This is a genomic window from Angustibacter sp. Root456 (assembly GCF_001426435.1).
Classification (GTDB): Bacteria; Actinomycetota; Actinomycetes; order Actinomycetales; family Angustibacteraceae; genus Angustibacter.
Window position 1 is genome coordinate 71,238 of sequence record NZ_LMER01000014.1, and the last position, 113,337, is coordinate 184,574.

The following is a 113,337-nucleotide window of genomic DNA, read 5'->3' on the forward strand; positions in this document are numbered from 1 at the left end:
ACGCCGAGCGCTCGCGGGGCTCCTCGCCGTCGCGTTGGCGGCGGGCCTGGCCTGGGCTTGGTGGCCGCACCCGGGCACCTACCGGCCCGTGCGTCCCTACGAGCGAGGGACGGTCACCGACCTCACGCAGCTCGTCTCGTCGTCGACGGCGTCGGGCCTGCAGGCTGGGGTGCAGGGCAGGGCGTCAGCGGTGTGGCCGGCCGGAGAGCCGCGCGCGACGGCCGAGCACCCGCGACTGGCCATGGTGCTCGTGCCGCGCGCGGAACCCGAGTCCGGCGCCGGACGACCTGCGGCGCCCGCGTGGGTGTTCCCCTTCGACAAGCCGCTCGCGGCCGCCCCGGGCGACACCGTCGCCATGGCCGTGAACACCACGAACGGCACGGTCGTCTACGACGTGGCCATGGCGCTGGTGTGGGTCGAGGACGGCGCCCCCGCCCTCAACCGCGACGAGGCCTTCGCGGCGGCCAGCTGCTCGGGCTGCGCGGCCGTGGCGGTCGCCTTCCAGGTGGTGCTCGTGGTCGGGCAGTCGCACACCGACGTCCCGAAGGCGTTGTCGACGGCGGTGAACTACGACTGCACGGGCTGTCTGACGTACGCCCTCGCCGTGCAGCTGTTCGTCACCCTCGACCGCCCGCTGGACGATGCGGCCGCCGCGAGGCTCCGGCAGCTGTGGCAGCAGATCGCGGACTTCGGCCGGCGGATCGACGAGGTCCCGTTGTCCGAGCTGCAGCACCGGCTGACGCAGTACGAGCAGCAGATCCTGGAGGTCGTCCAGCCGTTCGTTGCGCAGCCCGGCGCGACGGGCCCGACCGCGACCGGTACCGCAACCGGTGTCCCGACCACCTCCGCCGACGCGACCGGCACGGCGACGTCCGCCAGCAGCGCAGTCGCGTCCCCGACGGCGTCCGGCGCGTCGGCGTCCACCGGCCCGAACGAGCCTGCCGCGACCACCGAACCCACGTCCTCGCCCGCTCCCGGGACGGCGACCCCGACCGCCGGACCCACCACCACGACCGCCGGGACTCCTTCCACGGCGACTTCCACGGCGGCTTCCACAGCGACCGCGACGAGTAGCCCCACGGGCTGAACCGCGTCCCGAGCGCGCGCCGCCTGGCGGGACGTTCGGCGAGGGGCAGACTGGCAACCGTGATCAGCGTCGAGCTCGCCGAGCGCCTGCGCTCGACCGGTGTGCGGTGGGAGCCCTCGCCGGGTGACCGGTTCGTCGTCCGCGACCGCGGCATGGACGACGAGGTGTTCGTGATCGCCGACATGGTGGTGGAGGCCGTGGCGCAGCCCACCGGGCACGTGCTCCGCTTCAACGGCACGACCGAGTGGGCCCTCGACAGCGTCGACCAGGGCGCCGTGCTGTGGCTGCCGCGCGAGGATCAGCTGCGCGAGCTGCTCGGGGACGCGTTCGTCGCGCTGTCACGCCGTGACGGCCGGTTCGTCGTGACCTGGCGTGGCGCGGGGGTCGAGAGCGCCGTCGAGCACGCGGATGCCGGGTGCGCTTACGCCCTGGCCGTCCTGACGTCTCGCGGAACCCATGACGCGGGAACAAGAGCGTGACAGTGGCGGTTGTGTCGTGCGATAGTTGAATCCGCAACAATCATCCTCCCAGGGAGGCCGTCGTGCCCGCCATCACCGTTCCCGACATCACCGTCCTCGAGCGCGTGCCCGCTATCGACCCCGCGGCCAGCGCCGAGCGCCGGATCAAGAGCGTCACCAGCGCCCCGAGCGGCTACGAGGGTGAGGGGTTCCCGGTGCGGCGGGCCTTCGCTGGCGTCGACCTCACCGAGCTCGACCCCTTCATCCACATGGACCAGATGGGCGAGGTGGAGTACGCGCCGGGCGAGCCCAAGGGCACCCCGTGGCACCCGCACCGTGGCTTCGAGACCGTCACGTACATCCTCGACGGCACCTTCGACCACCAGGACTCCCACGGTGGGGGTGGGCGCATCACCAACGGCGACACCCAGTGGATGACCGCAGGATCGGGGCTGCTGCACATCGAGGCACCGCCCGAGGAGCTGGTCGTCAGCGGGGGGCTGTTCCACGGCATCCAGCTGTGGGTCAACCTCCCACGCGCCGACAAGTGGGCTCAGCCGCGCTACCAGGACCTGCGCGGCGGCGACGTCGGTCTGCTGAGCACGCCGGACGGCGGCACGCTCGTCCGGGTCATCGCCGGCGAGGTGGCCGGTCACCGTGGCCCCGGCACCACGCACACGCCCATCTCGCTCGTGCACGCCACCGTGTCGCCCGGGGCTCGGATGCAGCTGCCGTGGCGCCGTGACTTCAACGCGCTGGTCTACGTGCTGGCCGGGCAGGGCACCGTGGGCAGCGAGCGCCGCCCGGTGCGCAAGGGTCAGCTCGTCGTCCTCGGCTCTGGCGATCACCTGCAGGTCGATGCCGCCGCGAACCAGCCGCTCGCCGAGCCCAACCTGGACGTGCTGGTGCTCGGGGGCCAGCCGATCCGCGAGCCGGTCGCGTGGGCCGGGCCGTTCGTCATGAACACCCGCGCGGAGGTCGTGCAGGCGTTCGAGGACTTCCAGGCCGGCAAGCTGGGCACCATCCCGTCGGTGCACGGGGCGCCGACCACGCTCACTGAGGCCTGACCGGTCTCGTCGCGGCCCGGCGTCGCAGCGTCATGCTGCGGCTCCGGGCCGTGATGCGTCGCCCCACCGTTCACATCCGCACCGCGACCTGACACAACCGTCATCAACCGTCATCTGCCTTCGCGGTCCCGTGGCGTCTGAGTGGGGTTAGGGTCGATGAGCGGGTGCGAGCAGGTCTTCTCTCCACCCCGGCTCGGCGGGGGGAGGGAGCGCAGTGAGGGGTGCACGGGCCAGGCGCGCGGTGAGCGCGCTGGTGGTCGTCGCGGCCGCGCTGTCCAGCGCCTGGGCGAGCGCCGGCTCCGCCGCGGCCAGCACCACGCAGCCCACGGCGACGTCCGAGGGCCAGGCCGCCACCCCCTCAGCTCCCCCCTCAGGCACGCCGACGAGCTCTCCCGCGGCGACCGATCCGCCGGGCGGTGACGCGACGGCGACCGCGGACCCCACCGGGACGTCCCCGGTCACCCCCACCTTCACCTCCACGCTCACCCTCACCCCTACCGCCACCGGGACCGCCGAGCCGTCGACCACGCAGTCCGCTCGGCCCACGGGCTCGGGCAGCCAGCCCGCCACGACGGCCGGTCCCCGGCGCACCACTGCCCGGCCCGCGCGCCCGGTCGACTCCGACGGTCCGCTCACGCCGGACGAGGTGCGCGCGCAGCTCGCGCAGGCCGCGGCGCTGGCCGCCGAACGGCGAGCGGTGAACGCCGGTCTGCAGGCGGCGACCGAGCAGCTGCAGGCTCTCGGCCGCCAGATGGCCGTGGCCCTCGACCAGCTCTCGCAGGCCCGCACGGCCGAGGCGGCAGCCGAGCACGTGCGGCTGGTGAACGTCGCGCTGCTCAACCAGGTCGCCGGCGAGCTGACGGTGCAGCGCGACGCGCTCGGACGGTGGGCGCGCGAGACCTACGCCGTCGGTGGCCCGATGGCGGCCTACGAGGGCTGGCTGGTGGCGCTGGAGGGGCGCAGCCCAGCTGACGTCGCGCACAGCCTCTCGGTGCTCGAGCAGGTCGGTGTCGCCGGCGGCGCCGCCGTCACGCGCCTGCAGTCGGCGGTCGCGACGCAGCAGCAGTCATCCCAGCGCGCCTCGCTCGCTGCGGTCCAGGCAGCGGCGGCGCGGGGGCGCGCCGAGGCGGCCGTCAAGCAGCTGCGCACGCTGCAGCAGCGAGCCCGCGTCCTGTCGGCCCGGTTGCAGGTGCAGCAGGCGCGCCTGATGGGTGAGGGCGCCCTCAGCGCGGCTCAGCAGGCGCGTCTGAAGGCCGCCGAGGTGATCGTCGCGGCAGCCGGCCCGGCCACCGCTGGCGCGAGCTGCCTCGGCCTCGACACGTCGACCTTCGCGAACGGGATGATCCCGGCCGCTGCGCTCTGCCCGGTGTGGGGCGCTCCCGGTCACCTGCTGCGCGCGGACGCCGCCGAGGCGTTCCGCCGGCTCTCGCGGCAGTACGCCACCGAGTTCGGCACGCCGATCTGCGTCACCGACTCCTACCGCTCGCTCGCGGCGCAGGTGAAGGTCTACGCCGAGAAGCCGCAGCTGGCCGCCAAGCCGGGCACGAGCAACCACGGTCGTGGGGTCGCCGCCGACCTGTGCGGCGGCATCCAGTCGTTCGGCACGGCCGAGCACGCGTGGATGGTCGCGCACGCACCCCTGAGTGGGTGGTTCCTGCCGACGTGGGCCGGCCCGGGCGGCTCGAAGCCCGAGCCCTGGCACTGGGAGTACGCGGGCTGAGCGGCCGGCGCACCTGGGTAGCGTGACCTCGTGGCCGGCCTGCATCCCTTCCTCGACGTCGACGGCCCGGTGGCGATGGCGCACCGGGGGTTCTCCCTCGACGGGCTCGAGAACACCATGACGGCCTTCGCGGCCGCCGTCGACCTCGGGCTGCCCTACGTCGAGACCGACGTCCACGCCACCCGCGACGGGGTGGTCGTCGCCTTTCACGACAGCGTGCTCGACCGTGTGAGCGACGGACGAGGCGCCATCGCCGACCTCACGTGGGACGACCTGCGCACCGTCCGCGTGGGGGGCGCCGAGGTGGTCCCCCGCCTCGACGACCTGCTCGGCGCCTGGCCGGCCCTGCGACTCAACATCGACGTCAAGGACTGGCCGGCCGTCACGCCGCTGGCCGACGTCCTGCGGGTCACGGCTGCCGTGCAGCGGGTGTGCGTGGCGTCCTTCGACGATCGCCGCAGCGCCGCCGTCGCACGGTTGCTCGGCCCCGACCTGGCCACCTCCGCCGGGCGCCGCACCGTGCTGCGCTGGTGGCTCGCGGCGGCCAGCCGGGCACCGCACCGGCTGGTTGCCGTCCCGCCGACGACGATCGCGCTGCAGGTGCCGGCGTCGGCTGGTCGGCTGCCGGTGGTCACGCGGCGGTCCGTGCAGCTGGCCCACCACCTCGGCCTGCACGTCCACGTCTGGACGGTCAACGAGGCCGCCGAGATGCATCGGCTGCTCGACCTCGGCGTCGACGGCCTCATCAGCGACCGCGCGGACACGCTGCGCGAGGTGCTGACGCTGCGGGCCACCCGCACGGCATGATCTGCGACAGCCACTACCCGTCGGACCCTCCGGCGCGCGCACCCTGGAGGCCAACGTGACGGACGCCGCCACCCGCACCGGCGCAGGGCCCGGCCCCGCGGACGGCGCCCGCCGCCGCGAGCAGCGCGCCTGGTACTTCTACGACTGGGCCAACTCCGCCTACGTCACGACGACGCTGACGGTGCTCTTCTCCCCCTACCTCATCACCGTCGCCGAGAAGGCCGCCTGCCCACGCCTGGCCGACGGGGCCACCTGCACGACCGACCTGCAGGTTCTGGGCCTGCCGGTGAGCCCCGGCTCCCTGCCCGGCTACGTCGTCACGGTGACCACGCTGCTGTCGGCTCTCGTGCTGCCGCTCGTCGGTGCGGTAGCCGACCGGTCCGGCCGCCAGCGGATGCTGCTCGGCGGCTTCGCCTGGGTGGGTGCGGTCGCCGCGACGCTGATGTACCTCGTGTCCGGATCCAACTGGCAGCTCGGTGTGGCGCTGCTCTTCGTGGCCAACCTCGCCCTCGGGTCCTCCCTCGTCGTCTACGACGCGATCTTGTGCCAGATCGCCACCGCCGACGAGCGCGACCGCGTCTCGAGCCGCGGCTGGGCCCTGGGCTACCTGGGCGGGTTCCTGCTGCTGGCCGTCAACCTCGCCCTGGTGACCCTGCACGACACCTTCGGCTTGTCGAAGGGTGACGCGGTGCGGGTCAGTCTGGGCCTGGCCGGACTGTGGTGGGGTGTCTTCACGCTCATCCCCGTGCTCGGCCTGCGCGACCGGCCGCCGGTGAACGTCGAGGCCGTGCGCGGGGGGCTCGGGCGCGAGGCCTTCGGTCAGCTCGCGGGCACGTTCCGGCACATGCGGGGCTATCGCAACACCATGCTGTTCCTGCTCGCCTACCTGTTCTTCAACGACGGCATCCAGACCGTCATCGTCAACGCCAGCACCTACGGCTCCAAGGAGCTCGGCCTCGACGAGACGCAGCTGATCGCGACGATCCTGTTGGTCCAGCTCGTGGCCTTCGGCGGAGCCCTGCTCTTCGGCCGGCTCGCCGCGTCCTACGGCTCCCACCGGGTCATCCTCGCCAGCCTGGTGGTCTGGATGGGCGTGGTGGTGGCGGCCTTCTTCATCCCCGAGCGCGCCTTCGCCCTGTTCGTCGCGCTCGCCGTCTTCATCGGCATCGTGCTGGGCGGCAGCCAGGCGCTGTCCCGATCGCTGTACAGCCAGCTCATCCCCCGCGGGCGCGAGGCGGAGTACTTCAGCCTCTACCAGGCCTGCGAGCGAGGGACGAGCTGGCTCGGCACGCTCGTGTTCAGCCTCGTCTACCAGTTCACCCACACCTACCGCTGGTCGATCGTGGCGCTCGTGGTGTTCTTCGTCGTCGGAGGGCTCATCCTGCGCCGGGTCGACGTGCGGCAGGGCATCGAGGACGCCGGCAACGCCCAGCCGGCGGTCGTCTGACTCCGCGGCGCGCGCCGCCGGGCGTGTGACGGTCACCACAGGCCCTTCACGCGGTCTCCACACCGCGGGCGGAACACCTCGGACCAGTCGAGGCGTTGTGCACGAGTGACGGGACCCTTCGACCCGTCCGAGGAGGCAGCGACATGAGTGACAAGAGCCTGCGGGGTACGCGGCTGGGTGCTCAGAGCCTGGAGAGCGACGAGGGCGTCCAGCCCGCCGCACGCACCGTGGCCGAGTACCACTGTCCGCGGGGCCACGTGACCCACATCCCGTTCTCGGTCGAGGCCGAGATCCCCGCCCTGTGGGAGTGCAAGTGCGGCGCCGAGGCGCTGCGCGTGGACTCCGAGCGGCCCGAGGTCAAGGCGACCAAGCCGGCCCGCACGCACTGGGACATGCTCCTCGAGCGGCGCTCCATCGCCGAGCTCGAGGTGCTGCTCGACGAGCGACTCGCGCTGCTGCGCGCCAAGCAGCAGCCCACCAAGCACCGGCGCAGCGCCTGAGCCCCTGAGGCGCGCACCGGACGGCGGCGCGGACCCCTGCCGCACCGCCGACCGCGAACCGGCCGCACCAGTCCCCTAGCTGGTGCGGCCGGTTCCGTGTTCTGGGCCGGGCGGCTGCTCGTCGACGATCTCGCCCTCGATGACGTCGCCGTCCGTAGCCGCCGGGTGACCCGGCACCAACCGCTCACTCGCCCCACCGCGGCCCCAGGGCGAGGCACCCAGCAGCCGCCGCTCGACCAAGCGGGTGAGCAGCCGTCGCGCCACCGGCCGAGTCATGGGCAGCACGAAGAAGAACCCCGCGACGTCGGTGACGAAGCCAGGCGTCAGCAGCAAGGTGCCGCCGACGAGCACCAAGGCGGCGTCGGCCAGCTCCCCCGCCGGCATACGACCGGTCGACAGCGCCTCGCGCAGGGCGCGCCAGGCTCGCCCGCCCTCGCGCCGCACGAGCCAGGCGCCGAGGGCGGACTCGGCCACGAGCAGCAGGAACGTCGGCCAGCCGCCGATGGCGCGCCCCACGGCGATGATCACCACGATCTCGAGCAGCGGCAGCACCAGCAGCGACACGGCCAGGGCCGTCAGCAGGCGCCCCCCGCGAGAGCGGCGCGGACGCTGGGGACTCACGGCGCCGTCCGCCCCCGCGGCCGCGACCGCAGGGCCCGGGCGGCAGCCCGCGCCTGCCGCAGCCGCAGCTGGGCACCCCAGGCGCTCACGCGCACGAGCGACTCGCGGACGATCGCCCCGCTCATCTTGCTCTCGCCGCGTTCGCGCTCGACGAAGGTGATCGGCACCTCCACGACGCGCAGACCCCGTTGGACGGTGCGCCACGCCAAGTCGATCTGGAAGCAGTAGCCCTGCGAGGCGACGTCGTGCAGGTCGAGCGCGCGCAGGGTGCTTGCCCGGAAGGCGCGGTAGCCCCCGGTCACGTCGCGGATCGGCACGCCGAGGGCCAGCCGAGCGTACGTCGTACCCCCCACCGAGATCAGCTTGCGGTGCAACGGCCAGTTGACGACCTCGCCACCAGGCACCCAGCGCGAGCCGAGCACGAGGTCCGCGTCCTGCAGGGCCGTGAGCAGCGCGGGCAGCTGCTCGGGCTGGTGCGAGCCGTCGGCGTCCATCTCGACGAGGACGTCGTAACCACGCTCCAGGCCCCATCCGAACCCGGCGAGGTACGCCGCGCCCAGGCCCTGCTTACCGGGCCGGTGCAGCACGTGCACGCGCTCGTCGGCGGCCGCGAGCTCGTCGGCGAGGTCGCCGGTGCCGTCAGGTGAGGCGTCGTCGGCCACCAGGACGTCGGCGCCTGGCACCGCGGCGCGCAGCCGGCTGACGATCGGCCGCAGGTTGTCGCGCTCGTTGTACGTGGGGACGACCACGAGCACCCGTCCGAGTCCGGCGCTCGCAGGACCCTCACCTGCGTCGGACGTGGTCACCCTGCCTCCGCGTGCTCGACGGCTCGAGGGACGGCAGGAGCGCCGTCCGACCCCGAGCGTATCCGTCGCGACGCCCGACCCAGCACGAGGACGCCCAGGCCGCCGAGCAGCGACAGCGCCAGCTCCACCCAGGAGCCGAGGCGGTCGGCCAGCGTCAGGGCGGTGCGTCGCGGCAGCTGCGCCTGGAGCACGGCCGGGGTGAACAGGGAGCTGCGGCGCACCACCTGACCGTCGGGTTCGATCAGCGCGCTCACCCCGACCGTCGAGACGTGCGCGACCGCCCGTCCGTGCTCCATGGCGCGCAGCCGCGACATCGCGAGCTGCTGCACCGCCTCGTCGGTGTAGCCGAAGGTGGCGTTGTTGGTCTGCACCACCAGCAGGTCCGCCCCGCCGCGCACGGTGTCGCGCACCAGGTCGTCGTAGGCGACCTCGAAGCAGATGGCGACGCCGGCAGTCACCGGCCCGAGGCGCAGCACCCCCGGGTCGCGGCCCGGGGCGAAGTCCCGCCGCACCAGGTCGACCTTGTCACTGAAGCGCCGGAAGAACGCGCGGTACGGGATGTACTCGCCGAACGGCACGGGATGGCGCTTGGCGTACATCGCGCCGGGCCCCTGACCGGGTGTCCACACAATGGAGGCGTTGGTCAGCCGGTCGCCGGGCCGCTGCAGCACGGCGCCGACGAGCACCGGGACGCCGATGGCGTCGACCGCGCCGTCGATCACCTCTCGGGCGTCGACCTGCTCGAACGGGTCGAGGTCCGAGGAGTTCTCCGGCCAGATGACGACGTCCGGGCGGGGCGCCTCACCCGCCCGGACCCGCTGCGCCAGGGCGTACGTGCCGCGCGCGTGGTTGTCGAGCACTGCCCGGCGCTCGGCGTTGAAGTCAAGGCCGGCCTCGGGCACGTCACCCTGGACGCCGGCCACTCGCACCGGCGTGCCGGACGTCGGCAGCGGGACGGCGAACCCCACCAGGGCCAGCACGACGGTTGCGGCGGCAGGCGGGACCAGGCGACGGACGTCGGCCCGGCGAGCGCCGAGTGCAGGCAGCGCCAGCACCACCAGCCAGGCGATCGCCGCCGCGGCGGCGGCGATGGCGAAGCTCACGAGGGGCACCCCTCCCCAGGTGGCGAGGTGGCCGAACGGCGAGTCGGCCTGCGAGAAACCCAAGCGTCCCCAGGGGAAGCCGCCGAAGGGAGTGCGGTCGCGCAGGGCCTCCTGGGCGGTCCACACGCCACCGACGGCGACCGTGGCGAGCACGTTACGCCGCACCGACCACCGAGCCCTCGGCGCGACGACCGCGACGGCGACGCTGCTCACGGCGATGTACGCCGCCTCGAGCGTGGCCAGCGCCAGCCACGGCAGCGCGCCGACGTACACGCCGCTCCACTGCAGGAGCGGCACGAAGAACGCCAGACCGTAGAGCAGCCCGAGGCCCGCTGCCGCGCCGGTGCGCCGGCCCGCGACGGCGATCACCCACAGCGCCGGCCCCACGACGGCGAGCGGCCACCAGCCGGGCTCGGGGAACGCCCAGCGCGTGAGCAGGCCGGCCACCACGACCTGGGGCACCGCGACCGCGAGCGGTAGGGGCGCTCGACGTCCGGAATCCACTCGACCACGCTACCTGCCACTCGACGCGGACATGGGTCGGGCCCGCCACGCCGTTGGGTCCACCGCCGGCCTCGTTGGCTGCGAGGTCGACCGGTGTTGTCTACTAGGCGATGCGGGCCCGTCCGTGTCCACCCCGGGCAGGGGTGGGGGTGATCCGGGTGCCTGGCTGCGCGAGTCCGGCTGGGCAGGTGCCTGACTCTGGTCCCTGACGCTCCCCCCTGGTGCTGCGGCTGGCCGCTGGTGGTGGTGCCACCGTAGTTCTGTCTGCCGAGGTGGACGACGGGACAGGAACTTACTCAGCGCGCGCTACCTGTCAACCGTCCTCTGACCTGCGGCGACGCGGAGTCGTTGCAGGTCAAGGGGTTTGCGCCGACACGCAGAAATCCTCGCAGATCGCGTCCTGCTCGGCGTGTCCTGCGGCGACACGCCGGACGGCGCGGTCAGGCGTCCACGGGCGGGACGACGACCGTCCCGCGAGCGCGCGTGGCGACCAGTGGCGGGTCGAGCACCTCGGCGCGTGACTCGCCCAGGTCGCTGCGGCCACGGCAGACCACGCGCACCTCGAAGTCGATCTCGCGGCTGCGGCGTCCGGTGCGCACGACCTTCGCCTCGATCTCGAGGACGTCGCCGGCGCGCACAGGGGCCAGGAACTGCACGTCGGAGTACGACGCGAAGAGGCCCTCGTCGCCGTCGGTGCGGATGCACACCTCGGTGGCGACGTCGCCGAACGCCGCGAGCGAGTACGCGCCGTCGACGAGGTTGCCGGCGTAGTGAGCGTGCGAGTAGGGCACGTAGCGCCGGTGGGTGACGACCAGGCCGGTGTGGTCGGTGGTCATGCGGACTTCCTCTCGCGCAACGGGTTCGTGGGGGGCAGCAGCGCGTGCACGAGGTATGACGCCACCTCACCGGGCGTGGTCCCCTTGCCGAACACTCGGTCGACCCCGAGCTTCTCGGCAGCGCGCTCGTCGAAGCGAGGTCCGCCCGCCACGAGCAGCGGCCGCTTGCCGGTCGGGTACGCCTCGCGGAACGCCGCCGACATCTCGGTGGTGTTGTGCAGGTGAGCGTCCCGCTGGGTCACGACCTGCGAGACCAGGACGGCGTCGGCTCGCTCGGCTCGGGCCCGCTCCACCAGGTCGGGCACGAGCACCTGGGCGCCGAGGTTCACGACCCGGATCTCGGAGTAGTACTCCAGGCCCTTCTCGCCCGCGAAGCCCTTGATGTTGAGGATCGCGTCGATACCGACGGTGTGCGCGTCGGTGCCGATGCAGGCTCCCACGACGACGAGGGGACGGCGCAGCCGCGACTTGATGGCCCCGTTGACCTCCTTGGCCGACAGCAGCGGGTACTCGCGCTCGACCACGTCGACGGCGGACAGGTCGACCAGGTGGTGCACGGAGCCGTAGACCACGAAGAAGGTGAAGCTGGGCCCCATCGCCTTGGCGTGCACCACCATCGCGGGCTCCAGGCCCATCTTGGCGGCGAGCTGCAGCGCGGCGCCCTCCGCCCGCTTGTCGTGCGGCACCGGCAGGGTGAACGACAGCTGCACCATGCCGTCACCGGTGGTGTCGCCGTACGGACGCACGATCCGCTTGCCCGCCGCCGGCTCCCCGTGCCCGTGGTAGGCGCTCATCGCCTCGCTGCTCATCGCGTCGCACCCTCTTCCAACAGGTCGCTCGCCGGGTTGTAGTAGCCGTCCGCGCGCTGCGCCACGCCGTCCAGGCCCTTGCCCGCGTCGGCCGGCCGCTTCATCAGGCCGAACGTGCCGTCGCCGATGGCGTTCAGCATGCCGTCGTCCACGATGCGCTCCAGCAGCTCGACCGCCTCCGACAGCACCTGGCGGGCCCGGGTCTGGATGAAGCCGTCGGTGGGCGGGTGGAAGTCCTCGGTGAGCCCACCGGCGGCGTCCAGGACGTAGCGCACGTTCTGCAGCGCGAGGTCGCGGTCGGACAGGAACGGTGTGACGACGGCCTCGGTCATCATGCCGACGAGCAGGATGCCCTGACCCGTCATCGCGCCGACCAGGTTGAAGAAGCCGTCGAGCAGGTAGCCGCGGAACACGTCGCCCGTCATGTGCTTGGTGGGCGGCATCCACTTCAGTGGTGCGTCGGGGAACAGCGTGCGCGCCAGCAGAGCGTGGGCCAGCTCGAGCCGGAACGACTGCGGCACCTCGGGGTTGATCTCGAAGGCGTGGCCGAGACCCAGCTGCCAGTCCTCGAGCCCCGCCTCCTTGGCGAAGTACTCGTTCATCAGCTGGCTCACCGTGACGGTGTGAGCGGCCTCGACGGCGTCGGCGGTGGTGAGGTAGTTGTCTTCCCCGGTGTTGATGATGATGCCTGCGCGAGCGTGCACCTGACGGCTGAAGCGCTGGTCGACGAACGTGCGCACGGGGTTGATGTCGCGAAAGAGGATCCCGTACATCGAGTCGTTGAGCATCATGTCGAGCCGCTCGAGGCCCGCCAGCGTCGCGATCTCGGGCATGCACAGACCCGACGCGTAGTTGGTGAGCCGCACGTACCGGCCGAGCTCCTTGCCGACGTCGTCGAGCGCCGCGCGCATGAGCCGGAAGTTCTCCTGCGTCGCGTAGGTGCCCGCGTAGCCCTCGCGCGTCGCGCCCTCGGGCACGTAGTCGAGCAGGCTCTGGCCGGTGGACCGGATCACCGCGATGACGTCCGCACCCTCGCGCGCCGCGGCCTGGGCCTGCGGGATGTCCTCGTAGATGTCGCCCGTCGCCACGATGAGGTAGATCCACGGCCGCCGGGGGGCGTCGCCGAGGCGGGTGATGAGGCGGTCGCGTTCAGCGCGGCGCTTGTCGATGGCCCGGATGCCGGCCGAGGCGGCGCGTCGGGATGCCGTGGCCGCCCGGCGGGCGTCGCGGCCCTCGGGCAGCCGGAAGCCGACCCCGCCCGCGCTGGCCTTCTGGGCCAGCGTCAGCAGGTCGGGCGCCTCGGAGCGGGCCAGTGCGTCCCAGACGGGCAGCGAGACGCCGTGCTCGAGACCGACCTGGTCGCGCACCGCGTCGACCAGGTGGTTGACCCACGGCACGCGCTCGGCGTCCGCTCCGGCCAGGCCCGCCAGCCGCAGCATCGCGCGCTCCACCGACACGGTGGTGTGCGTGCGGGCGAGCTTGACGACGGGCGCGCCGGCCTTCTTGGCCAGGCGTCGGGCGGCGCGCACGACCTGCGGGTCGAGTTCGAGGACGGGGTGCGGACGACGAGACACGACGTGAGATTAGCAGCGTCACGGGCGATCCTCCGGCGTCCACAGCCCGTGGCCGGAAGATTCACGGTGAGAGCAGCCTGTGGATGGCGCTGAGGTCTGGGCCGGGATCTCGGCAGACTCGTGTCATGACGTTGACGCCGCCCCCGCCCATCCGCACGCAGGCTGACCTCACAGCGACGTGGGACGTCCTGCTGTCACCGAGCGTCGTTGAGGGACTGAGCCTGTGCGTGGCCTTCTTCGACTCCGGCGGCGGGCGTCCGCCCGCGATGCTCTGCGTCGACGAGGTGCCGGCGTCCCCTGGGCCGGGCGACGGCCCCGGTCTCGCCCGGGCCCTCGCGCGGATCCAGGACGACGTGGGACCGATGCAGGCCGCCGCCGCCATCGTGCGCGGCGGCCGTCGGGACGTCACCGACGCCGACCGGGCGTGGGCGCGCTGCCTGACCGAGGCCGGCGCCTTCACCGATCGCTGGCCGTTGCACCTCGTCACGCCGGCGGGCGCCCGCGTGCTCGCCGTCGACGACGTCATCGGGTGACGCGCGGCGCGTGGTCAGGCCAGCGCGCCTGCGTCGAAGACGACGCGTCCCTCGACGACGGTACGCAGGCACGCCGGCGTCGCGGCGCCCGGCGTGAGGTCCGGCAACCCCTGGGTGCCGGAGCGCGGGTCGGTGCTCCAGGCCTGGATCCGGTCGTCGGGCGCCTGGACCACGAGCTCGCTCGCCGCCCACACGGCGAACGACGCCGGTGCCCCCGGCACCAGCACCCCGCGGTCGTCGAAGCCGGCGGCGCGCCAGGCTCCGCGGGTGTGAGCCAGGAACGCCGCGCGCGCGCTGATCCGCTGGTCGGGGTTGGAGTGGAACGCGCAGGCCCGCACGGCTCCCCACGGGTCGAACGGCGTCACCGGCGCGTCCGAGCCCAGGGCCAGCGGGACGCCGGCCGCGGCCAGGCTCGCGAACGGGTTCATGGCCCGGGCGCGCTCCCCCAGCCGCTCCGCGTACAGGCCGCGCTCGCCGCCCCACCAGGCGTCGAACGCGGGCTGGACGCTCGCGTGCACGCCGAGGCGGGTGAGCATCTCGATCGCGGCGGGATCGGGCATCTCCAGGTGCTCCAGCCGGTGGCGCGCGCCGCGCACCTCGCTCTCGCCGACCTGCTCGGCCGCGGCGACGAAGCCGGCCAGCACGACGTCGAGGCCGCCGTCACCGATCACGTGGAAGCCGGCCTGCAGGCCGGCCCGGGTGCAGGCGGCCACGTGGTCGCGCACCTGCTCCGCCGTGACGTAGGCGTGCCCGGTGGTGTTCGGCGCGTCGGCATAGGGCTCGCGCAGGCGGGCGGTGCGCGACCCGATCGAACCGTCGGCGCACAGGTCGCCCGCGAGTCCGCGCAGCACGCCGGGCCCCAGCGCCAGGCGCGCGACGACCTCGCGAGCCTGCTCTTCGTCAGCGACGAGCTCGCCCCGGTAGGCCAGCACCGACGGCGTGCCGCCGGCCGCGGCCAGCTCCACGAGCGCGCGCAGGTCGTCGTCGCCGCCGATGTGAGGCGCAGACATCTCGTGCAGCGCGCCGATGCCCGCAGCGGCGGCGGCGTCGAGCGCTGCGCGCTGCAGGTCGTGGCGCAGCCCAGGACCCAGCGCAGCCCGGGTGGCGTCCCGGGCGGCATGGTGGGCGTCCCGTTCGACGCGGCCGTCGTCGTTCCACCCGTCGAGGTCGGCGAGCCCGGCCGCCGCGGCCAGGCTGCTCGAGACCACCGCGGAGTGGACGTCGACCCGCGCGAGGTACACCGCTCCGCCGTACGAGGCGCGGTCGAGCTCGGCACGCGTCGGCGGGCGGCCCTCGGGCCACCCTCGCTCGTCCCAGCCGGTGCCGAGGATCGGTCGGCCGCCGCCGCGCCTGGCCGCCTCCTCGACGCGGCGCAGCACCTGCGCGAGCGACACGGCGTCGTGCAGGTCCAGGCCGGTGAGCGCCAGGCCCGTCTCGGTGACGTGCGCGTGCGCGTCGACGAACGCCGGGGTGACCAGCGCTCCGTCCAGGTCGAGCACCTGGTCGACGGTGGGGGCATGACCCGCGGCGGCGTCGTCCGACCCGACCCAGGCGACGGTGTCGCCCACCACGAGCATCGCGGTGGCGAAGGGGTCGGCCGGCGAGTAGACGTCGCCACCGCGGTACAGGACGCTGCGTGTCGCGGGAGTACTCACCCGGGTCAGTCTGCCCTGCCGTGCTCGGCGGCCAGACGGGCCTCGAACAACGAGCGCACGGCACCCTCGCGGCGCAGCAGGTCGAGGGCGTACTGCGCGTGGCCGGGGACGTAGCCGTTGCCGACCAGCATGGTCACGTCGGCGGCGAGCCCCTCGGCCCCCAGCGCGGCCGCGCTGAACGACGTGGCCATCGAGAAGAAGATCACCGTGCCGCCGTCCCGCGTCGCCAGCACGGCGCCGTGCTCGCAGCCGGGCACGTCGACGCACACCACCGTGACGTCGGCCTCGCCGCCCAGCGCGGCACGCACCGCCGAGCTGAGGGCCACCGGGTCCCGCGCGTCGGCGAGGGCTACGTGGTCGGCGATGCCGGCTTCGAGCAACAGCGTGCGCTCGCGCTCGACCGGCACGACGCCCACGGTGGCCCGGGCGCCGTTGTCGCGGGCGGCGGCCAGTGCGAGGGAGCCGGACTTGCCGGCGCCGCCCACCACCGCGACCGTCGGCGCGCTCCCCCGCTCGACGTACTGCCCCACGACGCGGGCGACCAGCGCCGGTGCGCCGCACACGTCCATGACCATGAGGGACAGGGCCGGGTCGAGGTCGTCGGGCAGCTTCGCCGCGATCGACCGGCCGAACAGGACGGCGTGGCCGGCGGCAGGAACCTGCTCGCTCAGCCCGTCCCAACGCTCGAGGCCGTCGGTGATCTGCAGGGGCGTGAGCGAGAGCGACACCAGGGTCGCCACGTGGTCGCCCGGGGCGAGCCCCAGCGGGCTGTCGGGGCCGACCTCGTCGACGGTGCCGATGAGCATGCCCCCCGAGCCGGTCACCGGGTTCTGCATCTTGCCGCGCTCGGCGACGATGGCGAGCACCTCCTCACGCACGCCCGCGCCGTCGACCGTGCCGTCGTCCGCCGTGTGCGCGTTGCGCAGCTGGCGGTAGGAGGCGGCGTCGAGGTTGAGGGTCTCGACCCGCACCCGCACCTCATCGGGCCACAGCTCGGCGCGGGCGTCGAGGCGACGGGCCGCCTGCGGCAGGACACCCGCCGGCTCGAGCACTCGGTGCAGCCCGACCGGTGACCCGGCTCGCTCGTTGGTGACCTCGCTCACGCACGCTCCTTCGCTGGAGGGCCGCTTGACCTCAGAAGTTGCGGCCAAGTGTTCGATTCTCGGGACATCTTCCCGTATCGTGCCAGGCGTGAGCCAGAAGATCGAGCAGCCCTACGCCTACCGCCGCCGCGAGCTCGTCGAGCCCGACTGGACCCGCTTCCCGGGCTGGCGCGACGTCACCGCCGAGCAGTGGGCCAGTGTCCAGTGGCAGCGCGCCAACTGCATCAAGAACGTCCGCCAGCTGCGCGGCCTGATGGGTGACCTGCTCGAGGACCGCTTCTACGACGACCTCGAGCGCGACCAGGCCGAGCGCGCGACCATGTCGATGCTCGTCCCGCCGCAGATGATGAACACGATGGTCCCGGCCACCGGCGTGTTCGACGACGGCGTGCTGCCGAGCGCCGGTGCGGCGTTCACCGACGCCTTCTACGCCGACCCCGTGCGCTGCTACATGCTGCCGGTGTTCAGCGACCGCCGCTCCGACTGGGCGAGCCACCCGTTCGCCACCCGCGACTCGCTGCACGAGCACGACATGTGGGTGGCCGAGGGGCTGACGCACCGCTACCCCACCAAGGTGCTGGCCGAGCTGCTGTCGACCTGCCCCCAGTACTGCGGCCACTGCACGCGCATGGACCTCGTCGGAAACTCCACGCCGGTGGTGCCGAAGCTGAAGTTCGACCTCAAGCCCGCTGACCGCCAGACCGCGATGCTGGAGTACCTGCAGCGCACGTCCTCGGTGCGCGACGTGGTGGTCAGCGGCGGTGACGTCGCGAACATGCCGTGGAAGAACCTCGAGCCGTTCCTGATGCGGCTGCTCGAGATCGACACCATCCGCGACATCCGGCTGGCCACCAAGGCGCTCATGGGCCTGCCGCAGCACTGGCTGGCCGACGACGTCGTCGAAGGTGTCGGCCGCGTGGCTTCGGTCGCTCGCGAGCGGGGCGTCAGCCTCGCGATCCACACCCACGTCAACAACGCCCAGTCGGTGACGCCGGCGGTCGCGGCCGCAGCGCGGGCGATGCTGCAGGCCGGCGTGCGCGACGTCCGCAACCAGGGCGTGCTGATGCGGGGCGTCAACGACTCCTCCGCGCAGCTGCTCGACCTGTGCTTCGCCCTGCAGGACGAAGCAGGCATCACGCCGTACTACTTCTACATGTGCGACATGATCCCGTTCAGTGAGCACTGGCGGATGTCGCTGGCCGAGGCCCAGCACCTGCAGCACGCGATCATGGGCTACCTGCCGGGCTTCGCGACTCCGCGCATCGTGTGCGACGTGCCGTTCGTGGGCAAGCGCTGGGTGCACCAGGTGCACACCTACGACACCGAGCGCGGTATCTCGTACTGGACGAAGAACTACCGCACCTCGATCGAGTCCGACGACGCGGACGCGCTCAGCCGGGAGTACGTCTACTACGACCCGATCTACACGCTGCCCGAGGCCGGCCAGCAGTGGTGGCGCGAGAACGGCGACCACGAGGGTGCTCACGAGGCGGCCGTGGCGCAGGCGATGGCCAGCCGCACCGCCGCGGCGGCGCAGGCCGAGGGCGTGGCCAGCCACGCTGTCCACGCCTGACACCGGGCCTGCGCGCAGATACCCGCCGTTTTCCGGTCAGCGACCCACGTGGGGGCGCTGATCCACCGGATATCGGCGGNNNCGGCGGGTATCTGCGTTCTCGGCTCGGGTCAGACGGCGGGCGGGCGGCCCTCGTAGGGAGTCGACAGCACGACGGTGGTGCGGGTCGAGACGTTGGCCGCCGCCCGGATCCGGGCCAGCAGGTCCTCCAGGTCGGCGGGCGTGGCCACCCGCACCTTGAGGATGTACGACTCCTCCCCTGCCACTGAGTGGCAGGCCTCGATCTCGGCCAAGCCGGCCAGGCGTTCGGGGGCGTCGTCCGGCGCCGAGGGGTCGAGCGGCGTCACCGAGATGAACGCCGTGAGGGTCAGGCCGATGGCATCCGGTGCGATGGTGGCGGTGTAGCCGGTGATCACCCCGCGCTGCTCCAGGCGCCGCACGCGCTGGTGGATCGCGGACGTCGACAGCCCCGTCGTGCGAGCGAGGTCGGTGTAGCTCATCCGCCCGTCGCGCGACAGCAGCCGGACGATCTCGCGGTCAGTGTCCTCCACGCGCTGAGCCTACCGGCCGTCGCCGTGTGGGCTCAGTGCTTGGCCAGGTGTCGGCCGATGACGAGGCGCTGCACCTGGTTGGTGCCCTCGACGATCTGCAGCACCTTGGCCTCGCGGAACCACCGCTCGACCGGGAAGTCCTTGACGTAGCCGGCGCCGCCGAGCACCTGGACGGCGTCGGTGGTCACCTTCATGCAGGTGTCGGTAGCGAACAGCTTGGCCATCGCCGCTTGCACCGAGAAGGCCTGGCCGGCGTCGCGGCGGCGGGCCGCCGCCAGGTAGAGCTCTCGGGCGGCGCTGATCTGGGTCGCCATGTCGGCGAGCATGAACGACAGCCCCTGGAAGTCGATGATGCGCCGGCCGAACTGCTCGCGCTCCTTCGCGTACGCGGTGGCCGCCTCGAACGCCGCCTGGGCGATTCCGACGGCGCAGGCCGCGATGCCGAGGCGACCGGAGTCCAGGGCCGACAGGGCGATGGTGAACCCCTGACCCTCCTCGCCGATGCGTCGTTCGGTGTCGACCCGCGCTGCGTCGAGCAGCACCTGGGCCGTCTGCGACGAGCTGAACCCCATCTTGCGCTCGGGCGGCGCGGCCGAGAGCCCGGGCGTGCCGGCGTCGGCGAGCAGACAGCTGATCCCGCGCGGGCCGTCGTCGGAGGTGCGCACCATGAGGTTGTAGAAGTCGGCGACGCCGCCGTGGGTGATCCAGGCCTTGGTTCCGGTGACCTCGTAGGCCGAGCCGTCGTCGACAGGGACGGCGCGGGTGCGCAGCGCGGCGGCGTCGGACCCGGACGTCGGCTCCGACAGGCAGTAGGCGCCGAGCTGGTCGCCGCTGAGCATGGCGGGCAGCCAGCGCTCGCGCTGGGCGTCGGTGCCGAACTGCGCCAGCGGGTAGCACGACAGCGAGTGCACGCTGACACCCAGGCCGATGGCGCCCCAGGCCGCCGACAGCTCCTCGAGCACCTGCAGGTACACCGTGTACGGCTGGTCGCCGCCGCCCCACTGCTCGGGGTAGGGCAGCGAGAGCAGCCCCGCCTGGCCGAGCTCGGCGAACACCTCGCGCGGGAACTGCGCCTTCTCCTCGAACTCGTCGACGCGCGGGGCGAGACGCTCCGCGCCGAGCTCTCGGACGAGGGCGAGCAGGTCGTGCGCCTCGTCAGTGGGCAGGTCACGCTCGACGGTGGTCACCAGGTCTCCCAGGCAGATAGTTGGACGTCCGACTAATCTACCGCGCCCGTGGGCAGGGCACCGTAGCCTGCACGCGTGACCGACGACGCCATCGCGCCCGAGAAGCTGCTGCTGCTCGACTCCGCCTCGCTGTACTTCCGCGCGTTCTACGGCGTGCCGGACTCGATCACGGCTCCGGACGGCACCCCGGTGAACGCGGTGCGCGGGTTCCTCGACATGGTGGCCACCCTCGTGACCAACCTGCAGCCGACGCGACTCGTGGCGTGCTGGGACGACGACTGGAGGCCGGCGTTCCGCGTCCAGGCCATCGCCTCGTACAAGGCGCACCGCATGGCCCGGCCGGGCCGTGACGGCGGCGTCGACGTCGAGGAGACCCCGCAGGGACTCCTCCCGCAGGTTCCGGTGATCGTCGACGTCCTCGCGGCACTGGGCGTCGCGCGCGTCGGGCACCCCGGCTTCGAGGCCGACGACGTCATCGGCACGCTCGCCGAGCGCGCCGTCCGGAAGGGGACGCCGGTGGACGTCGTCACCGGCGACCGCGACCTGTTCCAGCTCGTCGACGACGCCCGCCGGCTGCGCGTCCTCTACACGGCGAAGGGAGGCGTGCGGAACCTCGACGTCGTCGACGAGGCACGCCTGCACGAGCGCTACGGCATCCGCACCGGGCGCCAGTACGCCGGCATGGCCGTGCTGCGCGGCGACCCGAGCGACGGGCTGCCGGGCGTCGCGGGGATCGGCGAGAAGACCGCAGCCGCCATCATGAACCGTGCCGGCGACGTCGAGGGCCTGCTGCGCGCGCTGGAGGACGACGACGCCGACGTGCTCGGCAACAAGCGCCTGAAGCTTCTCGAGGCGCGCGACTACCTCGCCGTGGCCCCCACGGTGGTCGACGTCGTGCGCGACATCCCCCTCGCCGACGTCGACGACCGCTTGCCGAGGGCGCCAGCCGACCCCGAGCGGCTCCTCGACCTGGCACGGCGCTGGGGGCTCTCGAGCAGTGTCGAGCGGGTGCTGCAGGCCATCGGCTGGACCGGCGACTGACCCGGTCGCCGACGCCCCGGCTCAGTCCGGCAGCGAGTGCGCGACGACGCCGCGCAGGACGCCATCCGAGGCCTGCCGGGCCGCTCGGCGGCCAGCGGCGTCGTCCCACGCGTTCTGCACCTGCCCGAGCAGGTCGACGAGCTGCTTGCAGCGGCGGACGAAGTCACCCGCAGCCAGGTCGCTGTCGCGCAGCACGACGTCGAGGCTCTGGCCCCTCGCCCAGCGCTGAATCGCCGAGGCCAGGGCGGCGTCCGGCTCGCGCAGCGTCGACAGGCGGTGGTCGCTCTCTACCTGCTCGAGCTGCGACCACTCGCGCCAGGTTCGCTCGAGCGCGGCGGCCACGGCACCCCCTGGTGGCGGGGGTTGCAGGGCGTCCTCGCGCCGTGACTCGTGCACCAGCGTGCTCAGCACCGCGGCCAGGCCAGGCCCGTCCAGACCCGTCCAGGCTCCGCGGCGCAGGCACTGAGCGGCCAGCAGGTCCTGCTCGGTGTACAGCCGGCGCAGCCGCTCGCCGTCGGGCGTCACGCGGGAGCGCTCGTCGAGGTAGCCCAGCTGCGAGAGCACGCCGCACACCCGGTCGAACGTCTTGGCCACCGAGCTGGTGCGGCTCTCGATCCGCCGCAGCAGGTTGTCGGTCTCGCGGCGCAGCCGGCTCCAGCGCTCACCCCAGCGGGCGTGGTCCTCGCGCTGCGGGCAGGCGTGGCACGGATGCGCCCGCATGCGGCGCCGCAGCTCGACCAGCTGGGCGTCCTCGCCCGCGTGGTCGCTGCCGCCCTTGCCGCGTCGCGTCGAGGGCGGCTCGTGGGGCACCGCGGCGCGCAGAGTGGACGCGAGATCACGCCGAGACTGCGGGCTGCGGGGGTTGAAGTCGCGCGGCAACCGCACCTGCGTCACGTGGTCGACCGGCCCGCTGAGGTCGGCCAGGGTGAGCCGGCGGATCTGGCGGTCCTGGCCGAGCACGTGCGGTTTCGGGCCGTCCAGCCCCACCGCGCGGTCGGGCTCCACGACGACGACGTAGCCGGCGCGCCGCCCGGTGGGAACGCGCAGCACGTCACCCACACGCACCCGTTCCAGGCTCTGGGCGGTCTCGGCCCGGCGACCGCTCTGCCGCTGGCGGGCCAGCTGCGTCTCACGCTCCTTGATGGCGGCGCGCAGCCCGGCGTACTCGCGGAAGTCGCCGAGGTGGCAGGTCATCGCCTCGGCGTAGCCGTCCAGCGCCTCCTCCTGCGTGCGCACCTGGCGCGCGAGGCCCACGACGGCACGGTCGGCCTGGAACTGCGCGAACGACGTCTCGAGCACCTCGCGCGCGCGCTCACGCCCCACCTGCGCCACGAGGTTGACGGCCATGTTGTACGTCGGCCGGAAGCTCGAGCGCAGCGGGTAGGTGCGCGTGGAGGCCAGGCCCGCGACCGCGCGTGGGTCGAGGCCGTGGTGCCAGAGCACGACGGCGTGGCCCTCGACGTCGATGCCTCGACGTCCAGCGCGTCCGGTGAGCTGGGTGAACTCCCCCGGCGTGATGTCGACGTGCGCCTCGCCGTTCCACTTCACCAGCCGCTCAAGCACCACGGTGCGAGCGGGCATGTTGATGCCGAGGGCCAGGGTCTCGGTGGCGAACACGCACCGCACCAGGCCCGCGGCGAACAGCTGCTCGACGACCTCCTTGAAGCTCGGGAGCAGGCCGGCGTGGTGGGCGGCCACGCCGCGCGTGAGGCCGTCGAGCCAGTCCCAGTAGCCGAGCACGTCGAGGTCGCCGGAGCTGATGTCACCCGTGTGCGCCTCGGCGAAGGCGCGGATGCGCTCGCCCTCCTCGGCCGTGGTGAGCCGCACCCCGGCGTCCAGGCACTGCTTCACCGCGGCGTCGCACCCAGCGCGGCTGAAGATGAACGTGATCGCGGGCAGCAGGCCGGCGCGCTCGAGCTGCTCGACCACCTCGGGTCGACGCGGCACGCCGTGGGTCGGGCCGCGACCACGTCCCTGGTGCCGTTGCCCCGACCGGCCTCGCCCGCCCCGCCCGCGCGGGTCTGCCCGCTCGAACCGCTGCTCGTTCCGGGCGATCTCGAGCAGGTCGGGGTTGACCTTCGTCTCCCCCGCACCGGCGTCGACGAACAGGTCGTGCAGGCGGTGACCCACCAGCACGTGCTGGTAGAGCGGCACGGGGCGGTGCTCCTCGACGACCACCTCGGTGTCGCCGCGCACGGTGTCGAGCCAGGCGCCGAACTCCTCGGCGTTGCTCACCGTCGCCGACAGCGAGACGAGTCGCACCTCGTCGGGCAGGTGGATGATCACCTCTTCCCACACCGGGCCACGGAACCGGTCGGCGAGGTAGTGCACCTCGTCCATCACGACGTAGCCGAGGCCGCGCAGCGTGGGCGACCCGGCGTACAGCATGTTGCGCAGCACCTCGGTGGTCATCACCACCACGTCGGCCTCGCCGTTCACGGTGGTGTCGCCCGTCAGGAGCCCGACGCGTTCGGCGCCGTGCACCGCCACCAGCTCGCTGTACTTCTGGTTCGACAGCGCCTTGATGGGCGTGGTGTAGAAGGCCTTCAGGCCGGCGGCGAGCGCCAGGTGGATCGCGAACTCGCCCACCACGGTCTTGCCGGCGCCAGTTGGAGCCGCGACGAGCACACCACGCCCAGCCTCGAGCGCCTGGCACGCCCGCACCTGGAAGTCGTCGAGCTCGAACTCCAGCCCCTCACGGAACCGGCCGAGCTCGGTGCGTTGCTCGGCCTGTCGGCGTCGCGCAGCCGCGTACTGCTCGGCGGGTGTGGGCACCCGCCCAGGCTACGGCGCGGGCGGACCGCCTGCGCGCGCGGCGCCCCCTGACGCCGCGGGCACGAGCACCCCCAGGCTCGCCGGCATCACCTCGAGCTCGATGGGCAGCGGTCCGAAGCGCTCGCCGTCCGCGTAGGCGACGATGCCGTGCGTCTGCAGGCGCACGTGCCGGGCGCGCCGGATCGTGACCTTCGGGTGAGTGGTGTGACTGCCGCTGAACACCTTGGGGAACACCGTCAGCAGCCGCGGCACCGACATCGGGCCGACCACCAGGACGTCGAGCAAGCCGTCGTCGTACGACGCGTCCGGCGTGATGAGCATGCCTCCGCCGTAGCGGGTGCCGTTGCCCACCGAGACCATCATGGCCTGGGTCTCCCAGCGCTCGCCGTCGAGCTCGATGACGTAGTCGAGGGGCTTGAACACCGGCAGCTCGCGGGCGATCGCGAGGTTGTAGCGCATCTTGCCGCGCGGCCAGGCCCACCGGTTGGCGCGCTCGTTGACCACCGCGTCGAAGCCACCGCACATGACCCCGGCGAACCAGCGCGGCCCCTCGCCCGACCAGTCCACCCGTCGCACAGCATCGATACGGCGCACCTCGCCGGTGGTGATGACGTCAACGGAGGCGGCAATGTCGTGCACGGGCAGTCCGAGCGAGGCCGCGATGTCGTTGCCGGTGCCGGCGGCCACGATCCCCAGCGGCGTGTCGGAGCCGGCGCAGGCGTTCACGCCGATGTTGACCATGCCGTCGCCGCCGACGACCACCAGGGCGTCGATCCCGGCCTCGACCGCCGAGGTCGCCCGGTCGGCCGCCTCGGCTGCGCTCTCGCTCGTCACGTCGAGCACGTCGAAACCTCGGGCCGCGAGCAGCTCCGCGGTGCGCACGCCGAGGGCACGAGCCCGACCCTTGCCTGCGGACGGGTTCACGGCCAGGGCCATGCGGCGGACGCCGGGCGCGAGAGTGCTCACGGGGACGAACGCTAGCGGCTGACCGGACGTCGGTCAGGCACCGGTGCTCACAGCTCGCTGGCCTCGTCGTCGGCCAGCGAGCCGTAGTCGGGCTCGGACGACGACTGCGCGCGACGCTTGTCGAGCAGCAGGCAGATACCGATCGCGATGGCGAACAGCAGGCACATCGAGCCGGCGAGCAGCAGCATCGACGTGACCTCGGGCGTCGGTGTGGCCACCGCGGCGAACAGGAAGCACACGAAGACGGTGATGCGCCACTGCCGCACCATGGTGCGGCCGGACAGCAGGTGCGCCATGTTGAGCGCCACGAGCACCACCGGGATCACGAACGCCACACCGAACGCGAGCACGATCCGGGTGACGAACGAGAAGTACAGGTTGGCGGTGATGAAGTTCGATCCGCCCTCAGGGACGAAGGAGTTCAAGAACTCCAGTGCCTTCGGCAGCACGAACCAGGCCAGCGTGCCGCCGCCGAGGAACAGCGGAAGCGCCGCGCCGACGAAGCCGTAGGAGTAGCGCCGCTCCTTGCGGGTCAGGCCGGGGGTGATGAAGGCCCAGAACTGGTACAGCCAGACCGGCGACGCCAGCACGATCCCGACGATCACCGCCACCTGCAGCCGCTGGTTGAACGCCGAGAACGGATCGGCGTAGTTGATCGTCGTGGGTACGCCGTTGCGCGCCGCGCTGTCGGTGATCGGCTTCAGCAGCGCCGTGTACACCGGCTGGGAGACGAACCACCCGGCGATTCCGCCGATGACGATGGCGATGGCGCTGCGCACGAGACGGGTGCGCAGCTCGCGCAGGTGCTCGCGCAGCGACATGCGCCCCTCGGGGTCGCGCCCTCGGGCGCGTGGCACAGCGCTCTCCCGCGTGCTCATGGCCGGGCTGCGAACCTCGGCTCAGGCGCGCGAGTCGCGGTGCTGCTGAGCGTCGCGCGGCTCGCCCGTCGAGCTCGGGGCGTCGACGACGCGGCCCTCGACCGGAGGGGTCGGACGCTGAGCGGCGCGGTCGTCGTCCTCGTCGTGCATCTGCTTGATCTCCGACTTGAAGATCCGCATGGAACGCCCGAGGCCACGGGCGGCTTCAGGCAGCCGCTTACCGCCGAACAGGATCGCGACGAGCGCAAGCAGGATCACGATGAACAGCGGGTGCTCGAACAGGTTCCTCATGGCGTGCCTTCCGGTAGGCGAGACCTCGTCAGTCTACGCGTCGAAACCGGGGACGAGAGGCGCCTCGCCCGGAATCTCGCGGTGCTTCAGGCACGGTGGAGGGGTCGCTCAGCACCGAGTGCGCCGGCTCGTAGTGCTCGAGCACCGGTGCGAGGGCGTCGGAGACCTGTTCGGCGCTGTGCCCCAGCTCGCGGCCGAGCGCGATGCCTCGGCGCACGAGGTGCCACCCGAGCAGGGCCACGACCGCCAGCGCACCGAGGAGCAGCAGCACCCACACGAGGATCCACCACCACATGGCGCCTACCCTACGGGTGCGCTGCCTGCGGCGTCAGGGCGGCGGGCGGTGGTCCGGGGTCAGTGCGCGACGCGCGTGCCGGGACGCAGCACGGTGAGTGCGGCGACCGGGTTGTCGGCCTGCTCGAGCCAGAGCGCGAAGTCCAGCACGTCGTCGTAGCCGATCGCCGGACCCTCGTGGGCCTCCAGCGCCTCGGCGGGGACGGTCCAGCGCTCGGCGCGGACGCCACCGGTGCGCAGCAGGCTCACGACCTCGGTGCCGGCGGGCTTGCGCACCTCGTCGTTGCACTGGTCGCAGGTGAACGAGTAGTACGACCAGTCGGGCACGGTGCACACGACCAACCGCACCTGGGCGGCCGTGAGCTCCACGTCCCCGCAGGTCGGGCAGGACGCCTTGATCGTCGCCATCCTCACCGCCTCCTTCGACGGGAACGGGGACCTCTCGGATCCCGGTGGTGTCCCCCGAGCGGTTCGTGACCTCGGGGGTGTGTGTTCTCCACCTGGATCGGCAGCGGGTGTCGAGAACTTAACTGCCAGAGGCGTCCTGGCCTCAGACGTAGGCCCGCAGCGCCTCGCGCGCGGTGTTGCGCACCTCGTCGGCGAGCTCGCGGGGGTCGACGACCCGGCCGGACCCACCGAGGCGCAGCACGAGCTGGCGCAGCCACGCCAGGTCGCCGGTGCGCACCGTCACCCGCAGCCCCCCGTCGGCGGTGTCGACGACCTCCTCCACCGGGTAGTAGTCGACCACCCACCGAGCCGACGGGCGCAGGTCGAGCGTCACGACGTGGTCGTCCGGTCCCGGCGCGAAGAGGCCGGAGTCGAGGTCACGGCTGCGCGCTGACGGCGGCGGGGTGCCGTCGACGTCCAGCACCTCGACGCCGACGACGCGGTCGAGCCGGAAGAGCCGCACCCCCTCAGCGCGATGACACCAGCCCTCGAGGTACCAGCGGGCGTCGACGTGCAGCACGCGCATGGGGTCGACGTCGCGTTCGGTCGTCTCGTCGCGGTGCGGCACGAGGTACTCCAGGTGCATCCGGCGATGGCGTCGGACGGCGTCCTCGCACGCCTCGAGCACGGCCGGCTCGACGCTGCGGTCGAGGTCGATGCGGACGGCGCCCGCGGGCTCCCCGGCCGACCCCGCGGCAGCCTCGAGCTTGGCCAACGCGCGGCTGACGGCATCGCGGTCGCCGAGTCCGGGCACGCTCATCAGCGTGCGTAGCCCGACGATCAGGGCGAGCGCCTCGTCGACGCCGAGTCGCAGCGGGCGGGCGATCGCATCAGCGTTGCGCAGGTAGACGTAGCCACCCTCCCAGTCGGCCTCGATGAGGTCATCCGGCAGGTGCCCGGGCAGGCCGCACACGAAGAGCAGCTCGAGGTCCTTGACCAGCTGGCGCTCGGAGACGCCGAACTCCGTGGCGGCCTGCGCCAGCGGCACGCCCTGGTGCGACAGCAACCACGGCACCATCGCCAGCAGCCTCGACAGCCGCTCGGTGGCCGACTCGCTCATCGCGCCACCGCCTGCTCCCCCACGACAGCGCGCAGCCGCCGCACCACGGAGTCGCGCAGGTCGGCCGGCGCGACGGCGACGACGGCCGGCCCGAGGCCGACGAGCTCCTCGGCGAGCATCTCCTCGTCGGTGTAGTGCACCACGAGCTCGTCCCACTCGTCGTCCACGCGGGTGACCGCGCCGGAGCGGCGGCGCAGCGACTGGGCGGCGTCACGGCGCGCGCGCACGGTCGCGGTGCGCGCGGGAGCCTCCCTCACGGTGTCACCGACCATGACCCTCGGCTCGTGCCCGGCAGGGACGTCGTAGGACCCGGCCGGCCCGATCGGCTCGACGTCACCCTCGACCCGGCTGAGCCGGTACACCCGGCCCGCGCCGCGGTCTCGGTCGTGCCCCGTGAGGTACCACCTGCCGGAGCGGCTCGTGATGCCCCACGGCTCGACGCTGCGCTGAGCCACCTCGCCGGTGCGGGCCGTGCGGTAGGTGAAGCGCACCGGGACGCGGTCGCGCACGGCCGCCCACAGTGCGTCGAAGGCGGGTTCGGCGGTGCGCACGCGGGGCTCCAGCCCGATCAGCGACCCGTCGTCCTGCGGCGCACCCAGCGCGGTGAGCTTGGTCAGCGCGCGCGTCGCCGGGCCGGCGAGACTGGCTCGTTGCCACACCCGCGAAGCCAACCCCAGCACCGCGAGCTCGTCGGGCTCGAACGTGATCTGCGGCAGCGCGTAGGCGTCACGGTCGATCCGGTAGCCGATCTCGTCCTCGAAGAGCGGGTCCTCGGAGGTCGTGACGAGAGGGATGCCCAGCTCGCGCAGCTCGTCCTTGTCGCGCTCGAACATCCGCTCGAACGCCTCGGTGGAGTTGTTGTCGGCGTACTGCGGCACGGCCTGGCGGATCTGGGACTTGGTGAGCGGACGGCGCGTGCTCAACAGGCAGATCACCAGGTTGAGCAGCCGCTCGGTCTTGACGCTGGACATGGTCTCCTCCCCACCCGCGGACGCTACCGGACGTGGGCCCGGCGGCTAGCCTCGGCACGTGACCGACCCGCCGAGCCACCAGTCCGCAGACGTGCCCCTCCCGGCGTCCATGGTGAGGTGGCGAGCCGGCCGCGTCGAGCGAGTTGTGCGCCGCTGGTCGGGCTGCGTCGAGCTCGACGTCGCCCTCGACCGACCCATCGGCGACCGGTCGGAGGTGCGCGCGCTGGCCTACCCGGCGCTGGTGGGCGACCCAGCGGACGGCGACCGCGTCCTGCTCACCACGGGGGCGCTCGAGCGAGGTCTGGGCACCGGGGGCTACGCCGTCGTGGCCGCCTTGCCCGAGCGACTGCCCGAGCCGGCCGGACCGGCGTCCGCGGGCGGCCACCTGGTGAAGGCCCGCTACACGCCACTGCAGGCCATGGTGCTCGGCGCCGACGAGCAGGACTCCCCGCATCACGAGCTGCTGCGCGACGCCGACGACCTGGCGGGGCTGCCGGTGGTGGTGGCCGACCTGCACTCGGCGTTGCCTGCGGTCGTCGCGGGGGTGCGCTCAGTGTGTCCGGACGCTCGGGTGGCCTACGTGATGACCGATGGCGGCGCGCTGCCCGCGTGGTTCTCGCGCACGATCGACGGGCTGCGCGAGGCGTCGTGGCTGGTCGGGTGCGTCACCGTGGGGCAGGCGTTCGGCGGTGACCTCGAGGCGGTCACCGTGCACACGGGCCTGCTGGCGGCGCGACTGGTGCTGCAGGCGGACGTCGTGGTGGTGGCGCAGGGCCCGGGCAACCTGGGCACCGGCACGCGGTGGGGGTTCTCGGGAGTCGCTGCCGGCGAGGCGGTCAACGCGGCGGCGGTGCTGGGTGGGCGTCCGGTGGCCTCGCTGCGGGTGTCGCAGGCCGACGCGCGCGAGCGGCACCGCGGCGTCTCTCACCACAGCCTCACGGCTTACGGTCGGGTCGCGCTGGCTCCGGCCGACGTCGTCGTCCCGCGCCTGCCGGGTGACTTCGGCGACCTGGTGAGCCGGCAGGCCGCCGTCCTGGCTGCGCCCGCCGGACGTCACCGGTTGGTCGAGGTGGCCACCGACGGACTGCTCGACGTGCTGCGCGCGACGCCGGTGCGCCTGTCGACGATGGGGCGGGGACTCGACGAGGACGCTGCGTCTTTCGTGGCGGCGGCCGCGGCCGGCGTCCACGCCGCCCACCTGCTCCCCTGACCCCGGCCGCCCCTCCCCGTTGATCACGTTAAGACGGCGACACGCCGCTTGCCGAGGGTTGCAACCCTCGGCAAGCGGCGTGTCACCCACAGAACGTGATCAACTTCCGCGGGGTGGGCGTGGGGCGGGTGGGGCGGGTGGGGCGAGAGGAGACGGGGTGCGTCAGCTGACGTCGACGAGGTCGACGACGAAGATCAGCGTCTCGCCGCCCTTGATCGCGCCGCCCGCGCCGCGGTCGCCGTAACCCAGGTGCGGTGGGATCGTGATCTTGCGGCGGCCGCCGACCCGCATGCCCTGCAGGCCCTGGTCCCAGCCGGAGATGACCTGGCCGACCCCGAGCCGGAAGCGCAGCGGCTCGCCGCGGTTCCACGAGGCGTCGAACTCCTCGCCGGTCGAGTGCGCGACGCCGACGTAGTGCGCCAGCACCGTGCTCCCGGCTACCGCCTCGGCGCCGTCACCGACGACCTGGTCCTCGATCACCAGCTCGGACGGCGGGGTGTCGCCGGGGAAGTCGATCTCGGGCTTGGTGCGGTCGAACGCCATGCTTCCTCCTGGGTCGTCGGGTGTGCGCGGCTGGTGGATCAGTACGCGTCGAGGATGTCGACGACGAAGACCAGCGTGTCGGTGCCCTTGATGCCGGCCTGGGCGTTGCCGCTCTTGCCGTAGCCGTCGGCTGGCGGGATCACGAGCAGCACGCGGCTGCCGACGGTCTGGCCGACCAGGCCCTTGTCGAAGCCGGGAATGAGCTGGCCGGCGCCGACCGGGCGCTCGAGGAGCTGGCCCGACTGGTACGAGGAGTCGAAGATCTTGCCGCTGCCGTAGATCTCGCCGATGTAGGAGGCGGAGATGGTCTGCCCCGCCTTCACCTGCGGTCCCTTGCCCTTGATGAGCGGCTGCACGACCGTCTTCTTCGGCGCCGGCGTCGACGGCATCGTGATCGTCGGAGCCTGGTCGCCGTTGTCCTTCACCACCGGCAAGCCCGCCGGGGGCGTCACCGGGTCACCCGTCGCCTTCTTCAGCGGCGTCGTCGCGGACTTCACGTCGAGGACGAAGATGAGGGCGTCGTCCTTGCCGAAGCCGAGCTCGGTGTTGCCCTGCGCCCCGAACCCGTCGCGCGGTGCGATACCAGCCAGGACGCGCGAGCCGACCTTCTGTCCGATGAGGCTCGTGGCCAGACCCGGCATGAGTCGGTTGGGGTCGGCCACGAAGTTGGCCGGCTGGCGGCCGAACGAGGTGTCGGCCTCCTTGCCGTTCTTGGCGTTGACCAGCAGGTAGTCGACGGTGACGCGCTGGCCCGTCTTCACCTGCGGCCCGTCACCCTGCTTCACCACGACCGTGCCGGTGCGGGCCAGCACCGTGGGCGTGCGTTCGAGCTTCACGGTCGGCTTCTTGCCGAAGTCACCGGTGACGGTGACCGTCTTGAGAGCAGCCGGCGCGGCCTCGGCCTTGGTCGACGCGGGCTTCGGGTCGGCGCTGGCGCAGCCGGCGAGGAGCAGGGCCGGGACGGCGAGAGCAGCCGCGAGGCGGGGAAGAGCTGAACGCACGGGAGACGACCTTCGGTTCGAAAGCAGGACGGGTCACCCTAACCCGGCGACCTGGGAGCAGCCTGACTGCCCGGCGGTCACATGCTGGCGATCAAGCGCTCGACCCGCTCGTCGGTGCTGGCGAAGGGGTCCTTGCACAGCACCGTGCGCTGGGCCTGGTCGTTGAGCTTGAGGTGCACCCAGTCGACCGTGAAGTCACGGCGCATCTCCTGCGCGCGGCGCACGAAGTCACCGCGCAGCTTCGCGCGCGTCGTCTGCGGGGGCACCGACTTGGCCTCGAAGATCTCGACGTCGCCCGCGACGCGCTCGATCCGACCAGCGCGCTCGAGCAGGTAGTACAGCCCGCGCCGGCGATGGATGTCGTGGTAGGCGAGATCGAGCTGGGCCACGCGCGGGCTGGACAGGTCGAGGCCGTGCTTGGCCCGGTAGCGCTCGATGAGGCGGTACTTGATCACCCAGTCGATCTCGCGGTCGACGAGCGACAGGTCGCCGGTGTCGACGGCGGTCAGCGTGCGCCGCCAGACGTCCAGCACCGCCTTGTGCGCCGGTGCGGTGGCGCCGCGGCGGTCGACGAAGTCCAGCGCGCGCTCGAGGTACTCGGTCTGGATCTCCAGCGCCGACAGCTCGCGCCCGTTGGCCAGCCGGACCTTCTTGCGGCCCGTCATGTCGTGGCTGATCTCGCGGATGGCCCGGATGGGGTTCTCGAGGGTCAGGTCGCGCATGACGACGCCCGCCTCGATCATCTGCAGCACGAGGTCGGCGGACCCCAGCTTGAGCAGCGTCGTGACCTCGCTCATGTTGGAGTCACCGACGATCACGTGCAGCCGGCGGTGGTGCTCGGCGTCCGCGTGGGGCTCGTCGCGGGTGTTGATGATCGGGCGCGAGCGGGTGGTGGCGCTCGACACGCCCTCCCAGATGTGGTCGGCCCGCTGGCTCACGCAGTAGAGCGCGCCACGCGGCGTCTGCAGCACCTTGCCGGCGCCGCAGATGATCTGGCGGCTCACGAGGAACGGGATCAGCACGTCGGAGAGCCGTTGGAAGTCTCCGTGACGCGACACCAGGTAGTTCTCGTGGCATCCGTAGGAGTTGCCGGCCGAGTCGGTGTTGTTCTTGAACAGGTAGACCTCGCCGGCGATGCCCTCGTCCTTCAGCCGGTGCTGCGCGTCGGCCACGAGGCCCTCGAGGATCCGCTCCCCCGCCTTGTCGTGCACCACGGCCTGGCGCAGGTCGTCGCACTCGGGCGTGGCGTACTCGGGGTGCGAGCCGACGTCGAGGTACAACCGGGCGCCGTTGCGCAGGAACACGTTGCTCGAGCGACCCCATGACACGACCCGGCGGAACAGGTAACGGGCCACCTCGTCTGGACTCAGGCGGCGCTGTCCCTCGAACGAGCAGGTGACGCCGTACTCGTTCTCGATGCCGAAGATCCGCCGGTCCATGTGGCTCCTGCCTGGTGACTGCGCGATGCCGTGCTCTCACCCTACGTCGGTGAGCCGTCCGGCGCGGGGAGGCCCGCGACGACCACCTGGTCGTGCGCTCTCGGCGAACGGCGTGCGCTGCGGGCGAACCGGTGATGACAGCGGCCGTCGGCGCCTGCTCTGCTGAGCGCCATGACGACGATGCTGGTGCTCGGGGGGACGGCGTGGCTCGGGCGTGAGGTCGCGCGCGAGGCGATCGGGGCAGGGTACGACGTCACCTGCCTGGCCCGTGGTGAGTCCGGGTCGGTGCCCGACGGTGCCCGCCTGGTGGCGGCGGACCGCACGCAGGCGGACGGCTACGCAGCCGTGTCCGGGCGCGACTGGGACGCCGTCGTGGACGTCGCCCGCCAGCCGGGGCAGGTGCGCTCGGCCCTCGCCGCATTGGGCGAACGAGCGGGGCACTGGACCTTCGTGTCGTCGTGCTCGGTGTACGCCGACCACGGCACGCCGGAGGCCGACGAGTCCGCCCCGCTGCTGCCGGCACTGGATGCGACCGAGGGCACCGCGGAGCAGTACGGCGAGGCGAAGGTGGCCTGCGAGCTGGCGTGCCTGGAGGCGCTGCCCGACCGGCTGCTGGTGGCGCGCGCGGGTCTCATCGCGGGGCCGGGCGACCGCAGCGACCGGTTCGGCTACTGGCCGGCCCGCTTCGCGCTGGCCGCCGAGGGCGACCCAGCGTGGCCGTCGACCGTGCTGGTGCCCGACACGCCGCACTTCGCCACGCAGACCATCGACGTGCGTGACCTGGCGGCGTGGCTCGTGCGCTCGGCGACAGCCCGCAGCACCGGCGTGTTCAACGTCGTGGGCGCCGACGAACCCCTGGGCACCGTGCTCGAGGCGGCGGCCCGGGTGGCCGGCTACGACGGCGCGGTCGAAGCGGTCGACTCGCAGTGGCTGCACGAGCAGGACGTCGAGGACTGGATGGGTCCGCGGTCGCTGCCCTTGTGGATCGCCGACCCGGCGTGGGCCGGGTTCGGCGCCCGCGACGGCAGTGCCGCACGCGCCGCCGGGCTGACCTACCGTCCTCTCGACGACCTCGTGGCCGGCGCGCTGGCGTGGGAGCGCGAGCTCGGCCTGCACCGCCATCGGTCGGCGGGGCTCACGGCGGCCCAGGAGCGGGCGCTGCTCACCGCGTGGGCCGCCCGCTGACCGCCGTCAGGCCGGGTCGTCGTGCTGCGGTTCCTGGGCGATCGCTGTGCCGGGCGTGGTCTGCGAGGAGTTGCCCCGCTCACCCGGGCCCTCGTCGTCGGCGGGCACGTCGCTCATGGGGTCGCGCGGGCTGAGCAACCGCTCCAGCAGCGGGCCGGTGATGCGGCGGAACAGCCGGCGCTGGCGGTGCCGGTCGAGCACCGCCACCTCCAGCAGGTCCGCGCCGAGCTCACGCGGCTCGCCGCCCTGGGGATCCTGACCCAGCAGCTCGACCGCCAGGGCGAGGGCCTGGCCGAGGCTGAGGTCGGCCCGCCACCGCTCCTCCAGGCCCGCGGTGATCGCGTCCGGCTGACCCCCCATCGCGACGAAACCCTGCTCGTCGGCCACCGAGCCGTCGTAGGTGATCCGGTAGATCTGGTCGTCGGCGGCCGTGCGGCCGACCTCGGCGACGACGATCTCGACCTCGTACGGCTTGGACTCCTGGGTGAACACGGTGCCGAGCGTCTGGGCGTAGGCGTTGGCGAGGCCGCGCGCGGTCACGTCGCTGCGGTCGTAGGAGTAGCCGCGCAGGTCGGCGTAGCGCACGCCCGCGACGCGCAGGTTCTCGAACTCGTTGTACTTGCCCACCGCAGCGAAGGCGACGCGGTCGTAGATCTCGCTGACCTTGTGCAGCGCGCGCGAGGTGTTCTCGGCGACGAAGGCGATGCCGCCGTCGTACTGCAGGACGACGGCGGACCGGCCGCGCGCGATGCCCTTGCGGGCGTAGTCGGCGCGGTCCTTCATCAGCTGCTCGGGTGAGACGTAGAACGGCATCGTCATGACTGCACCTCCCCCACCTGGCCGGACGGCGCACCGGCCGGGCCACCGGGACTACCGCGCCGCTCGGCGCCACCGGGGTCGCCGAGTCGGTCGTTGACGACGGCCTGGACGACCTCGGTGAGCGCCTCGTCGGCGACCCGGCGGTAGCCACCGGCGTCGACGACGCCCACGACGGGCCAGATCCGGCGGTTGAGATCAGGGCCGCCGGTCGCGGAGTCGTCGTCCGCGGCGTCGTAGAGCGCCTCGACGGCGATGCGCACCGCCTGGTCGGCGCTGAGGCCGGGACGCCACAGCTTCTTCAGGGCGCCGCGGGCGAACAGCGACCCCGATCCCACGGAGTGGTGGTGGTGCTCGACGTAGCAGCCACCGGTGACGTCGTAGCTGTAGATCCGCCCCTCGCGGTCGTCGAGGTCGTAGCCGGCGAAGAGCGGGACGACGGCGAGCCCCTGCATGGCCAGGCCGAGGTTGGCGCGCAACATGGCCGCGAGCCGGTTGGCCTTGCCCTCGAGCGAGAGCAGCGTGCCCTCGATCTTCTCGTAGTGCTCCAGCTCGACCTGGAAGAGCTTGACCAGCTCGACGGCCAGGCCGGCGGTGCCCGCGATGCCGACGCAGGAGAACTCGTCGGTGCCGAAGACCTTCTCGATCTCGCGGTTGGCGATCATGCTGCCCATCGTGGCCCGGCGATCGCCGCCCATGACCACGCCGCCGTCGAACTCCACCGTGACGATGGTGGTGCCGTGTGGTGCCTCAGGGACGGTGCCGGGCGGCAGGGCTCGGCCGCTGGGTAGCAGCGTCGGGGCGTGAGCGGCGAGGAAGTCGGTGAACGACGAGGAGCCGGGCACGAGGAACGCGCGCGGCAGCCGGCCGGACGGGTGGAGGTGCTCGGAGCTCACTGGCCGCCCTTCTGGACGAACGAGCGCACGAAGTCCTCAGCGTTGGACTCCAGGACGTCGTCGATCTCGTCCAGCACCGAGTCGATGTCGTCGTCGAGGCCCTCCTTGGTCGCGGCTCCGGACGGCACCGGCGCGGGTGCCTCGTCCGGCTCGTCCTCGCGTCGCTGCGGGCGCTGCTGCTCCTGACCGGGCATGACGTCCTCCTCGAAATCGACCTCGAGACACCACCCTAGTCGGCGCGCCTGACAACGCCGTGCGGGCGCGTCGATCCAGCTGGCGTCAGCGCTGCGCCAGCGCCGCCATGAGGTCGGCGGCCGTGTCGCTGGCGTCGATGAGGTCGCCGACCATGTCGCGCCCCCCGCGCAGCGGCTCCAGCATCGGGACCCGCTGCAGTGAGTCGCGCCCGGGCACGTCGAAGATCACGGAGTCCCACGACGCAGCGGCGACGTCCCGGCCGTACTTGGCCAGGCAGCGCCCGCGGAAGTACGCGCGCGTGTCGTCCGGTGGCTGCTCGACGGCGTCGACGACGGCGGCGTCGTCCACCACGCGCTCCATGCGGCCGCGGGCGGCGAGGCGATGGTAGAGCCCCTTCTCGGGGCGCACGTCGGTGTACTGGACGTCGATCACGCCGAGGCGCGGGTGGTCCCAGTCGAGGTGCTCGCGCTCGCGGAAGGCCTCGAGCAGCGACAGCTTCGCCACCCAGTCGAGCTCGCGCACGCACTCCATCGGGTCGCGCTCGAGCCGGGTCAGCACCGACTCCCACCGCTCGAGCACCTCGCGCGTGTCGGCGTCCGCGTCGTCACCGTAGCGGTCGTCGACGTACTTGCGCGCCTGCTCGAAGTAGGCCCACTGCAGCTGCACGGCGGTGATCTCGGAGCCGTCCCGCAGCGCGACCCGGGCCTGCAACGTCGGGTCGTGCGAGACCGCTCGCAGGGCCGCCACCGGCCGGGCGAGGGTGAGATCGCGCGTGAAGGCGCGGTCCTCGACCATCGCCAGCACCAGGGACGTCGTGCCGAGCTTCAGCAGCGTCGCGACCTCCGAGAGGTTGGCGTCACCGATGATCACGTGCAGGCGGCGGTACTTGTCGGCCGAGGCGTGCGGCTCGTCGCGGGTGTTGACGATCGGCCGCTTGAGCGTCGTCTCGAGCCCGACCTCGACCTCGAAGAAGTCGGCGCGCTGGCTGATCTGGTAGCCGGCGCGCTCGCTCTCGGGGCCGAGACCGACCCGGCCGGCGCCGCAGACCACCTGGCGCGACACGAAGAACGGCACGAGGTGACGGACGATGTCGGCGAACGGCGTCGCGCGGCTCATGAGGTAGTTCTCGTGCGTGCCGTACGACGCGCCCTTGCCGTCGGTGTTGTTCTTGTACAGGTTCACCGGCTCCAGGCCGGGGCTGCTCGCGATGGCCCGCACGGCAGCGGCCATGATCCGCTCCCCCGCCTTGTCCCAGCGGACGGCGTCCCGCGGCGAGGTCACCTCAGGTGAGCTGTACTCGGGGTGGGCGTGGTCGACGTACAGACGCGCGCCGTTGGTGAGGATGACGTTGGCGAGCGTGGGGTCGTCCTCGTCGGTGAGCTGCGAGGCGTCGGCCATCGCCCGGCTCATCTCGAAGCCGCGCGCGTCGCGCAGGGGCGCTTCGTCCTCGTAGTCCCAGCGGGCTCGCCCGGCCCGGTGACCCAGGGGTTGGGCGTAGGCGTTCACCACCTGCCCCGACATCAGCATGGGGTTGGCCTCGGGGTCCCCCGGACGCGAGATGCCGTACTCGGTCTCGATGCCCATCACTCGTCGAACGCTCACCCCCCGAGCGTACGGTGAGTGACCACCTGATCTGCCCCTGACCTCGCGCCGCCGGGTGGCCGATGGGGCCGGTATGCGACGTCCTGCGTCTTCCTCCCGTCCTGCCCGGCTCCGCAGCACCGCCTGCGCGCTCCTGGCCGGCGCCGTGTCGGCCGTGGTGGCATGGGGTGTGCCCGCACCCGCCGCCCACGCGGCCACCACGACGGCGTCCCCCACGCGGCCGCTATGGGTGTGGGGCAAGGACGACCCGCAGCGGGTGGTCGACTTCGCGGTCGCCCACGGCGTCGACGACCTGTACGTGCACGTCACGCCCACGGTGCTCACCGACGGTGACCTGCCCCGGCTGCGCGCTCTCGCCCAGCTGGCCCAGGCGGCCGGCCTCACGCTGAGCGCCCTCGGCGGCGACCCGGCGTGGACCAACCGGCCCGCCGACGCCCTCGCCTGGCAGCAGGCCGCCCTGTCGACCGGCCTGTTCCGCGCCGCGCACGTCGACGTGGAGCCCTACGCGCTCGCCGGTTGGAGCACGCCGCGAAAGCGGGCCGCTCTGGCCGCGAAGTACGTCGACCTGCTGACCCGCCTGCAGTCGGCCGACCCGCGCCCCCTCGAGGCCGACGTGCCGTTCTGGTACGGCACGATCGCCTCCCCGACCGGTCACGGCACACTGGCCGACGACGTCCTCGCACGCGTCGACGCCGTCACCGTGATGAGCTACCGCGACTCGGCCGCAGCGATGGTCGACGTCGGTCGCGACGTCCTGCAGCGCGCGGACCGTCTCGCCGCCACGACCGGCCGGCGAGTGCCCGTGCACCTGGCCGCCGAGACCAACCCGCTGACCGACTGCGCGTACTGCACGTTCGCCGAGGAGGGTGACGCGGCCCTGCGGCAGGCCCTGGACGCAGTGGACGTCGCGGCCGGCGCCTACGCCACGTACGCCGGCACGGCAGTGCACGACCTGACGGGTTGGTCGCTGCTGAGGCCGTGATCGTCGGGTCGTCGTAGGGTCGCTGGCGTGACCAGTGCCGACCGCGTGAACCGCCGATGAACCAGTCCAGGGCGCTGCCGCTGCGCACCCGCGTCGCCGTCGCGCTGTTCGACGGCCTCACGAGCCGCAAGCGGCTGCGCGACCTCACGCTCGAGCAGATCCAGGCCTCGCGGCGGGTGCAGCCACCGCACCGGCCGCCCTTCAGCTGGGTGTTCGGCGCGGTCCCGGCCGGTGTGCGGATGCGCGACGACCTGGCCGAGACCCGGGCCGGCGAGTGCCGCGTCCGGTTCTACGAGTCTCCCGTGCACCGGCGTCCCGGCCCGCTCGTCGCGTTCTTCCACGGCGGCGGCTGGGTGCGCGGCAGCCTCGGCGGCTACGACGCGGTGTGCGGCGAGGTCGCGGCGCGCACCGGGGCGCTGGTGATGTCGGTGGACTACCGTCTGGCGCCGGAGCACCCCTTCCCCGCTGCGGTGGAGGACGCCTACGACGCGACGTGCTGGGCGGTCTCGCGGGCCGAGGTGCTCGGTGTCGACACCGCGCGCGTGGCGGTGATGGGCGACAGCGCCGGAGGCAACCTCGCGGCCGTGGTGGCCCGGGTGGCGCGGGACGAGGGCTCGGTGGCGCTCGCCGCGCAGGTCCTGGTGTATCCCGGCACCGACGCGACCCTCGCCTCGCCGTCGATCACCGAGAACGCCGACGCGCCGATCCTGACGCGCACGGCGATCGTCGACTTCCTCGACCTGTACCAGCCGACCGGCGACCGGCGGGACCCCCGGATCTCTCCCCTGCACGCGGCCGACCTCTCGGGCCTGCCGCGCGCGGTCATCCAGACCGCGCAGCACGATCCCCTGCGCGACGACGGCCGGCGCTACGCGGACGCGCTGCGCGAAGCCGGGGTGCCGGTGCGCTACACGGAGTACGCCGACGTCCCGCACGGGTACCTGTCGTTCCCGGGGGTCACCGCGTGCGGTCGTCAGCCCCTGGCCGAGATCGCCGCCGAGCTGCGGGAGACCTTCGCGTGAGACAGCGACGACCGGTGTGGCTGGTGGTCGACCTGGTGGCGCTCGTCGTCTTCGCGGCGATCGGGCGCCGCAGCCACGCCGAGGGCATCACGCTGACCGGCGTGGTGACCACGGCGTGGCCCTTTGCCGCCGGGGCCGTGGTGGGCTGGATCGTGGTCCGCGCCTGGCGTCGTCCGGTGGCGGTGTGGCCCTCGGGCGTCGCGTCGTGGCTCGGCGCCCTCGTGGTCGGCATGGTGCTGCGGCACCTCACTGGTGAGGGCACGCCGCTGGACTTCGTCGCCGTTGCAGCGGTGTTCCTGGCCCTGTTCCTGCTCGGCTGGCGCGTGGTCGTCTCCGTGGCGCGACGCCGGCGCCCCAGCCCGCCGCTGCCGTCGGCGCAGCGATGAGCGAGCGCACCGACCACCTCGTCGCGTGGGTGGTGCTCAGGGGTCCGGACGGGCGGGTGCTGCTGTCACGTCGGTCCGGCGTGTCGTACGGCGAGGGACTCTGGGGCCTGCCCGGTGGGCACGTCGGCGACGACGAGGGCCTGGCCGCCGGCGCCGCGCGCGAGCTGCGGGAGGAGGTGGGCGTCACCGTCGACGCATCGCTGCTGCGACCGCTCGGGGTCACGCGCTACGTCGACGGACCGCACCGCGGCACCGACTTCTTCTTCGGCGCTGACGCCTGGGCCGGGGAGCCCGAGCCGGTGGCCGAGTGCTCGCAGGTGGGCTGGTTCGACCCTGCCGCCGTTCCCGACGGCGCGCTGCCGTGGCTCGGCTCAGCGCTGCGGACCCATCTGCTGGACGGCGTGTGGCTGTCCGACCACCCGGCTCAGGGCTGACCGCTCGGTCACTGCACGTCAGTCCTCGCTCGGCCGCCAGCGCTGGTGGTGGGTGCCCGAGACGCCCTGCCGCACCAGCTCCAGGCGCGGTCGCGGGGCGTCGCTGCGCCCGGTCTGCGGCTTGCGGCTGCCGGCCCGCCACGGCTGCGGCCAGGCGACGCCTGCACCGGTGTACTCCTGCTCGGCCGCGGCGTGCAGCGTCCAGCTCGGGTCGTACAGGTGCGCCCGGCCGAGGGCGCACAGGTCGGCCCGCCCGGCCATGATGAGCGAGTTGACGTCGTCGTAGGACGAGATGGCACCGACCGCGATGGTCGTGACGTCGGTACGGTTGCGGATCGCGTCGGCGAAGGGCGTCTGGTACGACCGCCCGTACGCCGGGCGCTCGTGCGACACCACCTGCCCGGTCGACACGTCGACGGCGTCAGCTCCGGCCTCGGCGAAGGCTCGCGCGACCTCGACGGCGTCGTCGACGTCGTGGCCGCCCTCAGCCCAGTCGGTGGCCGAGATCCGCACGCTCATCGGGCGGTCGGCGGGCCACACCCCGCGCATCGCAGCGAACACCTGCAGCGGGTAGCGCAGCCGGCCGGCCAGCGCTCCCCCGAACTCGTCGGTGCGGTGGTTGGTGAGTGGGGAGATGAAGCTCGACAGCAGGTAGCCGTGCGCGCAGTGCAGCTCGAGCAGGTCGAAGCCGGCGTCGATGCCGCGGCGTGTGGCGTCCACGAACTGCTGGGTGATGGCGTCCAGCTCGGCGACCGTCAGCTCGTGCGGCACCTGGCTGACGCCCTCCAGGTACGGCAGCGGCGACGGCGCGACGACCGGCCAGTTGCCCTCGGGCAGCGGCTGGTCGATGCCCTCCCACATCAGCCGGGTCGAGCCCTTGCGACCGGAGTGGCCGAGCTGCAGGCCCACCTTGGTGTCCGAGCGCGTGTGGACGAAGTCCACGATGCGCGCGAAGGCTGCCGCCTGCTCGTCGTTCCACAGGCCGCAGCACCCGGGCGAGATCCGCCCCTCGGGCGACACGCAGACCATCTCGGTCATCACGAGCCCGGCGCCGCCGAGGGCCTTGCCGCCCAGGTGCACGAGGTGGAAGTCGTTCGGGACGCCGTCCCGCGCCACGTACATGTCCATGGGCGACACCACGATCCGGTTCGCCAGCTCGAGCTCGCGCAGCCGCAACGGCTGGAACATCGCCGGGCGAGGCTGCCCGTCGCCGTTGCCGCGCGCCGCCTCGTGCTGGGCGAACCACGCCTCGGCCGCGGCGGCGAACTCGGGGTCGCGCAGCCGCAGGCCCTCGTGCGTGACGCGCCGGCTGCGGGTGAGGATGTTGAAGGCCAGCTGCATCGGCTCCTGGTCGAGGTACTGGCCGAGGTTCTCGAACCACTCCAGGCTCGCCTGGGCCGCGCGCTGCGTCGACAGCACGACAGGACGGCGCTCGGTCTCGTACGCGTCGAGCGCCGCGTCGACGTCCGCCTGCTCGTGCAGGCAGGCGGCCAGCGCCAGCGCGTCCTCCATGGCCAGCTTGGTGCCGCTGCCGATGGAGAAGTGCGCGGTGTGGGCGGCGTCGCCGAGCAGCACGATGTTCCCGCGCCGCCAGGTCTCGGTGCGCACGGTGCCGAAGCTGATCCAGCGCGACTGGTTGGTGAGCACGGCGTGACCGTCGAGGACGTCGGCGAACAGCTCGCGCACGACCGCGATCGCGGCGTCGTCGGACTCCCCCGGCTGCCACTCGCGGTCGGCCGTCGCGTCGAAGCCGGCGGCGCGCCACACGTCGTCGTGCATCTCGACGATGAAGGTGCTGCCGTGGCGGTCGAAGGGATAGGCGTGCAGCTGCATGACGCCGTAGGGCGTCTCGCGCACCACGAACGTGAAGGCGTCGAAGACCTTGTCGGTGCCCAACCACATGTAGCGACAGCGTCGCGTGTCGACGCTGGCGCCAAGCTCGTCGGCGAACCGTTGACGCACAGCGGAGTTCACGCCGTCCGAGGCGACGACGAGGTCGTGATCACGAGCCAGTTCGTCGACGTCCGGCGCGAAGGTCGAGTGCAGCAGCTTGACGCCGAGCTCGTTGCACCGGGCCTGGAGCACCTGCAGCAGCCGCAGCCGGCTCATCGCGGCGAAGCCGTGACCTCCGCTGGTGATGACCTCGCCCCGGTAGTGGATGTCGATGTCGTCCCAGCGGGCGAACTCGCGCTCCATGGCAGCGTAGATCGCAGGATCGGCCGTCTCGATCCCCCCGAGGGTCTCGTCGGAGAACACGACGCCGAAGCCGAACGTGTCGTCGGGCGCGTTGCGCTCCCACACCGTGATGTCGTGGTGAGGGCCGAGCTGCTTGGCCAGGGCGGCCAGGTAGAGGCCGCCGGGGCCGCCGCCGATCACCGCGATACGCATGGGGTCTCCGCACCGTGAGTCTTCATGTCGCCATCATGACGCTGGTCACCGATACGCTATCCCGAACCGAGGCACGAGGAGGAGTCCTGTGGCTGCGTTTCGAGGGTCCGCGCCGATCACGCCAGAGTGGAAGCACTTCCGCGTCACGCGCGACGAGGGCGTCTGCACCCTGACGTTCGACCGACCAGAGCGGCTGAACGCCCTGACGTTCGAGGTGTACGCCGACCTGCGGGACTTCTTCGCTGAGCTGCAGCACCGCGGTGACACCAAGGTGGTCGTGCTGCGCGGGCAGGGTCGAGCGTTCTGCTCCGGTGGCGACGTCCACGAGATCATCGGCCGCACCCTCGACATGGACCATGCTGACCTGCTGGCCTTCACCCGCATGACCGGCGAGGTGGTGCGGCTCATCCGTGAGGTGCCGGTGCCCGTGATCGCTGCGGTCCACGGTGTCGCAGCCGGGGCGGGCTCGGTGCTGGCGCTGGCCAGCGACCTGCGGGTGGTCGAGCGGTCGGCCCGGTTCGCGTTCCTGTTCACGCACGTCGGGCTCGCCGGAGCCGACATGGGAGCGGCGTACCTGCTGCCGCGCCTCGTCGGCCTCGGCCGCGCCAGCGAGCTGCTGCTGCTCGGCGACGCGCTGCCCGCCGAGCGCGCGGAGGCGTGGGGCCTGGTGAACCGCCTCGTGGACGACGGGGAGGCCGCCGACGTCGCCGACGAGCTGGCGCGTCGGCTGGCCGCAGGTCCCACGCAGGCCTACGCGCAGACCAAGGCCCTGCTCTCGCGCGAGCTCGACATGGGGCTCTCGGCCGCGGTGGAGCTCGAGGCCGTGACGCAGGCGCTGCTCATGACGGGCGCCGACTACCGCGAGTTCTACGCGGCCTTCAGTGAAGGTCGCGCGCCGACGTGGCAGGGCCGGTGACATGAGCGCCTTCGAGCTGGATCCTGCGCAACGCGAGCTCTACGACTCCGCCCGACAGCACGCGCGCGAGACGCTGCGCGGGCTCGCGGCAGCGGGCGTCGAGGGTGAGGTCAACCGACCGTTGCTGCGGTCGATGGGCGAGCTGGGGCTGCTCGGCAGGCTGTTCCCCGGGCCGGAAGCGGCGGCACTCGACCTGTGCCTGCTGCGCGAGGCCCTCGCCACCGAGAGCACCGAGGCCGAGACGGCGCTGGCGCTGCAGGGACTGGGCACCTACCCGGTGCTGCAGAGCGGCTCCCCCACGCAGGTCGACCGCTGGGTGCCAGCGGCCGCCAGCGGCGAGGCCGTCGCGGCCTTCGCCCTCACCGAGCCCGAGGCGGGGTCCGACGCCGCGGCGCTCACCACCGTCGCTGACCGCGACGGCTCGGGCTGGCGGCTGACGGGCACGAAGGTCTGGATCTCCAACGCACCTCAGGCGGACTTCTACACCGTCTTCGCCAGGACGACGCCGGACGCACGCGCCAAGGGAGTGAGCGCGTTCGTCGTCCCGGCTGACCGCACGGGAATCGGCGGAGAGCGCCTGCAGCTGCTGTCGCCGCACCCCATCGGCCGGCTGGACCTCGACGGGGTGCGCGTCGAGGCCGACGAGCTGCTGGGCCAGCTCGACCGCGGGTTCGCCGTGGCCATGCGCACGCTCGACCTGTTCCGGCCCAGCGTCGGTGCCTTCGCGGTCGGCATGGCGCAGGCGGCGCTCGACGCGAGCGTGACGCACGTGCGCGAGCGGCAGGCCTTCGGTGGCCACTTGGCCGACCTGCAGTCCGTGGGGCACCGGCTGGCCGAGATGGCCCTGCGCACGCAGGCCGCGCGGCTGATGGTCTACCAGGCCGCCGCGGCCTACGACGCCCGCCTCAACGGGGTGTCGGCGCGCTCGGCCATGGCCAAGCTGTTCGCCACCGAGGCGGCGCAGTACGTCGTCGACTCCGCCGTGCAGCTGCACGGCGCGCGGGCGCTGCAGCAGGGGCACCTGCTCGAGCACCTTTACCGCGAGGTGCGCGCGCCGCGCATCTACGAGGGCGCGAGCGAGGTGCAGCTGAGCATCATCGCCCGAGACCTGCTGCGTCCGCGTCCGTAGTTGTCCCAGCCGGGCACTTGGGGTCCGAAGTGCACGGCGGCTGGGCCCGGGCGGGTCAGGGAGCCGGCTGGCGCAGTCGGAAGCGCTGCAGCTTGCCGGTGCTCGTGCGCGGGAGCGCGTCGACGAACTCGATCGCACGCGGGTACTTGTAGGGCGCGATCGTCGCCTTGGTGTGGTCCTGCAACGCCCGCGCCATCTCGGCAGTGCGCGGCGCACCCTCGGCCAGCACCACGAGCGCCTTCACCACGTGACCGCGGTCGGTGTCGGGTACGCCGATCACCGCCACCTCCACGACGTCGGGATGCGCCATCAGGGCCTCCTCGACCTCCGGCGCCGCGATGTTGTAGCCCGACGAGATGATCATGTCGTCGCTGCGCGCCTGGTACCAGAAGTAGCCGTCGTCGTCCTGCAGGTACGTGTCGCCCGTGACGTTCCAGCCGTCCTGCACGTACACCGACTGACGCGGGTCGGCGAGGTAGCGGCAGCCGGTGGGGCCCTTGACGGCGAGCCGACCCACCTGACCCGGCCCCAGCGGGCGGCCCTCGTCGTCGAGCACGGTCGCCTGGAAGCCCGGCACCGGCCTGCCGGTCGAGCCAGGCCTGATGTCGTCGTCCGCGGCCGAGATGAAGATGTGCAGCATCTCGGTCGAGCCCAGGCCGTCGATGATGCGGACGCCGGTCGCGTCGTGGAACGCCTGCCACGTCGCCGCAGAGAGGTGCTCGCCGGCCGACACGCACCGGCGCAAGGACGACAGGCGCTCCGGACGCCCCACCGCCAGCAGCGAGCGGTACGCCGTGGGAGCCGTGAAGACGACGGTGACGCCGTGCTCGGCGATCAGGTCGGCCAGGTCGTCGGGTGCGGCACGTTCGACGAGCAGGCTGCGGGCGCCGGCTCGCAGCGGGAACACCACCAGCCCACCGAGCCCGAAGGTGAACGCGAGCGGCGGCGTGCCGGTGAACAGGTCGTCGGACGTAGGCCGCAGGACGTGCCTGGAGAACGTGTCGGCGTTGGCGAGGACGTCGCGGTGGAAGTGCATCGTCGCCTTGGGCCGTCCGGTGGTGCCGGACGTGAAGGCGAGCAGCGCGACGTCGTCGGACGCGGTGTCGACCGCGGTGAACTCACCCGAGCGGGCGCGGGCCCGCGTCGTGAGGTCGTCGTCGCCGTCGCCGCCGTACACGATGAGCGGCACGCCGAGGTCCGCAGCCGCGAGGTCGTCGACGAAGCGGTGGTCGCAGACGGCGAGGTCCACCCGGGCGATCTCGTGCACCGTGCGCAGCTCACCGGCGCGCAGCAGCGGCATCGTCGTGACCACGACGCCACCGGCCAGCAGCACGCCCAGCCAGGACGCGACGAGCCAGGGGTTGTTGGGTCCGCGCAGCAGCACCCGTCCACCCGGTACGAGCCCGTGCTCGTCGACCAGCACCTGCGCCACCTGACGCGCGTTGCGGGCCAGGTCGGCGTACGACCACTGCGTGCCGTCCGGGGCCAGCAGCGCCGTGCGGTCACCGCCGTGCTCGGCGATCGTCGTGTCGACGAGCTCGACGGCGCAGTTGAGGCGCGGTGGGTACTGGACGTCGGGCAGGTCGAACAGCATCTCCGGCCACGTCTCCCGGGGCGGGAGGTTGTCGCGGCAGAACGTGTCGACGTGGGCCGATGCGGCGGTGGTGGGTTCTGCGCTCACGCCCGTCAGTATTCCTCTTTCGTGACGACAATCAAGAGATCGCGACACGCGTGGCGTTGCGCGGTCGGCCGGATATCGTGCACCCGTGACGATCGACGACCGGGAGGCAAGTCGGCCCGCACCGCCCCAGCCCCGAGCGCTCATCGTCACCGTCTACGGGCTGTACGCTCGCCGCACGTCGGGGTGGCTCGCCGTCTCGACGCTCATCCGCTTGATGGATGACGTGGGCGTCGAAGAACCCGCCGTGCGGTCGGCCATCTCGCGGCTGAAGCGCCGCGGCGTGCTGGTCGCTCGGCGCCGTGGCGGCGTAGCCGGGTACGAGCTGTCGCCTGCAGGGCAGGGAATCCTCGCTGAGGGCGACGAGCGGATCTTCAGGCGCACGCGTGCCGGGCTCGACGACGGCTGGCTGCTGGCCGTCTTCAGCGTCCCGGAGTCGGAGCGGCGCCGCCGTCACCAGCTGCGATCGAGGTTGGCCTGGCTCGGTTTCGGCACGGTCTCGGCCGGCGTCTGGGTCGCGCCCGCTCATCTCGAGCAGCAGACCAGCGACGTGCTGGAGCGCGAGGCGCTCACGGCCTACGTCGACCTGTTCCGGGCCGACCACGTGGGCTTCACCGACGTGCGCCAAGAGGTCTCGCGATGGTGGGACCTCGACGACCTCGCCCGGATGTACGAGGAGTTCGCCTCCGTGCACGCGCCGGTGCTGCGCCGGTGGACGCGCCGGCGCACCACCGATGACCGGGCCGCGTTCGTCGACTACGTGACCGCCCTCACCGCCTGGCGTCGGCTGCCCTACCTCGACCCCGGCCTGCCGCTGGAGGTGCTGCCGCGCCACTGGCCAGGCCTCCGCGCGGCCGCGGTGTTCGACGACCTGCGATCACGGCTGGCACCGCAGGCCGAGCGCCACATCGCGCAGACGGTGAGCGAGACGCTCGGCTGAGGCGCCTCAGAGGATCGCGATCCCCTGCACCTCGACCAGTGCTTCGTCGTCCCAGAGGCGGCTGATCCCGATGCCGGCCATGGCGGGGTAGTCGCGACCGACCAGGCGGCGCCAGACGGCGCCGATCTCACGCGCCCGCGCCCGGTAGTCGGCCAGGTCGACGGCGTAGACGGTGAGGCCGGCGAGCTGGTCGGGGCGCCCTCCCGCCGCCTCGAGCGCGGTGAGCAGGTTGCCCAGCGCCACCTCGAACTGCTGCACGACGTCGCCCGGCACCACGCGGCCCTCAGCGTCCAGCGCGGTCTGGCCCGCGAGGACGACGACGCGTCCCTCACCGACGACGGCGTGCGAGAAGCCCACGGGTGCCGGCAGCGCCGGCGGGTTGACTCGCTCCAGGCTCATGACTGCACCGCTCCCCCGTCGACGTTGATTCCCTGGCCGGTGATCGACCCGTTGCTCAAACACAGCAGCACGACGTCGGCCACCTCGTCGGGAGTGACGAGACGCCCCGTAGGTTGCTTGCGCTCCAACGACTCTCGCGCCTGCTCCGGCGTGCGGCCGGTCGCGGCGACGATGCCCGCCACCGTGGCGTCGGTCATCGGCGTGTCGACGTAGCCGGGGCACACGGCGTTCACGGTGACGCCGGACGCCGCGACCTCCGCAGCTGCGGACCGGACGAGCCCCAGCAGCCCGTGCTTGCTGGCGGTGTACGCCGCGATGTACGGCTCACCGATCTTCGCCGCCACTGACGCGAGGGCGACGACACGCCCGTCGCCGGCGTCCAGCATCGACGGCAGGGCGCGGCGCAGGCACCGGAAGGGCGCGGTGAGGTTGAGGTCGAGCATGCGCTGCCAGTCCTCGTCGCTCGTGCGGTGGACGCGACCCGACACACCGGCGCCAGCGTTGAGTACCAGGTCGCGCACGGGCCCCCAGGTGCCCTCGACGGCGGAGAAGAGCGAGTCGACGGCCTCGGGTGCGGTGAGGTCGGCAGGCAGCACGACCGTCTCGCCGGCGCACAGAGCCGCCGTCGCCTCGAGGTCGTCCGCGCTCCTCGCGGTCAGCGCGACGCGCCGTCCGGAGGCCGAGAGACGCACGGCGACCGCTCGGCCGATGCCCCGGCCGGCGCCGGTGACGAGTGCGACGCGAGCCGCGGGGGTCCCGGTGGGTTCGAGGGTCTCTGGCACCGGCTCACCGTGTCATGGCAAGTGACGAGCGGCAAGCAACGTCGTCGGGTGTCGCCCGTGATCATGCGCGTCGGACCACCTGGCTGGGGCGGATCACTCCAACCAGGCGATGGCGGCCGCGTTCAGAGGTACTGGCCGGTGTTGGCGACCGTGTCGATGGCGCGACCCGGCTCGGTGCCCTGCTTGCCGGTGATGAGTGTGCGGATGTAGACGATCCGCTCGCCCTTCTTGCCGGAGATCCGCGCCCAGTCGTCGGGGTTGGTCGTGTTCGGCAGGTCCTCGTTCTCCTTGAACTCGTCGACGCACGCGTCGAGCAGGTGCTCGACCCGGATGCCGCGCTGCCCGGTCGTGAGGAAGTCCTTGATCGCGGACTTCTTCGCTCGGTCGACGATGTTCTGCACCATGGCGCCGGAGTTGAAGTCCTTGAAGTACAGGACCTCCTTGTCGCCGTTGGCGTAGGTGACCTCCAGGAAGCGGTTGTCCTCGATCTCCGAGTACATCCGCTCGACGGTCGCCTGGATCATCGCCTCGACCGTGGCCTGCGGCGAGCCCCCGTTCTCGGCGAGGTCGCGCTCGTGCAGCGGCAGGTCGGCGGTGAGGTACTTGGAGAAGATGTCGCGCGACGCCTCGGCGTCCGGGCGCTCGATCTTGATCTTGACGTCGAGCCGGCCGGGCCGCAGGATCGCCGGGTCGATCATGTCCTCGCGGTTCGACGCGCCGATCACGATGACGTTCTCGAGACGCTCGACGCCGTCGATCTCCGACAGCAGCTGCGGCACGATCGTCGTCTCGACGTCAGAGCTCACGCCGGAGCCGCGCGTGCGGAACAGCGAGTCCATCTCGTCGAAGAACACCACGACCGGCGTGCCGTCGGACGCCTTCTCGCGGGCCCGCTGGAAGATCAGCCGGATGTGCCGCTCGGTCTCGCCGACGTACTTGTTGAGCAGCTCGGGGCCCTTGATGTTCAGGAAGTAGGACTTGCCGAGCGGCTGACCGCTCAGCTCGGCGACCTTGCGGGCCAGCGACGACGCCACCGCCTTGGCGATGAGCGTCTTGCCGCAGCCGGGCGGCCCGTAGAGCAGGACGCCCTTGGGCGGGCGCAGCTGGTGCTCGCGGAACAGGTCAGGATGCAGGTACGGCAGCTCGACGGCGTCGCGGATCTGGTCGATCTGGTTGCCCAGACCGCCGATGTCCTCGTAGGCGATGTCGGGCACCTCCTCGAGCACGAGCTCCTCGACCTCGGCCTTGGGGATGCGCTCGTAGACGAAGCCCGCGCGGGGGTCGATGAGCAGGCCGTCGCCGATGCGCATGTGCTGGTCGCGCAGCGCCTCCGCGACGCGCGCCACCCGCTCCTCGTCGGCGTGGCCCACCACCAGCACGCGGTCGTCACCGAGGATCTCCTTGAGCTGAACGACCTCGCCAACGCGCTCGAAGCCGCGCACCAGCACCACGTTGAGCGCCTCGTTGAGCAGCACCTCGCGGCCGGGAGCCAGCTCTTCGGCGTCCACGGCGGGGCTGACCGCCACGCGCATCTTGCGGCCGCCGGTGAGGACGTCGACGGTGCCCTCATCGGCCACCTCGACGATCGTGCCGAAGCCCGACGGCGGCTGGGCGAGCCGGTCGACCTCCGACTTGAGGGTGACGATCTGCTCGCGCGCCTCCTTGAGCGTGCGCACGAGCCGCTCGTTCTGGGCGGCGGTCGACTCCAGACTGCTCTGCAGCGCGGCGAGACGGGACTCCAGCGCGTGCATGCGGTCGGGCGACGCGGCCACCCGGCGGCGCAGCACGGTCAGCTCGTCCTCCAGCGCGCGCACCTGGCGCTGCAGGTCCGCCGCGGAGCGGCCTGCGGAGACGTCGTCAGTCATGTCGTGCACCTCCCCCGGCATCGGGAAACCTCACCACGACACTAACCCGCGTCGGGCTCCCGCACTGGCTGAGGCGCGCCGACGTCGCGGCGCACCCGGCGCACCTTCTTGTCGGAGACCGGCCGCTCGCCGAGGTCCTCGGCGGACCAGTCACCCTCATAACCCTTGGCCGGGCGGCGCCTGCGCACGGGGGGCTCGACGCCGTCGGCGAGGCGCCGGGTGGTCACGAGGAAGCCGGTGTGGCCGACCATGCGGTGCTGGGGTCGCACCGCCAGGCCCTCGAGGTGCCACCCGCGCACCAGGGACTCCCAGGCCGACGGCTCGGTGAAGCAGCCGTGGTCGCGCATCGCCTCGGCGACGCGGGAGAGCTGGGTGGCGGTGGCGACGTAGGCGATGAGCACGCCACCCGGTGCCAGGGCCGCGGCCACCGCATCGAGGCACTCCCACGGGGCGAGCATGTCGAGCACGACTCGGTCGACCGAGGCCCGCTCGGCCAGCCGGGGCAGCGACTCCTGCAGGTCACCCACCTCGAGCTGCCAGGCGGGATGCGCACCGCCGAAGAACTCCTCCACGTTGCCGCGGGCGATGTCGGCGAAGTCGGCCCGGCGCTCGATGCTGAGCAGGTGGCCGGTGTCGCCGACGGCACGCAACAGCGACATCGTCAGCGCGCCGGAGCCGACGCCGGCTTCGACGACCCGCGCTCCGGGGTAGATGTCGGCCATGGCGACGATCTGCCCGGCGTCCTTCGGGTAGACGACGGCCGCGCCTCGGGGCATCGACAGCACGTAGTCCGCGAGCAGGGGACGCAGCGCCAGGTACTCGACGCCCGCCGTGTTGGTGACGACGCTGCCCTCGGGCTGGCCGATGAGCGCCTCGTGGGCGAACCACCCGGCGTGGGTGTGGAACTGGCGGCCTGGGAGCAGGGTGATCGTGTGCAGCCGGCCCTTGGGGTCGGTCAGCTGGACGCGGTCGCCCACGGCGAAGGGGCCTCGACGGCGGCCGGCGCCGGTGGCGGGGGTCATGGGCCGCGAGTCTACGGGTGGCCGGTGAGGGCGGCGGCGATGCCTCCGACGTCGGCGACCCCGACGACGGCGCCGTGCTCGTCGACCACCACGAGCATGCGCACGGCGCTGCCTGCCACGGCGTGCAGGACGTCCTCGCCGGACGCCCACGCCGGCACCACGGCCACCGGGTCGAGCACCGTCATCACGGCGGTGAGCGCAGTGCCGGCAGGTGGGCCGCCCGGCCCGGCCAGCAGGCGCCGCGCGTCCTCCTTCAGCAGGATCCCGACCGGCTGCCCCGCGGCGTCGAGCGCCACGACGTGGGCGTCGGGTGTCGTGCTGGCCCGCCACGCGTCGTCCCACGCGGGCGCCCCCCTGGCGGGCTCGACGTGCTGTGCGAGGTGCAGCCGCGCGGCTCCCCGCCGCAGCCGGCCGACCGCGATCGCCGACGTCGCTCCCTGCCACAGCAGCAACGCGATCATCGCGCCCCACACCAGGGTGAAGGTCGACGGCGACTGGCCCCGGCTCAATGGCAGCAGCACGGCCCACGCGAGGACGCCGACCGCGACCACCCGGCCGCACCAGCCGGCCGCAAGCGTGCCGGCCCAGCGTCGTCCGGTGACCGCCCAGACGAGTGACTCGACGACGCGTCCGCCGTCGAGGGGCAGGCCGGGTGCCAGGTTGAACGCCGCGACGAAGGCGTTGCTGAAGACGAGGGCGACCAACAGCAGGCGGGTCACGCCGTGCGACGGGACGGCCGCCAGGGCCAACGCCCCGAGACCCGCGAGGGCGGCGTTCGACAGCGGCCCGACCACCGCCACGAGCGCGCTGCGGGCGGGGGTGGGTGCCTCGTCGGTGAACTGGGTGTGACCTCCCCACAGGTTGGCCACGACCTGCTCGACGGGCAGGCCGAGGGCTCGGGCGGTGAGCGCGTGCGCGAACTCGTGCACCAGCACCGAGACCAGCAGGAGCACCGAGTAGGCGGCGGCCACGAGGTAGCTCTCGACGGCTCCGGAGCCGAGCGATCCCTGCACCTGCGGACCGAAGACGAGCACGACCACGGCGGCGACCGCGAACCACGAGGGCGCGAGGAACACCGGCACCCCGGCGATCCGGCCGAGCGGGATCCCGGGGCGTCGGCTCACCCGTCGATCCTACGGTGCACCGGACTGTCGGCGGCCCGACCTAGAGTGCTCAGCGTGACGGAGATCCTCGTGACCCAGCCCGCCGACGGCCAGGCGCTGGCGGGCGAGCGGCCGAGTGGGCTCTCGCCCAGCCGCGCCTCCGACTTCATGCAGTGCCCGCTGCTCTACCGCTTCCGGGTGCTCGACAAGCTGCCAGAGGCGCCGAGCAGCGCGGCGGTCCGCGGCACCGTCGTCCACGCCGTGCTCGAGCGGTTGTTCGACCTGCCGGCTCCGCAGCGCACGCTCGCGGCCGCGCGCACGATGCTGCGGCCGCAGTGGGAGCGGCTGCTCGGGGCCGAGCCCGAGCTCGCGACGCTCTTCGACGACGACGCGGCGGGCGTCGTCGAGTGGCTCGCCTCGGCCGAGGCGCTGCTCGAGCGGTGGTTCACCCTGGAGGATCCCACCCGCCTGGAGCCGGCCGAGCGCGAGCTGTACGTCGAGGCGACCCTCGACGACGGGCTGGTGCTGCGGGGGTACGTCGACCGGCTCGACGTCGCCCCCACCGGCGAGGTCAGGGTGGTCGACTACAAGACCGGCCGCGCGCCCGCCGAGCAGTTCGAGACCAAGGCGATGTTCCAGATGCGCTTCTACGCGCTGGTGCTCTGGCGCGCCCGCGGTGTCGTCCCCCGCCAGCTGCAGCTGGTGTACCTGGGCGACGGCCAGGTGCTGCGCCACTCCCCCGACGAGGACGAGCTGCGGGCCACCGAACGCAAGGTCAGGGCGTTGTGGGCGGCGATCGAGCGGGCCCTGGCCACCGGCGACTGGCGGCCGCGACCCTCGCGTCTGTGCGACTGGTGCGACCACCGTGCCCTGTGCCCGTCCTTCGGCGGGACGCCGCCGCCGTTGCCCACGCCGCTCCCCACGCCGTTGCCCACGCCGCACCTGCCCTGACCCAGGGACGACCCAGGGTCGGCCCAGGGTGAAACCTGATCGCGTCAGCTGGCTCGGTTTCGGGAGGATGGCCCCGGCCGCGAGTGCGGCCTATCACCATGAGCAGGGTGGATGAGCTGTCGTGACAGCACGTGAGAGGACTCGGGTGGACCTGATGGACGAATCGACGACGGCGGCCTCGGTGCCAGCGACGCAGGAGGCGACGGACGCTGTCGCCAGCGCGCGGGGGCTGGTCAAGGTCTATGGGCGAGGCGAGGCGGAGGTGCGGGCGCTCGACGGGGTCGACGTCGACTTCGGGCGCGGCCGCTTCACCGCGATCCTGGGGCCTTCGGGCTCGGGCAAGTCGACGCTCATGCACTGCATGGCGGCCCTCGACACCCCCACGTCCGGCAGCGTCGTCATCGACGGCGTCGAGGTGGCGGGCCTGCGCGACAAGGCCCTGACCCGGCTGCGCCGCGACCGCGTGGGGTTCGTGTTCCAGTCCTTCAACCTCGTGCCGACGCTCACCGCGCGCGAGAACATCACGCTGCCCATGGACATCGCCGGCACCAAGGTCGACCAGGCGTGGTTCGACACCGTGGTCGACACCGTCGGCCTGCGTGACCGCCTCAGCCACCGCCCGAGCGAGCTCTCCGGGGGCCAGCAGCAGCGCGTCGCTTGCGCCCGGGCACTCGCGAGCCGCCCGGCGATCGTGTTCGCCGACGAGCCCACCGGCAACCTCGACTCGCGCGCGAGCGCCGAGATCCTGGGCTTCCTGCGTCGCTCGGTCGACGAGTTCGGCCAGTCCATCGTGATCGTCACCCACGACCCCGTGGCCGCCGGCTACGCCGACCGTGCGCTGTTCCTGGCCGACGGCCGGATCGTCGACGAGATGCAGCAGCCGACCGCCGAGGCCGTCCTCGACCGCATGAAGGGCTTCGACGCCGTGGGGCGGCGGTCCTGATGCTGCGCGTGACGCTCTCGGGAGTGCGCGGGCACGTCGTCCGCTTCCTGCTCACCACGCTGTCGGTGATGCTCGGTGTCGCCTTCGTGGCCGGCACGTTCGTGCTGAGCGACAGCCTGAAGGCGACCTTCGACCGCATCTCCACCGGCTCCACCGCAGGCACCGACGTGGTGGTGCGGGGCGTGAAGGTCAACAGCGGTGTCGCCGACACGGGCGACCTGCGCCAGCCGCTGCAGCTGAGCGAGGCGGAGCGCCTCGCCCGCATCGACGGCGTCCGGTCGGCGGAGCCCGACCTGGGCGGCACGGCGGTGCTGGTCGGCAAGGACGGCACCGCCGTGCGCAACGGCGGTGCGCCCAGCTTCGGGTTCGCGTTCCGCCCGGACGACCAGGCTCTGCCGCTGGTGGCGGGTCATGCACCCCAGGGCCCGGACGAGGTGGTGGTGGAGTCCACGACGCTCGACAAGTCCGGCCTGAAGGTCGGCGACCGGACGCGGCTGGTCGTGGCCGGCACCGTGCAGCCCGTGACGATCGTCGGCGAGGAGGAGTTCGTCGGCGGCTCCGCGGGTCAGACCATCGTCAGCGTCGACCCCGCCAGCGCCCAGAAGTGGTTCGCGCCCGACGGCACCGTGCAGTCGATCAGCCTGCGCGCTGACGACGGCGTCAGCCAGCAGGCGCTGCGCGACCGGGTCGCTGCGACTTTGCCGAAGGGGCAGGAGGCCATCACCGGCAAGACCTACGCCGACGAGACGAAGACGTCGTTCGCGCAGGGACTCGGGTTCATCAACACGTTCCTGCTGGTCTTCGCCTTCATCAGCCTGCTGGTCGGTGTGTTCATCATCTTCAACACCTTCTCCATGCTGGTCGCTCAGCGCACGCGCGAGCTCGCGCTGTTGCGAGCCGTGGGCGCGGCCCGGACCCAGGTCGTGCTCGTCGTGCTGGGCGAGGCTGCGGTCATCGGGCTCGCCGGTGGGGCCCTCGGCCTGCTCGGTGGGATCGGTCTCGCCAAGGGCCTGCAGCTGCTCATGGGGTCGTTCGGCCTCGAGTTCACCGGTGGCCTGCCGGTCGACGCGGTGACGGTGGTGTCGAGCCTGGCCATCGGGCTGCTGGTCACCGTGGCCAGCGCGGTGCTGCCCGCGTGGCGAGCCGGTCGGATCGCTCCGGTCGCCGCCATGCGCGACGACATCGCCCTGCCCGAGCGCAGCCTGCGCCTGCGCGGCGCCGTGGGCCTTCTGCTCATCCTGGTCGGTGTCGCCGTCATGGCCTACGGGGTCGGGGCCCTGGACGGCAGCGACGCCGCGAAGGTGCTCGGTCTGGGGGCGTTCCTCACGTTCATCGGGATGATCGTGGCTGCACCCCTGATCTCGCGGCCGGTGCTGCACCTGCTCGGCGCACCCGGCGCCGCCCTGTCGCGCACGGTGGGCAAGCTGGCGCGCGACAACACGCTGCGCAACCCGCGCCGGACGTCGACCACCGCCATCTCCCTCATGATCGGGCTCGCTCTGGTGTCGGCGTTCGCCGTCATCGCCGCGACGACGAACGCGTCGATCGACAAGCTGGTTGACGACCAGGTCACGGCCGACTTCGTGCTGAGCGGCGGCAACGCACCGTTCGCCAACAGCGTCGCGAAGCAGGCGGCGACGCTGCCTGGCGTCGCTGCGGTCGTCGACCAGGGGCTGGTGCCGGTGAAGGTCGGTGACGCCACCGTCACCGGCGCGGGTGTCTCGGGCAGCGGCCTGCGTCAGGCCGTGGAGCTGAAGGTCGAGGCAGGCGACATCACCTCCCTCGACAGCGGCCGGATGGCGATCTCGCACAGCTTCGCCGCTGACCACCACCTGGGTGTCGGTGACCCGGTGACCGCGACGGTCGGCACCTCGCCCGCACAGCGGCTCACGGTGGGCGCCGTCTACACCGACTCCCAGGCCATCGGCAGCCCGGTGCTGGTGCCGCGGGCGCTCTACGAGAAGTCGGTGCCCGCCGCCAGCCAGGTGTCGTTCGCGGCCTTCGTCAAGGTGGCGCCGGGAGCCGACCTGGAGAAGGTGCGTTCGGAGCTCACCGACCTGGTGAAGCCGCAGCTGGTGATCTCTGTGCAGGACAAGGCGCAGTTCAAGGAGGCCAGCCGCAGCCAGGTCAACCAGCTGCTCGGCATCCTCTACGCCCTGCTCGGCCTGTCGGTGGTCATCGCCGCCCTGGGCATCGTCAACACCCTGGCCCTGTCGGTGTTCGAGCGCACCCGAGAGATCGGTCTGCTGCGGGCGGTCGGCATGACCCGACGTCAGCTGCGCCGCACGATCGGCAACGAGGCCGTGCTCACCGCGCTCTTCGGCGCAGTGCTGGGGACAGCGCTCGGGCTGACGCTGGGCGTGCTGCTGCAGCGGGTGCTGGCCGACCAGGGGCTCGACACCTTGGCCCTGCCGTGGGGTCAGGTGGTCGCGACGTTCGTCCTCGCCGGCGTGGTCGGCCTGCTGGCGGCGCTGTGGCCGGCGTGGCGAGCCTCCAAGCTCGACGTGATCCGAGCCATCAGCAGCGAGTAGCCGAGGCGGCCTGCCGGGCCGTTGGCTCGACCCGGCAGGCCAGGCCCGTGCCCGGGTGCGCCCCGGGTACGGCCTGCAGCCGGAGTACCCACCGGGCGGCGACTGATTCCTGCGCGATGCCCAGTTTCTCCAGCGCAGGTGATGGCCAACGGCCGTTCGAAGGGTGCCGGAGCCTCAGGGCAGCACGAGGTCGATGGTCTCCCCGGCGGCGATGCGGGCGAGGTCGGCGACGGTGATCTCGGCGAGGGAGTTCGCCCGAGAGCGCCCCGGTGCCGCCGGCACGTGCACGACGTGGGGCACCGCCAAGGTCGGCACACCTGCCGCCTCGGCGGACGTCACACCGGTCTGCGAGTCCTCGATCGCGACGCAGGCAGTGGGGTCGACGGCGAGGGCGCGCGCCGCAGTCAGGTAGGGGTCAGGGTGCGGCTTGCCGCGAGGGACGCGGTCGCCGGTGACGACGACGTCGAAGGTGTCGGGGCCGCACGCGGCCAGGAAGGTGTCGGCCAGCGCCGTCCACGACATCGTGACCAACGCGAGCGGCACGCCCTGCCGGCGCAGCTCGGCCAGCAGGTCACGCGCCCCCGGTCGCCACGGCACCTCGACGCGCAGGCGCTCGACGACGCCGGTGAGCAGCACGTCGACGATCTGCTCGGGCTCGAGCGGCACGTCGCCGTGCTCCTTGATGTAGTGGGCCGAGACCAGCAGGTCGTTGCCCACGAGCGCCTTCGCGTGCTCCGCCGTCCACGCACCGCCGTACTGCTCGACCAGGCGGTGCTCCTCGGCGATCCAGTAGGGCTCGGTGTCGACGAGCGTGCCGTCCATGTCCCACAACACCGCTGCCGGCAGGCTCGGCGCCGCCTCAGGTGGCATTGAAGTACTTCGCCTCCGGGTGGTGCACCACGATGGCGTCCGTCGACTGCTCGGGGTGCAGCTGCAGCTCTTCCGACAGCTCGACGCCGATCCGGGAGGGGTCGAGCAGCTCGACGAGCGTGCGGCGGTCCTCGAGCTCGGGACAGGCCGGGTAGCCGAACGAGTAGCGCGAACCGCGGTAGCCCTGGCGCAGGATGGCGCCGAGGTCGGGGTCGTCCTCGGCGCCGAAGCCGAGCTCGGAGCGCACGCGGGCGTGCCAGGCCTCCGCCAGGGCCTCGGTGAGCTGCACCGACAGGCCGTGCAGCTCGAGGTAGTCGCGGTAGGCGTTGGCGGCGTACAGCTCCGCGGTGTGCCGCGCGACCTTCGAGCCCATGGTCACCAGCTGCAGCGCGATGACGTCGGTCTCCCCCGACTCGCGCGGGCGGAAGAAGTCGGCGAGGCACAGCCGCCGGTCGCGCCGCTGGCGGGGGAAGCTGAACCGCGCCCGCTCGCTGCCGGCGTCCGGGCCCTCGTGGTGCAGGATCACCAGGTCGTTGCCCTCGCTGACGCAGGGGAAGTAGCCGTAGACGACCGCCGCCTCCATCAGCCCCTCGGTATGGATCCGGTCGAGCCACATCCGCAGCCGCGGGCGGCCGTCGGTCTCGACCAGCTCCTCGTATGACGGCCCGTCGCCGCGCGAGGGCTTGAGCCCCCACTGGCCCAGGAACGTCGCCCGCTCGTCGAGGTAGGAGGTGTACTCCGCCAAGGCGATGCCCTTGACCACGCGCGTGCCCCAGAACGGTGGCGTCGGCACGGGGACGTCGAGCGCGACGTCCGAGCGCCGCGTGTCGGGGCCGGCGTCCGGCTCCTCGACGCGCTCGACGCGACGCACCCGCCGCTTGCGCAGCTCGGGCAGGGTGTCACTCACGGACAGGTTCGGATCGGCCTTGGCCTTGGCGATGGCGTCCATGAGCCGCAGGCCCTCGAACGCGTCACGGGCGTAGCGCACCTGCCCCTGGTAGACCTCGGCGAGGTCGTCCTCGACGTACGCGCGGGTCAGGGCAGCACCCCCGAGCAGCACCGGCAGGTTGGCCGCGATGCCGCGGGCGTTGATCTCCTGCAGGTTCTCCTTCATCACGACGGTCGACTTCACCAGCAGGCCGCTCATGCCGACGGCGTCCGCGCGGTGCTCCTGCGCGGCGCGCAGGATCTCGCTCACCGGCTGCTTGATGCCGATGTTGACGACCTCGTACCCGTTGTTCGACAGGATGATGTCGACGAGGTTCTTGCCGATGTCGTGGACGTCGCCCTTGACGGTCGCGAGCACGATCGTGGCCTTGCTCTCGCGGGCCGAGCCGTCGGCGTTGCCCTCGATGTGCGGCTCGAGGTGGGCCACGGCCGCCTTCATCACCTCGGCCGACTGCAGGACGAACGGCAGCTGCATCTCGCCGCGGCCGAACAGCTCGCCGACGACGCGCATGCCCTCGAGCAGGTTGTCGTTGATGATGTCGAGGGCCGGCTGACCGGACGCCAGGGCCTCGTCGAGGTCGTCCTCGAGCCCCTTGCGCTCGCCGTCGACGATGCGTCGTGCCAGGCGCTCGGACAGCGGCAGGGCCGCGAGCTCCTCGGCGCGACCCTCGCGCAGCGAGGCGGCGTCGACGCCTTCGAAGAGCTGGAGGAACCGCTGCAGCGGGTCGTACTCGAGCCGTCCGGACGACGGGTCGCCGTCCGCCCAGCGCCGCCGGTCGTGCACGAGGTCGAGCGCCACCTGACGCTGCTCGTCGTCGATCTTGCTCATGGGCAGGATCTTGGCGGCGTGGACGATCGCCGAGTCCAGCCCGGCCTTCAGGCACTCGTGCAGGAAGACCGAGTTGAGCACCACCCGGGCCGCGGGGTTCAGGCCGAAGGAGATGTTCGACAATCCGAGCGTGGTCTGCACGTCGGGGAAGCGTCGCTTCAGCTCGGCGATGGCCGCGATGGTCTCGAGGCCGTCGCGGCGCGTCTCCTCCTGGCCGGTGGCGATCGGGAAGGTCAGGCAGTCGACGATGATGTCGGACATCGCCATGCCCCACTGCCCCGTCAGCGACTCGATGAGCCGGGTGGCGATGGCCACCTTGTGGTCGCGGGTGCGCGCCTGCCCCTGCTCGTCGATGGTGAGCGCCACGACGGCAGCGCCGTGCTCGCGCACCAGCGGCATGATCCGAGCGAACCGGCTGCCGGGCCCGTCGCCGTCCTCGTAGTTGACCGAGTTGACCACCGCGCGGCCGCCGATGAGCTCCAGGCCCGTCTCGATCACCGCGGGCTCGGTGGAGTCGATCACCAGCGGCAGGGTCGAGCTGGTCGCCAGGCGGCTGACGACGGACTTCATGTCGGCGACGCCGTCGCGGCCGACGTAGTCGACGCAGACGTCGAGCAGGTGCGCGCCGTCGCGGGTCTGCGCGCGGGCGATCTCGACGCACTCGTCCCACCGCTCGGCCAGCATCGCCTCGCGGAACGCCTTGGAGCCGTTGGCGTTCGTGCGCTCCCCGATCGACAGGTACGCGGTGTCCTGCCGGAACGGCACGTGCTGGTACAGGCTCGCGACGCCGGGTTCGGGTCGCGGTCGGCGCGGGGCCACGGGGCGCCCGCGCACGGCGTCCACGACCTGGCGCAGGTGCTCTGGGGTGGTGCCGCAGCATCCGCCGACGAGTCCCAACCCGAATTCGCGGGTGAACTGCTCGTGCGCGGCGGCGAGCTCGGCGGGCGTCAGCGGGTAGTAGGCGCCGTCGCGCGAGAGCTGCGGGAGGCCGGCGTTCGGCATCGCGGTGACCGGGATGCGGGCGTGCTTGGCGAGGTGGCGCAGGTGCTCGCTCATCTCGCTCGGGCCGGTGGCGCAGTTCAGGCCGATCGCGTCGATGCCCAGGGGCTCCAGCGCCGCGAGGGCCGCGCCGATCTCGCTGCCCAGCAGCATGGTTCCTGTGGTCTCGACCGTCACCTGCACCAGCACGGGGACGTCGGCGCCGGCGTCCTGCAGGGCGCGGCGGGTGCCGATCACGGCGGCCTTGGCCTGCAGGAGGTCCTGCGAGGTCTCGATGAGCACCGCGTCGACCCCGCCGGCGACCAGGCCGGCGGCCTGGATCTCATAGGCGTCGCGTAGTGCCGCGAACTCGACGTGGCCCAGCGAGGGGAGCTTCGTGCCAGGACCCATCGAGCCGATCACGAAGCGCGGGTGGTGCTCGCTCGCCCAGGCGTCAGCCGCCTCGCGCGCCACCTGCGCTCCGGCCCTGGCGAGCTCGTGGATGCGGTCGCTGATGCCGTATTCGCCGAGGTTGGCGAGGTTGGCGCCGAACGTGTTGGTCTCGATGGCGTCGACACCCACCGCGAGGTACTCCTCGTGCACCGACCGCACGATGTCGGGTCGGGTGACGTTGAGCACCTCGTTGCAGCCCTCGTGGCCGTCGAAGTCCTCGAGCGTGGGGTCGGCCGCCTGCAGCATCGTGCCCATCGCACCGTCTGCGACGAGCACCTGCTGGTGCAGCAAGGAACGGAACAGGTCGGAGCGGCTGCTCATGAGAGACCTTCGAGGTACGTGGCGCGGTACACGGGCACGCATGAGTCTAGGCAGGAGTCCACCGATCGGCGCAGGCGGCCGCATGGCGGACCCTCTCCCCAGCCGGAGCAACTAGGCTGGTGAACGGCGACGCACCGTGCGTCACCGCCGGCCGCGACGCGACCGGGGACCTCGGGGAGGCAGACGTGATCGAGCTGACGCAGTGGCCCTCCCTCACCGACCCCGTGATGATCGCGGCGTTCGAGGGCTGGAACGACGCCGGTGAGGCCGCGACGTCCGCGCTGGAGCACCTCGCGCGGGTCTGGGACGCCGAGCCGTTCGCAGCACTCGACCCCGAGGACTACTACGACTTCCAGGTCAACCGGCCGACCGTGGCCCGCGACGCCGACGGTGAACGGCGCATCACCTGGCCGACGACGAGGCTGCTCGCTGCTCACGTGCCCGCTCTGGGTCGCGACGTCGTCCTGGTCGACGGCATCGAGCCGTCGATGCGGTGGCGGTCCTACGTCATCGAGCTGCTCGAGGCGGCCGACCGGCTGGGCGTGACCGCGGTCGTCACCGTGGGTGCGTTGCTGGCCGACGTCCCCCACACGCGCCCGATCCCGGTCAACGGCACCAGCGATGACGACGAGCTGCTGCGCCAGGCTGGGATCGAGCGGTCGACGTACGAAGGCCCCACCGGGATCGTCGGCGTGCTGAGCGACGCCGCCACGCAGGCCGATCTGCCCTCGGTGTCACTGTGGGCCGCCGTACCGCACTACGCGGGTGGGGGTCCCTCGCCCAAGGCCAGCCTCGCGCTGCTGCGTCGCATCGAGGAGCTTCTCGACGTTACGGTCGACCTCGAGGACCTGCCCGACCAGGCGCACGCGTGGGAGCACGGCGTCGACGAGCTGGCCGAGGGTGACAGCGAGGTCAGCGAGTACGTGCGCGCGCTCGAGGAGGCCAAGGACACCAGCGAGCTGCCCGAGGCGTCGGGCGAGGCCATCGCCTTGGAGTTCGAGCGTTACCTGCGCCGGCGCGACGACGACCCACCCCGCCGCGGCTGATCCAGCGCGCGTGCCAGTCGGCACTGGGGTAGGCAGAGGGCATGGCAGACACCGCGATCTTCGACGTCGACGGAACCCTCGTCGACACCAACTACCAGCACGCCCTGGCGTGGTTTAGGGCCCTGCGTCGCTACGACATCACCCGCCCGATCTGGCGGCTGCACCGCGGCATCGGGATGGGAGGCGACCAGTTCGTCGCCGCGGTGGCCGGCCGCGAGGTGGAAGAGGCACACGGAGACGACCTGCGCGCGGCGTGGCAGGAGGAGTTCGAGCAGCTCATCGGCGAGATCCAGCCGTTCGCCGGAGCCCACGAGCTGCTGGCCGACGTCAAGGAGCGCGGCTTCCGGTTGGTGCTGGCCAGCTCGGGCAAGACCGAGCACGTGGAGGCCTTCCTCGACCTCATCGACGGCAGATCGCTCGCTGACGCCTGGACGACGTCGGACGACGTGCAGGCGAGCAAGCCCGAGCCCGACCTCGTGTCGGCGGCTCTGGCCAAGGTCGAGGGCGCCAGCGGCGTCATGGTCGGCGACTCGATCTACGACGCGCAGGCAGCCGCCAAGGTCGACGTCCCCATGCTCGGCGTCCGCACCGGCGGCTTCTCGGTGGGCGAGCTGCTGGAGGCCGGCGTCCTGCAGGTCTTCGACTCGCTGGTGGCCTTCCGGACCTCGCTGGACGGCACCCCCCTGGCCAAGCCCAGGCGCTGAGCCAGGAGGTCGACCCGGACTGCTACAGCCGGACGCCGAGCAGCGCGTCGACCGCCCGGGCGAGGACGCCGGGCGCGGACTGCACCTGGCCACCGCGGGTCAGCTGCTCGTCGGACCACCGGTCGACGGCGGCCAAGGCGTCGGGCGTGCGCAGGTCGTCGGCGAGGCACTCGCGCAGGTGCTGCACGGTCGCGGTGGCGTCCGGGCCACCGTCGCACGAGAAGGCCGCACGCCAGCGCTCGAGGCGCGCCTCGGCCCCGGCGAGCTCGTCGAAGGTGAACTCCCAGTCACTGCGGTAGTGGTGGGCGAGCAGCGCCAGCCGGATCGCCATGGGGTCGCGGCCCTCGCGCCGCAGCTGCGACACCAGCACGAGGTTGCCGCGCGACTTGCTCATCTTGTGGCCCTGGAAGCCGACCATGCCCTGGTGCACGTAGCAGCGCGCGAACGGCCAGTCGCCGGTGAGCGAGCCGGCGTGCGCGGCGCTCATCTCGTGGTGCGGGAACACCAGGTCGGTGCCGCCGCCCTGGACGTCGAACGCCATCCCGAGCCGGCGCACGGCGATCGTCGAGCACTCCACGTGCCAGCCGGGACGTCCCCAGCCCAGGCTGGCGCCGTCCCACGACGGCTCGCCCTCACGCGCGGCCCGCCACAGCAAGGGATCGAGGGCATCGCGCTTGCCGGGGCGGTCGGGGTCTCCCCCACGCTCGGCGTACACCTCGAGCATCTGCTCACGCGTCCAGCCCGACACCTCACCGAAGCGCGGCTGCGCAGCGACTGAGTAGTACACGTCCTGGCCCGAGCCCTCACCCGTCGGGACGTCGACGGCGTACGCCGCGCCCGCGGCCACCAGCGCCCGCACGTCCTCGGCGATCTGCTCGACGCTCTCGACCACACCGACGTAGTCGTCGGGTGGGATCACGGCGAGGTCGGTCATGTCCTCCTGGTAGAGGGCGATCTGGTCGGCGGCCAGAGCACGCCAGTCGACGCCGGTCTGCTCGGCCCGCTCGAGCAGCGGGTCGTCGACGTCGGTCACGTTCTGCACGTAGTGCACCTGGTGACCGTTGTCGCGCCACACGCGCTGCAAGACGTCGAAGGTGACGTACGTGGCGGCGTGGCCCAGGTGCGTGGCGTCGTACGGCGTGATGCCGCAGACGTACAGTCGCGCGACGGGTCCCGGCGCCGTCGCGCGGAGCTCGCCGCTGGAGGTGTCACGCACCCGCAGCGGGATCGACGGCCCGGGCACGGCAGGAACGTGGGGCGCGGGCCAGGAGATCACGAACGAAGCCTAACCAGCCGCGAGGTGGCGGCGACGCGGTGGCCCGGTTCGGCCGGGGGGCCCGGGCCCGCGGAATCGGTCGACGTCAGAACGGCGGCCAGGGGATCACTGGCCCGTAGCCCGTGGGCCGGGGAAAGCGCTGCGTCGAGATGAGCTCCAGCACCCGCTCACGCGTGCGGGCGACCTCCGCCACCGTGATGAGCTCGCTCACCGACCGCGCCAGTGAGCCGTGCGGCCGCAGGTCGGTCGCCAGGGCCTGCAGCACGTCGAGGCAGTCAGCCGGAAGCTCGCTGCCTTGCCACCCCCACAAGACGCTGCGCAGCTTGTCGTCGAGGTTGAAGCTCAGCCCGTGGTCGACGCCCCACACGTGGTCGTCGTGCACCAGCACGTGCCCACCCTTGCGGTCTGCGTTGTCGATCACGGCGTCGAACACCGCCATGCGCGCCAAGCGGGGGTCGTCCGCGTGCACGAGCAGGACGTCCGAGCCGTCGCCGTCCATCGCCTGCAGCACCGGAAGCCAGCCCGGCTGCACCCCACCCATCGGCACGACGTCGACCAGCTCGGTGTCGTCGGCGTCGATCCACAGCTGCACGCTGCCTGGCCCGAACGGCGCCTCCTCCCGCCACACCGTGGGCGGCACGACGTCCCAGCCGGTGGCGCGCGACACGAGGTAGGCCGCCACCTCGCGCCGGCTCAGCGTCTGGTGCGGGAAGTCACGCAGCGGCCGTTCACCGGCAACGGGCTTGTAGATGCAGTGGGCCGAGGCGCCCGGCGCGGTCACCGAGGCGTACAGCGTGGCGTTCGAGGCCGCCGTCATCCGCCCCTCGACGACGATCTCGCCGCGCGTCAGCAGCTCGAGCGCGTCCTTCTCGGGCAGCACGGACGGCGATCCCTGCGATGCTGCCGAGGAGGTCACCGCCGGTGGCCGTTGGCGCGCGGGCAGATGTGCCCGCTGGGGTCGAGTGGGTTGCCGCAGAACGGGCAGGCGGGGCGTCCGGCAGCCACCACGGCGGTGGCGCGCTTGACGAAGGCACGGGCGGCGGCGCCTGTGAGGCTGACCCGCATCAGCATGGCGTCGGGGCCGGGCGTGAGGTCGAGGTCCTCGGCCGGCTCCTGCCCCGCCTCGAGGCACTCGATCACGACTCTTTCGGTGTCGCCGTCCCACGTCAGGCTCATGGTGCCGACCCGAAAGTCCTCCTCGATCGGCGTCGTGAGCGGCGCGGTGTCATCCATCGTCAGAGGCGCGACGGCCGGCACCGGGGCCTGGCCGCCGCTGCGGCGCACCACCTCGTCGAGGAGCTGCTCGACGCGCTCGGCGAGGATCGCCACCTGCTGCTTCTCCAGCGCCACGCTGGTGACGCGGGTGCCGGCCACGGCCTGCAGGTAGAACGTGCGCTGTCCGGGCTCGCCGACGGTGCCGGCGACGAAGCGCTCCGGCGAGTCGTACTCGAAGACGGGCATGGGAAGACCCTACGACGCGCAGCCGACCTACGCGTCTCCGCCGACGACCGCGTCCGCGCCACGAGCAGGTGGCTTGCGCCGCCGGCGCGCGGGGGGCACGAAGGCGCTGAGATCACCGCCTCCGTCGTTGCTGCGCAGCAAGAACGGTCGCGTCGCGGTGTAGCGGACGGCGGACACCGACGCGGGTGACACGGTGATGCGCTGGAACTCGTCCAGGTGCGCGCCGACCGCGTCGGCGAGGATGGCCTTGATGACGTCGCCGTGCGACACCGCGACCCACACGGCGTCGTCGCCGTGCTCAGCGGCGACTCGGGCGTCCCAGTCACGGACGGCGTCGAGGGCGCGCTGCTGCATCGAGCGCATGGACTCCCCCTCGGGGCCAGGGAAGACGGCGGCGCTCGGGTGCTGCTGCACGACCTTCCACAGCGGGTCCTTCACCAGCGTCTTGAGCTCGCGGCCGGTCCAGTCGCCGTAGCGGCACTCCCCCAGCCGCTCGTCCGTGACGATGTCGGGGCGCGCGCCGCCCTTCGGGCCCGGCACGGACGTCAGGTGCTCGGCGGTCTGCCGGCAGCGCTCGAGCGGGCTCGACACCACCGCGCTCACCGGCACGACGCCCAGGCGCTGCGCGAGCGACTGAGCCTGCTGCACACCGTGGTCGTCGAGCAGGACTCCGGGCGTCCAGCCGGCGAGCACGCCGGAGGCGTTGGCCGTGGTCCGGCCGTGACGGACGAGCAACACCGTGGGCACCCGCCCAGCGTACGGGGCAGGATGGTCGCGTGATCGTCGACCAGGCTGTCTACCGCGACGGCGCCCGCCAGCCCTGCGCCGACCTGTCCGACGAGCTGGCTCGGTTGCGCGACACCCCCGACGGGTTCCTCTGGATCGGGTTGAAGGACCCCACGGACGCCGAGTTCGACCTGGTGAAGGACGAGCTCGACCTGCACCCGCTGGCCGTCGAGGACGCCGTCAAGGGCAACCAGCGCGCCAAGCTCGAGATGTACGACGGGTCGCTGTTCGTCGTCCTGAAGCCGTTGCGGTACGTGGAGTCGACGTCTCAGGTCGAGACCGGCGAGGTGATGCTCTTCGTCGGCCCGCACTTCGTCGTCACGGTGCGCCGCGGCGAGGCGGGGCCGCTCGCCGAGGTGCGGCGGCGGCTCGAGACCAACCGCGAGCACCTCGCCTACGGCCCCGCGGCTGTGCTCCATGCGGTGATCGACGAGGTGGTCGACGGCTACGTCGCCATCGACGCCGAGATCGCGGCCGACCTGGAGCAGCTGGAGGAGAGCGTGTTCGCCGGTGAGGTGGACGTCGCCGAGTCGGCCGAAGCGGGCGGCCCCTCTCCGAACGCCACGACCCGACGGCGCGACGGCGGTGAGGCGCGCAGCATCTACCTGCTCAAGCGCGAGGTGCTCGAGGTGCGGCGGGCGGTGATGCCGCTCAAGGAGGCGATGGTGCGCGTCGCCCACCAGCCGGTGCCGCACGTGCCCACCGAGGCCCGACCGTTCTTTCGCGACGTCGCCGACCACCTGTTGCGCGTGAGCGACCACATCGAGTCGTACGACCGGCTGCTCAGCGACATCCTGTCGGCGCACCTCACGCGGATCTCGGTGCAGCAGAACGACGACATGCGCCGGATCTCCGCGTGGGTCGCAATGGCAGCGGTGCCGACCATGCTCGCCGGCATCTACGGCATGAACTTCGCCCACATGCCCGAGCTCCACTGGCGGTACGGGTACCCCCTCGTGCTCGCGGTGATGGCCGCCGCCTGCTTCGGCCTGTACCGCCTGTTCCGCCGTTCCGGCTGGCTCTAGAAGGCCCCCGCCCACCCGCGGACCTCAGGTGGCGAGGAGCACCCCGGTCCAGAGCAGGAGCGCCGTCGCGACGCCCAGCGCGACGCGGTACCAGATGAACACCGTGATCGGGTGGCGCGCCACGAACCGCAGCAGCCAGGCGATCGACGCGAGCGCGACGACGAACGACACCACGGTGCCGACGCCCAGCTGCCCCCACCCGACGACGGAGGTGTCGACGTCCTTGAGCTCGTAGAGGCCGGCGGCGGTCAGCGCCGGGATCGCGAGGAAGAACGACAGCCGGGTTGCGGCGACGCGGTCCAGGCCACGCAGCAGACCCATTGAGATCGTGGCGCCTGACCGCGAGACGCCCGGGATGAGCGCGAAGCACTGCACCACACCGATCGTGATCGCGTCGCGAAGGGTGAGCTCGTCCTCGCCCTTGCGCTGCGAGGCGTGGGCCTCGGCCCACCACATGACGGCGCTCCAGGCGATCAGCGCGACGACCACGACCCAGAGGCTGCGCAGCGGGCCGGTGATGAGGTCCTTCAGCGCGAACCCGACGATGCCGATCGGGATCGACCCGGCGATGACGAACCACGCGAGCCGGTAGTCGACCGTGTCCCGCTTGCCCTTGTCGCGCAGACCCCGGAACCACGCCACAGCCAGCCGGGCGATGTCACGCGCGAAGTACAGCAGCGTCGCGACGATCGCACCGAGCTGGATCACCGCCGTGAACGAGGTGATGGCCGGGGAGTCCACCTCCAGGCCCAGGAGCCCTTCGGTGATGGTCAGGTGGCCGGTGCTGGAGACGGGGAGGAACTCGGTCAGTCCCTCGACGATCCCGAGCACGACGGCATGGGTGTAGGTCAGGTCGCTCACGGCGATCAGGCTCCCAGACCCGACTCGTCCAGCACCTCGGCCATGGTGCGGATCGTGTGAAGACGTTGCTCGAGCGTGGCGTCGAAGGGGGTCACCGTGAGCGTGGTCACGCCGGCCTCGACGTACGCCGCGAGGCGGTCACGCACGCGCTCGCGCGGCCCGATGAGCGAGGTGCCGTCGATCAGGTCGAGCGGTACGGCGGCAGCGGCCTCGCGGTGCTGACGGTCGAGGTAGCGGCGCTGGATCTCCTCGGCCGCCTGCTCGTATCCCATGCGGCGAGCGAGCTGGTTGTAGAAGTTCTTGTCCTTGCTACCCATGCCGCCGATGTACAGCGCGGAGTAGGCGCGCACCGGCGCGGCGGCCGCCTCGAGGTCGTCGCCGAACACCACCGGCACGGTCGGGACGACGTCGAAGCCGGCCAGCGCGTCCCCTCCGTCGGGAGCCCGTCCGCCGCGAGAACGCCCGGCCCGCAACGGATCCATCGAGACCGCGGCGTGCTCGGGGCTGAAGAAGATGGCCAACCAGCCGTCGGCGATCTCGCCGGTGAGCTCGAGGTTCTTCGGCCCGACGGCGGCGAGGTACACGGGGATCTCCTCGCGCACCGGGTGCACGGTGAGCTTGATGGCCTTGCCCGGGCCGTCCGGCAGCGGCAACGTGAAGTGCTCGCCGTCGTAGCGCAGGGTCTCGCGGCGCAGCGCCTTGCGAACGATGTCGACGTACTCCCGGGTGCGGCCCAGGGGCTTGTCGAACCGCACACCGTGCCAGCCCTCCGACACCTGGGGGCCTGAGACGCCGAGCCCGAGCCGGAACCGCCCGGCGCTCAACGTGTCGAGCGTCGCCGCGGTCATGGCGGTCATGGCCGGTGTGCGCGCCGGGATCTGGAAGACCGCACTGCCGACGTCGATCCGCGAGGTCTGCGCGGCCACCCACGTGAGCACCGTTGCGGCGTCCGAGCCGTAGGCCTCGGCGACCCACGCGACGGAGTACCCGAGCCGGTCGGCCTCTTGCGCGAGCGCGAGGTTGTCGGCGTCGACGCCGAGCCCCCAGTAGCCGAGGTTGAGGCCCAGCCGCAGCCGGCCGGGCGTCACGCGAGTGGTGTCGGTGTCGGGCATGGCGCTGACGATAACGCTGCAGCCCGATGCCGCGCCGGTGCGGCGCACGTGGGCTGGCCCACAGCCGCCGGTAGCGTGTGCCGACATGGAGCAGCGTCACCTCGGCGCGTCGGGCCTGAAGGTCTCGCGCCTCGCCCTCGGCACGATGACCTGGGGTCGCGACACCGACGAGCACGAGTCGCGCGACCAGCTGGCCGCCTTTCTCGAAGCAGGAGGCACGCTCATCGACACCGCGGCCGGGTACGGCGACGGTGCGGCTGAAGAGCTGCTCGGCCAGCTGCTCCCCGAGCTCACGTCACGCGACGACGTCGTGCTGTGCACGAAGGCGGGTATCTCGCGGCGCACGGGCGAGCGCGTGGTCGACACCTCGCGCCGCGCCATGCTGGCGGCGCTGGACGGCTCCCTCACGCGCTTGGGCACCGACCACGTCGACGTCTGGCTCGCTCACACCTGGAGCGACCAGACCCCGCTGGAGGAGACCCTCTCTGCGTTGGAAGCAGCGGTGACGAGCGGCCGCGCCCGCTACGCCGGCATCTCGAACTACTGCGGCTGGCAGAGCGCGCGTGCGGCCACCTTGGCCGACGTCGGTCGCGGCACCGCGCTGGTCGCCAACCAGGTCGAGTACTCCCTGCTCGCGCGCGGGGTCGAAGCCGAGGTCGCGCCCTCGGCGCTGGCGCACGGGCTGGGACTCATGGCGTGGTCGCCGCTCGGCCGCGGCGTGCTGACGGGCAAGTACCGCACGGGCACGCCCGCTGACTCGCGCGCTGCGTCGCCGCACTTCGCGTCGTTCGTCGAGCGCTATCTCGACGCCCGCGCGCGGGGCATCGTCGACGCTGTCGTGACCGCCGCCGACGGGCTGGGCTGCTCGCCCGCCGAGATCGCGCTGGCGTGGGTGCGCGACCAGCCGGGGATCAGCGCCGCGATCGTGGGTGCCCGTACCGCCGCCCAGCTGAGAGGGACGCTCACGAGCGAGGACGTCGTGCTCCCGCCGCAGATCCGGGCTGCCCTCGACGAGGTCTCGGCACCGCCTGGTGCACCGCCGGCCTGACGCCGGTCAGCGCGTCGTACCGACCTCGTCGTCGACCTCGTCGTACTCCTCGTCGTCCAGGCCGGTGTAGGTGCCGCCCTCGACGTCGTCGGGCTCGTCGAACTCGTCGTCGTCCTCGTCGTCTTCGTCGTCTTCGTCGTCTTCGTCTTCGTCGTCTTCGTCGTCTTCGTCGTCGCCGCGGTACACCTCGAGCGGCGTCACCTCGTCGAAGGCGTCCAGCAGCGCGTCGTCGTAGTCCTCGAAAGCGTCGGCGACCGACCGGTAGGCCGCGAGCACGACGGGATCGTTCTCACCGCGGCGCGAGGCGGCGGCTTCCAGGTGGCGCTCCAGCGCCGTCACCAGGGCGTCGAGCGCAGCGCGCGGGTCAGTCATGGAACGACCGTATCCGGTGCGGGGGTCGCGTGGGTGCCGGCGGGCCAACGACTGCGAGGCCAGAAGCGTGCCGCAGGGCATCTCCGGCGGCGGCTCGGTGCACAATGGGTGGCGATGATGGACTTCGAGTACCGCGTCATCCGGGTGCCGGCCCAGGTCACGCGCGCGCAGGCTCGCGAGCTGCTGGTGGAGCACGCCGAGTACGGACGCTGGGAGCTGGCGAGGGTGCGCATCATGCAGGGTGGCGCACGCACGGTGTGGCTGCGTCGGCGCATCATCCGCGTACGCCGCACGGCCTGAGCTCGCGCCCACCGTCCCGGCGGCCCCCAGGTCACGCCTCCCCGTTCGTGATCATGCGCGCCGGACCACCCCGACCGGGTCCGGGGTGCGTGACACGCCGGAGGGGTGCGGCGGGGCGGTCAGCAGGTGTCGAGCAGCCGAGCCAGCACGCGCGTGCCGAAGGTCAGCGCGTCGAGCGGCACTCGCTCGTCGACGCCGTGGAACATGGCCGGGAAGTCCAGGTCGGGCGGCAGCTGCAGCGGCGCGAAACCGAAGCCGCGCACACCCAGCCGGTCGAGCGCCTTGTTGTCGGTGCCGCCCGAGAGGCAGTACGGCAGCACCGGCGCGCCGGGGTCCTCGGCCTGCAGCGCCGCCACCATGGAGTCGACGAGCCGGCCGTCGAAGGTCGTCTCGAGCGAGGTGTCGCGGTGGTGGACGGTGACGTCGACGTCCGGGCCGGCCAGGCCGCGGATGGTCTCGAGGAGCGACTCCTCGTGCCCGGGCAGGAAGCGGCAGTCGACGAACGCCTCCGCGGTCTGCGGCACGACGTTGTGCTTGTAACCGGCCTTGAGCATCGTCGGGTTCGCGGTGTCCTGGAACGTCGCGCCGATGAACCGCGCGACCGTGCCCAGGCGATCGAGGATCCCCTGCGGGTCGTGCGGGTCGAAGTCGACGCCGGTGATCTCGGTGACGCCGTCGAGGAACTGCCGCACGGTGGGCGTGATCTCGATGGGCCAGTGGTGCTGGCCGATGCGGGCTACCGCCGCACCCAGCTTGGCGACCGCGTTGTCCGTGGTGATCTGCGAGCCGTGCCCAGCCCGGCCGTGGGCGACGAGCTTGAGCCAGGCGATGCCCTTCTCAGCGGTCTGCAGCAGGTACAGCCGCACCGGGTCGCCGTCACGCCCGTCGACGGTCACGGAGTAGCCGCCGACCTCGCTGATCGCCTCGGTGACGCCGTCGAACAGCTCGGGGCGGTGCTCGACGAGCCAGTGGCTGCCCTGCACGCCGCCCGCCTCCTCGTCGGCGAAGAAGGCGAAGACCAGGTCGCGCGGGGGCTTGCGGCGGCTGCGGGCGACGTCGCGCAGCACCGCCAGCATCATCGCGTCCATGTCCTTCATGTCGACGGCGCCCCGGCCCCACAGGCACCCGTCGCGCTCCTCGCCGGCGAAGGGGTCGACCTGCCAGTCGGCGGCGTCGGCGGGGACGACGTCGAGGTGGCCGTGCACCAGCAGCGCACCTCGCTCGCGCGTGCCCTGCGCGTCGCCCTCGACCCGGACGACGACACTGGCCCGCCCGGGGGCGCTCTCGACCAGCTCGGGCTCGAGACCGACCTCGCTGAGCAGGCCCATCACGTGCTCGGCGGCCGCTCGCTCCCCCGGACCCGAACCGTCGCCGTAGTTGCTCGTGTCGATGCGCAGCAGGCCGCGGCACAGGTCGACGACCTCTTCCTCGGCGGCGCTCGGGCTCGTGGCAGGCGCGTCGGTGGGAGCGGCGTCGGACACGGGACCTCCAGGGCTGAGAAGCGGGCGGTCCCACCGTAGCCGGACGCCCTCAGGGTGGTCTGGCAGGCGCCGCCGCCGTGTTAGTCTCTTCGTCGCATCGCAGCGCTCCCTCGGGGGTGCGGCGGTCCACTCGTCCGGGTGGCGGAATGGCAGACGCGCTAGCTTGAGGTGCTAGTGCCCTTTAACGGGCGTGGGGGTTCAAGTCCCCCTCCGGACACTCAGATCCACCTCCCCGCTTCGGCGTCGCGCCGCACCGTTCCCGAGCACCCGTGCCTGCGGCTGCCCGTTCACACGAACGGAGCAGCTCATGAGGTTCAGGAAGACGGCAGGCGTACTTCGCACCGCGGTCGCGATGACTGTGACGACCGCACTCGCAGCGCCGGCCGAGGCCGCAACCAGTGCGCGCGACGGGCATCGGGTCGTGGCTGACGAGGTGGGTGACGCCGCCTACACACTGGGTGTGCTCGCCACGCCCGTCGGCGCCGTGCCGGTCGGCTATCCACCGCTCGTGGTCGACGTGGCGGTGGCTTGCGGCAAGCTCCCGGACCATCCCCTGCGCACCGCGTGAGTCGCCGTGATCCAAGCCGCCAGCATCTTGACCAAGGACGAGACCAATGCCGCGATCGCTGCGAAGCAGCCGTGAGCTCGTCGGGTCGGTCGTGGTGCTGGCCATCGCGCCCGTCGTTCCTCGCCCCCAGGGGCCCGGCCGGGCACGAGTCGGCAGCCGCTTCCCTCAAGCCGCGGGCCAAGAGCCTCCAGCAGGGGCACGATGAAGTCATGATGGTCGTCGACGTCGAGCCTCTGCCTCTCGAGCGCCTCGCTTCGCTGCTGCGGCCCGACCGCGCCGACCGGCTGCGGACGACTGCCGAGTTCGCGCGAGGGCTGCTGCGCGACCGCGTCGTCTGGAACGTCAACGCCACCGCCCACGGCGGCGGCGTGGCCGAGATGCTGCAGGCTCTGCTGGCCTACGGACGCGGTGCGGGCGTCGACACGCGCTGGCTCGTCCTCAACGGTGACCCCGCGTTCTTCGCCATCACCAAACGGGTGCACAACCTGTTGCACGGCCAGTCCGGCGACGGCGGCCCCGTCGGCCCAACCGAACGCAGGCACTACGAGCAGGTGCTGGCCGCCAACCTGCAGGACATGGCCCCCATGGTGCGGGCGGGCGACATCGTGCTGCTGCACGACCCGCAGACGGCCGGTCTGGCTCAGGGGCTGGCCGACCTCGGAGCCCACGTGGTGTGGCGCTGCCACATCGGCAGCGACACCTTCGACGAGGTCACCGAGCGCGGCTGGGCGTTCTTGCGCCCCTACCTCGAGCACTGCGAGGCGTTCGTCTTCTCGCGACCGCAGTACGCGCCTGAGTTCCTCGAGCCCACCTGCGTGCGCGTCATCGCACCGTCGGTCGATCCGTTCTCGGCGAAGAACATCGACCTCTCGGACGGCGACGTCACCGCCGTCCTGCGCCGCGCCGGCCTGGTGACACCGGTCGAGACGCATCATGTCGGGCACCCGGTGGCCCCGGTGCCCTTCGTGCGCCGCGACGGCACCACCGGGCACCTGCGCCAGCACCGGCACCTGTACGTCGAGGGCGACCCGCCGCGCGAGTCCGACCGGCTCGTCGTGCAGGTGAGCCGGTGGGACCACCTCAAGGACATGGCCGGCGTCCTCACGGCCTTCGCCGAGCACCTGGATCTCGTGCCGGCCGACGCGCACCTGGTGCTCGCCGGCCCGGACGTGGCAGGAGTGAGTGACGACCCCGAGGGTGCGCAGGTGCTGGCCGAGTGCACGCGAGCCTGGCAGGCGCTGCCGGCGCCGGCTCGGGCGCGCGTGCACCTGGTGTGCTTGCCCATGGACGACACGGACGAGAACGCCATCATGGTCAACGCGCTGCAGCGGCACGCGTCCGTCGTCGTCCAGAAGAGCCTCGCCGAGGGGTTCGGCCTCACCGTCACCGAGGCGATGTGGAAGGCACGCCCGGTCGTGGCCAGCGCGATCGGCGGCATCCGCGACCAGATCGTCGACGGCACCGACGGCCTGCTGCTCGACGACCCCACGGATCTCGCGGCGTTCGCGCAGCAGCTGAGCCGGGTGCTCACCGACGACGACCTGGCCGAGCGGCTGGGCGCTGCGGCCCGAGAGCGCGTGCTCGACGCCTTCCTCGGCGACCGCCACCTCACCCAGTACGTCGAGCTGTTCGACGAGGTGCTGCTCCCGGCCGAGCGCCGGCGTGCCTGACGGCGTGGCCGAGGGGGCGTCGAGCGCCCTAGCGGGGTTGCGCACGGGTGAGTCGCGCGGCCGCTGGGTGCTGCTCGCGACGGTGCTCGGCAGCGGCATGGCCATGCTCGACGCCACCGTCGTGACGATCGCGCTGCCCGCCATCGGTCGCGACCTCGGCAGCGGCCTGTCGGGCCTGCAGTGGACGCTCAACGGCTACACGCTCACGCTCGCGGCGTTCATCCTCGTGGGTGGGTCGGTCGGTGACCTGTGGGGCCGGCGCCGGGTGTTCGTGATGGGTACGGTCGCCTTCGCCCTGACGTCCGCACTGTGCGCGGTGGCGCCGTCCGTCGGCCTGCTGGTCGCCGCGCGGGTGCTGCAAGGTGTGGCGGGCGCCCTGCTGACACCCGGGTCGCTGGCGATCATCTCCTCGTCGTTCCACCGCGACGACCGGGCGGCCGCCATCGGCGCGTGGTCGGGTCTGAGTGGCGTGACCACGGCCGTGGGCCCGTTCGTCGGCGGCTGGTTGATCGAGCACGCGTCATGGCGCTGGATCTTCCTGATCAACCTCCCGCTCGCCCTCGCGGTGGTGCTGGTGTCGCTGCGCCACGTGCCGGAGTCGAGCGACCCGGACGCCGTCCGCCAGCTCGACCTACCCGGTGCCCTCGCGGGGGTCGCGTGGCTGGCGGCGTTGACCTTCGGGCTCATCCGGTGGGGCGCCCAGGGTCTCGACGGCGCCGTGCTGGCAGCACTGGTCGTCACCGCGGTCGCGCTCGTCGGCTTCATCGAGGTCGAGCGGCGGGGGCGCCAGCCGATGATGCCGCTCAGCATCTTCGCCTCGCGCCGGTTCAGCGCCACGAACGCCGTCACCTTCGTCGTCTACGGCGCGCTGTCGGCCGTGCTGTTCGTGCTGGCGCTTCAGCTGCAGATCGTCTGCGGCTTCACCCCGCTCGCGGCCGGGGCGGCCTTCCTGCCGGTGACGTTCCTGATGCTGCTGGGCTCGGCGCAGGTCGGCCGGTGGAGCGAGCGGTGGGGGCCGCGGGCGTTCATGACCGTCGGGCCGCTGGTGTGCGCGGGGGCGATGGTGCTGCTGGCGCACCTCGTGACGACGGGCGCGAGCTACTGGCGCGACGTCCTGCCCCCGGTGGTCGTCTTCGGCGTCGGCCTGACACTCACGGTGGCGCCACTGACGACCACCGTGCTCGCGGCCGCCCCAACCCGGCACGCGGGCCTGGCCTCCGGCGTCAACAACGCCGTCGCCCGCACGGCCGGCCTGCTCGCCGTGGCGGTGCTGCCGCTGGCCGCCGGCCTCGCCGAGGGCACGTTCCGCGACGTCCGCGCGTTCGACCAGGGGTTCGACCGCGCGATGTTCTGGTGCGCCCTCCTGCTCGCGCTCGGCGGCCTGCTGTCGGCCGCCCTCATCGGCCCGCGCGGCCAGGTGGCGCGCGGTGGCACCCTGTCGCCAACCTAAGGCAGCTGGGTGCCCCAGTGGCCACGGTTCAGGCGTCGACGCGGTGGCGACTGGGTGCCACCGTCGCCAACCTATGGCGACGGGGTGCCACCGCGGCCACCTGGGGGCGGGGTGGGTGGCGGCGGCGCAGGAGCGGCCCCGCGGGGTCGGTGTTGTCGACGACGACGTCGGCCCGGTGCTCGGGGTCGGCCTCGGCGAAGTAGAGCCGTTGACCGCCGACGTACCGCTGGTTGTCGGGATGATCCGGATCCGCCGGGCAGCCGTCGCGCACCGCCATGCGCGCGAACGTCACCTCGAACGGCGCCGTCACGAGCACCGAGAAGTCCCACTCTCCCACCAGCTCCGGGCGGTGCAGGAACAGCCCGTCGAGCACGAGCACCGCCCCTGCAGGCGCTTGGCGCGGCTCGACCGTCAGCGCCAGATCGCGCTCGACGTCGTGCACCGCCGGCACGTACCGCCCGCCCCCACCGGGTCCGAGCGGTCCCAGGACGTGACTGCGCAGCGCCTCGAGGTCGTAGGAGTCGCGGTAGAAGCCCTCGGCTGAGCGGCGGCCTCGCCGGTAGCGCCTCGCTCGGGGGTGGTGAAACCCGTCGATCCCGACCCGGACCACCGCGCGGCCCCTCGCCTCGAGCACGGCAGCCAGCTCGTCGGCGAGCACCGTCTTGCCCGCGCCATCGACACCGTCGACACCCACTCGCACGGTGCGCCCGTCGTCGTGGGCCGGCACCGCGTCGGCGAGCTGCTCGAGCGTCTCTGCTCGCTCGGGAGTCACGACGCCATCACCCCTGCCACTGTGCCAGGTCACTGCCCGAGCGCAGGTAGCTGCCCGACGTACCCTGGTGCGGTGAGTCCTGACGTCGCGCGCGCCGCCGAGCTGCTGGCCGGACGTCGCGTGGTCGCCCTCACCGGCGCCGGTCTGTCGACCGACTCCGGCATCCCGGACTACCGCGGCCCGGGCTCGGTGCCCCGCTCACCCATGACCTACCAGGAGTTCGTCTCCGGCCCCGCCGCTCAGCAGCGCTACTGGGCTCGCAGCCACGTCGGGTGGGGGCGCATGCGCCGGGCGGAGGTCAACGACGGGCACCGCGCGCTGGCTGCCATGGAGGGCGCCGGCGCCCTCACCGCCCTCATCACCCAGAACGTCGACGGCCTGCACTCCGCCGCCGGCTCGCGCGAGGTCGTCGACCTGCACGGCCGGATCGCGGACGTCGTCTGCCTGCGCTGTGGCGAGATGACGTCACGCGCGGCCCTGCACGACCGCCTCGACGAGCTCAACCCCGGATTCGGCGACGACAGCGCCACCACCGCCCCGGACGGCGACGCCGAGCTCGAGCGCTACGACGGCTTCGTGCTGGCGCCCTGCCTGGTGTGCCGCGGGCCGCTCAAACCGGACGTCGTGTTCTTCGGCGAGAACGTGCCCAAGGACCGCGTGCAGCGCTGCTACGACTGGGTCGAGGCGGCCGACGTCCTGCTCGTGGCCGGTACGTCGCTCACGGTGCAGTCGGGCCTGCGCTTCGTCCGCCGGGCCGCCCGAGACGGCATCCCCGTCGTGCTGGTCAACCGAGGGCCGACGCGGGGCGACGACCTGGTCGACGTGCGCATCGACGCCGGCTGCTCCCCCACCCTGACCGCGCTGGCGGACGCGCTCGTGAGCTCCACCGCGGCCTGACGCACGAGCCGCCACAAAAGCGTTCGGCGTTGTCGGTGGGTCGCGTTAGCCTCGGCGAGGCGCTGGTGCACAGCGGGTGCTGGCGCGCTCCTGCCGACTACCGCATCTCGTGAGGCACCCATGACAACCCCCACTGCACCCCCGGCGGAGTACCCCGAGAAGATCGACGCGGCCGTGCTGAAGGTCGCCGGCGTGGTCGTCCTCGGGGCCATCATGTCCATCCTCGACATCACCGTCGTGAACGTCGCGCTGCGCACGTTCCAGACGGCGTTCGCCGACGGCGGCCAGCCGCTCGCCTACTCCGACGTCGCGTGGACCGTCACCGGCTACACCCTGGCCCTGGCGACGGTCATCCCGCTGTCTGGCTGGGCGGCCGACCGGTTCGGCACCAAGCGGCTCTACATGCTCGCGATCCTGCTGTTCACGCTCGGGTCCGCACTGTGCGCCACCGCGACCTCGATCGAGATGCTCATCGGCTTCCGGGTGCTGCAGGGCCTCGGTGGCGGCATGCTGATGCCGCTCGGCATGACGATCATGACCCGCGCCGCCGGGCCGGCCCGGATGGGTCGCCTGATGGCGATCCTCGGCGTCCCGATGCTGCTGGGCCCCATCTTCGGCCCGATCCTCGGTGGGTGGCTGATCGACCACTTCAGCTGGCACTGGATCTTCCTCATCAACGTGCCGATCGGTGCAGTCGCGCTGATCTACGCCTCGTTCGCGCTCGCCAAGGACTCCCCGCACCCGTCGGAGTCGTTCGACTTCGTGGGCATGCTCATGATGAGCCCCGGCCTGGCGCTGTTCCTCTACGGCGTGTCGTCGATCCCGGGCGAGGGCGGTTTCGGCCACACCAAGGTGCTGCTGCCCGGCCTGCTCGGTCTGGCCCTGATGGCGGCGTTCGTCGTCTACAGCTTCCGGCCCGAGCACCCGCTGCTCGACCTGCGGCTGTTCCGCAACCGCAACCTCACGGTCTCGGTGACCACGATGTTCATCTTCGCCGCGGCCTTCTTCGGCGGCCTGCTGCTCGTGCCTCAGTTCCTGCAGCAGGTGCAGGGCGAGTCACCGCTGAACGCCGGCTGGCTCGTGGCTCCCCAGGGCGTGGGGGCCATGGTCACGATGCCCATCGCCGGCGCACTCACCGACCGGTTCCCGGTGGGGCGGATCGTGCCCTTCGGCCTGGTCGGCATCATCGGCGGGATGTTCGCACTGACCCAGATCCAGGCGGACTCCTCGCACTGGGGCTTCTTGATCCCCGTGCTGTTCGTCATGGGGCTGGGCATGGGCGCCACGATGATGCCGATCATGACGTCGGCGCTGAAGACGCTGACCCACCACGAGGTCGCGCGCGGGTCGACGCTGCTCAACATCACCCAGCAGATCGCCAGCTCGGTCGGCGTGGCCATCTTCTCGGTCGTCCTCACCAACGCGCTGGCCGACAACCGGCCGACCAGCCCCGCCGAGGCACCTGCGGCCGCGGCGGCGGCGTTCAGCCACACCTTCTGGGTCGCCGCCTTCCTCGTCACACTGACGCTGATCCCGGCGTACTTCCTGCCCCGCAAGCGCGAGGAGTCGCGGCTGCTGGCGGGCGACGAGACTGGGCCCACCCCCGTCGTCGTGCACTGACCGGACGGGTGACACCGTCTCGGCCCCCTCGCTCGGTCGCAGGCTCAGTCCGGGCTGGGGGCCGCGACGGGCAGACCACGCTCGTGCAGGTCAGCACGCAGGTGACCGGTGTCCTCGAACAGGATCGCGTCCATCCCGAGCGCTCGTGCGCTCTCGACGTTGCGTCGGCTGTCGTCGATGAACACGCACGCCGCGAGGGGAACTCCGGCCCGGCGCTCCAGCACCCTGAAGATCCGCGCATCCGGCTTAGCCAGCTGCTCCTGCCCCGAGACGACGATGTCGTCGAACAGGCCCAAGAACCGAAAGTCCCGGCGGGCCACCGGGAACAGCTCCGCCGACCAGTTCGTGAGAGCCAGCAAGCGAACGCCGGCCGCGTGCAGCTCGGTGAGCAGCTCGACCGTGTCGTGCACCGGCCCCACGAGCGACTCGGCGAAGTGCTCGCGGTAGGCGCGCGCCGCCTGGGCCCAGTGCGGGTGGGTCTGCGCCACGAGCGCCTCACCCTCCTGCCAGGACCGTCCGGCGTCCTGCTCGTGGTTCCACGCCAGGAAGTCGAAGTCGGCGGCGCCCAGGAACCGCGTGGCGTGCTCGGCGCCGACTCCCCGCGCGATGGCCGGGTGCGGGTCCCAGCGGATCAGGACGTTGCCGAGGTCGAACACCACGGCGCGTGGCGAGGTCATCGCGGCCGTCAACCCGCTCGCCGCCGTCCGCGCCGCGCTCGCAGGTAGTCGCTCACGACGTACTGCCCGAGGTCGCGGGTGGACGGCGTGAACACCCGACCGCCACTGCGCCGGGCGATGGCGTCGACGAACCGGCGCAGGCCGCCGTCCTCGCCCAGCATGAAGACGTTGAGGGTGGCGCCGTACCGCGTGAGCTGGTCGACCTCGTCGACGGTGGCTCGGATCGTGCTCGAGCGCGGCGGCCAGGCGAAGGTGGCCTCGCCGTCGGCCTCCAGGTGCGCCGTGGGCTCGCCGTCGGTGACGACGAGGACGACCGGGTCGCCGTCGCTGTGCTTGCGCAGGTGCCGGCGCGCCAGCATGAGCGCGTGCTGCAGGTTGGTGCCCTGCACGAAGTCCGGCTCGGTGGCGGCCAGCTCGCCGGGCGTGAGCGTCATGGCGTACCGGCCGAAACCGATGATCTGCAGCGCGTCCTGCGGGAACCGGGTCGCCACCAGGTGCGAGAGCGCGAGCGCGGTCTGCTTCATCGGCCCCCAGCGGCCCTCGGCCACCATCGAGAACGACAGGTCGACGCACAGTGCGACCGCCGCACCGGCCCGTCGTTCGGTCTCGACCACCTCGAAGTCCTCGACCTCCAGCCGGACCGCTCGCCCTGTCACCGCACCGTGGCGGCGCAGCGCGTTGCTCACCGTGCGCACGACGTCGAGCGGTTGCTCATCGCCGAACTCCCACGCCCGCGAAGCCCCGGTCGCCTCGCCGGCGGCGCCGGCGGAACGCACGTCGTGCTCGCCGCGTCCGTCGGCGGTCAGCTGCGCGAACACCCGATTGAGGGCTGTGGACCCCAAGCGCCGCAACGCCTTCGGCGTCAGAAGCGCATCGGTGGACGAACCGCTCAGCCAGCCCTGGCGGCGCAGCTCGCGCTCGAGCTGCTGCAGCCGCCGGACGTCGTCGGCCGCCCGGCGGCCGAGCTGGCGCTCGACCGCCTCGACATCGATGTCGTCGAGCGTGGCACCAGGATGCTGCTGACCCAGCTGCTCGAGCAGGTCGTCGAGGTCGGCCACCTCGGCCAGCGCCCCCGTCGCCTCGCCGTACCCCAGGGGCTGGTCACCCTTCAGCTGGTCGCCCCGGCCCCACGGAAGGTCCGGCCGCAGTGAACGCAGCGTCTCGCTGAGCGCGGACAGCTGCTCGCCGAGGCCCGACCCGCCGAACGCCTGCTGCATGAGCGACGACAGCTCTTCGCGCTGAGCCGGCGTGAGGGAACGCATCAGCCGCTCCCCCGCTGCAGCGCGCCGCGCGAGCAGGTCGACGAGCTCGTCGACGTCCTGCGGGTTCTCGGGGAAGAAGTCGCCGTGTTGGGCCATGAACTGCGCGAACGCGTCGTCGACGTCCTCACCGCGCGCGTGGCGCGAGAGGAGGTCCTCGAGGTCGGACAGCATGTGCGACAGCGCCTGCTGCGCCTCGGGGTTGGACGCCGGGTCGGCACCCTTCAGCGCCTCGCGCAGTCCTGCGAACCGCTGGTCGAGCACCTCATCACGCAGCTCGCTGAGAATGCGCTCGTAGTCGGCGCGCGCCTCGGGACTCACCCAGTCGTAGTCCGACAGCTCCTGCACCGCACGCGACGTCGAGCGCGGCAGAGCGTCCAACCGGGCCTCGGCGAAGCGCGCGTCGTCGTCCTGCCGGCCCGACAGCGCCTCCCGCTCGGCGGCCAGCGCCTGGTCGAGCAGGGCTTGGGCTCGGGTCACGGTGCCGTCGAGGCGACCTCGACGCAGCGCGTCGCGCCGCATCCGCCGGGCTCGCTCGAACAGGTCGTCGAGCCCGTGTCCGCGCTCGCCGTCCGGACCCCGGCGCAGCAGGTCGGCGAGGGCCTCGCGCAGGCTCTCGCCCGCGAGCACCTGCTCACCCAGCTGGTCGACGGCGGCTCGCACGTCGAAGGGCGGTGCGAGCGGGTCCGCGCCGCCGTGCCACGCGCCGTACCGGCTGCGCCGCCCGCGCTGGTGTCGTGCCATCGTGCGCTCTCCGCTCTCCCGCTCTCCGCTCCCCCGCTTCGCCGGTCAGCCGCCGTAGACGGTGCGGCCGTCGTCGGTGGTGTCCTTGGCCAGGCGCCGCGTCAGGTGGAGCCCCTCGAGCACGAGGTCGACGGCAGCGGCGGCATGGGCAGGTGACGGCGCATCACCCATGCCGAGCCGGTCGAGCACCTTGGCGAGCCCGGCGACCGTCCCGACCTGCCGCAGCACCTCAGCCGAGCTCACCAGCTCACCGGTCTCGATGCTGCCCCCGTCGTCGACGAGCTCGACGAAGCCCGACAGGTCGACGCCTCCGAGGTGGGCCCGGAACGTCTCGGCGACGGCGAGGCGCAGCAGGTGCGCGAGCACCTCGACCTCGCGGCCCTCCTCACCGCTCTCGAACTCGACCTTGCCGCGCAAGGTGCCCACCACCGACTCGGTGTCGCCCACTCGGGCCACGGGCGAGTCCTCGCCGGCCAGCGCGCCGCGGCGCAGCGCTGCAGCCGAGGCCGTCTCGGCCGCCGCGACGGCGAAGCGCGCCGAGACACCGGAGCGGGCGTCGACCGACGGCGACTCGCGCACCAGCCGGGTGAAGCGCGCCACCACCTCGAGCACGTGGTCGGGCACCTCAGTCACCACGTCGGCCTCTTGACGCACGAGGGCGACCTCGTCTTCCAGCTCGAGCGGGTAGTGGGTGCGCACCTCGGCACCGAAGCGGTCCTTGAGCGGGGTGATGATCCGCCCGCGGTTGGTGTAGTCCTCGGGGTTCGCGCTCGCCACGAGCAGCAGGTCGAGCGGCAGGCGCAGCTGGTAACCGCGCACCTGCACGTCGCGCTCCTCGAGCACGTTGAGCAAGGAGACCTGGATGCGCTCGGCGAGGTCGGGCAGCTCGTTGACCGCGAAGATCCCGCGGTGGGTGCGCGGCACGAGACCGAAGTGGATCGTCTCGGGGTCGCCGAGCGGCCTGCCCTCCGCCACCCGGATGGGGTCGACGTCGCCGATGAGGTCGCCCACGCTGGTGTCGGGTGTGGCGAGCTTCTCGCTGTAGCGATGCGAGCGGTGCCGCCACGTGACCGGGAGGTCGTCCCCCAGCTCGGCGGCGCGCCGACGCGAGGCCGGGGTGATCGGGTCGTAGGGGTGCTCGCCGAGCTCGGCCCCCTCGATCACCGGCGTCCACTCGTCGAGCAGGGCGACGAGCGAGCGGATCAGACGCGTCTTGCCCTGGCCGCGCTCGCCCAGCAGGACGACGTCGTGGCCGGCGAGCAGCGCCCGCTCGAGCTCGGGCAGCACCGTGGAGTCGAAGCCGACGATGCCCTCGAACCGCGGTTCGTCGGCGTGCAGCAGGCGCACCAGGTTGGTGCGGATCTCCTCCTTGACCGTGCGGTGCACGTGGCCGCTCGCGCGCAGGGCGCCGAGGGTGCGCGGGAGGTCGTCGGGAGGCGTCAGCGGCCTGGAAGCGGCGGAAGCTGGGGTCACCGCCTCACGGTACGCCTCGCCCTGCGTCACCAGCGCGACAGACCGTCCATGCCTGCCGGAAGCGCTTCGCCGTGCACCACCACCAGTCGGCGGGTGGGCCGCGAGAGCGCGACATAGAGATCGCTCAGGCCGCGCGCCGACGCCGCGACGATCGCGGCGGGTTCGACCACCACGACGTCGTCGAACTCCAGGCCCTTGACCTGCTCGGGGCTCAGCACGCTCACGCGCACGCTGAGCGCCGTGCGCGAGGCGTCGCCCACGAGGTCGGGCCACGCCGCGCCGAGCGCCTTGGTGAGGGCGGCCAGCTCCGGCGTCGGGCCCACGACAGCCACGGTGCCGTCACTGCTCTCGTCGAGCAGCCGGCCGACGACGTCCTCGACCGCGCCGGCCTCGCCGGGCTCACGGCCGACCACCACGGGGTCGAAGTCGCCCTCGCGCACCGAATCGACGGCGGTCACCGGCAGGCCGTTCGCGCGCGCGAGCGACTCGGCGACGCGCAGCACGCGGGCCGGCGTCCGGTAGCTCACGCTGAGCTGCCGCTCACGCCAGCGGCCCGCCGCCACCGGCTCCAGCACGGCCGCCCACGACGACGCCCCGGCTGCCGACCCCCGCTGGGCGAGGTCGCCCACGACCGTCCAGGAGCGACCCGGAGCGCGCCGGGCGAGCAAGCGCCACATCATCGGCGTGAGCTCCTGCGCCTCGTCGACGATGAGGTGCCCGTACGCCCACGACCGGTCGGCCTCGGCGCGCTCGGCGACGCTCAGCGTCGGGCCGAGAGCGGCGAACTGCTCAGCCAGCATCTCGGCGCTCACCACGGGGTTGTCCAGGCGCGTCATCTGCAGCACGCCGCGGGCGTAGTCGAGCTCACCGGCCAGCTCGGCGGCCCGACGTCGGTCCTCAGCGCGCGCCGCCTCCCCGTCGTCACCCATCAGCTCGGCCAGCTCGTCGAGAAGGGGCACGTCGTGCACCGTCCAGGGCGCGCCCCGTTCGCGTCGCAGCAGGTCGCGCTCGGCGGGCGTGAGCTGGCGCGCCGCGGAGTCCAGGCGGCTGTCGACCGCGAACAGGTCGGTGAGCAAGCGCTGCGGCTGCAACGGCATCCAGAGCAGGTTGAGGTTGACCCGCACGTCGCGCGAGTCGCGCAGGTCGGCGTCGAGCTCCTGGCGCAGGTCGTCGGTCAGGGGCTGGCGCAGCTGTTCGGCGAACTGGCCGGCTAGGTGGCGCAGGAGGTCCTTGACGAACGTCACGCGCGCGGCGTTGTGCGGTGCCCCGGTGGAGCGGGCCCGCGCCCGGGCCGCCGCGACCGCAGAGCGCGTGAGCACCAGCGTCCGCGAGCCGACGCGCAGCTCGAGGTCGTCGTCCGGCAGGCGCTGGCGGTCGCGCACCGCCTGCTCCAGCACCTGCACCATGCGCAGATCGCCCTTGACGCGCGCGACGTCATCCGCGTCGTCGCGCTCGGCCTCGACCCCCGGGAAGAGCGTGCCCGGCGTCGCCATCACGACGCCGGACTCACCGAGCGAGGGCAGCACCTGCTCGATGTAGCGCAGGAACAGCCGGCCCGGCCCGACCACGAGCACGCCCGAGCGCTCGAGCCGGCGGCGGTGGGTGAACAGCAGGTACGCCGCGCGGTGCAGCGCGACGGCCGTCTTGCCGGTGCCCGGGCCGCCCTGCACCACCAGCACGCCGGCGAGCTCGTCGCGGACGATGCGGTCCTGCTCGCCCTGGATCGTCGCGACGATGTCGCCCATGCGTCCGGTGCGCGGGGCGGTCACCGCGGCCATCAGCGCGCCCTCGCCCTGCAGCGTCGCCCGGTCGCTGTCGGAGATGGCCGACAGGTCGAGCACCTCGTCGTCGAGGTGCACGACCTCGCGGCCGGACGTCGTGAGGTGCCGGCGACGCACGACGTCACCCGGTGCGGCCGGCGTCGCCTGGTAGAAGGGCGCGGCCACCGGGGCCCGCCAGTCGACGAGCAGCTTGTCCTGCTGCTCGTCGCTGATGCCGACCCGACCGATGTGGTGCCGCTCGCCCGAGCGCAGGTCGAGCCGGCCGAACACCAGCCGGTCCTGCACCGCGCGCAGCTGGGCGATCCGGTGCTCGAGCGTGGTCGCGAACGCGTCGCGCTCCGACCTCGCCTGCGGTGTCCCGACCGATCCGGTACGGCGCACTGCGGCCAGCTGCTGCTGGGCGGCCTCGACGAGCTGGTCCAGGCGTCGGTAGACGACATCCAGGTGCGCCTGCTCGGCAGCGCGATCGGCGCTCTGGTCACTCACGGTCCGCGGACCCTCTCCCCGGTGGTGGCGCGCCTGGTGCAGGACGACGCGGGCATCGATCCTATGCCACCGGCCGGGATAGCGTGGGCGCATGACGCAGCCCACCGACGTCCTCGGTCGCCTGCAGCTGACCCGACCGGCGCTCGCGCGTCCCGACCTGCTCGCGGACCCGGTCGCCTCGGTGCTGCGCCGCTGGCCGCACGCGCACGACGTGGCCGTCACCGAGATCGACCCCGAGCTCGCCGACACCGCCGCGATGACCGACGCCTACGACGTCCCGCTGGAGGTCTCGGCCAACTGCGTCGTGGTCGGCGGCCGACGGGCCGGGGACGAGCGGGTCGCAGCCTGCGTGGTGCTGGCGACGACCCGCGCGGACGTCAACAACGCGGTGCGCCGTCTGCTCGACGTCCGCAAGGCCTCGTTCCTTGCGATGGACGACGCGGTCGAGCGCACCGGCATGGAGTACGGCGGCATCACGCCAGTCGGGCTGCCCGGCGCCTGGCAGCTGCTGGTGGACGCGCAGGTCGCCACGAGTGACGTCGTGATCGTCGGGTCGGGCGTGCGGCGCAGCAAGCTGGTGCTCGCGGGCGCGGCCGTGGCGCAGCTGCCTCGCGCGGTCGTCGTGGAGGGCCTGGGACGCTGAGCGCTAGGCACGCACGCGCAGCGCCCAGAACGCGACCGCGCTGGCGGCCGCGACGTTGAGCGAGTCGACTCCCCCGCTCATGGGGATGCGCACCACGACGTCGGACGACGCCACCGTGCGGTGGCTCAGGCCGTGACCCTCGGTGCCGAGCACGAGCGCCAGCCGTTCGGGCGGGTCGGCCGCCAGCTCGTCCAGGGCCACCGAGTCGTCACTCAGCGCCAGCGCGGCGACGGTGAAACCGCTGCGCTGCAACGTCTCCACGGCGGTGGGCCATGGCTCGATCCGCGTCCAGGGCACCTGGAACACCGTGCCCATCGACACCCGCACGCTGCGCCGGTAGAGCGGGTCGGCGCAGCGGGGAGTCACCAGCACGGCGTCGACGCCCAAGGCGGCGGCCGAACGGAACATGGCGCCCACGTTGGTGTGGTCGACCACGTCCTCGAGCACCGCGACGCGACGTGCGCCCGCGATCACGGCGTCCAGGTCCGGCAACGGCGGGCGGTGCATCGCGGCGATCGCACCGCGGTGCAGGTGGAAGCCGGTGAGCGCCTCGAGCACCGGCGGCTCACCGACGTACACGGGCACGCCGTCGCGGTCGGCGTCGGCGACCAGGTCGGCCAGGTCGTCGAGCCACCGGGGCGCCATGAGGTACGAGCGCGGACGGTGCCCGGCCTCGAGAGCCCGCCGGATCACCTTGTCGCTCTCGGCGAGGTAGAGCCCCTCCTCCGGCTCGCGCGTCCGGCGCAGCGCCATGTCGGTGAGCTGGGTGTAGTCCCGCACCCTCGAGTCGTCTGGGTCGCTGATCTGGATGACCATCAGCTGGTCAGCACCCGGGCGATGGCGACCAGGCCCACGACCACGATCAGGCCGCGCAGCACCGTGGGCGGCAGCCGACGTCCGAAGCGCGCGCCCAGCAGGCCACCGACGAGCGAACCGGCGGCGACGAGCCCCACCGCGGCGGGGTCGATGTGGTCGCGGGCCACGACCGCGAAGGTGACGGCGGCGACGCTGTTGACGACGAGGGAGAGCACGTTCTTGACCGCGTTCAGCCGCTGCATCGACTCGGGCACCAGCGAGCCGAGCAGGCCCATGAGCAGCACGCCCTGCGCCGCCCCGAAGTAGCCGCCGTACGCGCCGGCCCCGAAGGTGCCACCGAGCAGCAGCGGCTGGTGCAGGCGGTGCGGCCCGGCGTCGGGGTCGGCATGACGCTCGAGGACGCGCGCCTGCAGCCGCGGCTGGAGCACCACGAGCACCAGCGAGATCGCCAGCAGCACCGGCACGATGGCCTGGAACGCCGCCGCGGGAAGCCACAGCAGCAGCAGCGCCCCCGTCACCGACCCCAGCAGCGACATCGGCACCAGGCGCCGGATCAGCGGTCCCTGGCCGATCAGCTCACGCCGGTAGCCCCAGGTGCCCGACAGGCCACCGGGCACCATGCCGATGTTGTTCGAGACGTTGGCGGTGACCGGCGGGAAGCCGAAGGCCAGCAACGTCGGGAACGTGATGAGGCTGCCGGACCCCACGATGGTGTTGATCGTGCCGGCGGCCACACCCGCGGCGAAGATCGCGAGCAGCTCGTACCAGGGCACCGGACGACTCTAGCCGTGCACTTCGGGTCCGAAGTGCACGGGTGGGCCGGCTCAGGGGGTGGGGGGACGAGGCTCCTCGCCAGGCTGGGGACCCGACGCGTCCTCGACGTCGCCGAGCAGGCCGGGGTGTCCCGGAGCGCGGCCGGGCATCGGGCCGGGATGCACGGTGGTCGACGCCGCACCCTCGGCCTCGGCGCTCGCGCCGGCCGACTCGCGGCGCGCCTGGGCCAGTGCCTCGTTGGGGTCCTGCAAGGTGGCCCCACCCAGCAGGTCGTCCTCATGGGGCCCACCCGGCGCGGCTGGCCGCGCGCTGGCCCCCGCGGCACCGTCGTCCGACGGCTGGAAGCGACCGAGGACGCCGCCGATCCCCTTGAGCGCCTCGCCGATCTCGCTGGGGATGATCCACAGCTTGTTGGAGTCGCCCCGCGCGATCTGCGGCAGCATCTGCAGGTACTGGTAGGCGAGCAGCTTCTGGTCGGGGTCACCGCGGTGGATCGCGTCGAAGACCTGCAGGATCGCTCGCGCCTCGCCCTGGGCGTTGAGGATCGCCGCCTGCGCCGTGCCCTCGGCGCGCAGGATGTTCGACTGCTTCTCACCCTCGGCGGTGAGGATCTGGGACTGCTTGACGCCCTCTGCGGTCAGGATCGTCGCGCGCCGGTCACGCTCGGCCCGCATCTGCTGCTCCATGGAGCCCTGGATCGACGCGGGCGGGTCGATCGACTTCAGCTCGACCCGGTTGACGCGAACGCCCCACTTGCCGGTGGCCTCGTCCAGCACGCCGCGCAGCTGGCCGTTGATCTGGTCGCGGCTGGTCAGCGTCTGCTCGAGATCCATCGAGCCGACCACGTTGCGCAAGGTCGTGACGGTGAGCTGCTCGATGCCCTGGATGTAGTTGGCGATCTCGTACACCGCGGCCTTGGGCTCGGTCACCTGGAAGTAGATGACCGTGTCGATGCTCACCACGAGGTTGTCGGAGGTGATGACCGGCTGCGGCGGGAACGACACCACCTGCTCGCGCAGGTCGACGATGGCCCTCGGCTTGTCGACGAACGGGATCAGCAGGTGCAGGCCCGCCTCGAGCGTGCGCGAGTAGCGGCCCAGCCGCTCGATGATGATCGCGGTCGCCTGCGACACCACCCGGATGGTGCGGATGATGACGATGATCGCGAACAGCACCAGCACCGCCAGGACGACGAGCACCGCCGTCTGACCTGAGTTCATGACCTCTCCGGTTCCCGGCCGGCCGCCGTCACGACGGCAGTGGCCCCCTCGATGGAAACGACCCGGACGGGCTGCCCGGGCAGGATGGTGTCAGGGCGGGTGCGTCCGTCGGTGCGCGCAGACCACACCTCGCCCCTGAGCTTGATCCGGCCGCCGGTCTCCGTCACCGTCTCGAGCACGCGCGCCTCGCGGCCCACCAGGGCGGCCGTGCCGGTGATGGTGTCGGGCCCTTGGTGCAGGCGCCGCACGAGCGCTGGACGCAGCAGCCCGATGAGCAGCAGCGCGACGGCCACGGCGGCGAGCACCTGGAGGACGAACGGCGCCCCGAGGCCGGCCACCAGCGCCCCCGCCAGCGCGCCCACGGCCAGCATGATGAAGATCAGGTCGAACGTGGCCACCTCGACCGCGGCCAGCACGAGCGCGACGGCGAGCCAGGCCAGCGCCGGGTGCTCGGTGATCCAGGTCATGGTCCCCTCCACAGAGCGTCCCGGGTGTGTCGCACCCATCAGACGTGCCGGGGGCTCGGCTGGGTTCCCCCGGATGGCTCACCCTCCCACGCTCGTGATCAAGTGGGCCAGCACCCGCGCCGATGCACCGGACGTGAGCCTCGCGACCCCGCTACGCCGCGGTGCGGCGCTGGCGCTGCTGGTGCTGCTGCTGGCACCCGCCGGCCGCGCCGAGGCCGAGGACGCGGCGACGGCCCGAGAACGAGCCACCGCGGCCGCGCAGCGGGTACGCGACCTCACCGCCCAGCTCGACACCGCCGACGCGGCGCTGGCGCAGACGGTGAGCCAGGTGGGCCAGCAGGTCAGCGGCTTCCTGCTCGACGACGAGGCTCGCGTGGCCGCCGAGCAGGCGGCCGCCCTGGCCGCCGACCGCAGTGCCGCCTCGGCCCGCGCGCTCTACCTCAGTGGAGGTCAGGCCGGCCTGCTCAGCTCGCTGCTGGAATCCGGCGACGTGAGCGAGCTGTCGGCGCGAGCCGAGGCGGTGCAGCAGGTGCTGTCGTCGGCGCGCGCGACGGCGGACGACGCCGCAGCCCGAGCCAAGGTGGCGGCCGACGTCGCGGCGCGGTCGCAGCGACAGACCGACGCGGCCGTGGTGACAGCCGCGCAGATCGCGCTGCGCGTCGACCAGGCGCAGGCCCTGGTCGAGGCGGCTCAGGCCACGCTCGACGGGCTCTCAGCGCGGGCGCGCACGCTCACCGAGGCCGAGGACGCCGCCCGCGCGCTCGCGCAGGCGCGAGCCCGCATGGCCGCGGCACAGACCCAGGCACTGAGCCGGGTGCGCGCCCAGGCGCCGCCCGCCGTCTACTTCGATCTCTACCACGCGGCCGCCCGGACCTGCCGCGGCATGGACTGGACCCTCCTGGCTGCCGTCGGTCAGGTCGAGAGCGGTCACGGACGCAACAGCGCCGTCAGCTCAGCGGGCGCCGTCGGGCCGATGCAGTTCATGCCGAGGACCTTCGCGGCCTACGCCGTCGACGGCGACCACGACGGCCGCCTCGACCCGTGGGCACCGGCCGACGCCGTGTACACCGCGGCCCGCTACCTCTGCTCCGGCGGCGCGGGCTCGCCGTCCGGCGTGCAGGCGGCGCTGCTGCGCTACAACCACGCGCAGTGGTACGTCGATCTCGTGCTCGCGGTGCAGACGCAGCTGCGGGCGGGACCCTAGCGGGCTCGAGCCGTCCAGCGGTCGCCGTGCCGCTCGAGCACCAGGGGCAGGCCGAACGTCGCCTCGAGGTTGTGCTCGGTGAGCGTGAGCTCGAGCGGGCCCTGGGCGATGACGCGTCCCTGGCGCAGCAGCAGCACGTCGGTGAAGTGCGGGGGGATCTCCTCGACGTGGTGGGTCACGAGCACGAGGGCCGGGGCGTAGATGTCCTCGGCGATCTGGCCCAGGCGGCGCACGAGGTCCTCGCGCCCGGCCAGGTCCAGCCCCGCGGCCGGCTCGTCGAGCAGCATGAGCTCGGGGTCGGTCATGAGCGCCCGGGCGATCTGCACCCGCTTGCGCTCGCCCTCGCTGAGCGTGCCGAACGTGCGGTCGGACAGGTGGGCCACGCCGAGGGTCTCGAGCAGCGACTGGGCCCGGGCGTGGTCGAGCTCGTCGTACCGCTCGCGCCAGCGGCCCGTGACGCCGTACGAGGCGGTGACCACGACGTCGCCGACCCGCTCGGAGGCCGGGATCCGGTCAGACAGGGCCGCGCTGGCCAGACCGATCCGCGGGCGCAGCTCGAAGACGTCGGACGTGCCGAGCACCTCGCTCAGCACTGCGGCCACCCCACGCGTGGGGTGCATGCGCGCCGACGCGATCTGCAGCAGGGTGGTCTTGCCGGCACCGTTCGGACCCAGCACGACCCAGCGCTCGCCCTCGCTGACCTGCCAGCTGACGTCGTCCAGCAACGTGTTCGAACCACGGACGACCGTCACGCCGGCCAGCTCGAGCACGTCACTCATCCAGGCTCCTCGACTCGGCTGCGCAGACCGTACGGCCCGACCCTATGACACCGGCCGCCGTACCCTGGTGCGGTGACTGCACTGCCGCGCTCGGCGAGCCTCGCCCTGTGGGCGGCCCCGGTGCTGGCGGGGCGGGCGCCGCTCGACGCCCTGGTGCGCGCGGTGCAGGGTGACGACGAGCCTCACGCTGTCGACTCCGACGACGCCGACGGCCTCGACGCCTGGCCCCGACCGACCGCGCTCGGTGAGCTCGTCGAGCGGCTGGGCGCACGTGGCGTACGCGGCCTGCGACTGGTGCTGCCCGTGCCCGGCGACCCCGCCGGCCTGCCGGGGCCTGCGGCGGTCAACGAGGCGGCGCTCGACGCCGGCGAGTGCGTCGTCACGGTGGGCGGCCCACCGCTGGCGCTGGTGCCCGAAGTCGTGGAGTTCGGCTCGGCGTACGAGCTGGGTCACCAGGTGACCTGGCACGTGCTCGCCTGCGAGCCCGCCGTCGCGCCCCCGGCCACGAGCGCGAGCGACGCCGAGCGCGAGCTGCGCCAGGCACTGTTGACCGCGACCGACGTGCTCACCGAGCTCGACGTCGGCCGCTGGCGCCCCGACGCCGCCGAGCAGGTCGCGGCGCTGCGCCGCCCGGCACCCACCGGCCCCCTGCCCGCCTCGTGCTCGCCGCGCGCCGTGCGGGTGATCGACCTGGCCTGGCGGGTGCGCAGCATCGTCGAGCTCGCTCGCGAGGACGACGGCGCCGCGGTGAGCGGCTGGGAGGCGACGCGTCGCGCGCAGGAGCTGCGCGGGCTCGACACCGTGAGCCGGCGCGCGCTGGTGGCGGCGGTGAACGACGGCGAGCCCGTCAGCGTGTGAGCTCGCCGGCGACCTTCTCGTAGAGCTCGGCGGTGCGCTCGGCGATGGCCGCCCAACCGAACTCCTCGACGGCGCGCCGGCGGCCGGCGAGGCCCATGGCCCTGGCCTCGTCGGGGTCGGTCACCGCGCGCACGAGCGCTGCCGACAGGTCCCGCACGAAGCGGTCGGGATCGAGCGGGCGGCCCGTGCCGTCGTCCGACTGCTCGATGGGCACGAGGTAGCCGGTCTCGCCGTGCACGACCACCTCGGGGATGCCGCCCGTCGCCGTGCCGACCACCGGCAGCTCGCACGCCATCGCCTCGAGGTTCACGATGCCGAGCGGCTCGTACACCGACGGGCACGCGAAAGCCGTGCCGGCAGACAGCAGCGCGACGACGTCGTCGCGGGGCAGCATGCGGTCGATCCACACCACCCCCTGCCGCTCGTGCCGCAACCGGCCCACGAGCGACTCGACCTCGCGCATGATCTCCGGCGTGTCCGGCGCACCGGCGCACAGCACCAGCTGGACGTCGGGCGGCAGCGCCGCCGCAGCGCGCAGGAAGTACGGCAGCCCCTTCTGGCGAGTGATGCGCCCGACGAAGACCACGCTCGGTGCGTCCGGGTCGACGCCGAGGGCCCGCACGGCGTCCGGGCGCTCGCGGCGGGCCCAAGCCTGGGTGTCGATGCCGTTGTGGATGACGTGCACGCGGTCAGGGTCGACGTCCGGGTAGCTGCGCAGGACGTCGGCGCGCATGCCGTGGCTCACCGCGACGACGGCGGCCGCGCTCTCGTAGGCCGTGCGCTCGGCCCACGACGAGACGGCGTACCCGCCGCCGAGCTGCTCGGCCTTCCACGGCCGCAACGGTTCGAGGCTGTGGGCGGTCACCACGTGCGGCACGCCGTGCAGGAGCGAGGCGAGGTGGCCGGCGAGGTTGGCGTACCAGGTGTGCGAGTGCACGACGTCCGATCCGGCGCAGTCCTGGGCCATGGGCAGGTCGACACCGAGGGTCTGCAGCGCGGCGTTCGCGTCGGCGAGGTCCGGCAACGGCGCGTAGGCGGTGGTGTCGGGCTCGTCGCGCCGCGCCCCGAAGCAGCGCACCTGCACCTCGATGCCTTCACGCGCCCGCAGCGCTCGGACGAGCTCAGCGGCGTGCACCCCGGCTCCGCCGTAGACGTCCGGTGGGTACTCGCGGGTCAGCAGGTCGATGCGCACGCTCGCCACGGTAGTGGCGCGGAAGGCCGCGAGACACCCCTCGCGGCGGGGGTGCCTGAGGGCTAGGTTCCTGCCATGCCGACGCGTTCGCGGGACCCGAAGGTGCTGGTCATCGTGCTGGCCGGAGGCGAGGGCAAACGGCTCATGCCGCTCACCGCCGACCGCGCCAAGCCGGCCGTGCCGTTCGGGGGCATCTACCGGCTCATCGACTTCGCGCTGTCGAACGTCGTGAACTCCGGCTACCTCAAGTGCGTCGTGCTGACGCAGTACAAGTCGCACAGCCTCGACCGCCACATCACCACCACGTGGCGGATGTCGAACCTGCTGGGCAACTACGTGACGCCGGTGCCGGCCCAGCAGCGCGTCGGCAAGCGGTGGTACCTCGGCAGCGCCGACGCGATCTTCCAGAGCCTCAACCTGATCCACGACGAGCGCCCGGACATCGTCGTGGTGGTCGGCGCTGACCACGTGTACCGCATGGACTTCAGCCAGATGGTGCAGCAGCACCGCGACTCCGGCGCGGCCGCCACCGTGGCCGCGATCCGCCAACCGATCGGCCTGGCCGACCAGTTCGGCGTCATCGACGTCGACCCCGGCGACCCACGTCGCATCCGCGCGTTCCTCGAGAAGCCGACCGACCCGCAGGGCCTGCCCGACTCCGCCGGCGAGGTGCTCGCCTCGATGGGCAACTACGTCTTCACCACGGACGCGCTCATCGACGCCGTGACGCGCGACAGCGACCGCGCCGACAGCAAGCACGACATGGGTGGCGACATCGTCCCCGACTTCGTCGCCCGTGGTGAGGCCGGCGTCTACGACTTCAAGGACAACGACGTCACCGGCTCGACCCCGCGCGACCGCGACTACTGGCGAGACGTCGGCACGCTGGACTCCTACTACGACGCCCACATGGAGCTCGTGTCGGTGCACCCCGTCTTCAACCTCTACAACTACGACTGGCCGATCTACACCAACTACGGGCCGTACCCGCCGGCCAAGTTCGTGCACGGCTGGCACGGGCGCATCGGGCACGCGGTGAACTCCAACGTCTCCCCCGGTGTCGTCATCTCCGGAGCCACGGTCGAGAACTCGGTGATCTCGCCCGGCTCGTACGTGCACTCGTGGTCGAGCGTGAGCGACAGCGTGCTGCTCGACGGGGTCGAGGTGGGGCGGCACGCCGTCATCCGGCGGGCGATCATCGACAAGAACGTGGTGATCCCTGAGGGCGCGCGCATCGGCATGGACCCCGAAGAGGATCTCGCACGGGGGTTCACGGTCACCGAGTCCGGACTCGTCGTCATCGGCAAGGGCCAGCTCGTCACCGCCTGAGACGGTCTCGCGAGAGCAGCTCCCTCGCGCGGCCGCAGAGCCATGATGTTCTGGAGCTCAGCTTCGGGATCCTCGCCACCGGGTCCAGATCCTGACCTCGCCCAGGGGGGCACCGCGCCCGCTGGGTACCCTCGGCGCGTGATCGAGGTGCCGCCGCGCAGCACGGACGAGCCCACGCTGCTCGTCACCCTCACCGGTGACGACCGCCCGGGCGTCACCTCCGCCCTGTTCAGCGCCCTCGCCGCGACGCCGGCCACCGTGCTGGACGTCGAGCAGGTGGTGGTGCGGGGGCGGCTCACGCTCGCGGTGCTGCTCACCACGGGTGGCAGCGACGCCGTGCGGGCGGCGGCGCTCGACGTCGCCGACCGGCTCGACATGAAGGTGCGCTGCCGCCTGGGCACCGGTGACTCCACGCCCCGCCGCGAGGGACGCCTGCACGTCACGCTGCTCGCCGCGCCGCTGCTGCCCGCGGCTGTGGCCGCAGTAGCGCAGGAGCTCGCGGCCCAGAACGCCAACATCGACCGCATCCGCCGCATCTCGCACTGGCCGGTGACCACCATCGAGATCGACGTCTCCGGCGGCGACGTGTCGACACTGCGCCGTGCGGTCGCCGCGGCTGCCGCCGCCCACGGGGTCGACATCGCGGTCTCGCCGGCCGGCCTGGCCCGCCGCGGGCACCGGCTCGTCGTCATGGACGTCGACTCGACGCTGGTGCAGGGCGAGGTCATCGAGATGCTGGCGAGGCACAGCGGGCGGGAGGCGGAGGTCGCGGAGGTCACCGAACGCGCGATGCGCGGTGAGCTCGACTTCGCCGCGAGCCTGCACGAGCGCGTTGCGTGCCTCGAGGGCCTGCCCGCGACGGTGCTGGACGACGTCCGCGCCGCCGTCCAGCTGACTCCGGGAGCGCGCACCCTCGTACGCACGCTGCACCGGCTCGGGTTCACCGTGGCGCTCGTGTCGGGCGGCTTCGCCGAGGTCGTGCGGCCCATCGCCGACGGGCTCGGCATCGAGCACGTGGAGGCCAACCGGCTCGAGGTGGTCGACGGGCGCCTCACCGGGCGGGTCGTCGGTGACGTCGTCGACCGGGCCGGCAAGGCCGCGGCGCTGCGCCGGTTCGCCGACGCCGAGGGGCTCCCCCTGGCGCGCACCATCGCGATCGGGGACGGCGCCAACGACCTCGACATGCTGGACGCCGCGGGTCTCGGTATCGCCTTCAACGCCAAACCGGTCGTGCGCGAGCAGGCCGACGCCGCGGTCAACGTGCCCTTCCTCGACGCGGTGCTCTACCTCATCGGCATCCCGCGCGAGGAGGTCGAGGAAGCCGACGCCGAGGACGCCTGAGGCTTCACGCCCGTGGGACGGCGAAGTCCACCAGCCGGCAGGTCCGCGGGCCCAGTGCCGCCCACCCGCCTGCCAGGCGGAGCGTGGCGACTGCCGACGTGCGGAAGCCGTCGACCAGGCGTTGGGCCGCAGGCGGTTCGGCCTCGGCTGCGAGCAGCTCCACGAGCGCCGACTGCGTCGGCTCGTGACCCACGACGGCGACGACGTGGATGGCGTCGGGCAGGTCACGCAGCTGGCTGAGCACTGTCAGCGGCTGAGCCAGGTACAGCGACGGGCGGACGTCGAGAGGTGCGTCCACCTGCAGCGCGCCGGTCGCGAGGTCCCAGGTCTCACGGGCTCGCGTGGCACTCGAGCACAGCACGAGGTCGATGGGCAGCGCGTGTGCGGCCAGCCAGCGTCCGAGCGCCGGTGCGTCGCGGCGTCCCCGATGGTTGAGCGGCCGGTCGTGATCAGTGCCGCCCACGCTCTGGTCGGACTTGGCGTGCCGCACCAGCAGCAGCGTGCGTCCTGCTCCGCGCTCAGCCACGCTCCCAGTCTCCCCACCCTGCCGTGATCATGCACGCCAGCCCGCCCCAGGTGCGCTCGCGTGCATGATCACGGGAGGGGTGGGGGGTGCTCGCGGTGGTGGGAGGGCGCCAGCTCGCGCAGGCGGTCGAGGTCGACCGCCTCCCGCGCCGCCACGGCCACCCGCGCCGCCGTCACCGCGGTGAGCGTCGAGGTGCGGCGCCCACCCTGGAGCAGCGCTCGCTCGCCCAGCACCGCGCCGGGCCCGACATCGGCCAGCTCCTCCCCGTCGACGTCCACCCGCAGCACGCCGTCGAGCAGCAGGTAGACCTCGTCGCCGATCTCGCGCTGGCGGGTGAGGACGTCCCCCGCAGCCAACCGGCGCACCTCAGGTCGCCGGCCACCGCGCATGATCTGCTCCGAGAGCTGCCGCTCGAGCTCGGACTCGGCAGCCGTCACGAGCGCGGGTGAGTCCTGCGCGCTCCATGGCGTGCGCTCGCCGAAGGAGTGCGCGACCCAGGTGGACTGGTCGGTGAGCCCGCTCTTGGCCTGCAGCCGAAGGTCGGTCCCGAAGACCCAGTGCCGCGGGAACGCGCTGGCTCCGCTCAGCTGGACGTGGCTCGAGCCGTCCGCCCGCAGCGTCAGCGTGAGGGTCGTCCAGACGATCGGCGCGTTCCACTGCACGAACGGCGGGTGAGGCACCGGCCGGGGCAGGGGCACGCCGGTGCGGCCGCCGACCGTCTGGCTCAGCCGCACGCTGTCGGCCTCGACCACCGGCTCGGCCGTGATCGCGGGCAGCGACATGGCACGGAAGGTCGCACCCACGCCTGCGACCCGCACCGTCGTCGAGCCCATGACCAGACCAGATCCCGGCCCGAACCCGCCGGCGACGACCCGTCCGCCCTCGACGTCGGCCCATCCGCGCAGCAGGTTTGCGAACCGGAAGCGGTCGTCGCGGCACAACCGGTGCAGGTGCTCCTCGTCGTCGAGGGCGTCCGGCGGCGGCGGGTCGTAGTGCGCCAGGCCGACGTCGAAACCGCGGCGCAGCGCACCTCCGACCGACTCCGACGGGATCCACGACACCGAGGCTGCAGTGGCTTCGACCCGCATCATCGCCTCCCTGACGTCACGCCGTCGCCGCCATTGAAGACCCCGGGCGGTCGGATCGTCCCGGCTTTGCCCAAACCAGTCGTTGCGGCTGCACGAAACTTGCCGGGATCCGGCCGCGCCGGCCCGTCCGGAGCCCTACGGTCTCACTCATGACAGGGGGCGCCGCCTTCGATGGCCCCGCGCGCACGGCTGCCGACGAGTGCGCTGAGCTCGACCGCGCGATCGCCGCGCTCGAGGCGCAGCGCGACGTCCTCGGCGACGACGTGGTCGACACCGCCCTGCGCCCACTTCGCGATCGGCGCCAGCGCGCCGAGCGGCAGGTCAACGGCGAGCAGCGCAAGCTGGTCTCGGTGCTGTTCGCCGACCTCGTCGACTTCACCACGCTCTCGCGCGGCCTGGACGCCGAGGACACCCGGGCGGTGGTCGCGGCCTACTTCGACGCCTGGCAGAAGGTCATCACCACTCACGGCGGGGTCGTCGAGAAGTTCATCGGTGACGCCGTCATGGCGGTGTTCGGGCTGCACCACGCCCACGAGGACGACGCCCAGCGGGCGATCCGCGCCGCCCTGGCGATGCGCGACGGCCTGCCCGCGCTGAACGCGACGCTGGTCGAGCGCTACGGCGTCACGCTGGCGATGCGCGTCGGGGTCGACTCGGGCGAGGTCGTGGTGAGCACGCTCGACGAGCGCGTGGGCACCGACTTCGTGGTCGTGGGCGACACCGTCAACCGCGCGAGCCGGCTGCAGGCGGCGGCGCCGCTGAACGGCGTGCTCGTGAGCGCGGACGCCCACCGCCCGGTGCGTGGGTGGTTCGCCGTCGAGCCGCTCACGGGTTTGCACCTGAAGGGCATCGACGAGCCGGTCGACGCCTTCGTGGTGCGTTCGGAGCGCCCCCGCGGGTTCCACCTCGACCGCGCCCGCGGCGTCGAGGGCGTCGAGACGCGCACCGTCGGTCGCGACGTCGAGCTGCGCCAGCTGCAGGAGCTGCTCTGGGACACCGTGGAGGACCGCCGCTTCACCGTCGTCACGGTCGTCGGGGACGCCGGCGTCGGGAAGTCACGCCTGCTGCTGGACTTCGACCGCTGGCTCGGCGAGCGCAGCGAGGACGTGTGGTGGTTCCGGGGCCGCGCCACCGCCTCGGACCAGAACCGCGCCGGCGCCCTGCTGCGCGACATGATGGCCACGCGATTCGGCGTGCAGGAGAGCGACCCGCCGCCCGTCGTGCGAGCCAAGGCCGAGGCCGGTGTGCGCCAGGCCTTTCCCGACGAGCCGGCCGCGACGCAGCACGCTCGGACGGTCGCCGCGTGGCTGGGCTTCGAGCTGGACGACGTCGGGCCCAGCCTCCCGCGCGAGCCGCAAGCCCTGCGTGACCAGGCCACCACCTTGCTCGGCCGCTACTTCGCCCAGCTCAGTGAGAGCGCGCCCGTCGTGATCCTCGTCGAGGACCTGCACTGGGCCGACGACGGCTCCCTGCGCTGGCTCGACGCCGCCGCGGACGTCCTGCGCGAGCGGCCGGTGCTGGTGGTCGCCACCGCGCGGCGCACCTTGCTCGAGCAGCGGCCGTTGTGGGGCGAGGGGCTCGAGCACCACCGCAGGCTGGGCCTGCAGCCGCTGTCGCGCCGCGAGAGCCGCGCGCTGCTGCGCGAGCTGCTGCAGCACGTCCAGGAGCTGCCGTCCAGCGTCGTCGACCTGGTGGCCGACGCGGCAGAAGGCAACCCGTTCTACATCGAGGAGCTCGTCACCTGGCTCGTGGACGCCGGCGTCATCGAGCGCGGCTCTCCGCACTGGCGCGTGCGAGAGGACCGCATCGGCGCCGTGGCGGTGCCCTCGACGCTGCGGGGTGTGCTGCAGGCGCGCCTCGACGCGCTCACCATGGCCGAACGCGTGGTGCTGCAACGGGCGTCGGTGGTCGGTCGTGTCTTCTGGGACGACGCCGTCGACCACCTCGACGACGGCACCGCGGCGCCGACCTCAGCCGCCCTCGACCAGCTGCACCGCCGTGAGCTGGTGTTCCAGCGTGAGCAGTCGGCGTTCGACACCGCCCGGGAGTTCCTCTTCAAGCACGCGCTGCTGCGCGACGTGGCGTACGAGGGCGTGCTGCGGACGCGTCGGTCGGCCTACCACGCCCAGGCGGCGCGCTGGCTGGTCGAGGTGACCGAGCGCACCGGGCGCGTCGACGAGTACGCGGCACTCATCGCCGAGCACCTCGATCGCGCGGGTGATCCCGCCGCCGCGCGGTGGTACCTGCGGGCCGCGTACCACGCGAGGTCGATCCACGCGCTCACCGAGGCGGTGCGCCTGCTCACGCGCGGGATCGACCTCAGCGCGGACGCCGAGGCTCCGCTGCGGTTCGACCTGCTCGCGGCCCGCGAGCAGGTGCTCGACCGCATGGGGGAACGCGCCAGACAGCTCGCCGACCTCGACTCCATGGCCGAGATCGCCCGGCGGCTGGACGACCCGGGGCGACACGTGGTGCTGCTCGCCAGCCGCTCACAGGCGGCCTTCGAGAACAGCGAGTACGACCGGGCCTCCCAGAGCGCTCGCGAGGCGGCCGAGGTGGCGGCCCGTGCCGGTCTCGTGCGCGAGGAGGCCGAGGCCCTGCTGTGGTGGGGCAAGTCGTTGACGTGGCACGGTCACAACGTCGAGGCACGGCGGGTGCTCGACCAGGCCCTGCGCCGGGCCCGCGACGCCGTCGACCAGGGCCTGGAGGCCGAGACGCTGCGGTACCTGTCGATGCTCTCGGGCAACCAGGGCGAGTACGGCACGGCGCTCGAGCTGCTGCACCAGGCGCAGGAGGTGCTGCGCGAGTCCGGCGACACCGAGGCCCGCAGCGTCGTCCTGGCCCAGACGGCCACGGCGCTGTTCCAGCTCGGGCGGTACGCCGAGGCCCAGGCCGTGCTGGAGCAGGCGCTGCCGGTGTTCCGGCTGTCCGGCCACCGGTACCGCGTGGGCATCGCCCTCGGCAACCTGGCGAGCACGGGCCTGATGCTGCGCCGGGTCGCCGAGGCGCGGCGCTGGTGCGACGAGGCCATCGAGATCTCGACGGCGCTCGACGACCGCGAGAGCCTGGCGACCAACCTCGACGTGCTCGCCCAGCTCGACGTCGTCCTGGGCCGGTGGAACGCGGCGGCGGAGCGCCTGAGGGCCGCCTTGACGGTCGCCGACGCGGTTCCCGCCACGGCTCTGCAGACGGACTGTCTCGCGTGGCTCGGCGTGGTCGAGCTGGCCCGAGGCTCGGTCGAGGAGGCCCTCGCGTTCACGCAGCGCGCGGCCGCCACCGCCCAGGAGGGTGAGCTGGTGCTGGAGGCCGGCACCGCCGACCTCGCCCTGGGCCGCGTCGCGACGGCAGCCGGACGATTCGACCTCGCGCAGAAAGCACTCACCCGAGCGGTTCGCCGCTTTCGCGGCCTCGGGCTCGCGGCCGCTGCCCGCGAGGGCGAGGCGGGGCTGGCGGCGGTCGACGTCGCGAGCGGTCACGGGGCCGATGCTCTGCGCCGGGTGGAGGCTCTGCTCCCCCACCTCGACCTCGACGGGCTCACCGGCAGCTACCGACCGGAGCTGGTGCTCGAGACGTGCTGGACGGTGCTGCAGCACGAGCACGACCCGCGAGCCGCCGAGGTCGCGGAGGCCAGCCGTGCCTACCTCGAGGCGGTGGCTCGCCAGATCGGGGACGAGCAGCTCGCGGCGGAGTACCTCAGCGAAGCGACCCGTGCGCGTCTGCTGAGCCGGAGCGCGCCGCCCGGGTGAGCCGCGGCCTCTCGACGAACACGGGCGCGCTCGGGCGGCCGAGGAAGACGGCGGCCAGCAGCACGAGGTCGGCGACGGCCAGCAGGGTGCCTGGCCCCTCGTGGCCCCCGGTGATCAGCCGGGTCGCCACGATGAACACGACCAGGACGATCGCGACGCCGAGCACCTGCCGCAGTCGCTCGGTGACCGCGGTGCTGCGCGCCAGGCTGCGCTCCAGGGCCATCCGGTGCTCGGACTGCTGCTCGAGCATGCGGATGATCCGGTCGGCCGCGCCGGGCAGCACGTGCTCGTAGGCCTCCACCGTGTCGGCGGGGGGCAGCTCGCCGTCGGTGACCTCGATCGGTGCGGTCGCGGGTTCGGTGTCGTGGTCGTGGTCGTGGTCGCGGTCGTGGTCGGCGACCCGGCCGGCCAACGGGTGGCTCATGGCCAGCACGCTAGCCCTGCAGCGAGCGGAGCGCCCGCCGAGCCGGTGCTGGGGACAGACGCCCTACTGGCCCATGGCGTGCACGCCGCCGTCGACGTGCACCATCTCGCCGGTGGTCGCGGGGAACCAGTCCGAGAGCAGGGCGCAGCAGGCGCGCGCGGTCGGCTCGGCGTCCCGCACGTCCCAACCGAGCGGAGCCCGCTCGCCCCAGGTGTTCTCGAACGTGTCGAAGGCGGGGATGCTCTTGGCCGCGGTGGTGCGGATGGGACCGGCGGCCACCACGTTGACGCGCACGCCCTTCGGCCCGAGGTCGCGGGCCAGGTAACGCGAGGTCGACTCGAACGCCGCCTTGGCCACGCCCATCCAGTCGTAGACCGGCCAGGCGAACCGGCCGTCGAAGGTCAGGCCGACGACGCTGCCGCCGTTCGGCATGAGCGGTAGCGCCGCCACAGCCAACGCCTTGAGCGAGTAAGCCGACACGTGCAGGGCGGTGGACACGTCGTCCCACGAGGCGCCCAGGAAGTCGAACGCGCCCTGGGGGGCGAAGCCGATCGAGTGCAGCACGCCGTCCAGACCGTCGACGTGCTCGCCCACCCGCTCGGCCAGCGAGGCCAGGTGCTCGTCGTCCTGGACGTCGAGCTCGACCACCGGCGGCGTGGTCGGCAGCCGCTTGGCGATGGTCTGCGTGATCTTCATGGTGCGCCCGAACGACGTCAGGACGACCTCGGCGCCCTCCTGCTGCGCGATCCGCGCGACGTGGAACGCGATGGAGGAGTCCATCAGCACGCCGGTCACCAGCAACCGCCTGCCCTCGAGGATGCCCATCTCAGTGCCCCATTCCCAGTCCGCCGTCCACCGGGACGACCGCTCCGCTGATGTACGCCGCACCCTCGCTCGCGAGGAACCGTACCGCCTGCGCAACCTCTTCCGGCTGGGCGAAGCGGCTGGCGGGGATGGCCGCCAGATAGGCCTGCTGCTGCGCCTCGGGCAGCGCCGCCGTCATGTCGGTCTGCACGAAGCCCGGGGCGACGACGTTGGCGGTGATGCCTCGGCCGCCGAGCTCGCGGGTGATCGAGCGGGCCAGTCCCACCAGGCCCGCCTTGCTCGCCGCGTAGTTGGCCTGTCCCGGCGACCCGTAGAGGCCGACGACGCTGGAGATGAGCACGATGCGGCCGCGACGCAGCCGGATCATGCCCTTGCTCGCTCGGCGCGCGCACCGGAAGGCCCCGGCGAGGTTCGTGTCGACGACCGACTCGAACTCCTCGTCGGTCATCCGCATCAGCAGGGTGTCGTGGGTGATGCCGGCGTTGGCGACGAGCACCTCGACCGGTCCGTGCGCCTGCTCGGCCTCGGTGAACGCGGCGTCGACGCTCGCCGTGTCGGTGACGTCGCACCGCACGGCCAGCGCGCCGGTGCCCTCGAGCTCGGCCGGCAGCTCGCCCGACCGGCTGGTCACGGCCACGCGGTCGCCGTCCGCGGCGAACGCGCGCGCGATGGCCAGTCCGATCCCGCGGTTGCCGCCGGTGACGAGCACGCTGCGGCCGGCCGCCTGCTCACCCCCAGCCGTCGGTGAGGTCGTCGTCGTGGTCATGGCCGGACGCTATCGGCTACCCACGGGTATCCCCCAAACGGACGCGGCCGGACCGACAAACCGGTACGTGCTGCCAGCCGTCGTGGGTAGGGTCGCCCCCGTGACGAGCCGATCCGTGGACGAGGACTTTCGCGCGCTCCCCCTGCAGCAGCTGGCCGACGCCGCGCTGCAGCGGGCGCGAGATCTGGGGGCCGAGCACGCCGACCTGCGGGTCGAGCGCGTGCGCGAGAGCGACCTGCGCCTGCACGACGCCCAGCGAGCCGGGGGCGGCGACTCCACCGACTCCGGCCTCGCGGTGCGCGTGGTGGTCGACGGCACGTGGGGCTTCTCGGCCTCAGCTGACCTGACCCCGGAGGCGGCCGTCGAGGCCGCGACGCGTGCGGTGGAGCTGGCCCGGGTCTCGCGGCCGCTGTCGACCGAGCGCGTCGAGCTCGCGCCCGAGCCGGCGCACACCGGGGAGTGGGTGTCGGCGTACGGCATCGACCCCTTCGACATCGCCGACTCCGACAAGGCCGAGCTGTTCGAGACGTGGTCGCGCCAGCTCCTGGACGCCGGCCTCAACCACGTCGACGCCGACTTCGGCGCGGTGAAGGAGCAGAAGTTCTACGCCGACCTGCACGGCACCGCGACCACGCAGCAGCGCGTCCGCGTGCAGCCGGTGCTCACCGGCGTGGTCGTCACGGGTGACGGCGTCGAGACGATGCGCACGCTCGCGCCGCCCGTGGGCCGCGGCTGGGAGTACGTCGTCGGCACGGCAGCGGACGGCGCGTGGGACTGGGCGAGCGAGATCGCGGCGCTCCCGGGTCTGACGGTCGAGAAGCTCAAGGCGCCATCGGTCGAGGCGGGGCGCTACGACCTCGTCATCGACCCCAGCAACCTCTGGCTGACGATCCACGAGTCCATCGGCCACGCCACGGAGCTCGACCGCGCGCTCGGCTACGAGGCGGCCTACGCAGGCATGTCCTTCGCGACGCCCGACCAGCTCGGCACGCTGCGCTACGGCACGCCGCTCATGCACGTCACCGGCGACCGCACCGTCGAGCACGGCCTGGCCACCACCGGCTGGGACGACGAGGGCGTCGCCACGGGCCAGTTCGACATCGTGCGCGACGGCACGCTCGTCGGCTACCAGCTCGACCGTCGCATCGCCCGGCTCACCGGCCAGGAGCGCTCGAACGGCTGCGCCTTCGCCGACTCCTACGCCCACGTGCCGATCCAGCGCATGGCCAACGTCAGCCTGCAGCCGGCGCCGGACGGCCCCTCGACCGAGGAGATCATCGCCGGTGTCGAGCGCGGCATCTACGTCGTCGGCGACAAGTCCTGGTCGATCGACATGCAGCGCTACAACTTCCAGTTCACCGGGCAGCGGTTCTACCGCATCGAGAACGGCCGGCTCGCCGGCATGGTGAAGGACGTCGCGTACCAGGCGACGACCACCGACTTCTGGGGCTCGATGGCCGTCGTCGGCGGCCCGCAGACGTGGGTGCTCGGCGGCGCGTTCAACTGCGGCAAGGGCCAACCCGGCCAGGTGGCCGCGGTGAGTCACGGTTGCCCGAGCGCGCTGTTCACCGACGTGAGGATCCTGAACACGACCCAGGAGGGCCAGGCATGAGCGAGCGCACCCACCCCGGCGAGCTCGCGGAGCGGGCCCTCGCGGCCGCCACCGGGCCCTGTGTGGTGCTCGTCGGCGCCCACCAGCAGGCCAACCTGCGCTGGGCCGCGAACACGTTGACCACCAACGGCATCACGTCCGGACAGGACGTCAGCGTCATCGCCGTCCACGACGGCAACCGGGTCGGTGCCGTCACCCGCAGCGGGGTCGGGCCGGACGACGTCGCCGGGCTCGTCGCCGCCGCCGAGGATGCCGCGCGGTCGGCATCCCCGTCGGAGGACGCCGCCGAGCTCGTCGCCGGGTCGGCGGACGACGCGTTCGCCACGGAGCCCGGTGAGGTGGGGGCGAGCGACCTCGCGGGCCTCGCCGACGGTCTCGGTGCCGCCCTGGAGGCGGCCCGCTCGGGTGAGCAGGAGCTCTTCGGCTTCGCCGAGTACACGACCCGGACGACGTACCTCGCCACGAGCACCGGACTGCGCGCGCGGCACGAGCAGCCCAGCGCCGTCGTCCAGCTGAACGGCAAGTCGCACGGCCGCGCGCGTTCGGCGTGGGCCGGGGCCGGAGCCCGGTCGCTCGACGACGTGGACGTCGCGGCCCTAGCCGCCGAGGTCACCGAGCGCCTCGGCTGGCAGGCCCGCCGCGTGGAGGTCGAGGCCGGTCGCTACGACACCGTGCTGCCGCCGTCCGCCGTGGCCGATCTCATGCTCTACGCCTACTTCTCGGCCGACGCTCGCTCGGCCCACGAGGGCCGGTCGGTGTTCGGCCGCAAGGGCGGTGGCACGCGGGTGGGTGACCAGCTGTCGTCGCACGCCCTGAGCCTGCGCAGCGACCCGCGCGCGCCCGGCCTGGAGTCGGCCGCCACGGTCATGACGGCGTCCAGCTCGCCCATGGCGTCGGTGTTCGACAACGGCCTGCCCATCGAGGCGGTGTCGTGGGTCGAGGGCGGCGTGCTGCGCGCGCTCCCGACGACGCGCCACTCGGCGCAGCTCGCCGGCCTCGCCAACACCCCGGGCACCGACAACCTGCTGCTCGACGTCGAGGGCGGCGCCGGCTCGGCGCTCGACCTGGTGAGCGGACTCGACGACGGTCTGCTCATGACCTGCCTGTGGTACATCCGCGAGGTCGATCCCCAGACCCTGCTGCTCACCGGGCTGACCCGCGACGGCGTCTACAAGGTCGAGGGCGGCGAGGTCGTCGGCGCGGTGACGAACTTCCGGTTCAACGAGTCGCCCGTCGACCTGCTCGACCGCATCGAGGCCGCGGGGGCCACCGTCCCGACGCTCGGCCGTGAGTTCGGCGACTACCTGCCGCGCACCGCGATGCCGGCGCTGCGGGTCCGCGGGTTCAACTGCTCCAGCGTGAGCCAGGCCTCCTGACGTTGATCACGTTGAGTGGGTGACACTCCGCTTGTCGAGGGGTGGAGCCCTCGACAAGCGGACGGGACCCTGGACAAGCACCAACCGCGCCCGCCATGGCAGCCCGGAGCAACGGCGCGTACCGTCGTGACGTGACACGGCAGCGACGGCCGGTCGAGGTGCACACCATCACCAACGCCCAGGCCTCCCACGACGTCGACCTCGCGCAGCGGATGCGCAAGTACCTCATCTCGATGTCGGTGCGCACTGTCTGCTTCGTGCTCGCGGTGGTGTTCGACGGGTGGCTGCGCTGGGTGTTCGCGGTGGCGGCGATCCTGCTGCCATACGTCGCGGTGGTCATCGCGAACGCCGGCCCGAAGAAGCAACCCGGTCACGGCGGGTACGTACCCGAGAAGCCTGCCCTCGAGGGGCACCGACATGGCACCCTGGGGCCGTGACCGCCGACGACGAGCCGGCCTTCGTGCCGGACCTGGTCTGCAGCGCTAAAGGCTGCCGGACGCCGGCCGTCTGGGCCCTGCGCTGGAACAACCCCAAGCTGCACCCGCCCGAGCGGCGCAAGACGTGGCTGGCCTGCGACGGCCACCGCGAGAGCCTGGGGACCTTCTTGTCGGTGCGCGGCTTCCTGCGCGAGACCGTGCCGGCCAGCACGCTCACCGAGGAGCGGACCTAGCCGCCGATCGCGGACATCGGCCGCGCCGGCTGCAGGAACGACGGGTCGTCGATCCCGTGCCCGGCCTTCTTGGCGGCCATGAGCCGCACCATCTGCTCGGCCAGCTCGGCGTCGCTGGCGCCGGACCGCAGCGGGGTACGCAGGTCGTGCTCGCTGCGGGCGAACAGGCACGAGCGCAGCTGGCCGTCCGCGGTGAGCCGCATGCGGTCGCACGCGCCGCAGAAGGGCTGCGACACGCTGGCGATCACTCCGACGACGGCCGGGCCGCCGTCGACCAGCCAGGTCTCGGCCGGTGCGCTCCCCCGCGCCTCGGCGCCCAAGGGCGTCAGCGCGAACCGCTCGCCGAGCCGGTCCAGGATCTCGGCCTGGGTCACCATCGTGGAACGGTCCCACCGGTGGTCGGCGTCGAGCGGCATCTGCTCGATGAAGCGCAGCTCGTACCCGTGGTCGAGGCACCACTGCAGCAGGTCGGCCACCGACTCGTCGTTCACCCCACGCATCGCGACCGCATTGACCTTCACCGGCAGCAGGCCGGCGTCCGCTGCCGCCTGCAGGCCCTTGACGACGTCGTCGAGCCGGTCGCGGCGGGTGAGGCGGGTGAAGGCCTCGCGGTCGATCGTGTCGAGCGAGACGTTCACGCGGTCGAGGCCGGCGTCCTTGAGCGGCTGCGCCAGACGGTCGAGGCCCAGGCCGTTGGTGGTCATGGCGATGCGCGGGCGCGGCTCCAGCGCCGCGATCTGGGCCACCAGCTCGGGTAGTCCGCGGCGCAGCAGCGGCTCGCCGCCGGTCAGCCGCACCGACCGGATGCCGAGGCCCACCGCGATGGCGATGACCCGCGTGAGCTCCTCGAAGGTCAGCAGCTCCGGCTTGGGCAGCCAGTCCAGGCCCTCAGCCGGCATGCAGTACGTGCACCGCAGGTTGCAGCGGTCGGTGACCGACACCCGCAGGTCGGCGGCGACGCGGCCGAAGGCGTCGACCAGCGCCCCGGCTGCGGGATCGGTGGTGGTCGGCACGACCTCCACCCTACGTCCCCGACGCTCGCCGCGCCGCTGTGGCCGGTTACCGTCGTGACGTGTCCGGCTTCTGGCTCCGCCACCGCCAGACCGTCGGCGTGTGGGTGCTGGCGGTGCTGGTGGCGCTGGCCTGCGTTGCCCTGGGCCGCTGGCAGTGGCACCGGTTCCACGACAAGCACGACCGCAAGCAGCTCGTGCAGCGCAACTACGACGCGCCACCCGTGCCGCTCTCCCAGCTCATCTCCTCACCCGACGCCGCCTTCCCCCCGGGCGTCCAGTGGCGGCAGGCCCGGGTGAAGGGCCGGTACGACGTCGCCGCCACGACGCTCGTCCGCAACCGTCCGCATGACGTCGGTGGCTCGCCCACCTTCGGGTACGAGGTGCTCGTGCCGCTCGTGCTCGACGACGGCAGCGCCCTGCTCGTCGACCGCGGCTGGATCCCCAACGGCACGGCAGGCAGCGCCCCGGGCGAGCGCCCCGATGCGGTTCCCGCGCCACCGAGCGGGCCGGTGGAGGTCGTCGTGCGGCTGCGCCCCAGTGAGCCGCGACGCCCGCAGCGCACACGCCCCGGCCAGGTCGGCAGCATCGCCGTCAGCCAGGTGGCGCAGCTCACCGGCTTGCGCCTGTACCCCGGCTACGGCGCCCTCGTCAGCGAGACGCCGGCGCCCGCCAAGCCGCTCACGTCGCTCCACCCACCACAGCTCGACGGCGGTGAGGGCATCAACGCCTCCTACGCCGTGCAGTGGTGGATCTTCGCGGTGCTGGCGCTGTTGTTCCCTCTGTGGCTGCGGCGCCGACGGGCAGCCGAGGCCGACGGCGAGGGGCAGCCGGTGGGGCCGGACGCGCACCTCGCAACCAGCGTCCCGCGTCGTCGCCGCATCTGGGACGACGAGGACGAGTGATGCTCGGCCCGGCGCGCCTCGGTAACCGGCCGATGACACACTGTGCGCCATGGACCTGGGACTCACCGACCGCGCCTACATCGTCACCGGCGCCTCGAGCGGCCTCGGCCGCGCCACCGCCGAGCAGCTGCTCGCCGAAGGGGCTCGGCTGCTCGTGTGCAGCCGCGACGCGGGGCGGCTCGAGGAGCTGGCGCGCGCGGGGGCGCCCGGCCAGGTGATGGTGATCCCCGGTGACCTGGGCGACCCGGAGCTGGCGGAGCGGCTCGTGGCCGCGGCCGTGGCCCGATTCGGCCGGCTCGACGGTGCGCTGATCAGCGTGGGGGGGCCGCCGGCCGGCAGCAGCGACCAGATCACCGACGACCAGTGGCGCGCGGCGTTCGAGACGGTGTTTCTCGGCCCGGCTCGGTTGGCGCGGGCTGTGGCCGACGCGGCGTCCGTGGAGGGCTCGTCGATCCTCTTCGTGCTCTCGACGTCGGTGCGTACACCGATCCCCGGCCTGGCGACGTCCAACGGGTTGCGTCCCGGGCTGGCGATGCTCGCCAAGACGATGGCCGACGAGAACGGCCCGCGGGCGGTGCGGGTCAACGCGCTGCTGCCGGGTCGCATCGACACCGACCGCGTGCGACAGCTCGACGAGGCCAGCGGGCGGCCGGCGTCGGCGCGGCGGGACAACGAGGCCGCGATCCCCCTGCGGCGCTACGGCCGGCCCGACGAGTTCGGCCGCGTGGCGGCGTTCGTGCTGTCTCCCGCTGCGTCGTACCTCACCGGCACCGTGCTGCCGGTGGACGGCGGCGCCACCCGCGCCCTCTGACCGCGATGGCGCTGGTCGCCCCGGCGCTGACGACGGCTCGCCTGAGGCTGCGTCCCGTCGCCGACGCCGACGTGGACGCGCTGTTCGCGCTGCACAGCGACGCGCGGGTGCTGCGGTACTGGGACGCCCCGCCGTGGACCGACCGCGCGCGCGCCGAGCGGTTCGTCCGCGCGAGCCGGCAGCTCGCCGACGACGGCGCCGGAGTCCGGCTCGCCGTCCACGTCGACAGTCAGTTCATCGGCTGGTGCAGCCTCAGCCGGTGGAACCCTGACTTTCGCAGCGCGGCCATCGGCTACTGCTACGGCGAGTCCGCGTGGGGCCACGGCTACGCCACCGAGGCCGCCCGGGCGCTGCTCACCTGGGCCTTCGACACGCTCGACCTGAACCGCGTGCAGGCCGAGACCGACACCCGCAACACCGCATCCGCGCGGGTGCTGGAGAAGCTGGGGTTCGTGCGCGAGGGCACCCTGCGCGAGGACTGCGTCGTGGACGGCGTCGTGTCGGACTCGTGGGTCTACGGGCTGCTCAGGCGGGAGTGGACGCCGGCGTGACGTCGTCCGACTCCTGCTGGGCGAACTGCGTGCGGTAAAGGTCGGCGTAGTGCCCGCCCGCAGCGAGCAGGTCGTCGTGGCTCCCCCGCTCGACCACCCGGCCGTCGTCGATCACGAGGATCTCGTCGGCGTCGCGGATCGTCGACAGGCGGTGCGCGATGACGATGGCGGTGCGGCCCACCAGGGCAGTCTTCAGCGCCCGCTGCACCGCTGCCTCGCTCTCGGAGTCCAGGTGCGCCGTGGCCTCATCGAGCACCACCACGGACGGGGCCTTGAGCAGCAGCCGAGCGAGCGCGAGCCGCTGCTTCTCGCCACCGGACAGGCGGTAGCCGCGGTCGCCGACGACCGTGTCGAGGCCCTCGGGCAGCGCGCTGACGAGCGCCCAGATCTGGGCATCGCGGCACGCCTGCTCGAGCTCGGCGTCACTGGCGTCGGGCCGAGCGAGCATGAGGTTGCCGCGGATGGTGTCGTGGAACATGTGGGCGTCCTGGCTCACCACGCCCACGGTGCGGTGCAGCGACTCCAAGGTGACGTCGCGGACGTCCAGACCGCCGATGCGCACCGCACCACCCTTGACGTCGTACAGACGTGACACCAGGTGGGTGATGGTCGACTTCCCCGCGCCCGAGTGACCCACGAGGGCGACGACCTGACCGGGCTGGACGCTGAAGCTGACGTCGCTGAGCACCTGCTGGGGTTCGGAGCTGTCGAGGACGGCGACCGACTCGAGGGACGCGAGCGAGACCTCGTCAGCCCGGGGGTAGCGGAACGACACGTGGTCGAACTCGACGGACGCAGCGTCGCGCGGCAGCTCGACGGCGCCGTCCTTGTCGCGGACGAGGGGCTGGAGGTCGAGCACCTCGAAGACGCGGTCGAAGCTGACGAGGGCCGTCATCACGTCGACCTGCACGTTGGACAACGCCGTGAGGGGCCCGTAGAGCCGGCCCAGGAGGGCGGCCATCGTGACGAGCGCCCCCACGGTCAAGGACCCGTCGATGACCAGCCAGCCACCAGCGCCGTACACCAGGGCGGTGGCCAGCGCGGCGACGAGCGTGAGCGCGGTGAACAGCAGCCGGCCGTACATGGCCGACTTCACCCCGATGTCGCGCACGCGGGAGGCCTTGTCGGAGAACACCTGCTCCTCGTGCGGTAGCCGCCCGAAGATCTTGACGAGCATGGCGCCGGCCACGTTGAACCGCTCGGTCATGGACTGGCCCATGTCGGCGTTCAGCACCATCGCCTCGCGGCTGATCGCCGCCAGCCGGCGTCCGAGCAGCTGGGCCGGGATGACGAACAGCGGGAGCATGAGCAGCGCCACGACGGTGATCTGCCACGACAGCGTCAGCATCGCGATCAACACGACCACGAGCGTGACGACGTTGGAGACCACCGACGACAGGGTCGAGGTGAACGCCTGCTGTGCGCCGATGACGTCGCTGTTGAGGCGAGACACGAGCGACCCGGTCTGCGTGCGGGTGAAGAAGGCGATGGGCATGCGCTGCACATGGGCGAACACCTTGACCCGCAGCAGGTAGATCAGCCCCTCGCCGATGCGGGAGGACTGATAGCGCTCGGCAAGCCCCAGCACGGCGTCGAAGACGGCCAGCCCCGCCACGATGAGGGCTGAGGTGACGACGACGCCGCGGTTCCCGGGGATCACGCCTTGGTCGATGATCCGCTTCAGCAGCAACGGCGTCGCGATGACGAGCACCGAGTCGACGATCACCAGGCCCAGGAAGACGAGGATCTGTGCGCGGAACGGCCGCGCGAACGACGCGATGCGCCGGGCCACCCCGGGTGTCAGGGACGCCGACTTCACCGAGGGGTCGCGCCGCAGCGAGTGCATGAACGACCCACTCGCCCGGCCCATGCCACCCATCGACATCCGCTAACCCCTCTCGACCACTCGGGTGCCGCTACCGCTGCACGCCGCCGGTTCAACGCCGGACGCCGCTGATCACTTCCCGGGCCGGCCCAGCGCTAGCCGCAGCGCGGCGAACCGTCGGGCCTGGCCCGCGCGCTCGACGGCGTACTGCTCCTCGTCCGAACGCAGCGCCGCACCCTGCAGCACCGCCTTGGTGTCGCGCACCGCACCGGCGTCCGCAGCGATGACG

106 protein-coding genes and 1 tRNA gene (2 of these 107 running past the window's edge) are annotated in these 113,337 nt (G+C 72.6%); 46 read left to right on the forward strand and 61 right to left on the reverse strand.

Going from position 1 to position 113,337, the window contains the following annotated elements; translation table 11 throughout:
- From ASD06_RS05525 to ASD06_RS05555, 7 genes are all read left to right on the forward strand, one after another.
- Positions 1-1,087, forward strand: partial view of a hypothetical protein gene (locus tag ASD06_RS05525; protein WP_200941901.1) — the 3' end only. It extends 1,325 nt beyond the left edge of the window; only the last 1,087 of its 2,412 coding nucleotides appear in the window; its start codon lies off the left edge, out of view; the stop codon is at positions 1,085-1,087.
- Positions 1,088-1,146: 59 nt separating this feature from the next.
- Positions 1,147-1,566 carry a hypothetical protein gene (locus ASD06_RS05530; protein ID WP_056674383.1) on the forward strand — a complete coding sequence of 140 codons (420 nt, stop codon included), beginning with the start codon at positions 1,147-1,149 and terminating at the stop codon, positions 1,564-1,566.
- 62 nt (positions 1,567-1,628) lie between these two features.
- Entirely contained in the window at positions 1,629-2,612 is a 984-nt protein-coding gene (locus ASD06_RS05535) for a pirin family protein (protein WP_056674386.1), read from the forward strand.
- 241 nt (positions 2,613-2,853) lie between these two features.
- Positions 2,854-4,332 carry a D-alanyl-D-alanine carboxypeptidase family protein gene (locus ASD06_RS19290; RefSeq protein WP_056674389.1) on the forward strand — a complete coding sequence of 493 codons (1,479 nt, stop codon included), beginning with the start codon at positions 2,854-2,856 and terminating at the stop codon, positions 4,330-4,332.
- 75 nt (positions 4,333-4,407) lie between these two features.
- Complete coding sequence (locus tag ASD06_RS05545; RefSeq protein WP_056675030.1) at positions 4,408-5,139, forward strand: glycerophosphodiester phosphodiesterase; 732 nt, start codon at positions 4,408-4,410, stop codon at positions 5,137-5,139.
- 55 nt (positions 5,140-5,194) lie between these two features.
- Complete coding sequence (locus ASD06_RS05550) at positions 5,195-6,586, forward strand: MFS transporter (protein ID WP_056674392.1); 1,392 nt, start codon at positions 5,195-5,197, stop codon at positions 6,584-6,586.
- A gap of 143 nt (positions 6,587-6,729) precedes the next feature.
- Positions 6,730-7,086 carry an RNA polymerase-binding protein RbpA gene (locus ASD06_RS05555; RefSeq protein ID WP_056674395.1) on the forward strand — a complete coding sequence of 119 codons (357 nt, stop codon included), beginning with the start codon at positions 6,730-6,732 and terminating at the stop codon, positions 7,084-7,086.
- Between the two features lie 75 nt (positions 7,087-7,161).
- Here the strand turns inward: ASD06_RS05555 and ASD06_RS05560 are convergent, their stop codons facing one another.
- The 6 genes from ASD06_RS05560 to ASD06_RS05585 all read right to left on the reverse strand — a co-directional run bounded on the left by ASD06_RS05560 (position 7,162) and on the right by ASD06_RS05585 (position 13,339).
- Entirely contained in the window at positions 7,162-7,707 is a 546-nt protein-coding gene (locus ASD06_RS05560) for an FxsA family protein (RefSeq protein ID WP_200941902.1), read from the reverse strand.
- Positions 7,704-8,513, reverse strand: a complete 810-nt coding sequence (locus tag ASD06_RS05565; protein WP_056674398.1) for a polyprenol monophosphomannose synthase — start codon at positions 8,511-8,513, stop codon at positions 7,704-7,706. The genes ASD06_RS05560 and ASD06_RS05565 overlap by 4 nt, the downstream gene beginning before the upstream one ends.
- Entirely contained in the window at positions 8,510-10,120 is a 1,611-nt protein-coding gene (lnt, locus tag ASD06_RS05570) for an apolipoprotein N-acyltransferase (RefSeq protein WP_082537742.1), read from the reverse strand. Before lnt ends, ASD06_RS05565 begins: the two co-directional genes overlap by 4 nt.
- Before the next feature lie 440 nt (positions 10,121-10,560).
- Positions 10,561-10,956: a hotdog domain-containing protein gene (locus ASD06_RS05575; protein ID WP_056674405.1), complete on the reverse strand. Its 396-nt coding sequence runs from the start codon at positions 10,954-10,956 to the stop codon at positions 10,561-10,563.
- The gene (locus tag ASD06_RS05580) at positions 10,953-11,765 is read right to left on the reverse strand and encodes an OAM dimerization domain-containing protein (protein ID WP_200941903.1); all 813 of its coding nucleotides are present in this window, start codon (positions 11,763-11,765) and stop codon (positions 10,953-10,955) included. Before ASD06_RS05580 ends, ASD06_RS05575 begins: the two co-directional genes overlap by 4 nt.
- Positions 11,762-13,339: a lysine 5,6-aminomutase subunit alpha gene (locus tag ASD06_RS05585; protein WP_056674408.1), complete on the reverse strand. Its 1,578-nt coding sequence runs from the start codon at positions 13,337-13,339 to the stop codon at positions 11,762-11,764. Before ASD06_RS05585 ends, ASD06_RS05580 begins: the two co-directional genes overlap by 4 nt.
- Positions 13,340-13,464: 125 nt before the next feature.
- Here ASD06_RS05585 and ASD06_RS05590 point away from each other — a divergent pair, with 125 nt between their 5' ends.
- Positions 13,465-13,872: a hypothetical protein gene (locus ASD06_RS05590; RefSeq protein WP_056674410.1), complete on the forward strand. Its 408-nt coding sequence runs from the start codon at positions 13,465-13,467 to the stop codon at positions 13,870-13,872.
- Between the two features lie 14 nt (positions 13,873-13,886).
- On the opposite strand, the gene ASD06_RS05595 is transcribed toward ASD06_RS05590, so the two are convergent.
- Both ASD06_RS05595 and ASD06_RS05600 read right to left on the reverse strand, forming a co-directional pair.
- Positions 13,887-15,527, reverse strand: coding sequence for an amidohydrolase (locus ASD06_RS05595; RefSeq protein WP_235502231.1), 1,641 nt, complete (start codon positions 15,525-15,527; stop codon positions 13,887-13,889).
- A gap of 5 nt (positions 15,528-15,532) precedes the next feature.
- Positions 15,533-16,630 carry a hypothetical protein gene (locus tag ASD06_RS05600; protein WP_056674413.1) on the reverse strand — a complete coding sequence of 366 codons (1,098 nt, stop codon included), beginning with the start codon at positions 16,628-16,630 and terminating at the stop codon, positions 15,533-15,535.
- An 88-nt stretch (positions 16,631-16,718) separates the two neighbouring features.
- On the opposite strand from ASD06_RS05600, the gene ASD06_RS05605 reads away from it, so the two are divergent.
- Entirely contained in the window at positions 16,719-18,203 is a 1,485-nt protein-coding gene (locus ASD06_RS05605) for a KamA family radical SAM protein (protein WP_056674416.1), read from the forward strand.
- Between the two features lie 110 nt (positions 18,204-18,313).
- Here the strand turns inward: ASD06_RS05605 and ASD06_RS05610 are convergent, their stop codons facing one another.
- Both ASD06_RS05610 and ASD06_RS05615 read right to left on the reverse strand, forming a co-directional pair.
- Entirely contained in the window at positions 18,314-18,754 is a 441-nt protein-coding gene (locus ASD06_RS05610; protein WP_056674419.1) for an Lrp/AsnC family transcriptional regulator, read from the reverse strand.
- A 32-nt stretch (positions 18,755-18,786) separates the two neighbouring features.
- Complete coding sequence (locus ASD06_RS05615; protein ID WP_157371542.1) at positions 18,787-19,941, reverse strand: acyl-CoA dehydrogenase family protein; 1,155 nt, start codon at positions 19,939-19,941, stop codon at positions 18,787-18,789.
- A 75-nt stretch (positions 19,942-20,016) separates the two neighbouring features.
- Here ASD06_RS05615 and ASD06_RS05620 point away from each other — a divergent pair, with 75 nt between their 5' ends.
- The gene (locus tag ASD06_RS05620; protein ID WP_235502232.1) at positions 20,017-20,982 is read left to right on the forward strand and encodes a 5'-3' exonuclease; all 966 of its coding nucleotides are present in this window, start codon (positions 20,017-20,019) and stop codon (positions 20,980-20,982) included.
- A 21-nt stretch (positions 20,983-21,003) separates the two neighbouring features.
- Here the strand turns inward: ASD06_RS05620 and ASD06_RS05625 are convergent, their stop codons facing one another.
- The 8 genes from ASD06_RS05625 to ASD06_RS05660 form a co-directional block, all read right to left on the reverse strand.
- Positions 21,004-23,757, reverse strand: a complete 2,754-nt coding sequence (locus ASD06_RS05625; protein ID WP_056674421.1) for an RNA helicase — start codon at positions 23,755-23,757, stop codon at positions 21,004-21,006.
- A 9-nt stretch (positions 23,758-23,766) separates the two neighbouring features.
- Positions 23,767-24,723 (reverse strand): diacylglycerol kinase family protein, encoded by a 957-nt coding sequence (locus tag ASD06_RS05630; RefSeq protein ID WP_200941904.1) that lies wholly within the window; start codon positions 24,721-24,723, stop codon positions 23,767-23,769.
- 47 nt (positions 24,724-24,770) lie between these two features.
- On the reverse strand, positions 24,771-25,580 hold the full coding sequence (gene tatC, locus ASD06_RS05635; RefSeq protein ID WP_235502233.1) for a twin-arginine translocase subunit TatC: 810 nt from the start codon (positions 25,578-25,580) through the stop codon (positions 24,771-24,773).
- A 42-nt stretch (positions 25,581-25,622) separates the two neighbouring features.
- A complete protein-coding gene (gene tatA / locus ASD06_RS05640; RefSeq protein WP_056674429.1) occupies positions 25,623-25,892 on the reverse strand; it encodes a Sec-independent protein translocase subunit TatA in 270 nt (89 codons plus the stop codon).
- 28 nt (positions 25,893-25,920) lie between these two features.
- Positions 25,921-26,187, reverse strand: a complete 267-nt coding sequence (locus ASD06_RS05645) for a hypothetical protein (RefSeq protein WP_056674432.1) — start codon at positions 26,185-26,187, stop codon at positions 25,921-25,923.
- A gap of 59 nt (positions 26,188-26,246) precedes the next feature.
- The gene (locus ASD06_RS05650; protein WP_056674434.1) at positions 26,247-26,594 is read right to left on the reverse strand and encodes a hypothetical protein; all 348 of its coding nucleotides are present in this window, start codon (positions 26,592-26,594) and stop codon (positions 26,247-26,249) included.
- A gap of 142 nt (positions 26,595-26,736) precedes the next feature.
- Positions 26,737-27,693 carry a YafY family protein gene (locus ASD06_RS05655; RefSeq protein ID WP_056674437.1) on the reverse strand — a complete coding sequence of 319 codons (957 nt, stop codon included), beginning with the start codon at positions 27,691-27,693 and terminating at the stop codon, positions 26,737-26,739.
- Complete coding sequence (locus ASD06_RS05660) at positions 27,690-28,664, reverse strand: YafY family protein (protein ID WP_056674439.1); 975 nt, start codon at positions 28,662-28,664, stop codon at positions 27,690-27,692. Before ASD06_RS05660 ends, ASD06_RS05655 begins: the two co-directional genes overlap by 4 nt.
- 109 nt (positions 28,665-28,773) lie before the next feature.
- Between ASD06_RS05660 and ASD06_RS05665 the strand changes: the two genes are divergently transcribed.
- A complete protein-coding gene (locus tag ASD06_RS05665; protein WP_082537802.1) occupies positions 28,774-29,874 on the forward strand; it encodes a DUF3866 family protein in 1,101 nt (366 codons plus the stop codon).
- Between the two features lie 162 nt (positions 29,875-30,036).
- Here ASD06_RS05665 and ASD06_RS05670 read toward each other — a convergent pair whose 3' ends face one another.
- The 3 genes from ASD06_RS05670 to pafA all read right to left on the reverse strand — a co-directional run bounded on the left by ASD06_RS05670 (position 30,037) and on the right by pafA (position 32,857).
- On the reverse strand, positions 30,037-30,417 hold the full coding sequence (locus ASD06_RS05670; RefSeq protein WP_056674446.1) for an FKBP-type peptidyl-prolyl cis-trans isomerase: 381 nt from the start codon (positions 30,415-30,417) through the stop codon (positions 30,037-30,039).
- A gap of 38 nt (positions 30,418-30,455) precedes the next feature.
- The gene (locus ASD06_RS05675) at positions 30,456-31,418 is read right to left on the reverse strand and encodes an FKBP-type peptidyl-prolyl cis-trans isomerase (protein WP_056674449.1); all 963 of its coding nucleotides are present in this window, start codon (positions 31,416-31,418) and stop codon (positions 30,456-30,458) included.
- Positions 31,419-31,495: 77 nt separating this feature from the next.
- Positions 31,496-32,857, reverse strand: a complete 1,362-nt coding sequence (pafA, locus tag ASD06_RS05680) for a Pup--protein ligase (protein ID WP_056674453.1) — start codon at positions 32,855-32,857, stop codon at positions 31,496-31,498.
- A gap of 171 nt (positions 32,858-33,028) precedes the next feature.
- On the opposite strand from pafA, the gene ASD06_RS05685 reads away from it, so the two are divergent.
- Positions 33,029-34,042: an NAD-dependent epimerase/dehydratase family protein gene (locus tag ASD06_RS05685; protein ID WP_200941906.1), complete on the forward strand. Its 1,014-nt coding sequence runs from the start codon at positions 33,029-33,031 to the stop codon at positions 34,040-34,042.
- Between the two features lie 6 nt (positions 34,043-34,048).
- On the opposite strand, the gene prcA is transcribed toward ASD06_RS05685, so the two are convergent.
- From prcA to dop, 4 genes are all read right to left on the reverse strand, one after another.
- Positions 34,049-34,861 carry a proteasome subunit alpha gene (gene prcA / locus ASD06_RS05690; protein WP_200941907.1) on the reverse strand — a complete coding sequence of 271 codons (813 nt, stop codon included), beginning with the start codon at positions 34,859-34,861 and terminating at the stop codon, positions 34,049-34,051.
- Complete coding sequence (gene prcB, locus ASD06_RS05695; RefSeq protein ID WP_056674456.1) at positions 34,858-35,754, reverse strand: proteasome subunit beta; 897 nt, start codon at positions 35,752-35,754, stop codon at positions 34,858-34,860. The genes prcA and prcB overlap by 4 nt, the downstream gene beginning before the upstream one ends.
- Positions 35,751-35,948 (reverse strand): ubiquitin-like protein Pup, encoded by a 198-nt coding sequence (locus ASD06_RS05700; protein ID WP_056674458.1) that lies wholly within the window; start codon positions 35,946-35,948, stop codon positions 35,751-35,753. Before ASD06_RS05700 ends, prcB begins: the two co-directional genes overlap by 4 nt.
- A gap of 85 nt (positions 35,949-36,033) precedes the next feature.
- Positions 36,034-37,551, reverse strand: a complete 1,518-nt coding sequence (dop, locus tag ASD06_RS05705; RefSeq protein ID WP_082537743.1) for a depupylase/deamidase Dop — start codon at positions 37,549-37,551, stop codon at positions 36,034-36,036.
- A 169-nt stretch (positions 37,552-37,720) separates the two neighbouring features.
- Here dop and ASD06_RS05710 point away from each other — a divergent pair, with 169 nt between their 5' ends.
- The 4 genes from ASD06_RS05710 to ASD06_RS05725 are packed head-to-tail and all read left to right on the forward strand — an operon-like array spanning position 37,721 to position 40,375.
- The gene (locus ASD06_RS05710) at positions 37,721-38,533 is read left to right on the forward strand and encodes a hypothetical protein (protein WP_157371543.1); all 813 of its coding nucleotides are present in this window, start codon (positions 37,721-37,723) and stop codon (positions 38,531-38,533) included.
- Between the two features lie 56 nt (positions 38,534-38,589).
- Positions 38,590-39,555, forward strand: a complete 966-nt coding sequence (locus ASD06_RS05715) for an alpha/beta hydrolase (protein ID WP_056674463.1) — start codon at positions 38,590-38,592, stop codon at positions 39,553-39,555.
- Entirely contained in the window at positions 39,552-39,941 is a 390-nt protein-coding gene (locus tag ASD06_RS05720) for a DUF3054 domain-containing protein (RefSeq protein ID WP_056674464.1), read from the forward strand. Before ASD06_RS05715 ends, ASD06_RS05720 begins: the two co-directional genes overlap by 4 nt.
- A complete protein-coding gene (locus ASD06_RS05725) occupies positions 39,938-40,375 on the forward strand; it encodes an NUDIX domain-containing protein (protein WP_056674468.1) in 438 nt (145 codons plus the stop codon). Before ASD06_RS05720 ends, ASD06_RS05725 begins: the two co-directional genes overlap by 4 nt.
- 18 nt (positions 40,376-40,393) lie before the next feature.
- Here the strand turns inward: ASD06_RS05725 and ASD06_RS05730 are convergent, their stop codons facing one another.
- The gene (locus ASD06_RS05730; RefSeq protein WP_056674471.1) at positions 40,394-42,763 is read right to left on the reverse strand and encodes a bifunctional salicylyl-CoA 5-hydroxylase/oxidoreductase; all 2,370 of its coding nucleotides are present in this window, start codon (positions 42,761-42,763) and stop codon (positions 40,394-40,396) included.
- Between the two features lie 88 nt (positions 42,764-42,851).
- On the opposite strand from ASD06_RS05730, the gene ASD06_RS05735 reads away from it, so the two are divergent.
- Both ASD06_RS05735 and ASD06_RS05740 read left to right on the forward strand, forming a co-directional pair.
- On the forward strand, positions 42,852-43,679 hold the full coding sequence (locus tag ASD06_RS05735; RefSeq protein ID WP_056674473.1) for an enoyl-CoA hydratase family protein: 828 nt from the start codon (positions 42,852-42,854) through the stop codon (positions 43,677-43,679).
- A gap of 1 nt (position 43,680) precedes the next feature.
- The gene (locus ASD06_RS05740; protein WP_056675044.1) at positions 43,681-44,808 is read left to right on the forward strand and encodes an acyl-CoA dehydrogenase family protein; all 1,128 of its coding nucleotides are present in this window, start codon (positions 43,681-43,683) and stop codon (positions 44,806-44,808) included.
- A 55-nt stretch (positions 44,809-44,863) separates the two neighbouring features.
- Here ASD06_RS05740 and ASD06_RS05745 read toward each other — a convergent pair whose 3' ends face one another.
- The gene (locus tag ASD06_RS05745) at positions 44,864-46,489 is read right to left on the reverse strand and encodes an AMP-binding protein (RefSeq protein ID WP_304438672.1); all 1,626 of its coding nucleotides are present in this window, start codon (positions 46,487-46,489) and stop codon (positions 44,864-44,866) included.
- Between the two features lie 85 nt (positions 46,490-46,574).
- Between ASD06_RS05745 and ASD06_RS05750 the strand changes: the two genes are divergently transcribed.
- A complete protein-coding gene (locus ASD06_RS05750) occupies positions 46,575-47,426 on the forward strand; it encodes a PaaX family transcriptional regulator C-terminal domain-containing protein (protein WP_056674475.1) in 852 nt (283 codons plus the stop codon).
- 6 nt (positions 47,427-47,432) lie between these two features.
- Here ASD06_RS05750 and ASD06_RS05755 read toward each other — a convergent pair whose 3' ends face one another.
- From ASD06_RS05755 to ASD06_RS05775, 5 genes are all read right to left on the reverse strand, one after another.
- Positions 47,433-47,825: a RidA family protein gene (locus tag ASD06_RS05755; RefSeq protein ID WP_056674477.1), complete on the reverse strand. Its 393-nt coding sequence runs from the start codon at positions 47,823-47,825 to the stop codon at positions 47,433-47,435.
- Positions 47,822-48,607, reverse strand: a complete 786-nt coding sequence (locus tag ASD06_RS05760; RefSeq protein WP_056674481.1) for an SDR family NAD(P)-dependent oxidoreductase — start codon at positions 48,605-48,607, stop codon at positions 47,822-47,824. Before ASD06_RS05760 ends, ASD06_RS05755 begins: the two co-directional genes overlap by 4 nt.
- 122 nt (positions 48,608-48,729) lie before the next feature.
- Positions 48,730-50,472, reverse strand: coding sequence for a proteasome ATPase (arc, locus tag ASD06_RS05765; RefSeq protein WP_157371544.1), 1,743 nt, complete (start codon positions 50,470-50,472; stop codon positions 48,730-48,732).
- 41 nt (positions 50,473-50,513) lie between these two features.
- Entirely contained in the window at positions 50,514-51,494 is a 981-nt protein-coding gene (locus ASD06_RS05770) for a tRNA (adenine-N1)-methyltransferase (protein WP_056674485.1), read from the reverse strand.
- Between the two features lie 11 nt (positions 51,495-51,505).
- Positions 51,506-52,618 carry a site-2 protease family protein gene (locus tag ASD06_RS05775; RefSeq protein ID WP_162248043.1) on the reverse strand — a complete coding sequence of 371 codons (1,113 nt, stop codon included), beginning with the start codon at positions 52,616-52,618 and terminating at the stop codon, positions 51,506-51,508.
- A 147-nt stretch (positions 52,619-52,765) separates the two neighbouring features.
- Here ASD06_RS05775 and ASD06_RS05780 point away from each other — a divergent pair, with 147 nt between their 5' ends.
- The 3 genes from ASD06_RS05780 to ASD06_RS05790 all read left to right on the forward strand — a co-directional run bounded on the left by ASD06_RS05780 (position 52,766) and on the right by ASD06_RS05790 (position 57,022).
- Positions 52,766-53,548 (forward strand): PD-(D/E)XK nuclease family protein, encoded by a 783-nt coding sequence (locus tag ASD06_RS05780; RefSeq protein WP_200941945.1) that lies wholly within the window; start codon positions 52,766-52,768, stop codon positions 53,546-53,548.
- 154 nt (positions 53,549-53,702) lie between these two features.
- Positions 53,703-54,491 (forward strand): ABC transporter ATP-binding protein, encoded by a 789-nt coding sequence (locus tag ASD06_RS05785; RefSeq protein WP_056675052.1) that lies wholly within the window; start codon positions 53,703-53,705, stop codon positions 54,489-54,491.
- A gap of 8 nt (positions 54,492-54,499) precedes the next feature.
- On the forward strand, positions 54,500-57,022 hold the full coding sequence (locus ASD06_RS05790) for an ABC transporter permease (protein ID WP_162248045.1): 2,523 nt from the start codon (positions 54,500-54,502) through the stop codon (positions 57,020-57,022).
- A gap of 174 nt (positions 57,023-57,196) precedes the next feature.
- Here ASD06_RS05790 and ASD06_RS05795 read toward each other — a convergent pair whose 3' ends face one another.
- Together ASD06_RS05795 and metH are read right to left on the reverse strand one after the other, a co-directional pair.
- On the reverse strand, positions 57,197-57,892 hold the full coding sequence (locus ASD06_RS05795; protein ID WP_056674487.1) for an HAD family phosphatase: 696 nt from the start codon (positions 57,890-57,892) through the stop codon (positions 57,197-57,199).
- Entirely contained in the window at positions 57,882-61,421 is a 3,540-nt protein-coding gene (gene metH / locus ASD06_RS05800; protein ID WP_082537745.1) for a methionine synthase, read from the reverse strand. Before metH ends, ASD06_RS05795 begins: the two co-directional genes overlap by 11 nt.
- Positions 61,422-61,606: 185 nt before the next feature.
- Here metH and ASD06_RS05805 point away from each other — a divergent pair, with 185 nt between their 5' ends.
- Both ASD06_RS05805 and ASD06_RS05810 read left to right on the forward strand, forming a co-directional pair.
- Positions 61,607-62,467 carry a PAC2 family protein gene (locus tag ASD06_RS05805; RefSeq protein WP_056675054.1) on the forward strand — a complete coding sequence of 287 codons (861 nt, stop codon included), beginning with the start codon at positions 61,607-61,609 and terminating at the stop codon, positions 62,465-62,467.
- A 41-nt stretch (positions 62,468-62,508) separates the two neighbouring features.
- Entirely contained in the window at positions 62,509-63,171 is a 663-nt protein-coding gene (locus ASD06_RS05810; RefSeq protein ID WP_056674490.1) for an HAD family hydrolase, read from the forward strand.
- Between the two features lie 22 nt (positions 63,172-63,193).
- Here the strand turns inward: ASD06_RS05810 and mshC are convergent, their stop codons facing one another.
- The 4 genes from mshC to ASD06_RS05830 form a co-directional block, all read right to left on the reverse strand.
- Entirely contained in the window at positions 63,194-64,447 is a 1,254-nt protein-coding gene (mshC, locus tag ASD06_RS05815; protein ID WP_056674492.1) for a cysteine--1-D-myo-inosityl 2-amino-2-deoxy-alpha-D-glucopyranoside ligase, read from the reverse strand.
- Between the two features lie 85 nt (positions 64,448-64,532).
- Positions 64,533-65,327: an SCO1664 family protein gene (locus ASD06_RS05820; protein WP_056674494.1), complete on the reverse strand. Its 795-nt coding sequence runs from the start codon at positions 65,325-65,327 to the stop codon at positions 64,533-64,535.
- Between the two features lie 32 nt (positions 65,328-65,359).
- Positions 65,360-65,908 carry a DUF3090 domain-containing protein gene (locus tag ASD06_RS05825; RefSeq protein ID WP_056674496.1) on the reverse strand — a complete coding sequence of 183 codons (549 nt, stop codon included), beginning with the start codon at positions 65,906-65,908 and terminating at the stop codon, positions 65,360-65,362.
- Between the two features lie 27 nt (positions 65,909-65,935).
- Positions 65,936-66,655, reverse strand: coding sequence for an MSMEG_4193 family putative phosphomutase (locus ASD06_RS05830; RefSeq protein ID WP_056674498.1), 720 nt, complete (start codon positions 66,653-66,655; stop codon positions 65,936-65,938).
- Between the two features lie 29 nt (positions 66,656-66,684).
- On the opposite strand from ASD06_RS05830, the gene ASD06_RS05835 reads away from it, so the two are divergent.
- Positions 66,685-67,719 carry a magnesium and cobalt transport protein CorA gene (locus ASD06_RS05835; protein WP_056674501.1) on the forward strand — a complete coding sequence of 345 codons (1,035 nt, stop codon included), beginning with the start codon at positions 66,685-66,687 and terminating at the stop codon, positions 67,717-67,719.
- Positions 67,720-67,743: 24 nt separating this feature from the next.
- On the opposite strand, the gene ASD06_RS05840 is transcribed toward ASD06_RS05835, so the two are convergent.
- Together ASD06_RS05840 and ASD06_RS05845 are read right to left on the reverse strand one after the other, a co-directional pair.
- On the reverse strand, positions 67,744-68,571 hold the full coding sequence (locus ASD06_RS05840; RefSeq protein ID WP_200941947.1) for an undecaprenyl-diphosphate phosphatase: 828 nt from the start codon (positions 68,569-68,571) through the stop codon (positions 67,744-67,746).
- A gap of 14 nt (positions 68,572-68,585) precedes the next feature.
- A complete protein-coding gene (locus ASD06_RS05845; RefSeq protein ID WP_082537746.1) occupies positions 68,586-69,692 on the reverse strand; it encodes an LLM class F420-dependent oxidoreductase in 1,107 nt (368 codons plus the stop codon).
- 85 nt (positions 69,693-69,777) lie between these two features.
- Between ASD06_RS05845 and ASD06_RS05850 the strand changes: the two genes are divergently transcribed.
- Positions 69,778-70,740, forward strand: a complete 963-nt coding sequence (locus ASD06_RS05850) for an aldo/keto reductase (RefSeq protein WP_056674505.1) — start codon at positions 69,778-69,780, stop codon at positions 70,738-70,740.
- A 6-nt stretch (positions 70,741-70,746) separates the two neighbouring features.
- Here the strand turns inward: ASD06_RS05850 and ASD06_RS19295 are convergent, their stop codons facing one another.
- Positions 70,747-71,112 carry a hypothetical protein gene (locus ASD06_RS19295; protein WP_056674506.1) on the reverse strand — a complete coding sequence of 122 codons (366 nt, stop codon included), beginning with the start codon at positions 71,110-71,112 and terminating at the stop codon, positions 70,747-70,749.
- A 114-nt stretch (positions 71,113-71,226) separates the two neighbouring features.
- Here ASD06_RS19295 and ASD06_RS05860 point away from each other — a divergent pair, with 114 nt between their 5' ends.
- Positions 71,227-71,412, forward strand: coding sequence for a DUF5703 family protein (locus ASD06_RS05860; RefSeq protein WP_056674509.1), 186 nt, complete (start codon positions 71,227-71,229; stop codon positions 71,410-71,412).
- A gap of 119 nt (positions 71,413-71,531) precedes the next feature.
- Here the strand turns inward: ASD06_RS05860 and ASD06_RS05865 are convergent, their stop codons facing one another.
- The gene (locus ASD06_RS05865) at positions 71,532-72,893 is read right to left on the reverse strand and encodes a M20/M25/M40 family metallo-hydrolase (RefSeq protein WP_056674511.1); all 1,362 of its coding nucleotides are present in this window, start codon (positions 72,891-72,893) and stop codon (positions 71,532-71,534) included.
- Positions 72,894-73,025: 132 nt separating this feature from the next.
- Here ASD06_RS05865 and ASD06_RS05870 point away from each other — a divergent pair.
- From ASD06_RS05870 to ASD06_RS05880, 4 genes are all read left to right on the forward strand, one after another.
- Positions 73,026-73,110 (forward strand) — tRNA-Leu (locus ASD06_RS05870).
- Between the two features lie 204 nt (positions 73,111-73,314).
- Entirely contained in the window at positions 73,315-73,461 is a 147-nt protein-coding gene (locus tag ASD06_RS18800) for a hypothetical protein (RefSeq protein WP_157371546.1), read from the forward strand.
- Positions 73,462-73,670: 209 nt separating this feature from the next.
- A complete protein-coding gene (locus ASD06_RS05875; protein ID WP_056674512.1) occupies positions 73,671-75,131 on the forward strand; it encodes a glycosyltransferase in 1,461 nt (486 codons plus the stop codon).
- The gene (locus tag ASD06_RS05880) at positions 75,124-76,581 is read left to right on the forward strand and encodes an MFS transporter (RefSeq protein ID WP_056674514.1); all 1,458 of its coding nucleotides are present in this window, start codon (positions 75,124-75,126) and stop codon (positions 76,579-76,581) included. The genes ASD06_RS05875 and ASD06_RS05880 overlap by 8 nt, the downstream gene beginning before the upstream one ends.
- Positions 76,582-76,609: 28 nt before the next feature.
- On the opposite strand, the gene ASD06_RS05885 is transcribed toward ASD06_RS05880, so the two are convergent.
- A complete protein-coding gene (locus ASD06_RS05885; protein WP_200941908.1) occupies positions 76,610-77,353 on the reverse strand; it encodes a hypothetical protein in 744 nt (247 codons plus the stop codon).
- Between the two features lie 72 nt (positions 77,354-77,425).
- Between ASD06_RS05885 and ASD06_RS05890 the strand changes: the two genes are divergently transcribed.
- On the forward strand, positions 77,426-78,250 hold the full coding sequence (locus ASD06_RS05890; RefSeq protein WP_056674516.1) for an NAD-dependent protein deacetylase: 825 nt from the start codon (positions 77,426-77,428) through the stop codon (positions 78,248-78,250).
- Positions 78,251-78,370: 120 nt separating this feature from the next.
- Positions 78,371-79,870, forward strand: coding sequence for a DHA2 family efflux MFS transporter permease subunit (locus tag ASD06_RS05895; RefSeq protein WP_056674517.1), 1,500 nt, complete (start codon positions 78,371-78,373; stop codon positions 79,868-79,870).
- 44 nt (positions 79,871-79,914) lie between these two features.
- Here the strand turns inward: ASD06_RS05895 and ASD06_RS05900 are convergent, their stop codons facing one another.
- Genes ASD06_RS05900 through ASD06_RS05915 form a run of 4 tightly spaced genes read right to left on the reverse strand, consistent with a single transcriptional unit; the run spans position 79,915 to position 86,290 of the window.
- Positions 79,915-80,547 carry an HAD family phosphatase gene (locus tag ASD06_RS05900; protein ID WP_056674519.1) on the reverse strand — a complete coding sequence of 211 codons (633 nt, stop codon included), beginning with the start codon at positions 80,545-80,547 and terminating at the stop codon, positions 79,915-79,917.
- 8 nt (positions 80,548-80,555) lie between these two features.
- On the reverse strand, positions 80,556-82,550 hold the full coding sequence (locus tag ASD06_RS05905; protein ID WP_056674521.1) for a VWA domain-containing protein: 1,995 nt from the start codon (positions 82,548-82,550) through the stop codon (positions 80,556-80,558).
- Between the two features lie 45 nt (positions 82,551-82,595).
- Complete coding sequence (locus ASD06_RS05910) at positions 82,596-84,023, reverse strand: sigma 54-interacting transcriptional regulator (RefSeq protein ID WP_056675059.1); 1,428 nt, start codon at positions 84,021-84,023, stop codon at positions 82,596-82,598.
- Positions 84,024-84,049: 26 nt separating this feature from the next.
- Positions 84,050-86,290, reverse strand: coding sequence for an AAA family ATPase (locus tag ASD06_RS05915; protein ID WP_056674523.1), 2,241 nt, complete (start codon positions 86,288-86,290; stop codon positions 84,050-84,052).
- 91 nt (positions 86,291-86,381) lie between these two features.
- Between ASD06_RS05915 and ASD06_RS05920 the strand changes: the two genes are divergently transcribed.
- Entirely contained in the window at positions 86,382-86,933 is a 552-nt protein-coding gene (locus ASD06_RS05920; protein ID WP_056674524.1) for a YbaK/EbsC family protein, read from the forward strand.
- Between the two features lie 3 nt (positions 86,934-86,936).
- Here the strand turns inward: ASD06_RS05920 and ASD06_RS05925 are convergent, their stop codons facing one another.
- Genes ASD06_RS05925 through ASD06_RS05940 form a run of 4 tightly spaced genes read right to left on the reverse strand, consistent with a single transcriptional unit; the run spans position 86,937 to position 90,210 of the window.
- A complete protein-coding gene (locus ASD06_RS05925) occupies positions 86,937-87,749 on the reverse strand; it encodes an RNA methyltransferase (RefSeq protein ID WP_056674526.1) in 813 nt (270 codons plus the stop codon).
- Positions 87,749-88,522: a sulfite exporter TauE/SafE family protein gene (locus tag ASD06_RS05930; protein ID WP_056674528.1), complete on the reverse strand. Its 774-nt coding sequence runs from the start codon at positions 88,520-88,522 to the stop codon at positions 87,749-87,751. Before ASD06_RS05930 ends, ASD06_RS05925 begins: the two co-directional genes overlap by 1 nt.
- 51 nt (positions 88,523-88,573) lie before the next feature.
- Complete coding sequence (locus ASD06_RS05935) at positions 88,574-89,743, reverse strand: SPFH domain-containing protein (protein ID WP_056674530.1); 1,170 nt, start codon at positions 89,741-89,743, stop codon at positions 88,574-88,576.
- Positions 89,740-90,210 (reverse strand): NfeD family protein, encoded by a 471-nt coding sequence (locus ASD06_RS05940; RefSeq protein ID WP_056674532.1) that lies wholly within the window; start codon positions 90,208-90,210, stop codon positions 89,740-89,742. Before ASD06_RS05940 ends, ASD06_RS05935 begins: the two co-directional genes overlap by 4 nt.
- A 133-nt stretch (positions 90,211-90,343) precedes the next feature.
- Between ASD06_RS05940 and ASD06_RS19300 the strand changes: the two genes are divergently transcribed.
- Positions 90,344-91,414: a lytic transglycosylase domain-containing protein gene (locus tag ASD06_RS19300; RefSeq protein ID WP_200941909.1), complete on the forward strand. Its 1,071-nt coding sequence runs from the start codon at positions 90,344-90,346 to the stop codon at positions 91,412-91,414.
- Here the strand turns inward: ASD06_RS19300 and ASD06_RS05950 are convergent.
- Positions 91,411-92,193 (reverse strand): ABC transporter ATP-binding protein, encoded by a 783-nt coding sequence (locus tag ASD06_RS05950; RefSeq protein ID WP_056674536.1) that lies wholly within the window; start codon positions 92,191-92,193, stop codon positions 91,411-91,413. The two genes, ASD06_RS19300 and ASD06_RS05950, sit on opposite strands and share 4 nt — an antisense overlap.
- A gap of 72 nt (positions 92,194-92,265) precedes the next feature.
- Between ASD06_RS05950 and ASD06_RS05955 the strand changes: the two genes are divergently transcribed.
- Positions 92,266-93,051 (forward strand): hypothetical protein, encoded by a 786-nt coding sequence (locus tag ASD06_RS05955; protein ID WP_056674537.1) that lies wholly within the window; start codon positions 92,266-92,268, stop codon positions 93,049-93,051.
- On the opposite strand, the gene glgA is transcribed toward ASD06_RS05955, so the two are convergent.
- Entirely contained in the window at positions 93,041-94,243 is a 1,203-nt protein-coding gene (gene glgA / locus ASD06_RS05960; protein WP_056675061.1) for a glycogen synthase, read from the reverse strand. The two genes, ASD06_RS05955 and glgA, sit on opposite strands and share 11 nt — an antisense overlap.
- A gap of 75 nt (positions 94,244-94,318) precedes the next feature.
- Here glgA and glgC point away from each other — a divergent pair, with 75 nt between their 5' ends.
- Together glgC and serB are read left to right on the forward strand one after the other, a co-directional pair.
- The gene (gene glgC / locus ASD06_RS05965) at positions 94,319-95,572 is read left to right on the forward strand and encodes a glucose-1-phosphate adenylyltransferase (protein WP_056674539.1); all 1,254 of its coding nucleotides are present in this window, start codon (positions 94,319-94,321) and stop codon (positions 95,570-95,572) included.
- Positions 95,573-95,617: 45 nt separating this feature from the next.
- Positions 95,618-96,913 (forward strand): phosphoserine phosphatase SerB, encoded by a 1,296-nt coding sequence (serB, locus tag ASD06_RS05970; protein ID WP_082537806.1) that lies wholly within the window; start codon positions 95,618-95,620, stop codon positions 96,911-96,913.
- A 4-nt stretch (positions 96,914-96,917) separates the two neighbouring features.
- Here the strand turns inward: serB and ASD06_RS05975 are convergent, their stop codons facing one another.
- Together ASD06_RS05975 and ASD06_RS05980 are read right to left on the reverse strand one after the other, a co-directional pair.
- Positions 96,918-97,439, reverse strand: a complete 522-nt coding sequence (locus ASD06_RS05975; RefSeq protein WP_056674540.1) for a histidine phosphatase family protein — start codon at positions 97,437-97,439, stop codon at positions 96,918-96,920.
- A 68-nt stretch (positions 97,440-97,507) separates the two neighbouring features.
- A complete protein-coding gene (locus ASD06_RS05980) occupies positions 97,508-98,527 on the reverse strand; it encodes a cyclic nucleotide-binding domain-containing protein (RefSeq protein WP_162248046.1) in 1,020 nt (339 codons plus the stop codon).
- A gap of 149 nt (positions 98,528-98,676) precedes the next feature.
- Here ASD06_RS05980 and ASD06_RS05985 point away from each other — a divergent pair, with 149 nt between their 5' ends.
- A complete protein-coding gene (locus ASD06_RS05985; protein WP_056674543.1) occupies positions 98,677-102,273 on the forward strand; it encodes an adenylate/guanylate cyclase domain-containing protein in 3,597 nt (1,198 codons plus the stop codon).
- On the opposite strand, the gene ASD06_RS05990 is transcribed toward ASD06_RS05985, so the two are convergent.
- From ASD06_RS05990 to fabG, 3 genes are all read right to left on the reverse strand, one after another.
- A complete protein-coding gene (locus ASD06_RS05990; protein ID WP_056674544.1) occupies positions 102,221-102,697 on the reverse strand; it encodes a DUF2335 domain-containing protein in 477 nt (158 codons plus the stop codon). The genes ASD06_RS05985 and ASD06_RS05990 overlap by 53 nt on opposite strands.
- Positions 102,698-102,760: 63 nt before the next feature.
- The gene (fabI, locus tag ASD06_RS05995; RefSeq protein WP_056674545.1) at positions 102,761-103,522 is read right to left on the reverse strand and encodes an enoyl-ACP reductase FabI; all 762 of its coding nucleotides are present in this window, start codon (positions 103,520-103,522) and stop codon (positions 102,761-102,763) included.
- A gap of 1 nt (position 103,523) precedes the next feature.
- Positions 103,524-104,288, reverse strand: a complete 765-nt coding sequence (gene fabG / locus ASD06_RS06000) for a 3-oxoacyl-[acyl-carrier-protein] reductase (protein WP_056674548.1) — start codon at positions 104,286-104,288, stop codon at positions 103,524-103,526.
- A 100-nt stretch (positions 104,289-104,388) separates the two neighbouring features.
- On the opposite strand from fabG, the gene ASD06_RS06005 reads away from it, so the two are divergent.
- The 4 genes from ASD06_RS06005 (at position 104,389) to ASD06_RS06020 (ending at position 107,946) form a co-directional block, all read left to right on the forward strand.
- Positions 104,389-105,900, forward strand: coding sequence for a TldD/PmbA family protein (locus ASD06_RS06005; RefSeq protein ID WP_200941910.1), 1,512 nt, complete (start codon positions 104,389-104,391; stop codon positions 105,898-105,900).
- On the forward strand, positions 105,897-107,276 hold the full coding sequence (locus ASD06_RS06010) for a metallopeptidase TldD-related protein (RefSeq protein ID WP_056674549.1): 1,380 nt from the start codon (positions 105,897-105,899) through the stop codon (positions 107,274-107,276). Before ASD06_RS06005 ends, ASD06_RS06010 begins: the two co-directional genes overlap by 4 nt.
- 131 nt (positions 107,277-107,407) lie before the next feature.
- Entirely contained in the window at positions 107,408-107,713 is a 306-nt protein-coding gene (locus tag ASD06_RS06015) for a DUF3099 domain-containing protein (protein ID WP_200941911.1), read from the forward strand.
- Complete coding sequence (locus ASD06_RS06020) at positions 107,710-107,946, forward strand: hypothetical protein (RefSeq protein ID WP_056674552.1); 237 nt, start codon at positions 107,710-107,712, stop codon at positions 107,944-107,946. The genes ASD06_RS06015 and ASD06_RS06020 overlap by 4 nt, the downstream gene beginning before the upstream one ends.
- Here ASD06_RS06020 and moaA read toward each other — a convergent pair.
- Positions 107,943-108,959, reverse strand: coding sequence for a GTP 3',8-cyclase MoaA (moaA, locus tag ASD06_RS06025; protein ID WP_056675067.1), 1,017 nt, complete (start codon positions 108,957-108,959; stop codon positions 107,943-107,945). The two genes, ASD06_RS06020 and moaA, sit on opposite strands and share 4 nt — an antisense overlap.
- Positions 108,960-109,018: 59 nt before the next feature.
- Here moaA and ASD06_RS06030 point away from each other — a divergent pair, with 59 nt between their 5' ends.
- Genes ASD06_RS06030 through ASD06_RS06040 form a run of 3 tightly spaced genes read left to right on the forward strand, consistent with a single transcriptional unit; the run spans position 109,019 to position 111,223 of the window.
- Positions 109,019-109,861 (forward strand): SURF1 family protein, encoded by an 843-nt coding sequence (locus tag ASD06_RS06030; protein WP_162248047.1) that lies wholly within the window; start codon positions 109,019-109,021, stop codon positions 109,859-109,861.
- Positions 109,862-109,910: 49 nt separating this feature from the next.
- On the forward strand, positions 109,911-110,672 hold the full coding sequence (locus tag ASD06_RS06035) for an SDR family oxidoreductase (RefSeq protein ID WP_056674556.1): 762 nt from the start codon (positions 109,911-109,913) through the stop codon (positions 110,670-110,672).
- A gap of 5 nt (positions 110,673-110,677) precedes the next feature.
- Positions 110,678-111,223: a GNAT family N-acetyltransferase gene (locus tag ASD06_RS06040; protein ID WP_056674558.1), complete on the forward strand. Its 546-nt coding sequence runs from the start codon at positions 110,678-110,680 to the stop codon at positions 111,221-111,223.
- Here ASD06_RS06040 and ASD06_RS06045 read toward each other — a convergent pair.
- Both ASD06_RS06045 and ASD06_RS06050 read right to left on the reverse strand, forming a co-directional pair.
- On the reverse strand, positions 111,198-113,102 hold the full coding sequence (locus ASD06_RS06045; RefSeq protein WP_056675069.1) for an ABC transporter ATP-binding protein: 1,905 nt from the start codon (positions 113,100-113,102) through the stop codon (positions 111,198-111,200). The genes ASD06_RS06040 and ASD06_RS06045 overlap by 26 nt on opposite strands.
- A 78-nt stretch (positions 113,103-113,180) precedes the next feature.
- Positions 113,181-113,337, reverse strand: the final stretch of a protein-coding gene (locus ASD06_RS06050) for an enoyl-CoA hydratase/isomerase family protein (protein WP_082537752.1). The gene runs 689 nt beyond the window's last position; only the last 157 of its 846 coding nucleotides appear in the window; its start codon lies beyond the right edge, outside the window; the stop codon is at positions 113,181-113,183.

What these genes read in the sequence shown, in the direction of transcription:
- ASD06_RS05545 (WP_056675030.1), top strand. Translation starts at nt 4,408, where the DNA reads ATGGCGCACCGGGGGTTCTCCCTCGACGGGCTCGAGAACACCATGACG.
- ASD06_RS05555 (WP_056674395.1), top strand. Translation starts at nt 6,730, where the DNA reads ATGAGTGACAAGAGCCTGCGGGGTACGCGGCTGGGTGCTCAGAGCCTG.
- ASD06_RS05575 (WP_056674405.1), bottom strand. Translation starts at nt 10,956, where the DNA reads ATGACCACCGACCACACCGGCCTGGTCGTCACCCACCGGCGCTACGTG.
- ASD06_RS05580 (WP_200941903.1), bottom strand. Translation starts at nt 11,765, where the DNA reads ATGAGCAGCGAGGCGATGAGCGCCTACCACGGGCACGGGGAGCCGGCG.
- ASD06_RS05590 (WP_056674410.1), top strand. Translation starts at nt 13,465, where the DNA reads ATGACGTTGACGCCGCCCCCGCCCATCCGCACGCAGGCTGACCTCACA.
- tatA (WP_056674429.1), bottom strand. Translation starts at nt 25,892, where the DNA reads ATGAGGAACCTGTTCGAGCACCCGCTGTTCATCGTGATCCTGCTTGCG.
- ASD06_RS05645 (WP_056674432.1), bottom strand. Translation starts at nt 26,187, where the DNA reads ATGTGGTGGTGGATCCTCGTGTGGGTGCTGCTGCTCCTCGGTGCGCTG.
- ASD06_RS05650 (WP_056674434.1), bottom strand. Translation starts at nt 26,594, where the DNA reads ATGGCGACGATCAAGGCGTCCTGCCCGACCTGCGGGGACGTGGAGCTC.
- ASD06_RS05655 (WP_056674437.1), bottom strand. Translation starts at nt 27,693, where the DNA reads ATGAGCGAGTCGGCCACCGAGCGGCTGTCGAGGCTGCTGGCGATGGTG.
- ASD06_RS05660 (WP_056674439.1), bottom strand. Translation starts at nt 28,664, where the DNA reads ATGTCCAGCGTCAAGACCGAGCGGCTGCTCAACCTGGTGATCTGCCTG.
- ASD06_RS05665 (WP_082537802.1), top strand. Translation starts at nt 28,774, where the DNA reads ATGGTGAGGTGGCGAGCCGGCCGCGTCGAGCGAGTTGTGCGCCGCTGG.
- ASD06_RS05670 (WP_056674446.1), bottom strand. Translation starts at nt 30,417, where the DNA reads ATGGCGTTCGACCGCACCAAGCCCGAGATCGACTTCCCCGGCGACACC.
- pafA (WP_056674453.1), bottom strand. Translation starts at nt 32,857, where the DNA reads ATGGACCGGCGGATCTTCGGCATCGAGAACGAGTACGGCGTCACCTGC.
- ASD06_RS05685 (WP_200941906.1), top strand. Translation starts at nt 33,029, where the DNA reads ATGACGACGATGCTGGTGCTCGGGGGGACGGCGTGGCTCGGGCGTGAG.
- prcA (WP_200941907.1), bottom strand. Translation starts at nt 34,861, where the DNA reads ATGACGATGCCGTTCTACGTCTCACCCGAGCAGCTGATGAAGGACCGC.
- ASD06_RS05700 (WP_056674458.1), bottom strand. Translation starts at nt 35,948, where the DNA reads ATGCCCGGTCAGGAGCAGCAGCGCCCGCAGCGACGCGAGGACGAGCCG.
- ASD06_RS05715 (WP_056674463.1), top strand. Translation starts at nt 38,590, where the DNA reads ATGAACCAGTCCAGGGCGCTGCCGCTGCGCACCCGCGTCGCCGTCGCG.
- ASD06_RS05725 (WP_056674468.1), top strand. Translation starts at nt 39,938, where the DNA reads ATGAGCGAGCGCACCGACCACCTCGTCGCGTGGGTGGTGCTCAGGGGT.
- ASD06_RS05730 (WP_056674471.1), bottom strand. Translation starts at nt 42,763, where the DNA reads ATGCGTATCGCGGTGATCGGCGGCGGCCCCGGCGGCCTCTACCTGGCC.
- ASD06_RS05740 (WP_056675044.1), top strand. Translation starts at nt 43,681, where the DNA reads ATGAGCGCCTTCGAGCTGGATCCTGCGCAACGCGAGCTCTACGACTCC.
- ASD06_RS05755 (WP_056674477.1), bottom strand. Translation starts at nt 47,825, where the DNA reads ATGAGCCTGGAGCGAGTCAACCCGCCGGCGCTGCCGGCACCCGTGGGC.
- arc (WP_157371544.1), bottom strand. Translation starts at nt 50,472, where the DNA reads ATGACTGACGACGTCTCCGCAGGCCGCTCCGCGGCGGACCTGCAGCGC.
- ASD06_RS05770 (WP_056674485.1), bottom strand. Translation starts at nt 51,494, where the DNA reads ATGACCCCCGCCACCGGCGCCGGCCGCCGTCGAGGCCCCTTCGCCGTG.
- ASD06_RS05780 (WP_200941945.1), top strand. Translation starts at nt 52,766, where the DNA reads ATGCAGTGCCCGCTGCTCTACCGCTTCCGGGTGCTCGACAAGCTGCCA.
- ASD06_RS05785 (WP_056675052.1), top strand. Translation starts at nt 53,703, where the DNA reads ATGGACGAATCGACGACGGCGGCCTCGGTGCCAGCGACGCAGGAGGCG.
- ASD06_RS05795 (WP_056674487.1), bottom strand. Translation starts at nt 57,892, where the DNA reads ATGCCACCTGAGGCGGCGCCGAGCCTGCCGGCAGCGGTGTTGTGGGAC.
- metH (WP_082537745.1), bottom strand. Translation starts at nt 61,421, where the DNA reads ATGAGCAGCCGCTCCGACCTGTTCCGTTCCTTGCTGCACCAGCAGGTG.
- ASD06_RS05810 (WP_056674490.1), top strand. Translation starts at nt 62,509, where the DNA reads ATGGCAGACACCGCGATCTTCGACGTCGACGGAACCCTCGTCGACACC.
- ASD06_RS05825 (WP_056674496.1), bottom strand. Translation starts at nt 65,908, where the DNA reads ATGCCCGTCTTCGAGTACGACTCGCCGGAGCGCTTCGTCGCCGGCACC.
- ASD06_RS05845 (WP_082537746.1), bottom strand. Translation starts at nt 69,692, where the DNA reads ATGCCCGACACCGACACCACTCGCGTGACGCCCGGCCGGCTGCGGCTG.
- ASD06_RS05850 (WP_056674505.1), top strand. Translation starts at nt 69,778, where the DNA reads ATGGAGCAGCGTCACCTCGGCGCGTCGGGCCTGAAGGTCTCGCGCCTC.
- ASD06_RS19295 (WP_056674506.1), bottom strand. Translation starts at nt 71,112, where the DNA reads ATGACTGACCCGCGCGCTGCGCTCGACGCCCTGGTGACGGCGCTGGAG.
- ASD06_RS05860 (WP_056674509.1), top strand. Translation starts at nt 71,227, where the DNA reads ATGATGGACTTCGAGTACCGCGTCATCCGGGTGCCGGCCCAGGTCACG.
- ASD06_RS05875 (WP_056674512.1), top strand. Translation starts at nt 73,671, where the DNA reads ATGATGGTCGTCGACGTCGAGCCTCTGCCTCTCGAGCGCCTCGCTTCG.
- ASD06_RS05895 (WP_056674517.1), top strand. Translation starts at nt 78,371, where the DNA reads ATGACAACCCCCACTGCACCCCCGGCGGAGTACCCCGAGAAGATCGAC.
- ASD06_RS05900 (WP_056674519.1), bottom strand. Translation starts at nt 80,547, where the DNA reads ATGACCTCGCCACGCGCCGTGGTGTTCGACCTCGGCAACGTCCTGATC.
- ASD06_RS05905 (WP_056674521.1), bottom strand. Translation starts at nt 82,550, where the DNA reads ATGGCACGACACCAGCGCGGGCGGCGCAGCCGGTACGGCGCGTGGCAC.
- ASD06_RS05920 (WP_056674524.1), top strand. Translation starts at nt 86,382, where the DNA reads ATGACGCAGCCCACCGACGTCCTCGGTCGCCTGCAGCTGACCCGACCG.
- ASD06_RS05925 (WP_056674526.1), bottom strand. Translation starts at nt 87,749, where the DNA reads ATGGTCATCCAGATCAGCGACCCAGACGACTCGAGGGTGCGGGACTAC.
- ASD06_RS05935 (WP_056674530.1), bottom strand. Translation starts at nt 89,743, where the DNA reads ATGAACTCAGGTCAGACGGCGGTGCTCGTCGTCCTGGCGGTGCTGGTG.
- ASD06_RS05940 (WP_056674532.1), bottom strand. Translation starts at nt 90,210, where the DNA reads ATGACCTGGATCACCGAGCACCCGGCGCTGGCCTGGCTCGCCGTCGCG.
- ASD06_RS05950 (WP_056674536.1), bottom strand. Translation starts at nt 92,193, where the DNA reads ATGAGTGACGTGCTCGAGCTGGCCGGCGTGACGGTCGTCCGTGGTTCG.
- glgC (WP_056674539.1), top strand. Translation starts at nt 94,319, where the DNA reads ATGCCGACGCGTTCGCGGGACCCGAAGGTGCTGGTCATCGTGCTGGCC.
- serB (WP_082537806.1), top strand. Translation starts at nt 95,618, where the DNA reads ATGTTCTGGAGCTCAGCTTCGGGATCCTCGCCACCGGGTCCAGATCCT.
- ASD06_RS05980 (WP_162248046.1), bottom strand. Translation starts at nt 98,527, where the DNA reads ATGCGGGTCGAAGCCACTGCAGCCTCGGTGTCGTGGATCCCGTCGGAG.
- ASD06_RS05985 (WP_056674543.1), top strand. Translation starts at nt 98,677, where the DNA reads ATGACAGGGGGCGCCGCCTTCGATGGCCCCGCGCGCACGGCTGCCGAC.
- ASD06_RS05990 (WP_056674544.1), bottom strand. Translation starts at nt 102,697, where the DNA reads ATGAGCCACCCGTTGGCCGGCCGGGTCGCCGACCACGACCGCGACCAC.
- fabI (WP_056674545.1), bottom strand. Translation starts at nt 103,522, where the DNA reads ATGGGCATCCTCGAGGGCAGGCGGTTGCTGGTGACCGGCGTGCTGATG.
- fabG (WP_056674548.1), bottom strand. Translation starts at nt 104,288, where the DNA reads ATGACCACGACGACGACCTCACCGACGGCTGGGGGTGAGCAGGCGGCC.
- ASD06_RS06010 (WP_056674549.1), top strand. Translation starts at nt 105,897, where the DNA reads ATGAGCGAGCGCACCCACCCCGGCGAGCTCGCGGAGCGGGCCCTCGCG.
- ASD06_RS06035 (WP_056674556.1), top strand. Translation starts at nt 109,911, where the DNA reads ATGGACCTGGGACTCACCGACCGCGCCTACATCGTCACCGGCGCCTCG.
- ASD06_RS06040 (WP_056674558.1), top strand. Translation starts at nt 110,678, where the DNA reads ATGGCGCTGGTCGCCCCGGCGCTGACGACGGCTCGCCTGAGGCTGCGT.
- ASD06_RS06045 (WP_056675069.1), bottom strand. Translation starts at nt 113,102, where the DNA reads ATGGGTGGCATGGGCCGGGCGAGTGGGTCGTTCATGCACTCGCTGCGG.